The 113,955-nt window shown below is 73.6% G+C and carries 98 protein-coding genes and 1 riboswitch (2 of these 99 running past the window's edge); of the genes, 49 read left to right on the top strand and 49 right to left on the bottom strand.

What is annotated here, in order from left to right; all coding sequences use genetic code 11:
* A protein-coding gene (locus BJ999_RS35965; RefSeq protein ID WP_179837387.1) for a YhgE/Pip family protein crosses the window boundary here: on the bottom strand, positions 1-2,021 show its 5' portion. 97 nt of this gene lie to the left of the window's left edge; 2,021 of the gene's 2,118 nt are visible here — the first part of the coding sequence; it begins with the start codon at positions 2,019-2,021; its stop codon lies beyond the left edge, outside the window.
* A 17-nt stretch (positions 2,022-2,038) separates the two neighbouring features.
* Positions 2,039-2,665: an ATP-binding cassette domain-containing protein gene (locus BJ999_RS35960; RefSeq protein ID WP_373292653.1), complete on the bottom strand. Its 627-nt coding sequence runs from the start codon at positions 2,663-2,665 to the stop codon at positions 2,039-2,041.
* Between the two features lie 352 nt (positions 2,666-3,017).
* Here BJ999_RS35960 and BJ999_RS35955 point away from each other — a divergent pair, with 352 nt between their 5' ends.
* Positions 3,018-3,389, top strand: a complete 372-nt coding sequence (locus BJ999_RS35955; protein WP_179837386.1) for a DoxX family protein — start codon at positions 3,018-3,020, stop codon at positions 3,387-3,389.
* Positions 3,390-3,463: 74 nt separating this feature from the next.
* Positions 3,464-5,077: a serine/threonine protein kinase gene (locus tag BJ999_RS35950; protein ID WP_179837385.1), complete on the top strand. Its 1,614-nt coding sequence runs from the start codon at positions 3,464-3,466 to the stop codon at positions 5,075-5,077.
* A 9-nt stretch (positions 5,078-5,086) separates the two neighbouring features.
* Here BJ999_RS35950 and BJ999_RS35945 read toward each other — a convergent pair whose 3' ends face one another.
* Both BJ999_RS35945 and BJ999_RS35940 read right to left on the bottom strand, forming a co-directional pair.
* The gene (locus BJ999_RS35945; RefSeq protein ID WP_179837384.1) at positions 5,087-6,277 is read right to left on the bottom strand and encodes a lipid-transfer protein; all 1,191 of its coding nucleotides are present in this window, start codon (positions 6,275-6,277) and stop codon (positions 5,087-5,089) included.
* Positions 6,274-6,723 carry a Zn-ribbon domain-containing OB-fold protein gene (locus BJ999_RS35940; protein WP_229809989.1) on the bottom strand — a complete coding sequence of 150 codons (450 nt, stop codon included), beginning with the start codon at positions 6,721-6,723 and terminating at the stop codon, positions 6,274-6,276. Before BJ999_RS35940 ends, BJ999_RS35945 begins: the two co-directional genes overlap by 4 nt.
* Positions 6,724-6,950: 227 nt before the next feature.
* Here BJ999_RS35940 and BJ999_RS35935 point away from each other — a divergent pair, with 227 nt between their 5' ends.
* From BJ999_RS35935 to BJ999_RS35925, 3 genes are all read left to right on the top strand, one after another.
* Complete coding sequence (locus BJ999_RS35935; protein WP_179837383.1) at positions 6,951-7,718, top strand: SDR family oxidoreductase; 768 nt, start codon at positions 6,951-6,953, stop codon at positions 7,716-7,718.
* A 37-nt stretch (positions 7,719-7,755) separates the two neighbouring features.
* Entirely contained in the window at positions 7,756-8,715 is a 960-nt protein-coding gene (locus BJ999_RS35930) for an LLM class F420-dependent oxidoreductase (RefSeq protein ID WP_179837382.1), read from the top strand.
* 94 nt (positions 8,716-8,809) lie between these two features.
* Positions 8,810-9,109 carry a Fe-S cluster assembly protein HesB gene (locus BJ999_RS35925; protein ID WP_089310191.1) on the top strand — a complete coding sequence of 100 codons (300 nt, stop codon included), beginning with the start codon at positions 8,810-8,812 and terminating at the stop codon, positions 9,107-9,109.
* Positions 9,110-9,173: 64 nt separating this feature from the next.
* Here BJ999_RS35925 and BJ999_RS35920 read toward each other — a convergent pair whose 3' ends face one another.
* The 3 genes from BJ999_RS35920 to BJ999_RS35910 form a co-directional block, all read right to left on the bottom strand.
* A complete protein-coding gene (locus tag BJ999_RS35920) occupies positions 9,174-9,374 on the bottom strand; it encodes a hypothetical protein (RefSeq protein ID WP_179837381.1) in 201 nt (66 codons plus the stop codon).
* 98 nt (positions 9,375-9,472) lie between these two features.
* The gene (locus tag BJ999_RS35915; RefSeq protein WP_179837380.1) at positions 9,473-10,573 is read right to left on the bottom strand and encodes an Rv3169 family protein; all 1,101 of its coding nucleotides are present in this window, start codon (positions 10,571-10,573) and stop codon (positions 9,473-9,475) included.
* Complete coding sequence (locus tag BJ999_RS35910; protein ID WP_179837379.1) at positions 10,570-11,637, bottom strand: phosphotransferase family protein; 1,068 nt, start codon at positions 11,635-11,637, stop codon at positions 10,570-10,572. Before BJ999_RS35910 ends, BJ999_RS35915 begins: the two co-directional genes overlap by 4 nt.
* 117 nt (positions 11,638-11,754) lie before the next feature.
* On the opposite strand from BJ999_RS35910, the gene BJ999_RS35905 reads away from it, so the two are divergent.
* From BJ999_RS35905 to BJ999_RS35890, 4 genes are all read left to right on the top strand, one after another.
* Positions 11,755-12,405 carry an MBL fold metallo-hydrolase gene (locus tag BJ999_RS35905; RefSeq protein ID WP_179837378.1) on the top strand — a complete coding sequence of 217 codons (651 nt, stop codon included), beginning with the start codon at positions 11,755-11,757 and terminating at the stop codon, positions 12,403-12,405.
* On the top strand, positions 12,402-13,172 hold the full coding sequence (locus BJ999_RS35900; RefSeq protein WP_179837377.1) for an HAD family hydrolase: 771 nt from the start codon (positions 12,402-12,404) through the stop codon (positions 13,170-13,172). Before BJ999_RS35905 ends, BJ999_RS35900 begins: the two co-directional genes overlap by 4 nt.
* Before the next feature lie 145 nt (positions 13,173-13,317).
* Complete coding sequence (locus tag BJ999_RS35895) at positions 13,318-13,521, top strand: PspC domain-containing protein (protein WP_179837376.1); 204 nt, start codon at positions 13,318-13,320, stop codon at positions 13,519-13,521.
* Positions 13,522-13,604: 83 nt separating this feature from the next.
* The gene (locus tag BJ999_RS35890) at positions 13,605-17,735 is read left to right on the top strand and encodes a hypothetical protein (protein WP_179837375.1); all 4,131 of its coding nucleotides are present in this window, start codon (positions 13,605-13,607) and stop codon (positions 17,733-17,735) included.
* A 46-nt stretch (positions 17,736-17,781) separates the two neighbouring features.
* Here the strand turns inward: BJ999_RS35890 and BJ999_RS35885 are convergent, their stop codons facing one another.
* Complete coding sequence (locus BJ999_RS35885; protein ID WP_179837374.1) at positions 17,782-19,224, bottom strand: alpha/beta hydrolase; 1,443 nt, start codon at positions 19,222-19,224, stop codon at positions 17,782-17,784.
* A 162-nt stretch (positions 19,225-19,386) separates the two neighbouring features.
* Between BJ999_RS35885 and BJ999_RS35880 the strand changes: the two genes are divergently transcribed.
* Both BJ999_RS35880 and BJ999_RS35875 read left to right on the top strand, forming a co-directional pair.
* Positions 19,387-19,767: a hypothetical protein gene (locus BJ999_RS35880; protein WP_179837373.1), complete on the top strand. Its 381-nt coding sequence runs from the start codon at positions 19,387-19,389 to the stop codon at positions 19,765-19,767.
* Between the two features lie 39 nt (positions 19,768-19,806).
* A complete protein-coding gene (locus tag BJ999_RS35875) occupies positions 19,807-20,292 on the top strand; it encodes a hypothetical protein (RefSeq protein ID WP_179837372.1) in 486 nt (161 codons plus the stop codon).
* Here the strand turns inward: BJ999_RS35875 and lysX are convergent.
* A complete protein-coding gene (lysX, locus tag BJ999_RS35870; RefSeq protein WP_179837371.1) occupies positions 20,289-23,588 on the bottom strand; it encodes a bifunctional lysylphosphatidylglycerol synthetase/lysine--tRNA ligase LysX in 3,300 nt (1,099 codons plus the stop codon). The two genes, BJ999_RS35875 and lysX, sit on opposite strands and share 4 nt — an antisense overlap.
* A 233-nt stretch (positions 23,589-23,821) precedes the next feature.
* Here lysX and BJ999_RS42640 point away from each other — a divergent pair, with 233 nt between their 5' ends.
* Genes BJ999_RS42640 through BJ999_RS43300 form a run of 3 tightly spaced genes read left to right on the top strand, consistent with a single transcriptional unit; the run spans position 23,822 to position 28,795 of the window.
* The gene (locus BJ999_RS42640; protein WP_329098559.1) at positions 23,822-25,588 is read left to right on the top strand and encodes a serine/threonine-protein kinase; all 1,767 of its coding nucleotides are present in this window, start codon (positions 23,822-23,824) and stop codon (positions 25,586-25,588) included.
* Positions 25,588-27,303: a serine/threonine-protein kinase gene (locus tag BJ999_RS41595; protein WP_218935395.1), complete on the top strand. Its 1,716-nt coding sequence runs from the start codon at positions 25,588-25,590 to the stop codon at positions 27,301-27,303. Before BJ999_RS42640 ends, BJ999_RS41595 begins: the two co-directional genes overlap by 1 nt.
* A 22-nt stretch (positions 27,304-27,325) precedes the next feature.
* Positions 27,326-28,795, top strand: a complete 1,470-nt coding sequence (locus BJ999_RS43300; protein WP_179837370.1) for a serine/threonine-protein kinase — start codon at positions 27,326-27,328, stop codon at positions 28,793-28,795.
* Here the strand turns inward: BJ999_RS43300 and BJ999_RS35850 are convergent.
* The 10 genes from BJ999_RS35850 to BJ999_RS43845 form a co-directional block, all read right to left on the bottom strand.
* On the bottom strand, positions 28,708-29,799 hold the full coding sequence (locus BJ999_RS35850; RefSeq protein WP_179837369.1) for a DUF6114 domain-containing protein: 1,092 nt from the start codon (positions 29,797-29,799) through the stop codon (positions 28,708-28,710). The two genes, BJ999_RS43300 and BJ999_RS35850, sit on opposite strands and share 88 nt — an antisense overlap.
* 4 nt (positions 29,800-29,803) lie before the next feature.
* Positions 29,804-30,397, bottom strand: a complete 594-nt coding sequence (locus BJ999_RS35845; RefSeq protein ID WP_179837368.1) for a DUF6230 family protein — start codon at positions 30,395-30,397, stop codon at positions 29,804-29,806.
* 265 nt (positions 30,398-30,662) lie between these two features.
* Complete coding sequence (locus BJ999_RS35840) at positions 30,663-31,280, bottom strand: response regulator (RefSeq protein ID WP_179837367.1); 618 nt, start codon at positions 31,278-31,280, stop codon at positions 30,663-30,665.
* A gap of 88 nt (positions 31,281-31,368) precedes the next feature.
* Complete coding sequence (locus tag BJ999_RS35835; RefSeq protein WP_179837366.1) at positions 31,369-32,034, bottom strand: response regulator; 666 nt, start codon at positions 32,032-32,034, stop codon at positions 31,369-31,371.
* Positions 32,031-33,314, bottom strand: coding sequence for a sensor histidine kinase (locus BJ999_RS35830; protein WP_179837365.1), 1,284 nt, complete (start codon positions 33,312-33,314; stop codon positions 32,031-32,033). Before BJ999_RS35830 ends, BJ999_RS35835 begins: the two co-directional genes overlap by 4 nt.
* 58 nt (positions 33,315-33,372) lie before the next feature.
* Positions 33,373-34,425 (bottom strand): alpha/beta hydrolase, encoded by a 1,053-nt coding sequence (locus tag BJ999_RS35825; protein ID WP_179837364.1) that lies wholly within the window; start codon positions 34,423-34,425, stop codon positions 33,373-33,375.
* A 29-nt stretch (positions 34,426-34,454) separates the two neighbouring features.
* Positions 34,455-35,588, bottom strand: a complete 1,134-nt coding sequence (locus tag BJ999_RS35820; protein ID WP_179837363.1) for an alpha/beta hydrolase — start codon at positions 35,586-35,588, stop codon at positions 34,455-34,457.
* Between the two features lie 31 nt (positions 35,589-35,619).
* Entirely contained in the window at positions 35,620-36,492 is an 873-nt protein-coding gene (locus BJ999_RS35815; RefSeq protein ID WP_179837362.1) for a cytochrome P450, read from the bottom strand.
* Positions 36,493-36,594: 102 nt separating this feature from the next.
* Complete coding sequence (locus BJ999_RS35810; RefSeq protein WP_179837361.1) at positions 36,595-37,242, bottom strand: response regulator transcription factor; 648 nt, start codon at positions 37,240-37,242, stop codon at positions 36,595-36,597.
* The gene (locus tag BJ999_RS43845) at positions 37,239-38,048 is read right to left on the bottom strand and encodes a sensor histidine kinase (protein WP_179837360.1); all 810 of its coding nucleotides are present in this window, start codon (positions 38,046-38,048) and stop codon (positions 37,239-37,241) included. The genes BJ999_RS35810 and BJ999_RS43845 overlap by 4 nt, the downstream gene beginning before the upstream one ends.
* 297 nt (positions 38,049-38,345) lie before the next feature.
* Here BJ999_RS43845 and BJ999_RS35800 point away from each other — a divergent pair, with 297 nt between their 5' ends.
* Together BJ999_RS35800 and BJ999_RS35795 are read left to right on the top strand one after the other, a co-directional pair.
* The gene (locus BJ999_RS35800; RefSeq protein ID WP_218935393.1) at positions 38,346-39,908 is read left to right on the top strand and encodes a Rieske 2Fe-2S domain-containing protein; all 1,563 of its coding nucleotides are present in this window, start codon (positions 38,346-38,348) and stop codon (positions 39,906-39,908) included.
* A 132-nt stretch (positions 39,909-40,040) separates the two neighbouring features.
* Positions 40,041-40,193, top strand: a complete 153-nt coding sequence (locus tag BJ999_RS35795) for a hypothetical protein (protein ID WP_179837359.1) — start codon at positions 40,041-40,043, stop codon at positions 40,191-40,193.
* Positions 40,194-40,197: 4 nt separating this feature from the next.
* Here BJ999_RS35795 and BJ999_RS35790 read toward each other — a convergent pair whose 3' ends face one another.
* From BJ999_RS35790 to BJ999_RS35760, 7 genes are all read right to left on the bottom strand, one after another.
* Positions 40,198-41,118, bottom strand: a complete 921-nt coding sequence (locus BJ999_RS35790; protein ID WP_179837358.1) for a hypothetical protein — start codon at positions 41,116-41,118, stop codon at positions 40,198-40,200.
* A gap of 26 nt (positions 41,119-41,144) precedes the next feature.
* Positions 41,145-41,894, bottom strand: a complete 750-nt coding sequence (locus BJ999_RS35785) for a sugar transferase (RefSeq protein WP_179837357.1) — start codon at positions 41,892-41,894, stop codon at positions 41,145-41,147.
* 2 nt (positions 41,895-41,896) lie between these two features.
* Positions 41,897-44,593 carry an O-antigen ligase family protein gene (locus tag BJ999_RS35780; RefSeq protein ID WP_179837356.1) on the bottom strand — a complete coding sequence of 899 codons (2,697 nt, stop codon included), beginning with the start codon at positions 44,591-44,593 and terminating at the stop codon, positions 41,897-41,899.
* Positions 44,590-45,810 carry a glycosyltransferase gene (locus BJ999_RS43840; protein ID WP_179837355.1) on the bottom strand — a complete coding sequence of 407 codons (1,221 nt, stop codon included), beginning with the start codon at positions 45,808-45,810 and terminating at the stop codon, positions 44,590-44,592. The genes BJ999_RS35780 and BJ999_RS43840 overlap by 4 nt, the downstream gene beginning before the upstream one ends.
* A gap of 67 nt (positions 45,811-45,877) precedes the next feature.
* Complete coding sequence (locus BJ999_RS35770) at positions 45,878-47,023, bottom strand: DegT/DnrJ/EryC1/StrS family aminotransferase (protein ID WP_179837354.1); 1,146 nt, start codon at positions 47,021-47,023, stop codon at positions 45,878-45,880.
* Between the two features lie 4 nt (positions 47,024-47,027).
* On the bottom strand, positions 47,028-48,389 hold the full coding sequence (locus BJ999_RS35765; protein WP_179837353.1) for a GumC domain-containing protein: 1,362 nt from the start codon (positions 48,387-48,389) through the stop codon (positions 47,028-47,030).
* A 109-nt stretch (positions 48,390-48,498) separates the two neighbouring features.
* Positions 48,499-49,152, bottom strand: coding sequence for a response regulator (locus BJ999_RS35760; RefSeq protein WP_179837352.1), 654 nt, complete (start codon positions 49,150-49,152; stop codon positions 48,499-48,501).
* A 263-nt stretch (positions 49,153-49,415) separates the two neighbouring features.
* On the opposite strand from BJ999_RS35760, the gene galE reads away from it, so the two are divergent.
* Positions 49,416-50,420, top strand: coding sequence for a UDP-glucose 4-epimerase GalE (gene galE / locus BJ999_RS35755; protein WP_179837351.1), 1,005 nt, complete (start codon positions 49,416-49,418; stop codon positions 50,418-50,420).
* A 66-nt stretch (positions 50,421-50,486) separates the two neighbouring features.
* Here galE and BJ999_RS35750 read toward each other — a convergent pair whose 3' ends face one another.
* The 3 genes from BJ999_RS35750 to BJ999_RS35740 form a co-directional block, all read right to left on the bottom strand.
* The gene (locus tag BJ999_RS35750) at positions 50,487-51,350 is read right to left on the bottom strand and encodes a trypsin-like serine peptidase (RefSeq protein ID WP_179837350.1); all 864 of its coding nucleotides are present in this window, start codon (positions 51,348-51,350) and stop codon (positions 50,487-50,489) included.
* 187 nt (positions 51,351-51,537) lie between these two features.
* Positions 51,538-52,218, bottom strand: a complete 681-nt coding sequence (locus tag BJ999_RS35745; protein WP_179837349.1) for a GmrSD restriction endonuclease domain-containing protein — start codon at positions 52,216-52,218, stop codon at positions 51,538-51,540.
* A 253-nt stretch (positions 52,219-52,471) separates the two neighbouring features.
* Positions 52,472-55,147, bottom strand: coding sequence for an ATP-binding protein (locus BJ999_RS35740; RefSeq protein ID WP_179837348.1), 2,676 nt, complete (start codon positions 55,145-55,147; stop codon positions 52,472-52,474).
* Positions 55,148-55,284: 137 nt separating this feature from the next.
* Between BJ999_RS35740 and BJ999_RS35735 the strand changes: the two genes are divergently transcribed.
* Complete coding sequence (locus BJ999_RS35735; RefSeq protein ID WP_179837347.1) at positions 55,285-55,833, top strand: dihydrofolate reductase family protein; 549 nt, start codon at positions 55,285-55,287, stop codon at positions 55,831-55,833.
* Positions 55,834-55,868: 35 nt separating this feature from the next.
* Here the strand turns inward: BJ999_RS35735 and BJ999_RS35730 are convergent, their stop codons facing one another.
* A complete protein-coding gene (locus BJ999_RS35730) occupies positions 55,869-57,032 on the bottom strand; it encodes a cytochrome P450 (protein ID WP_179837346.1) in 1,164 nt (387 codons plus the stop codon).
* 197 nt (positions 57,033-57,229) lie between these two features.
* Here BJ999_RS35730 and BJ999_RS35725 point away from each other — a divergent pair, with 197 nt between their 5' ends.
* From BJ999_RS35725 to BJ999_RS35705, 5 genes are all read left to right on the top strand, one after another.
* On the top strand, positions 57,230-57,841 hold the full coding sequence (locus BJ999_RS35725) for a TetR/AcrR family transcriptional regulator (protein ID WP_179837345.1): 612 nt from the start codon (positions 57,230-57,232) through the stop codon (positions 57,839-57,841).
* A 145-nt stretch (positions 57,842-57,986) separates the two neighbouring features.
* Positions 57,987-59,213 (top strand): PucR family transcriptional regulator, encoded by a 1,227-nt coding sequence (locus BJ999_RS35720; RefSeq protein ID WP_229809987.1) that lies wholly within the window; start codon positions 57,987-57,989, stop codon positions 59,211-59,213.
* A gap of 32 nt (positions 59,214-59,245) precedes the next feature.
* The gene (locus BJ999_RS35715) at positions 59,246-59,854 is read left to right on the top strand and encodes a TetR/AcrR family transcriptional regulator (protein WP_179837343.1); all 609 of its coding nucleotides are present in this window, start codon (positions 59,246-59,248) and stop codon (positions 59,852-59,854) included.
* Positions 59,851-61,191, top strand: a complete 1,341-nt coding sequence (locus BJ999_RS35710; RefSeq protein ID WP_179837342.1) for an MFS transporter — start codon at positions 59,851-59,853, stop codon at positions 61,189-61,191. Before BJ999_RS35715 ends, BJ999_RS35710 begins: the two co-directional genes overlap by 4 nt.
* The gene (locus BJ999_RS35705; protein WP_179837341.1) at positions 61,181-62,605 is read left to right on the top strand and encodes a pyridoxal phosphate-dependent decarboxylase family protein; all 1,425 of its coding nucleotides are present in this window, start codon (positions 61,181-61,183) and stop codon (positions 62,603-62,605) included. The genes BJ999_RS35710 and BJ999_RS35705 overlap by 11 nt, the downstream gene beginning before the upstream one ends.
* A 25-nt stretch (positions 62,606-62,630) precedes the next feature.
* Here the strand turns inward: BJ999_RS35705 and BJ999_RS43835 are convergent, their stop codons facing one another.
* Positions 62,631-65,270, bottom strand: coding sequence for a D-alanyl-D-alanine carboxypeptidase family protein (locus tag BJ999_RS43835; protein WP_229809986.1), 2,640 nt, complete (start codon positions 65,268-65,270; stop codon positions 62,631-62,633).
* A 212-nt stretch (positions 65,271-65,482) separates the two neighbouring features.
* Here BJ999_RS43835 and BJ999_RS35695 point away from each other — a divergent pair, with 212 nt between their 5' ends.
* The 3 genes from BJ999_RS35695 to BJ999_RS35685 all read left to right on the top strand — a co-directional run bounded on the left by BJ999_RS35695 (position 65,483) and on the right by BJ999_RS35685 (position 67,561).
* Positions 65,483-66,061: an RNA polymerase sigma factor gene (locus BJ999_RS35695; RefSeq protein WP_229809985.1), complete on the top strand. Its 579-nt coding sequence runs from the start codon at positions 65,483-65,485 to the stop codon at positions 66,059-66,061.
* On the top strand, positions 66,058-67,074 hold the full coding sequence (locus BJ999_RS35690) for an LCP family protein (protein WP_179837339.1): 1,017 nt from the start codon (positions 66,058-66,060) through the stop codon (positions 67,072-67,074). The genes BJ999_RS35695 and BJ999_RS35690 overlap by 4 nt, the downstream gene beginning before the upstream one ends.
* Before the next feature lie 67 nt (positions 67,075-67,141).
* Complete coding sequence (locus BJ999_RS35685; RefSeq protein ID WP_179837338.1) at positions 67,142-67,561, top strand: CBS domain-containing protein; 420 nt, start codon at positions 67,142-67,144, stop codon at positions 67,559-67,561.
* A 42-nt stretch (positions 67,562-67,603) separates the two neighbouring features.
* Here BJ999_RS35685 and BJ999_RS35680 read toward each other — a convergent pair whose 3' ends face one another.
* Entirely contained in the window at positions 67,604-68,761 is a 1,158-nt protein-coding gene (locus BJ999_RS35680) for an aminotransferase class V-fold PLP-dependent enzyme (protein WP_179837337.1), read from the bottom strand.
* A gap of 124 nt (positions 68,762-68,885) precedes the next feature.
* On the opposite strand from BJ999_RS35680, the gene BJ999_RS35675 reads away from it, so the two are divergent.
* On the top strand, positions 68,886-70,766 hold the full coding sequence (locus tag BJ999_RS35675; RefSeq protein ID WP_179837336.1) for an ABC transporter ATP-binding protein: 1,881 nt from the start codon (positions 68,886-68,888) through the stop codon (positions 70,764-70,766).
* Positions 70,767-70,800: 34 nt separating this feature from the next.
* Here BJ999_RS35675 and BJ999_RS35670 read toward each other — a convergent pair whose 3' ends face one another.
* From BJ999_RS35670 to BJ999_RS35660, 3 genes are all read right to left on the bottom strand, one after another.
* Positions 70,801-71,235, bottom strand: a complete 435-nt coding sequence (locus BJ999_RS35670; protein ID WP_179837335.1) for an SRPBCC family protein — start codon at positions 71,233-71,235, stop codon at positions 70,801-70,803.
* Positions 71,236-71,388: 153 nt separating this feature from the next.
* On the bottom strand, positions 71,389-71,700 hold the full coding sequence (locus BJ999_RS35665; protein WP_179837334.1) for an ArsR/SmtB family transcription factor: 312 nt from the start codon (positions 71,698-71,700) through the stop codon (positions 71,389-71,391).
* Positions 71,697-72,062, bottom strand: coding sequence for a VOC family protein (locus tag BJ999_RS35660; protein ID WP_179837333.1), 366 nt, complete (start codon positions 72,060-72,062; stop codon positions 71,697-71,699). The genes BJ999_RS35665 and BJ999_RS35660 overlap by 4 nt, the downstream gene beginning before the upstream one ends.
* 102 nt (positions 72,063-72,164) lie before the next feature.
* On the opposite strand from BJ999_RS35660, the gene BJ999_RS35655 reads away from it, so the two are divergent.
* A complete protein-coding gene (locus BJ999_RS35655) occupies positions 72,165-73,085 on the top strand; it encodes an NADP-dependent oxidoreductase (protein WP_179837332.1) in 921 nt (306 codons plus the stop codon).
* A 21-nt stretch (positions 73,086-73,106) separates the two neighbouring features.
* Here BJ999_RS35655 and BJ999_RS35650 read toward each other — a convergent pair whose 3' ends face one another.
* Positions 73,107-73,922 (bottom strand): hypothetical protein, encoded by an 816-nt coding sequence (locus BJ999_RS35650; protein WP_179837331.1) that lies wholly within the window; start codon positions 73,920-73,922, stop codon positions 73,107-73,109.
* A gap of 112 nt (positions 73,923-74,034) precedes the next feature.
* Here BJ999_RS35650 and BJ999_RS35645 point away from each other — a divergent pair, with 112 nt between their 5' ends.
* Both BJ999_RS35645 and BJ999_RS35640 read left to right on the top strand, forming a co-directional pair.
* Positions 74,035-74,280: a hypothetical protein gene (locus tag BJ999_RS35645; protein WP_179837330.1), complete on the top strand. Its 246-nt coding sequence runs from the start codon at positions 74,035-74,037 to the stop codon at positions 74,278-74,280.
* Positions 74,277-74,756 (top strand): SRPBCC domain-containing protein, encoded by a 480-nt coding sequence (locus tag BJ999_RS35640; RefSeq protein ID WP_179837329.1) that lies wholly within the window; start codon positions 74,277-74,279, stop codon positions 74,754-74,756. The genes BJ999_RS35645 and BJ999_RS35640 overlap by 4 nt, the downstream gene beginning before the upstream one ends.
* Before the next feature lie 140 nt (positions 74,757-74,896).
* Here BJ999_RS35640 and BJ999_RS35635 read toward each other — a convergent pair whose 3' ends face one another.
* The gene (locus tag BJ999_RS35635; RefSeq protein WP_179837328.1) at positions 74,897-75,634 is read right to left on the bottom strand and encodes an SDR family NAD(P)-dependent oxidoreductase; all 738 of its coding nucleotides are present in this window, start codon (positions 75,632-75,634) and stop codon (positions 74,897-74,899) included.
* A 163-nt stretch (positions 75,635-75,797) separates the two neighbouring features.
* Entirely contained in the window at positions 75,798-78,479 is a 2,682-nt protein-coding gene (locus BJ999_RS35630; RefSeq protein ID WP_179839031.1) for an ATP-binding protein, read from the bottom strand.
* A 249-nt stretch (positions 78,480-78,728) separates the two neighbouring features.
* Here BJ999_RS35630 and BJ999_RS35625 point away from each other — a divergent pair, with 249 nt between their 5' ends.
* Entirely contained in the window at positions 78,729-79,187 is a 459-nt protein-coding gene (locus tag BJ999_RS35625; protein WP_179837327.1) for an SRPBCC family protein, read from the top strand.
* On the opposite strand, the gene BJ999_RS35620 is transcribed toward BJ999_RS35625, so the two are convergent.
* The 4 genes from BJ999_RS35620 to BJ999_RS35605 are packed head-to-tail and all read right to left on the bottom strand — an operon-like array spanning position 79,184 to position 83,090.
* On the bottom strand, positions 79,184-80,089 hold the full coding sequence (locus BJ999_RS35620; RefSeq protein WP_179837326.1) for an ROK family protein: 906 nt from the start codon (positions 80,087-80,089) through the stop codon (positions 79,184-79,186). The two genes, BJ999_RS35625 and BJ999_RS35620, sit on opposite strands and share 4 nt — an antisense overlap.
* On the bottom strand, positions 80,086-80,901 hold the full coding sequence (locus BJ999_RS35615; RefSeq protein WP_179837325.1) for a carbohydrate ABC transporter permease: 816 nt from the start codon (positions 80,899-80,901) through the stop codon (positions 80,086-80,088). The genes BJ999_RS35620 and BJ999_RS35615 overlap by 4 nt, the downstream gene beginning before the upstream one ends.
* Positions 80,898-81,842 carry a carbohydrate ABC transporter permease gene (locus tag BJ999_RS35610; RefSeq protein ID WP_229809984.1) on the bottom strand — a complete coding sequence of 315 codons (945 nt, stop codon included), beginning with the start codon at positions 81,840-81,842 and terminating at the stop codon, positions 80,898-80,900. Before BJ999_RS35610 ends, BJ999_RS35615 begins: the two co-directional genes overlap by 4 nt.
* A complete protein-coding gene (locus BJ999_RS35605) occupies positions 81,843-83,090 on the bottom strand; it encodes an extracellular solute-binding protein (RefSeq protein ID WP_179837324.1) in 1,248 nt (415 codons plus the stop codon).
* Positions 83,091-83,471: 381 nt separating this feature from the next.
* Between BJ999_RS35605 and BJ999_RS35600 the strand changes: the two genes are divergently transcribed.
* Both BJ999_RS35600 and BJ999_RS35595 read left to right on the top strand, forming a co-directional pair.
* Positions 83,472-84,275 carry an SRPBCC family protein gene (locus BJ999_RS35600; protein WP_179837323.1) on the top strand — a complete coding sequence of 268 codons (804 nt, stop codon included), beginning with the start codon at positions 83,472-83,474 and terminating at the stop codon, positions 84,273-84,275.
* Positions 84,276-84,286: 11 nt separating this feature from the next.
* A complete protein-coding gene (locus BJ999_RS35595) occupies positions 84,287-85,483 on the top strand; it encodes an SRPBCC family protein (RefSeq protein WP_229809983.1) in 1,197 nt (398 codons plus the stop codon).
* A gap of 17 nt (positions 85,484-85,500) precedes the next feature.
* On the opposite strand, the gene BJ999_RS35590 is transcribed toward BJ999_RS35595, so the two are convergent.
* Positions 85,501-88,251: an AAA family ATPase gene (locus BJ999_RS35590; RefSeq protein WP_179837322.1), complete on the bottom strand. Its 2,751-nt coding sequence runs from the start codon at positions 88,249-88,251 to the stop codon at positions 85,501-85,503.
* Between the two features lie 274 nt (positions 88,252-88,525).
* On the opposite strand from BJ999_RS35590, the gene BJ999_RS35585 reads away from it, so the two are divergent.
* Complete coding sequence (locus BJ999_RS35585; protein WP_179837321.1) at positions 88,526-89,782, top strand: PucR family transcriptional regulator; 1,257 nt, start codon at positions 88,526-88,528, stop codon at positions 89,780-89,782.
* A 23-nt stretch (positions 89,783-89,805) separates the two neighbouring features.
* Here the strand turns inward: BJ999_RS35585 and bdeA are convergent, their stop codons facing one another.
* Positions 89,806-90,681 carry a bis(hydroxyethyl) terephthalate hydrolase gene (gene bdeA / locus BJ999_RS35580; protein ID WP_373292647.1) on the bottom strand — a complete coding sequence of 292 codons (876 nt, stop codon included), beginning with the start codon at positions 90,679-90,681 and terminating at the stop codon, positions 89,806-89,808.
* Between the two features lie 717 nt (positions 90,682-91,398).
* Here bdeA and BJ999_RS43830 point away from each other — a divergent pair.
* Complete coding sequence (locus BJ999_RS43830; RefSeq protein ID WP_179837319.1) at positions 91,399-93,474, top strand: sensor histidine kinase; 2,076 nt, start codon at positions 91,399-91,401, stop codon at positions 93,472-93,474.
* Here BJ999_RS43830 and BJ999_RS35570 read toward each other — a convergent pair.
* Positions 93,471-94,076, bottom strand: a complete 606-nt coding sequence (locus BJ999_RS35570) for a response regulator transcription factor (protein WP_179837318.1) — start codon at positions 94,074-94,076, stop codon at positions 93,471-93,473. The two genes, BJ999_RS43830 and BJ999_RS35570, sit on opposite strands and share 4 nt — an antisense overlap.
* A gap of 121 nt (positions 94,077-94,197) precedes the next feature.
* Between BJ999_RS35570 and BJ999_RS35565 the strand changes: the two genes are divergently transcribed.
* The gene (locus BJ999_RS35565; protein ID WP_218935392.1) at positions 94,198-94,929 is read left to right on the top strand and encodes an ABC transporter ATP-binding protein; all 732 of its coding nucleotides are present in this window, start codon (positions 94,198-94,200) and stop codon (positions 94,927-94,929) included.
* Entirely contained in the window at positions 94,929-97,355 is a 2,427-nt protein-coding gene (locus BJ999_RS35560; protein WP_179837317.1) for an ABC transporter permease, read from the top strand. The genes BJ999_RS35565 and BJ999_RS35560 overlap by 1 nt, the downstream gene beginning before the upstream one ends.
* 6 nt (positions 97,356-97,361) lie before the next feature.
* On the opposite strand, the gene BJ999_RS35555 is transcribed toward BJ999_RS35560, so the two are convergent.
* Together BJ999_RS35555 and BJ999_RS35550 are read right to left on the bottom strand one after the other, a co-directional pair.
* Positions 97,362-98,111 (bottom strand): SDR family NAD(P)-dependent oxidoreductase, encoded by a 750-nt coding sequence (locus BJ999_RS35555; protein WP_179837316.1) that lies wholly within the window; start codon positions 98,109-98,111, stop codon positions 97,362-97,364.
* A complete protein-coding gene (locus tag BJ999_RS35550) occupies positions 98,111-98,806 on the bottom strand; it encodes an SDR family NAD(P)-dependent oxidoreductase (protein ID WP_179837315.1) in 696 nt (231 codons plus the stop codon). The genes BJ999_RS35555 and BJ999_RS35550 overlap by 1 nt, the downstream gene beginning before the upstream one ends.
* 177 nt (positions 98,807-98,983) lie before the next feature.
* On the opposite strand from BJ999_RS35550, the gene BJ999_RS35545 reads away from it, so the two are divergent.
* The 10 genes from BJ999_RS35545 (at position 98,984) to hpnH (ending at position 109,790) form a co-directional block, all read left to right on the top strand.
* Complete coding sequence (locus tag BJ999_RS35545; RefSeq protein WP_179837314.1) at positions 98,984-100,027, top strand: PucR family transcriptional regulator; 1,044 nt, start codon at positions 98,984-98,986, stop codon at positions 100,025-100,027.
* Between the two features lie 493 nt (positions 100,028-100,520).
* Positions 100,521-101,324, top strand: coding sequence for an SAM-dependent methyltransferase (locus BJ999_RS35540; RefSeq protein WP_179837313.1), 804 nt, complete (start codon positions 100,521-100,523; stop codon positions 101,322-101,324).
* Between the two features lie 138 nt (positions 101,325-101,462).
* The gene (locus BJ999_RS41585) at positions 101,463-101,882 is read left to right on the top strand and encodes a helix-turn-helix domain-containing protein (protein WP_218935391.1); all 420 of its coding nucleotides are present in this window, start codon (positions 101,463-101,465) and stop codon (positions 101,880-101,882) included.
* A gap of 12 nt (positions 101,883-101,894) precedes the next feature.
* A complete protein-coding gene (locus BJ999_RS41580) occupies positions 101,895-102,383 on the top strand; it encodes a DUF5753 domain-containing protein (RefSeq protein ID WP_338070801.1) in 489 nt (162 codons plus the stop codon).
* Positions 102,384-102,698: 315 nt separating this feature from the next.
* The gene (gene hpnC, locus BJ999_RS41575; protein ID WP_218935389.1) at positions 102,699-103,565 is read left to right on the top strand and encodes a squalene synthase HpnC; all 867 of its coding nucleotides are present in this window, start codon (positions 102,699-102,701) and stop codon (positions 103,563-103,565) included.
* The gene (hpnD, locus tag BJ999_RS41570) at positions 103,566-104,426 is read left to right on the top strand and encodes a presqualene diphosphate synthase HpnD (RefSeq protein WP_218935388.1); all 861 of its coding nucleotides are present in this window, start codon (positions 103,566-103,568) and stop codon (positions 104,424-104,426) included.
* Positions 104,423-105,823 (top strand): hydroxysqualene dehydroxylase HpnE, encoded by a 1,401-nt coding sequence (gene hpnE, locus BJ999_RS35525; protein WP_229809981.1) that lies wholly within the window; start codon positions 104,423-104,425, stop codon positions 105,821-105,823. The genes hpnD and hpnE overlap by 4 nt, the downstream gene beginning before the upstream one ends.
* The gene (locus tag BJ999_RS35520) at positions 105,820-106,830 is read left to right on the top strand and encodes a polyprenyl synthetase family protein (protein ID WP_179837312.1); all 1,011 of its coding nucleotides are present in this window, start codon (positions 105,820-105,822) and stop codon (positions 106,828-106,830) included. Before hpnE ends, BJ999_RS35520 begins: the two co-directional genes overlap by 4 nt.
* A gap of 31 nt (positions 106,831-106,861) precedes the next feature.
* Positions 106,862-108,724 (top strand): squalene--hopene cyclase, encoded by a 1,863-nt coding sequence (gene shc, locus BJ999_RS35515; RefSeq protein ID WP_179837311.1) that lies wholly within the window; start codon positions 106,862-106,864, stop codon positions 108,722-108,724.
* Positions 108,725-108,785: 61 nt separating this feature from the next.
* On the top strand, positions 108,786-109,790 hold the full coding sequence (gene hpnH, locus BJ999_RS35510; protein ID WP_179837310.1) for an adenosyl-hopene transferase HpnH: 1,005 nt from the start codon (positions 108,786-108,788) through the stop codon (positions 109,788-109,790).
* 79 nt (positions 109,791-109,869) lie between these two features.
* Here hpnH and BJ999_RS35505 read toward each other — a convergent pair whose 3' ends face one another.
* The gene (locus tag BJ999_RS35505; RefSeq protein WP_179837309.1) at positions 109,870-110,571 is read right to left on the bottom strand and encodes an NlpC/P60 family protein; all 702 of its coding nucleotides are present in this window, start codon (positions 110,569-110,571) and stop codon (positions 109,870-109,872) included.
* A gap of 10 nt (positions 110,572-110,581) precedes the next feature.
* Positions 110,582-110,720, bottom strand: a riboswitch (cyclic di-AMP (ydaO/yuaA leader).
* 321 nt (positions 110,721-111,041) lie between these two features.
* Between BJ999_RS35505 and BJ999_RS35500 the strand changes: the two genes are divergently transcribed.
* Positions 111,042-112,517 carry an MFS transporter gene (locus BJ999_RS35500; protein WP_179837308.1) on the top strand — a complete coding sequence of 492 codons (1,476 nt, stop codon included), beginning with the start codon at positions 111,042-111,044 and terminating at the stop codon, positions 112,515-112,517.
* 115 nt (positions 112,518-112,632) lie between these two features.
* On the opposite strand, the gene BJ999_RS35495 is transcribed toward BJ999_RS35500, so the two are convergent.
* Positions 112,633-113,670 carry a cobalamin-independent methionine synthase II family protein gene (locus BJ999_RS35495; RefSeq protein WP_179837307.1) on the bottom strand — a complete coding sequence of 346 codons (1,038 nt, stop codon included), beginning with the start codon at positions 113,668-113,670 and terminating at the stop codon, positions 112,633-112,635.
* A gap of 124 nt (positions 113,671-113,794) precedes the next feature.
* Between BJ999_RS35495 and BJ999_RS35490 the strand changes: the two genes are divergently transcribed.
* Positions 113,795-113,955, top strand: the 5' end (the start) of a protein-coding gene (locus tag BJ999_RS35490) for a bis-aminopropyl spermidine synthase family protein (protein ID WP_229809980.1). It continues 1,444 nt past the right edge of the window; the window shows 161 of its 1,605 coding nt (coding positions 1-161); its start codon is at positions 113,795-113,797; its stop codon lies off the right edge, out of view.

Raw genomic sequence — 113,955 nt, 5'->3', positions numbered from 1 at the left:
GCCAGCACCGCACAACCCTGCCATACGGAGGTCAGGTCGCCGCCGCTGATCAGGTGCCGGACGGCGTCCACGACCCACGGCATCGGGAGATAGGGGCGGACGGCCTGGAAGAACGCCGGGCTCGTCTCGATCGGGTACGTGCCGGCGGCCGAGGTGAGCTGGAGCATCAGGAGCGCCAGCGCGATGATCCGGCCGATCGGCCCGAAGCGGGCGTTCACCCACTGGATCACCGCGAGGAACGCGGCGGACGCGAGCGCGAGGAACGCGACGAGGCCCGGCCAGTGCTCGGCGCGCAGGCCGAGCGCGAAGTGCAGGACGGCGAGGACGACGCAGGCCTGCGCCGCGCCGATCGCCGCGGCGGGCAGCCAGCCGGCGAGCGCGACGCGGCGTCCGGGCGCGGTGCCCGCGAGCGCGCGGGGGTTCAGCGGGCGCAGCAGCATGTAGATGATCATGCCGCCGACCCACAGGGAGAGGGGGACGAAGAACGGCGCGAACCCGGTCCCGTAGTTCGGTACGGCGTTCTCGGTGGCGCTGGCCAGCCGCACCGGGTTGCTCATCATGTCGTCGCGTGCGGCGCGTTCCTTCTCGCCGTAGTTCGGGATCTGGGAGACGCCTTCGTCCAGGCCGTTCGCCAGTTGCTCGTTGCCGGTGGAGAGCTGCGCGAGGGCCGTCTCCAGCGTCACCGCGCCGCCGGACAGTCGCCCCAGGCCGCCCCGTAGTTCGCCCGCGCCGCCCGAGAGGACGCCGAGGCCGGAGGTGAGCTGGGACGATCCGGAGAGCAGGCGGCCGGCGCCCGCGTTGACCCGCTGGGTTCCGGCGTTGAGGCGGTCCACGTCGCGGCGCGCCTGCTCGACCTTGGCGGCCAGGGAGGGCGCGTCCTCGGCGATCTTGCGGGCGGCCCGCTCGACCGTCCGGGCGTCGGCGGCGACCTTGCGCAGGTCGCCGGTGTGGCCGCTGACGTAGCCGTCCACCTGCTTTGCGACGGTGACGACCTGCGCGGCCGCCCGGGTGAGGTCGTTGCGCACGTCCGGCGGCACTTCCGGGTGCGCGGCGAGGTAGGTGCCCAGTTCGGCCTGCGCCTTCTCCGCCCGTTGGACGGCGGCGCCGGTCTGGGCGGGGAGCCGCCCGGCGCCGTCGGCGAGGGCGTCGGCCCCTCGGGCGACGGCGAGCGCGGACTGGCGGATCTCGGGGGCGTTCTCCCCCAGCAGCGGGACGAGGGTGTCGCCCGCGCGGTCGACGGTCGTGGTCAGCCGCTGCATCCCGGCGGCGACCCGGCCCGTTCCGGTGCGGAGTTCCTCCAGGCCGGAGGTCAGCTTGCCGCTGCCGGAGCGGGCCTCGTCGATGCCGCCCTTCAGCTTGCCCGCGCCTGCCTCGGCCTTGCCCGCGCCTTCGGCGAGCCTGCCCGCGCCGTTGTGCGCCTGGCCGGAACCCTCCGCGAGCTTGTCCGCGCCTTGGGCCGCCTTGCCGAGTTCGCCGTGCAGCTTGCCGAAGGAGAGGAAGATCTGGTCGAGGTAGCCGTGCACGGCCTTGCTCCCGGCGGCGGCGCTGATCTCCTTGAACGCGGCCTGGGCGAGCGTCCCGACCACGTAGTTGTTCGCGTCGTTCATCTGGAGCCGCAACCCCGCCGGTGCGGGCGTCCCGTCCCCGGACGGCGACGCGATCTTCGCGCTGAAGTCCGCGGGGATCGTCAGCGACATGTAGTACCTCCCCGATCGGACGCCCTCCTCGGCGTTCGCCGCCGAGACGGTGCGCCAGTCGAAGACCTTGCGCTTCTTCAGCTCCTCCGCCAGGTCGGCCCCCGCGTGGACGGTCTTGCCGCCGGCCTTGGCGGGCTCGTCCTGGACGACCAGCGCGACCGGAACGTGCTGGAGCCGCGCGTACGGGTCCCAGAACGACCAGAGGTAGAGGCCGGCGTACAGCAGCGGAAGCAGCACGAGCCCGGCCATCGCGACGCGGGTCAGCCGGTTGCGCTGGAAGCGGCGCAGCTCAAGGCCGCCCGAGGTCAACGCGGGAAGTCTCATCGGGGGGATCTCCTCGGTCAGAGCGAGAGTGCGTGCGTGGCGTGGCCCTCGGCGGGCGCGGCGTCGTGGCAGGACGCGATCACGGTGACGCCGGTGGCGGCGATCCCGGCCAGTCGCCGCCACAGGTCGCGCTGCCGGTCGGCGGGCAGCCCCTCGTCGACGTCGTCGAGCAGGAGCAGCCCGGGATCTCCGGCGAGCGCCAGGGCGGCGCCCAGGAGCCGGGCCTCGTCGGGCGCGAGTGCCTCGGCGAGCGTTCCGGGGCGGACGTCCAGGCCGACCCGTTCGAGGGTCCGGCGCCTGCGGGCCTCGCGCCCGCGGAACCGGCCGAAGACGCCTTCGCGCAGGGCGAGCGCCTCGTCGACGTGCTCCCGGACGGTCAGCGCCGGGTCGAGTTCGGTCACCCCCGGCACGATCCCGAGGGCCGCGACCCGCTGGATCCGCCTGAGCCCGGTGACCCCGCCCACCGCGACCGTGCCCTCGGCGGGCCGCATGCGCCCGGCGAGCGTGAGCAGCAGCGCTGTGCGCCCGGTGCCCGCGATGCCGCCGACGGCGACCAGCGCGCCGGCCGGGACGTCCAGTTCGACGTTTCGGAAGACCCAGCCGCGCGCGCCCTTCGCCCCGAGGCCCCGCGCCCGCACGGGCATTCCGCGTGCGGGCGCGGGGCCGGCTCCGGGGCGGCCCCCGCCAGCCCCCGAGCCGATCGGGCGGGGTCCAGGGACGGGCGCCGCGGTCCCCCCGGCCATGGCGGCCGTCCCTGGAGTCTGGTGCTCGGACGTCATCGCGGCCTTCCGGAGAATTTGTACTGACCGGTCAGTACAAACCTAGCTCCGTTATGAACCTCGCGAATCCGCCCGAAGCGGTGACATCAGACACGTGACCCCCACGACTCGGGTCACACAGAAAGAGAGCCGTGATTTGGGTCACACCCGGCACATCCGACCAGGGAGGCGGCGTGACCGCTATTGGACGGGCCGTCTGATCTGACAGACTCCGGGGATGACCGAGTCGTCACACGCGCACCGCAGGCTGGCCGCGCTCATGGCCGGGATGGGCACCCTCCACATGATCGCTCCGAAGCCGTTCGACGCGCTCGTCCCCGAGCGGCTCCCCGGGGGCCCGCGGACCTGGACCTACCTCAGCGGCGTCGCCGAGCTGGCCTGCGCCGCGGCCGTCGCCCACCCCCGCACCCGCAGGGCGGGCGCGCTCGCCACGGCGGGCCTGATGGCGGCGGTCTTCCCCGCCAACGTCAAGATGGCCCGCGACTGGCGCCACCGCCCGCTGCCCCTCCGCGCGGCCGCCTACGGCCGTCTCCCGTTCCAGGCCCCGCTCATAGCCTGGGCGCTCCACGTAGCCCGCAACGCCGACTGACGACCCGTCCGCGCGGCTCCTCTCGGAATGGCATCATTTGGCAGCGGTGCGTGTCGACGAGGGGCCGGTGACAAGTGGAAGCACTCCGTGCGGAGGATCCTGCCGAGATCGGCGGCTATCCGCTGCTGGGCCGTCTGGGCGCGGGGGGCATGGGACAGGTCTACCTGGGGCTGACGGGTAGCGGGCGCCATGTCGCGCTCAAGGTGATCCGGGAGGACTTCGAGGGGCCGACGGCGCTCGCCCGGTTCCGACGCGAGGTCGCGACCGTCGAGCGGGTGCGCAGCAGGTTCGCCGCCGCGATGGTCGGCGCCGGCCTGGACGCGCCGCCGTACTGGCTGGCGACGGAGTACGTCCCCGGGCCGACGCTCCGGCAGGCGGTGGCCGCGCACGGGCCGCTGCCCCCCGAGACGTGCCTGCGGCTGCTCGCCGAGCTGGCCCAGGGGCTGCTGGAGATCCACCGGCACGGCGTCCAGCATCGCGACCTCAAGCCGGGCAACGTGATCCTCGCCCCGGACGGGCCGCGGCTGATCGACTTCGGCATCGCGCGCGGCGAGGGGCAGACGCAGATCACCCAGACCGGCGCGTGGAACGGCACCCCCGGCTTCGTCGCACCCGAGGTCGTCCGCGAGCAGCAGCCCCTTCCCGCGTCGGACGTGTTCTCGCTCGCCGGGACGGTCGCCTACGCCGCCACGGGACGTCCCCCGTTCGGCGGCGGCCGCATCGAGGCGATCATCCACCGCACGCTCAGCGGTGAGATCGACCTGGAGGGCGTCGACCCGCGCGTCGCCGGCCTGGTCCGGCAGTGCGCCGAGAAGGAGCCCGGTGCCAGGATCGCGCTGGAGCGTCTGCTGCGGCAGGCGCCCGCGCCGGGTCCCCTCGCCGCCGATCCCGCCTACCGGCGGATCGTGGGCGTCCCGAGGCCGATGCCCGCCAGCGTCACGGACGCGGTCGCGTCGGGTCTCGTCCCGGCCGACCGCACGAGGACGGTCCCGGGCGTCTCGCGCGGACGGTCGCGCGCCGCCGTCATCGCGGCGGGCGCCGGAGTGGCCGCCGTCGTGCTGGTGGGCGCCCTCCTCGCGCGGTTCGTCCTCGACGGGGGCGGCGGCGACAAGAACCGGAACAAGCCGCAGGCAGGGCAGGGAACGCACGGCGGGACCGCGACCGGTGACCCCGCGGGCTCGACTCCAGGCGGCAGGACCCCGGGCGCGACCCAGGGCGCAGACGGCGCCCCGCCGGACCGGATCCTGGTCAAGCAGCCCGGTGACATCGCGGAACTCCGCTGGAGCAAGGCGAGCTCGACGTGCCAGCCGGCCGCCCGTCCGGAGGACTTCGACCTCACCGGGGACACCCAGACGTCGGCGCCTCGCGAGCCGTACACCAAGAAGACCGTCGAGTTCGGCCTGCGCTTCAAGTACTCGGAGCCGCCCAAGTACTACGTGGCCGTCCAGGTCCGCCCGCCGGCGGAGCAGCAGGGGAACGGCGTCACCGGGGTGGTGCAGAGCAAGCCGCACCTGTACCCCGGCAACGCCGCATGGCTGAACATCCGCTACCCGTCGGAATTCGAGTGGGAGGGGGCCGGGAACGGCACCTATCCGCTGATGAAGGGCGACTGGACGGTCATCTGGCTGCACGTCCACCCGAACGGCGACGCCTACTACCTGACCTGCGACGGCTTCACCGTCGCCTAGCCGCTTCGGTCAGCGGACGGTGATGACGGCGGAGCCGTGGCCGAAGAGGCCCTGGTTCACGGCGATGCCCGCCCGCGCGTTCTCGACCTGGCGGCCGTCGGCCCGGCCGCGCAGCTGCCAGGTCAGCTCGCAGACCTGCGCGATCGCCTGCGCCGGGATGGCCTCGCCGAAGGAGGCGAGCCCGCCGCTCGGGTTGACCGGGACGCGGCCGCCGAGCGTCGTGGCGCCCGACCGGAGCAGTTCCTCGGCGCCGCCCCTCTCGCACAGCCCGATGTCCTCGTACCAGTCGAGTTCGAGGGCCGTGGACAGGTCGTAGACCTCGGCGAGCGACAGGTCCTCGGGGCCGAGGCCCGCCTCCTCGTAGGCGGCGTGCGCGATCGCGGACCGGAACGGCCGGTCGGGCTCCGGGACGGTCATCGCCGAGTCCGTCGCGAAGTCGGGCAGGTCCAGGACGGTCTTCGGGAACGTGGGGGTCGCCGTCGACAGCGCCGGGATGCGCACCGGGTCGGCGGTCCCGTGCCTGCGCGCGAACTCCATGGACGTCAGGACGAGCGCCGCGCCCCCGTCGCTGGTGGCGCAGATGTCCAGCAGCCGCAGCGGGTCGGCGACCACGGCGGACTCGCGTACGTCCTCCACGGTCACCTCCTTGCGGTACCGGGCGTTCGGGTTCGACAGCCCGTGCCGGGCGTTCTTCACCTTGACGGCGGCGAAATCGTCCAGCGTCGCGCCGTACACGGCCATCCGCCGCCGCGCGTACAGGGCGAAGTAGATGGGGTTGGTCGCGCCCAGGAGGCGGAAGCGGAGCCAGTCGGGGTCGTCAGGGCGGTCCCCGCCGACGGGCTTGAAGAAGCCCTTCGGCGCGGCGTCGGCGCCCACGACCAGTGCGACGTCGCAGAGACCCGCGAGGATCTGCGCGCGCGCGTTGTTGATGGCCTGCGCCCCGGACGCGCACGCGGCGTAGCAACTGGACACGCGCGCACCCGACCAGCCGAGCGCCTGCGCGAACGTCGCGCCCGCGATGAACCCCGGGTAGCCGTTGCGGATGGTGTCGGCGCCCGCCACGTACTGGACGTCCGTCCACGCGAGCCCGGCGTCGGCGAGCGCGGCCCGCGCCGCCGCGAGCCCGTACTCGACGAAGTTGCGGCCCCATTTGCCCCACGGATGCATGCCCGCGCCGAGCACGGCGATGTCGCGCGTCATCTGACGGGCCTCCACATCCAGACGGTGTACTCGGCTTCGTCGTCCTCGTAGAGGACGCCCTCGGTCAGCTCGACCTCCATGCCGACCGCGAGGTCGTCGACGGTGTGGCCGGGGGCGACCTGGCCCAGGACGACCATGCGCTCGGCTTCGAGTTCGACGGCCGCGACGGTGTACGGGACGAACGGGTCGGGGGAGACGTACGGTGGCGGCGGCTTGTACCGGGAGTCGGCGTACGACCAGATGCGCCCGCGTCCCGACAGCGCGTACGGCTCCAGCTCGGAACCGTCCTTCGGGCCGGCGCAGCCCGGGTTGCGGCAGGCCAGCTCGTTGCGCGGGAAGTACGGCGTTCCGCAGGCGCCGCAGCGGGTACCCAGCAGGCGGACGTCGCCGTCCCCGGTGGTGAACCAGCCCTCGATCGCCGGACGGCGTTCCTTGGTGGTGGTCACGCGGTCCTCCTCGTCTCCGACCGGGCGCAGCGTAACAACCGAGCAAGCGCTCGGAACGGGAGGTGTCCGGTGAGCGGGACGGCCCCGGTCGCGGGCCCGTGCGAACCCACCTAACTGACTCGTCAGTCACTTCGGTACAGTGAACCACCGAGTCGGATTCTGGTGATGCCGCCCGCAGGGTGCGAACAGGCAGGCCCTCAGGGTGCGGACAGGTAGGGAGCGTGCGGATGCGGACTGGTCTAGAGGGCAAGACGGCGCTGGTCACCGGGGCGTCCCGGGGGATCGGGAAGGCGATCGCCACCGCGCTCGCCGCAGAGGGGGCGAACATCGTCCTCTCCTCCCGCAAGCAGGAGGCGCTGGACGAGGTCGCCAAGGAGATCGGCGCGGCGCACCCGGGCGCGGGCGTCCTGGCCAAGGCGGCGCACGTCGGCGACGCAGAGCAGGCCGCCGCGTGCATGGACGCGGCCGTCGCCGAGTTCGGCGGCCTCGACATCCTCGTCAACAACGCCGGAACGAACCCCTACTTCGGTCCGATGGCCGACATCGAGCCCGCCGCCGCGGCCAAGACCGTCCAGGTCAACCAGTTCGCGATCGTGCAGTGGACGCAGCTCGCGCTGCGCGCCTCGCTCGCCGAGCGCGGCGGCGCGATCATCAACATCGCCTCGGTCGGCGGCATGGTCACCGAGCACGGCATCGGCTACTACAACGCCACCAAGGCCGCCGTGATCCACCTCAGCCGGCAGTTCGCGATGGAGCTGGCCCCGAAGGTGCGGGTGAACTGCATCGCGCCCGGCCTGGTCAAGACGCACCTCGCCCGCGCCCTGTGGGAGAACAACGAGGCCGAGATCAGCAAGTACATGCCGCTCGGCCGCCTCGGCGAGCCCGAGGACATCGCCAACGCCGCGGTGTTCCTCGCGGGTGACGCCTCGTCCTGGATGACCGGGCAGACGCTCGTCGTGGACGGCGGCGCCACCATCCGGCCCTCGATCGCCTGACCGACCGGGAACACCGCCCAGAAACAGGGAGAAGCGCATGTCACGCTGGGGACTGACCATTCCGCTGACCGGCCTCCCGCTGGCCGAGCACCGCGAGATCGTTTCCGGGCTGTCCGGGCTCGGCTACACCGACGCCTGGTCGGCCGAGACCAACGGCGCCGACGCCTTCACCCCCCTGGCGCTCGCCTCGCAGTGGGACCCCGGGCTGCGCCTCGGACCGGCGATCGTGCCGGTCTACACGCGCGGGCCCGCCCTGCTGGCCCAGCAGGCCGCCACCCTCGCCGACCTCGCGCCGGGCCGGTTCGTCCTGGGCATCGGCACCTCGTCCGACACGATCGTGCAGCGCTGGAACGGCATCCCGTTCGACGAGCCCTACAAGCGCACCCGCGACACGCTGCGCTTCCTCCGCAAGGCGCTCGCGGGGGAGAAGGTGAAGGAGGAGTACGAGACCTTCGCCGTGAAGGGCTTCAAGCTGGAGAGCGCACCGGCGGCGCCGCCGCCGATCGTCCTCGCGGCGCTGCGCCCCGGCATGCTGCGGCTCGCCGCCCGCGAGGCCGACGGCGCGATCACCAACTGGCTCGCGCCGAAGGACGTCCGGACGGTCCGCGGCGCGCTCGGCGACGAGCCGGAGCTGATCGCGCGGCTGTTCGTCTGCCCCACCGACGACGCCGCGGAGGCCCGCGCGATCGGCCGCTGGATGATCGCCGCGTACATGACGGTCCCCGTCTACCGGGCGTTCCACGAGTGGCTCGGACGCGGCGAGGCGCTGCGCGCGATGAACGAGGCGTGGGCGGCCGGCGACCGGAAGAAGGCGCTGGAGGTCATCCCGGACGAGGTGGTGGACGACCTGATCGTGCACGGCTCCCCGGAGCGGTGCCGCGCCCGCGTCCGCGAGTACGTCGACCACGGTCTCACCACGCCCGTGCTCGCGATCGTCCCAGGTGGGGGCCTCACCTCGGCGGAGGCGGTGCGGGCGCTCGCCCCGAGTGCGGACTGAGATCGTCCGATCACGTCCCGATGTTTACGGCCGGGAGGAGCGGGGAGGGTGGGGCAAATCCCTACAGCGAACGAAGAGACGTGAGGAGCTGATCGTGCTCACGCTGACCAGCGGTGCCGTCCAGGTCATCCGTACGGTGACCGCCAACCCGGAGCTTCCGCCCGAGACCGGCATCCGCATCGAGTCCGGGCTCGACGGCTCGGATGCGCTGCGGCTCTCGGTGGCCCCGGCCCCCGAGGCCGGCGACCAGGTCGTGGAGGAAGAGGGCGCCAAGGTGTACCTGGAACCCACGGTCGCCGAGATGCTCGACGACAAGACCCTCGACGCCCAGGTCGACCCGCAGGGCGACGTGGCCTTCACCATCGCGGAGGGGTCGGAGGGAACTCCCACCTGACGTAGGAGGACGGGACCGGGGTGCGCCCACCGGGCCGCCCCGGTCTCGTGTTCTCTCCGACGTGTCAGCGCATCGCCGCGACCACGGCGACCACGGCGAACACGAACGCCGCCGCGGTGAGGACCGCGAACGCCGCGATCACCGCGCAGGCCAGGCCGCGCAGCTGGTCGCGCCAGGTGGGGGAGCGGTCGCGCGCCTGCCGGTCCGGTTGTCGCCGGATCGACCGTCCCGCGTCCAGGGGGTCGGGCGAAGGCGGGGTCGTCACGAGCGCCAGTGTTGCAGATAGCTCGCTCCACCCGCCGCCTGCCCGGGACGCGAGATCGCGGTGCGGACGCCCACGTCCCGGCGGCCGTCAGGCACCGGTCAGTCCGGGAACGACGGATGCGGGCCGAGGGCCCAGTACTCGAAGAGGCCGTAGCCGGTGGCGGCGCCGGTGGGCTGCGCGCCGTCCAGGTACTCGTACCGGCCGACCGCGTCGACCATGCCCCACATGCGGGCCGCGTCGTCCGGCTTGCGGGTGTCGTAGGCGACGCCCTCCACCTTCAGGTCGGGGCCCTGGTACATGCCGTGCTTCCAGTCGGGCTCCAGCCCGTAGCCGGTGCCGACCATGAGGTGGACGGGCAGGATCGGCGTCGCCCTCATCTCGAACGGCTCCCCGCCGGGCGGCGCGAACCGGAGCGTCGCCGTGACCACGTCGCGGGTGCCCTCCGCGTACTCCGGACGGTATTCGGGACGTCCCAGGTACTCGGCCTCGCGGTCCGGCCAGACCCGGGTGGCCTCCTCCAAGAGGCGGCGGCCCTTCTCGTCCTCCTGCACGATGCAGAGGACGGCGTGGTCCTCGAACTGCATCGGCGCGTAGAGCCAGTAGAACGTCCCCGCGTTCTTCGCCTGGATGCCGGGCGGCTCCGACTCGCCCACGGGCCGGATGCCCCAGGAGCGGTCCCGCGAGCCCCACCAGTGGTCGGGCGTGACCTCGATGGTCTCGCCGTCGACCGTGATGGCGCCCGTCCAGCGGCCGGTCTGCGCGAGGCGGCGGGAGTCGAAGATGACGCGCTCCTGCCAGCGCAGGTAGTGCGGCTGCTCCAGCGTGGCCGGGACCGACCCCTCCCACGTGAGGTCGAACGACAGGCCGTGCCCGGTCTCGTCCAGGACGACCCGGAGCCGCTTCAGCCCCTCGATCACCTCGACGCGGAACGGCCCGACCGTGGTGTCCATCCGGTCGTTCCCCAGCTCGCGGGACGCCCGGACGACCTTGTGCACCGGCCCGCGCCGCACGACCGCGAACGCGTCCATGACGCCGAGGTTCGGGTACTGCCCGATCCCGATGATCATCATGAGCTCGTCCGAGCACGGGTGGACGTTGAAGTAGTACCGGTCGTAGAAGTTGCGGTCGGAGGTGGTGACGTGCCGCATCACCTCCGGCGCCTGGTGGATCGGGTAGTCGTCGAGCGGTGAGAGCGTCACCGGTCCCCTCCCAGGATGCGGGCGAGCAGCTGCGTGCAGTTGTTGTCGTGGGGGAAGTCGGCCGTCTCCTCGATCCAGCCGAAGTCGATCATCGCCTGCCCGATCCGCGCCATGATCACCGAGAACTTGAAGCCGGACAGGATCTCGTAGTACGGCAGGTGGCGCATCGGGCGCCCGAGCAACTCCTCGTAGCGGGTGACGGTCTCGGCGTAGGAGGGGAAGCCCTCAAGCCGGGCCGCGCCGACGCCTTCGGAGTGGTGCCGGTCCAGGAACATGAACCAGGCGAGGTCCTCTTCGGGGGCGCCGAGCACGGCGCCCTCCCAGTCCAGCACCGCAGCGGGCGCGCCGTCCTGGAAGATCACGTTGCCGATGCGGGCGTCCCCCCACAGCGCGACGGGGGCGTCCGGCTCGTCGGGGCGGTTCGCCTTCAGCCACTCCAGGGCCCTGAGCGCCGTCTCCTGCGGCCCCTGGTAGGCCCAGCTCAGGTAGTGCTCGTAGTAGTTGAGCCGCTGGTCGAGGCCGGGCGCCCCCCAGGCCGGCTGGTCGAGGAAGCCGAGGTCCAGTTCGCGGACGTCCAGCCGGTGCAGCCGCGCCATGATCTCCAGGGTGGACCACCACATCCGGGCCCGCTCGCCGGGCGGGACCCCGGTCACCCAGCCGTCCATGTGGTACGGCGGCATGTCGGTCGGGACGCGGCCGTCGACGCGGCCCATCACGAAGAACGGGGCGCCGAGCACGTCGCGGGACGGCTCGTACCAGCGGATCGGCGGCACCGGGATGGAGGTGCGCTCGTCCAGGATCCGCATCAGCCGGTACTGCTCCTCGAACCGGGGCTCGGGGAAGATCTGGTACTTCTCGGGGGCGACCCGCGCGACGAGCGGCTCGCGTCTCGGCGCGCCGTCGCCGCCGTTCCACTCGGCCTCGAACAGCAGGGTCTCGTTGGAGAAACCGCTGGTCTGGGGCGTCTCCACGTGCGGGATGCGGGCGCCGGGCAGACGGCCGTCCAGCCACCGCGCGAGGGTCCGCCTGGTGGTCTCGGGATCGCGCTGGTCGGGAACGGGCATCGCACCGCCTCCTTGCCGTGCCTGCTGGCCGGGGTTCGCGCCCGAATTAGAACGTGTTCTATCAACGGGCCGGGGGGTGGTCAATGGGCGGGGACGACCGCGTGAAAAAATCGCCGGATGCGCCTCACCAAGCTCGGACACGCGTGCGTGCAGCTCACCGAGGACGACCGCACGATCGTCATCGACCCCGGCTCGTTCAGCGCGGCCGCGGACGCGCTGGCCGCCGCCGACGCCGTACTGATCACCCATGAGCACTTCGACCACTTCGACGCCGACGCGCTGCGGGCCGCGATGGCCGAGCGCCCCGCCCTGGAGGCGTGGACGTCCCGCGCCGTGGCGGAGAACCTCGCCGACCTCGGCGGACGCGTCCACCAGGTCGGCCACGGCGACGCCGTCACGATCGCGGGCTTCGACGTCCACGTCTACGGCGAGGACCACGAGCTCATGCACCCGGACCTGCCGCCCGTCCCGAACGTCGGATTCCTGGTCGACGGCGAGGTCTTCCATCCGGGGGACGCGCTGACCGTCCCGTCCGAGCCCGTCCCGACGCTGTGCCTGCCCGGCAACGCGCCCTGGATGCGCGCGCTCGACCTGTACGAGTACACGCGGGCGGTCCGCCCGGGGCGCGCCTTCGCCGTCCACGACGGGCTGCTCAACGACATCGGCCTCCAGGTGATGGAACGTGTCCTCACCAGTGCCGGCGACGAACTCGGCAAGGAGTTCGTGCGCCTCGCCCCCGGCACGTCCGTGGACCTGGCCGCCACATGAACGCCTCCCCCCGCATCCCCCCGGCCGCCGAGCCGCCGGCCGGCGAGCGCGCCGGCTCCGCCGAGCGCGGAGCGGGCCTCGCCGAGCCCCGCTCCATCCAGGCCGTGTTCTTCGACATCGGCGAGACCCTCATCAACGAGGGCGAGATCTACGGGCGCTGGGCCGACTGGCTCGGCGTCCCCAGGCACACCTTCCTCACCAAGCTCGGCGCGCTGCTCGCGACCGGCGGCGACCACGGGGACCTGTTCGAGTACTTCCGGCCTGGGTTCGACCTGGAGGAGGAGCAGCGGCGCCGCGAGGAGGCGGGCGTCCCGAACGGGTTCGGGCCGGACGACCTGTACCCGGACGCGCGGGCCTGCCTGTCGGGCCTGCGCGACCAGGGCCTGTTCGTCGGGATCGCGGGCAACCAGCCGGTCCAGGCGGCCGAGCAGATGGCGGAGCTGGCCCTCGACGCGGACGTCGTCGGCATCTCGGACGTGTGGGGCGTCAGCAAGCCGTCCCACGAGTTCTTCGAGCGCTGCGCCCAGCTCGCCGATGTTCTGCCCGACCGCGTCCTGTACGTGGGGGACCGTGTCGACAACGACGTCCGGCCCGCCCTTGAGTTCGGGATGCGCGCGGCGTTCCTGCGCCGCGGCCCGTGGGGGAACATCCAGCGGGACGACGAAGCGCTCGGCGAGTGCCTGTTCGTGCTCGACGACCTGGCCGGCCTGCCGAGCCTCGTCGCCGAGCACAACGCCGGCCGCGCTCTGGGGCCGGCCGCCCCCTAGGGGACGTCCCGTACTCCTGAGGTAGCAGCGGGGAACAGGCCGCGAGAGCGATGTGAGGCCGCCCGTCCGGTTCGTAGCGTGAAAGACATGGCCGCACGAAACGCGGCCGTGTTCATCGCTCGACGAATCGGGGAGACAAGAACCCATGAACGGCCTCTATCGTTCGCGTCACGACCGCGTCATCGCGGGTGTCTGCGCCGGTCTCGCACGCCGGTTCGGCATGACCCCCTGGACCGTCCGGATCCTGTTCCTGCTCTCGTGCCTGCTGCCCGGGCCGCAGTTCGTCGTCTACCTGGTCCTCTGGGTCATGATGCCGAACGAGGACCGCCACATGGCCGGCGCCCGCTAACTCAAGATCAACGATTGCGCTCGACCGGGGCCGCCCGGGGGTGTTAGATCGGGGCACCACCATTCCCGTGGGGAGGAGCCGCGGTGCCTGACGAGGCTCCGGGTCCCGGCCGTCCGGGCCGGGCCCTGGACGAAGCCGCCGCGCGGGAGGCAGACCACGCGGCGCGACTGCTCGGGTACCTGCGCGACCTGGCGCGGGCCCGGCGGCGCCCCTCGCGCGACCTCGCCGACCACGACCACGTCCACTGGCTGGCCGGACTGCCCGGCGACGTCTACGTGGAGGCCGACGCCGGGCCCGGCGAGGTGCTGTTCAGCGTCCCGGTCATCCCGCTGACGCCGCCGGTCGTGCTGGAGGAGTTCGACGGCTGGCTCGCCCTCCGCAACTGGTACCGCATCCTGCGCGACCTGTCCGGCGAGGAGGCCGTCCTCGCGACGGGCCTGCTGTCGTGGCGGCCCGCAGTCCACGACCATCTGCTGAGCACGCCCGTCCGGATCGTCCTGGACGAGCGCACCGAGCGCGTCGACGTCGTCCTCGCCGGGCACACGACCCTGCGCGACCGGGAACTGCTGTCCGGGCACCCCGGCTTCCGGCCCGCGGACTGGATCGCCGACGCCGTGCAGGCCGGGCAGGGCTTCGGGCTCAACGCCTCCGTCGGGGACGTCCTGCGCAAGTGGTGCCAGGTCGCGCTGACGAGCCCCGCCGACTACCGCGAGGACTGGACGCCCGACGCCGACACCGCCTCGCCCGTCCCCCGCCTGCGCCTCGCGCCCGCCCTCGTCGTCCGCCCGGCGGGCCGCGAAGCCGTCGGCGACCACCATGCCAAGCTGCTGAGCCTGCTGCCGCGCGGCGTTCCCGAGGGGGTCGCGCGGTTCGTCTCGTCCGAGCTGAAACCGCAGGTCATGCACATACCGGAGCGGGCGCCGGAGACCGTCCCGGACCTGCTGGCCGGGCTGCTGGCGCGGGGCCGCCGGGTGCTCGTCGCCACGTCCGGCCCGGCCGCGTCCGCCGCGCTGCGCAGTGCGCTCCCGCCCGGCCTCGCCGCCCTCACCGCCACCGACGCGTCCATGGCGGCCCGCGTGGCGGACGCGATCCGCGCCTCGGGCGACCCCGGCGTCGACGCCCTCGCCGAGCGGGAGGAGGCCGCCGCCCTGCGGGTCGCCGAGATCACCGAGCGCCTGCGCGGCGGCGAGCCGGCGGAGCCCCCGCCCGACCTGCGCGGCGAGGAGCCCGAGCTGTCGTGGATGCCGGTCCGGCCCGACCTGCCGCCGGGCCCGCCGATCTCCCGGTCCGAGGCCGCCGAGCTGGTCGTCCTCCTCGCGGAGGAGACCGCCGAACGCAAGGCCCGCACCGAGCAGCGGGACGTCGACCCGGGCGCGCTGCCGAGCGCCGCCTACGTCCGCACGCTGATCGAGGCGGAGACCGCCGCCGCCGAGCGCGCCGAGCGGTCCCGGACCGAGCTGTCGCAACTCCTGCGCGACGGCGACGTCACCCTGCTCGCCCGCCTCGACGGTGACGCCTCCGTCGTCGGCGCCGCGCTCCGCGACCTCGGCCTGGAGGGCCACCCGGGCGGCTGGAACCCCTCCGACCTCGCCGTCCGCGCCCTCGGCGACGCCCTCGCCGAGCGGCGCCCCCTCATCTGGGCCCGCGTCGTGGAGATGACGTCCCGCGCGCAGTGGGCCGAGCACGCCCTCGGCGAACTGCGCGGCCACCGCGTCGAGCTGCCTTCCGACGCCGACCTGCGCGGCCTCGCCGCCGCCGCCCAGGACCTGCGCGCGTACCTGGCCGACGGCGGCGCGCTCAAGCGCGGCCCCCTGCGGTCCGGGGCCCAGCGCCAGGCCGAGCCGCTCCTCGCCACGGTGAAGGTGGACGGCGCGGCGCCGACCACGCCGGAGCTGCTCGACATCGTCCACACCGACCTCATGGTGCGGATCACCTGCCGGGAGCTGCAGTACGTGTGGGAGGCCGCAGGCATCTCCTTCCCGGCCGACCTGCCGCCCGACGAGCGCGTCGCCCGCTTCGTCCGCGCGCACGCGCGGCTCGCCCGCGTCCGCGACGCGATGACCGCCCTGGACTCGACGCGGCGGCTTCTCGAACGTTCCGGCTTCCGCGTGCCGCTCGTCCATCCGATCCAGTGGCACGACTACGCCGCGGCCCTGCGCAACGCCCTCGAAGGGCTCGGCGTCGGCCGCGCCACCGCCGACCTGGACGCCCTGCGCGACTCGATCGGCCCCGCCGACGGCGACGACCCGCCCGAGCTGCGCGCCGCGCTCGCCGCCGTCGACGCCCGCGACGCCGCCGCCTACGGCCGCGCCCTCGGCGCCCTCGCCGAGGCCCGGCACGAGCGCTCCCGGCAGATCCGCTGCGAGGAGCTGGTCGCCCGCGTCCGCGCCGTCCACCCCGACCTCGCCAACCTCATGGTCGCCACCGACGGGGACGAGGTCTGGCACGTCCGCACCCGCCGCTGGGACGACGCCTGGACGTGGGCCCGCCGCCGCGCCGCCGCCACCGGTCCCGCCGCCGCGGACCGCCTCCGCGACGCCCTCGCCGAGGCCGAGGACGCCCTGCGCAAGGCCCGCGCCGCCCTCACCGCCGCCCGCGCCGCCGCGTCCGCCCTCGCCCGCTCCGGGCCCGACATCGTGCCCGCGTGGATCCTGCCGCTGTGGCGCGTCCCGGACGTCCTCCCGCCCGCCCCCGACGGCTTCGACGTCGTCATCGTGGACGGCGAGCACGAGGCCGGCGCCGAGGCCCTCTTCGTCCTCTGGCACGCGCCCCGGACCATCCTCGTCGGCCCGTCCGGCCCCGGTCTCCCGCCTCCGGAGGGCCCGCCGCCGAGCCCCCGCCTCCCGTCCGACCTGCACGAAGTGATCACCCCCACCACCCCGCTCTTCACCGCCCTCACCACTCCCCGCACCCCGCCGTCTCCCGCTGCGCGCCCGCTGTCCGAGCGCCCGGACGCGACCCAGCGGGACATACCGATCCAGCCCCCGAGCCCCGTCTCGGATCCGCCTGCGCACAAGGAGGCCGACCCGCGTGCTCGCGATCCCCGCGCGGGGGAGCGGCCTGATGTGACGCAGCAGGACCTCCGCCCCCGGCCGCCCGCGGCTTCGCGGGAGGGAGCCGAAACGAGACCCCGCGATCCGCGCCCGTTGGAACGGCCGAAAGAGCCGCGCCAGGACACGCGCGGTCGGACACCCGCGCGTCCGCAGGGCACGGCCTCCGGTCCCGGGGAGCGCCCGGATGTGACGCAGCAGGACGTGCGGGCCCGGCCGCCCGCGCGTCCCGGCGCGGGCCCGTCCGGGCAGGGCGTCCCGCCTCGGCGCCTGGACGCGGCACGGCGGGAGCCGCAGGGCACGGAGCAGCAGGGGCAGGGCGAGGCGCCGCCCCGGCCGGGCGGGCGAGGCGGCAGCCTCCCGCCCCGGCGGCTGGACGCCATGAGGCGGGACGAGCCCGCCCAGGAGTCGGGCGTCCAGGCCACGGGCCCCAACCCGCGCGTCCCGGAGCCCGAGCACGCTCCGCCTCCCGGCCGATCGGACATCCCGGCGATCTGGGGCAAGCCCGGCCCGCTCCCGGACCCCCCGCCGCGACCAAGACCAACCCAGCAGGCACAACCCCCACAGACTCGTCAGCAGCCTCCGCAACAAGGGCGGCCTCGTCCGCAGCCGGAGGCCCCGGCGCAGGCGGAACCCTCACAGCAGCAACCCCCGCAGCAGGCGCAGCCTCGTCCGCAGTCGGAGCCGCTGGCGCAGGCGGAGTCCTCACAGCAGCAACCCCCGCAGCTGGGGCAGCCTCGCCCGCAGTCGGAAGCCTCGGCTCGGACCGAATCCCCGCGCCAGCAACCTCCGCAACAAGGGCGGCCTCGCCCGCAGTCGGAAGCCTCAGCGCGGTCGGAATCCCCGCGCCAGCAGCCCCCGCAACAGGGGCAGCCTCGCCCGCAGTCGGAGCCTCCGGCGCGAGCGGAGGGTCCGCCGGAGCGGCGGGCGGGTGGGGGCTCGGGTGGGCAGGCGAAGGTCCGGCGTGGGCGGTCGATCGCGTCCTACAAGCGGCCCGAGCTGGTCGAGATCGTGGGGCACGTCGCCGAGCTTGAGCCGGATCTCACCGACGACCAGATCGTCGAGCTGGTCACGCGGCTCCTCGGATGCCCGGAGGACGAGGCGCTGCTCGTCGGGGCCCGCCTCCGGTACGCGGTGGAGGCGTACCGGGAGGGCACCCGATAGCGCTCACCGGTCCGACCGGCGGCGCGCATCGCGGGCGGGCGGCGGTTCAGGTGATCGGCATGGTGACCGCGAGCGGCCAGGCCAGCAGGACGCCGCCGACGAGCGCGGTCACCCACGCCGGGGCGCGGATGGCGCGCAGCGCCGCCGCCTGGGCGCCCTGCCAGACCAGGAGACCGGCGATCAGCGGCGACACCAGCAGCACGAAGGACGAGACGGCCCCGACGAGGGCGGCCGCGAGGAGGGCGGCCAGCGCGGCCGACGCCGCCCAGGCGTGCACGCCGATCGCGGTCAGCCGCTCATGGCCGGCGCACAGCGCCTCGACGCCGAGGCAGTACAGGGCGGTGCCCACGGTGATCGGGACGAGCGCCCACACCCGCGCGCCCACCGGCACCGCGTGCGCCCACCCCAGCTGGGCCGGGACGGCGAACGACACCGCGGTCAAGGCGACGAGGACGGCCGCCGCCGCCACGGTCCGCGCCCGGGGCCGTCCGCCGAGGACACCGGCGTCCCTCGCGCAGACGAGCGCCACCACGCCGGCGACGCCGAAGAACCCGGCGAGCGGACCGGCCACCGCGAGCGGCAACCGGAAGACCCGCATCACGGGCACCGCCGCTCCGACCGCGAACGCCGCCGCGACCAGCGCGAAACGCACCGAGACGCGACGGCGCGCCGCGCGGTCGTCCGCGGGGCGACCGAGCAGCGCCGCGGCGATCGCCCCGAAGGTCAGCACCGCCGCCAGATGCAGCAGCAGCGCCGACCCCGCCCGCTGGACGGCGCGCACGTCCGGGACCGGAGCCGAGCGCCGCCCGAACGCCGCGTCGAGCCAGGCGCCGGTCTCGCGATGGGTGCGCGGACTGAACAGCACGCCGACGTGCTCGACGCCCCCGACGATGACGGTCCGCCGTGCCGTCCCGCCCCGCGGATCGCCGTACGTCGCCCCTGTCCGCCCCTCCGGGTAGACGTCGTGCAGCGCTTGGACGGCGCCGTCCCGATACGCGGGGAACTCCAGGCCACCGGCGACCAGCAGCACGTTACGGTCGGACGCCGGCACCGCCATCGCCCCCTGCGAGATCGCGACGGTCGCCCCGACGGACGGATGTGCCGCGCCGTACCGGATGACCGCGGCGGCCCCCAGTGAGTGCCCGACGAGCCCGATGCGCTCGCCGTCCACCCACGGCATGGCCCGCAGACGGGTGACGGCGACGTCCAGATCACGGTCGAGCCGCGCGTCCGCGGCCGGGCCGACCCCGTTCCCAGGGAGTCGCCGCCTGCTGGCCCCGTGCCCCGCGAGATCGACCAGGGCCACCGCGTACCCGCGCCGCGCCAGCGTGTCCGCGAACCCCCGCATCAGGCGGCCGCCGGCCCCGAGCCCGTGCGCCACCACGACCCCCGGCACCCGCCCGGACGCTCCGGCGTCCCGCACGATCTCGACCGGCACCCCGTCCACCACCGCGCCCCGCCGCTGGAGACCGGCATCCGCGGCCAGCACCCCCACACCCCCGACGAGAGCGCAAACCACCCCCACCACCACCGCCACGATCTGTGGCTTTGTCACCGTTCACCGTCCAGCGCCAGGGTGCCAGAGTGTCCGGAACAGGGACGGTGCGTAATCGGAGTGCGATTATCGGGGGAGACCGGCACAATCACGCCCATGATCACCGAGGAACTGGTCCAGGTTTGGCGGGATGTCATTCAGGGCGACGAGAAGTCGTGGGTGCTGTTCGAGAACGGCACGTGCGTCATTCTGATGGAGCCCGGAGACGACCTGAGCGCGCAGGCGGTGGAGCTGCTGCGCGAGTACGGGCCCGTCCACGGGGGCACTCCGGCCGGTGACTTCGGGACGATAGATCTCGACCAGGCGCCGGGCTGGGCCGTGTACGGGCATCACAACGACATCCTCACCTATGTCGCACCCGAGGAGGCCGGGACCGACGCGACCGATCTGACGGTGGGCCTTCTCGGACGTTCCAAGCGTGGTCAGGACGGGCTCGAACTCACGGTCGTGCACGTGGAGGACAAGCGCGGCCGGTGAATGGAGCGTTTGTCGGAGGATGTCTGTACAAATGTGTGCGTGACGGAATGGGGCGAGGAGGCGTTGGCGCGGTTGCGGGCGGCCGCGCACCGGGGGTTCGGGGACGCCGGCCTGCTCCGGGGGCGTCCGCTGACTCCCGTGCTCCAGTACGCCGGGGACGTGCTCGTCGCCGCCCTGGCGCAGGGGCGTGACGTGCGGCCCCTCGCCCTCGCGTGCCTGGACGAGCTGAACGAGCGCGGTCTGCCCGGCGACGCCGAGCTGGCGGACGAACTGGCCGCCGCCCTCGGGGTGCGGGCGCCGACCGGGCTGGCTCCGCTTCCCGTCGATCTGGGGGCGGTGGCCGCGGCGATGGAGGACGGGTTCCAGGTGCTCGATCCCGAGCGCGGGGACGTGCACCCGGCGGACGAGGCGGAGGGGCTGCCCGTCCCGCCGGGCGACCTGCCCGAAGGGGAGGACGCCCGGCGGGGGGCGGCGCGGGCGTGGCTCGCGGGGGAGGGGTTGCGGCCCGCGCCGCGGAGCCTCTAGGAGCCGGGGCGCACCAGCGGGAACGGGATCGTCTCGCGGATGCTGCGGCCCGTCAGCGTGATCAGCAGCCGGTCGATGCCCATGCCCATGCCGCCGGCGGGCGGCATCGCGTACTCCAGGGCGCGCAGGAAGTCCTCGTCCAGCTCCATGGCCTCCGGGTCGCCGCCCGCGGCCTGCAGCGACTGCTCGGTCAGCCGCTGCCGCTGGAGGATGGGGTCGATCAGCTCGGAGTAGGCGGTGCCGAGTTCGAGGCCGAAGATGATGAGGTCCCACTTCTCGGCCAGGCGCGGGTCGTCGCGGTGGGGCCGGGTCAGCGGCGACGTCTCGGCGGGGTAGTCGCGGACGAACGTCGGCGCCGCCAGCTTCTCCTCCACGAGCGCCTCGAACAGCTCCTGGACGATCTTGCCCTGCCCCCACTGCGGGTCGACGTTCAGTCCCGTCCGCTCGGCGAACGACCGGACCCGTTCCGGCGCGGTGCCCGGGGTGATCTCCTCGCCGAGCGCCTTGGACACCGACTCGTAGACGGTGATCACATCCCACGGCTCGGCGAGGTCGTACTCGGCGCCGTCCCGGACGACGACCGTGGTGCCGAGGGCGGCGCGGGCCGCGTCCACGACGAGGGAGCGGGTCAGCTCGGCCATGGTGTCGTAGTCGCCGTAGGGCTCGTAGGCCTCCAGCATCGTGAACTCGGGGTTGTGTCGCGGCGAGACGCCCTCGTTGCGGAAGCTGCGGTTCAGCTCGAAGACGCGGCCGGCGCCGCCGACGAGGAGCCGCTTGAGGTACAGCTCGGGCGCGATGCGCAGGTAGAGCTGCATGTTGTAGGCGTTGATGCGGGTGGTGAACGGGCGGGCGGTGGCGCCGCCGTGCACCGGCTGGAGCATCGGCGTCTCGACCTCCAGGTAGCCGCGGGCGCGCAGGCCGTCCCGGACGGCGGCGACGGCGTCGCCGCGCATCCGCAGCATCCGGCGGGACTCGTCGTTGACGATGAAGTCCACGTACCGGTGCCGGACGCGGGCCTCCGGGTCCGACAGCCCGGAGCTCTTGTTCGGCAGGGGGCGCAGGCACTTGGCGGCGAGCGTCCACGAGGACGCGAGCACCGAGAGCTCCCCGCGCCGGGACGTGACGACCTCGCCCCGCACGCCGACCTGGTCGCCGAGGTCGATGAGCGACTTCCAGCGGCGCAGCGAGTCCTCGCCGAGCGCGTCGGCGGTCAGCATGACCTGGAGGTCGCCGGTCTCGTCCCGGAGCGTGACGAAGATCAGGCGGCCGTGCTCGCGGGCGAGGACGACGCGCCCCGCGATCGCGACGGCGTCGCCGGTGCGGGAGTCGGGGGCGAGGCCGGGGTGCCGCTCCCGGATGCCGGAGGCGACGTCGGTGCGCTCGCAGCCGAGCGCGTACGGCTCCATCCCGGCGGCGCGGATCTGGTCGAGCTTGGCGTGCCGGACCCGCTCCTGCTCCGACAGCCGGCGCTGCGGGGCGCGGGCCGCCTCCGCGGCCTCCTCGATCTCCTTGATCTTGTCGACGAGGTCGCCGGACGGGACCATCGCGGCGGCCCGGTCCAGCTTGGGGCGGTTCAGGCTCGGCAGGAACCCTTCGGCGCGGGCGTAGGCGAGGCCCAGCCGGACGAGGTGCCGCCCGTGCTCGTAGCAGATGAAGCGGGGACGCCAGTCGGGCATGTACTTGGCGTTCGACAGGTACAGCGACTCCAGCTGCCAGAACTTCGACGCGAACGACAGGAACCGGTAGTAGAGCCGGGCGACGGGGCCCGCCCCGATCTGGGAGCCGCGCTCGAACGCCGAGCGCAGCATGGCGAAGTTCAGCGACAGCTGCTGCGCGCCGACCGCGGCGGCCTTCTCGGCGAGTTTGGCGACCATGTACTCGTTGAGGCCGTTCTCGGCGAGCCGGTCGCGGCGCATCAGGTCGAGCGACAGCCCGGCCCGCCCCCAGGGGACGAAGCTGAGCAGGCCGCGCAGCTCCCCGTGCGCGTCGAACGCCTCGACCATGACGCAGCGCCCGTCGGTGGGGTCGCCGAGCCGGCCGAGCGCCATGGAGAAGCCGCGCTCGGTCTCCTCGCCGCGCCAGGCGTCGGCGCTGCGGATGAGTTTGGCCATCTCCCAGCCGGGGATCTGCGAGTGGCGGCGGATCCGCACGGTGTACCCGGCCCGCTCGACGCGCCGGACGGCCTGGCGGACCTGCCGCATCTCCCGTCCGTCCAGGTTGAAGTCGGTGAGGTCGACGATGGCCTCGTCGCCGAGCTCCAGCGCGTCGAAGCCGTGCCGCTTGTAGATGCGGGCGGCGCGCTCGCCGACGCTGACCGCGCCGGGGATCCAGGCGTGCGCGCGGCACTCGCCGAGCCACGCCTCGATCGCCTGGTCCCAGGACTCGGGGTCGCCGAGCGGGTCGCCGCTGGCCAGCGAGACCGAACCCTCGACCCGGTAGGCGATGGCCGCCTTACCGTTCGGCGCGACGATGACGTCCTTGTCGCGGCGCAGCGCGAAGTAGCCGAGGGAGTCCTGGTCGCCGTACTCGGCGAGCAGAGCGCGCGCCGCCAGCTCCTCCTGAGGGCTGAGGACGGGGTCGCGCCGCCCCGGCCTGAACAGCGCCCAGAAGGTGGCGATCATCAGTCCGGTGCCGAGCACCCACAGGATCACGTCCACCCAGAACGGCACCGACACGTCGATCGGCTTGCCGGTGACGCGCGGCCCGAGGACGGTCTGGGAGATCGCGTAGAGCGGATGCGTCCAGAAGTCGCCGCGGGAGTTGCGGTCGGTCAGGGTGACCAGGAACGTCCCGATCCCGCAGGTCACGATCAGGAGGCTGGTGAACACGACGGTGGCCAGGCGCCGGTTGGCCCGGTCGGGCAGGGTGGTGAACTGGCCGCGCGCGGAGATCAGCAGGCCGAGCACCGCCAGGTACACGGCGGCGGTGACGATCAGGCCGACGGGGGTGGGCTTGTCCGGGTTGAACAGCGTCGTCAGGACGGCGGTGACGCCGAGCGCGGTGGGCAGGCAGAAGATCAGGACGAGGATCCGCCACGCGGCCTTCTTGCGCCGCCGGACGCCCATCGACAACAGGATCCAGAGCAGGCCGATCGGGACGCTCGGGAACCAGCCGAGATAACCGATCCATCGCAACGCCCAGATATCGGCTATCTCAAGGATGAGACCATAGGAGACCCATGCGAGCAGCGACAGGATCCCGGAGAGTCGGGTGTACCAGAAGAAGATCGTCGGAGCGGCCTGGATCAGCCGCCCCCACTCGCCCCGCAGGCCGCGCTGCTGGCCCAGCTCGGTCATGGTCCCCTTCCTACCGGGTCGCACGTCGATCACGTCTCCGCACCCGCGCGCCCGGTCGGCGGCGAACCGCGTGGTGATCTCGGACGTCGTACGGGTAGGGGGATGTGGCTTGCACTCTCAGTCCAAGGTTGTCAGCAAAAGTCGATATGGTCGCGGATATGCCAAATGAACCCACCGGTGAGCGGTTGCTCGCCCGCCGATACCGCCTGGTGACCCAGGTCGGCCGAGGCGGCATGGGGACGGTCTGGCAGGCGCACGATGAGGTCCTCGGTCGTGACGTTGCGGTGAAGGAGGTCATCCTCCCGCATGGTCTCACCGATGAGGAACGCGCCGTGCACCACAAGCGCACGTTCCGTGAGGCCCGCACCGCGGCCAGGCTCAGCCACCCCGGCGTCGTCGCCGTCTACGACGTCGTCGAGGAGGACGACCGCCCCTGGATCATCATGGAGCTCATCAGGGCTCGCTCCCTGGACCAGGTGATCAAGCAGGACGGGCCGATGGAGCCCCGCCGCGCCGCGGAGATCGCCCGGCAGATGCTCGCCGCGCTGCACGCCGCGCACGAGGCCGGGGTGCTGCACCGCGACGTCAAGCCGAGCAACGTGCTGATCACCGGCACGGGGCGGATGGGCGAGCGCGCCGTGCTCACCGACTTCGGCATCGCGACCGCCTCGGGCGACGCCACCCTCACCCAGACCGGGCTCGTCATGGGCTCGCCCGCCTACATCGCGCCGGAGCGCGCCCGCGGCCGCGTCGCCGGGCCGGCCTCCGACCTGTGGTCGCTGGGCGTCACCCTGTACGCGATGCTGCACGGCAAGTCGCCGTTCGAGCGTCCCGAGCCGATGGCCGCGCTGGTCGCGGTGATCTCCGACGAGCCCGACCCGCCGGAGAAGGGCGGCCGGCTCGTCCCGGTCATCGAGGGCCTGCTGCGCAAGAACCCCGATCAGCGGATGGACGCGATCGAGGCCGGCCGGATGCTGGACGAGATCGTCCGGCAGGAGACCGTCGACACCCAGCGGACGATGGCCGTCGAGTACCCGGTCGAGGAGGCGCCGGGCACGCAGACGACCATGCCGGAGGCGCCCGGCGAGGCGCTCCGCCCGGCGGACGCCGGCGCCCGCCCCGACCAGCTCACCAGCTTCGACCTGCCGAGGGAGGCGCGGAGCGCGCCCGAGTCCGCGAACCCCGCCGAGACCGCGCCCGACCCCGACCGGGTCCGCTCGTGGCGGCCGGGCCCCCGCACCCAGCCCGCCGGGCGGGTGACGGTCCCGGGCGACAGGCCCGAGCCCGGGCCGGACACCCACTTCCCGCCCACCACCCACCACCCGTCCACCGGGCGCCCCGCGCTCGCGTCCAACCGCAACGTGCTGATCATCGCGGGTGTGGTGCTGCTCGTCATCCTGGTCGTCGCGGGGATCGCGCTGGCCAGCAGCGGCGGCGACGACGACGCGAAGGGGCAGAAGAAGAGCGCGTCGACGCCGCCCGCCACCGGGAAGGCCTCCTCGTCCTCCCCGGTCAAGTCCAAGGACCCGAGCCCGGCCCTCCCCGCCGGGTTCAGGACGCACAAGGATCGCAGCGGCTACTCCGTTCCCGTCCCGGATGACTGGAAGGGACCCGAGCGCAAGAACGGCGGCGACTTCTTCTACGCCCCCGGCCGCAAGACCTACATCCAGATCGACCAGACCGACGACCCGGGCGCCAGCGCGATCGACGACTGGCGGCGCCAGGAGCGGGGCGGCTCCGGCTGGCCCGGCTACCGGAAGCTCAGGATCGCGGCGACCGGGGACCACCCGCCGGTCCCCGACACCGGGAACGGCGACAAGTCGGCGGACTGGGAGTTCACCTACGACGGCGACGGAGGCCGGGTGCACATCCTCAACCGCGGGTTCGTGACGAAGGGGCACGGCTACGCGATCCTGCTCCGGGCCCCCGCCGGCGACTGGGACGAGGTGTACTCCGAACTCCAGCCGGTCTACCGGTTCTTCAAGCCCGCGGAGGCCTGATGGAAGGGCGGCTGCTGGCCGGTCGGTACCGGCTCGCATCGGTCGTCGGACGCGGCGGCATGGGCACCGTGTGGCGCGCCACCGACGAGACCCTCGACCGCGAGGTCGCGGTCAAGGAGGTCGTGCTGCCCGCGGGGCTGAGCGACGAGGAGCGCGAGAACCGGCACCGCCGGACGCTGCGCGAGGCCCGCGCCTCGGCCAGGCTGAACCACCCGGGCGTCGTGACCGTACACGACGTCGTGGACGAGGACGGCCGGCCGTGGATCGTCATGGAGCTGGTGCGGGCCCGCTCCCTCCAGGAGGTCGTGGAGGAGGACGGCCCGCTGCCGCCCGGACGGGTCGCGACGATCGGCGCGCAGATCGCGGGCGCGCTGCGGGCGGCGCACGCGATCGGCGTCCTGCACCGCGACGTCAAGCCGGCGAACGTGCTGGTCACCGGCGACGACCGGGCCGTGCTCACCGACTTCGGCATCGCGCAGGTGGCGGGCGACGCCACCCTCACCGGCACCGGGCTGATCATGGGGTCGCCCGCGTACATGTCGCCGGAGCGGGTGAACGGCGACCCGGCGATCCCCGCGTCCGACCTGTGGGCGCTCGGAGCCACCCTGTACGCGGCGACGGAGGGCAGGGCGCCGCACCACCGCAGCGACGCGATGGCGGTCCTCGCCGCCGTGATGACGCAGGACGTCCCGCCGCCGAGGAACGCGGGGCCGCTGGCGCCCGTCCTCACCGGGCTGCTGGAACGCGACCCGGTGCGGCGGATGACCGGGGACCGGGCCGAGGAGGCGCTCAAGGCGGTCGCCTCCGGGCACGCCGCGGACGCGGCCGCCGCGCAGATCGCCGCGAACGAGGCGACGGCCGCGGCCGCCGGCGCCACCTGGACCGCGTCGTTCCCGCCCGGCCGGTCGCCCGCGTCGGAGTCGTCCACGCAGGCGCAGTCGTCCACGCACGCGCAGGCGTCCATTCCGGTGCCCGTCCCGCCCGAGACGACGGACCACTACCCGCCGGGAACGGGCACGCAGTGGACGCAGGGGCACCCGTCCGCGCCGGCGCGCAGGAAGTCCCCGGCCCTGCCGGTCCTCGCCGGCGTCGTCGTGGCGGCGGCGGTCCTGGCGGTCGCCGGGTTCGCCTTCTGGCCGAAGGGCTCCTCGGCCGGCGGGCCGGGCGTGTCGCACCCGCCGCAGGCCGGGGGGCAGACGACGCCGACCACGCAGACCACCCCGACCACGCCGTCGGACGACCCCGCGCCCGCGTCGAGTTCGAGCCCGCCGCGGCTGCCCGACGGGCTCGTCCGCGCGAGCGGGCCCGGCTACACGATCGCGGTTCCGCGCGGGTGGCGGCGCTCGGTGCAGGGCAACAGCGTCGTCTGGACCGACCCCGCGTCCAGCGCCTACGTGCAGGTCGACCGGACGGTCTGGTCCGGCGACCCCTACGAGCACTGGGTCACCTGGGAGCGGGAGGCGATCGCCGACGGCAAGCTCCAGGGCTTCCAGCGGATCGGAGAGATCACCCGCACGACCGTCGCCGGGCGGCCCGCGGCCGACATCGAGTTCACCTGGTCCCGCTCGGGCGGCACGCGCGCGAGGGACCGCGGCGTGATGGTGGACGGCCGGCCCTTCGCCGTGGTGGTGGCGGTACCCACCTCCCAGTGGAACGAGAACGAGACACTCGTGAACAATGTGCTCGACACGTTCCAGCCCTCCGGGGTGGGATGACCAGTGGGGGGACCTTCTAGAGATGGCACAGGCACGTCTGCTCGGTAACCGCTACCGGCTCGACTCGGTGGTCGGCCGCGGCGGCATGGGCACCGTGTGGCGCGCCTTCGACACCATGCTGGACCGCGAGGTCGCGGTGAAGGAGGTCGTGCTCCCGCCCGGGCTGAGCGACGCGGAGCGCGCCGTCCTGTACGAGCGGACGTTCCGCGAGGCCCGCGCGTCGGCGCGGCTGAACCACTCCGGGGTGGTGACCGTCCACGACGTCGTCGAGGAGTCGGACCGTCCCTGGATCGTGATGGAGCTGGTCCTCGCGCCGTCGCTGCAGGACATCATCGAGCGCGGCCCGATGGAGCACCGCCGGGTCGCCGACATCGGGCTGCAGATGCTCGGGGCGCTCCAGCACGCCCACCAGAAGGGCATCCTGCACCGCGACGTCAAGCCCAGCAACGTGCTGGTCACCGACACGGGGCGGGCCGTGCTCACCGACTTCGGCATCGCGCAGATGGAGGGCGACTCGACGCTCACCCAGACGGGCCTGGTCATGGGATCGCCCGCCTACATCGCGCCGGAGCGGGTGCAGGGCGAGCGCGCGGTCCCCGCCTCCGACCTGTGGGCGCTCGGCGCGACGCTGTACGCGGCCGTGGAGGGCCGCTCCCCCTACGAGCGGTCCGACGCGATGTCGTCGCTGCAGGCCGCGCTGACCGAGCCCGTGCCGCCCGCGCGGAACGCGGGGCCGCTCGGCCGGGTGCTGGAGGGGCTGCTCGCGCGCGAGCCGTTCGGCCGGATGACGGCGGCGCAGGCGCTGCCGATGCTCACCCAGGTCGCGGCCATGCCGCAGCCGTCCCCGCCGCGGCCGCCGGTGGCGAACGAGACGATGACGGACGAGCCGTCCGCCCGCTACCTGCCCGGCGGCCGGCCCGATGACGCCTCGGAGACCGTCCTCGACCCCGAGGACCTCGACCCGGTCACGCGCCGCGACGCGGGCAAGGGCGGCGAGCCCGACCCGGTGACCCGCCGCGACCCGGGCCGGTTCCAGGACCGCGGCGCCCCGCACCGCCCGCCGCCGTCCCCTCCCCGGCCGGATCCGGAGCCGCGGACGCTGGTGGGGACGGAGTGGGCGCCGCCCCCGTCCCAGCACCCGTCCGTGCAGCACCCGTCCGTGCGGCAGCCGCATCCGAGCCTTCCGCCGCAGACGCCTCCGCCGTGGGAGCAGCCGCAGCAGTACGCGAACTGGCAGCAGCCTCCGCCGCCGCCCGTCCACGACCGGCCCCGCGGCGGCGGGGAGCGCCGCAAGACGGTGCTGGTCGTCACGGTCGCGGTCGTCCTCGTCGTGGCGGCGGTGCTGCTGGGCGCGTTCATCCTGCGCGGCAGGCTGGGCACCGGCGCGCTGGGCGGCGCGCCCGATCACCCGGTGGCGGCGAGGCCGCTGATCTGCGCCCCGCCGGCGGTGACGGCGGGCTGCTCGGAGACGACGTCCGTCATCACCATGTAGGGCAGCGTCAGCGGCGGCGGAGCCGCCGGGGTGAAGGTCACCGGGATGCCCAGCAGCTTGGACGACATCTTCGTCGTGTACATGACGACGCCGCCGGTCAGCGTGAGGCTGCCGGTCCGGGTCCGCGCGGCGGCGCCGCCGTGCGCGACCGTCTGGTCGACGTTCTTCAGGACGGCCTTGGTCATGCTGAACTTCAGCGCCTGCACCGCCCCGCCCGCCGAGGGGAGGGAGGCGACGCCGTCGTAGCTGAGCCCCGACATCGTCAGCGAGTCGGCGCGCAGCGTCCCGGCGTCGGCGTAGAGGCGCGGTCCGGTTCCCGCGTCCTTGGCCGGAGCTGGGGTGGTGGGAGAGGGCGTCGCGGTGGGAGAGGGCGTTGTGGTGGGCGCGGGGGGCGCGCTCGTGGGGGGCTGCTGCGACGGTGCCCGGCTCGCGGGCGGTGTAGCCGAGGGGGACGGCGTCGCCGAGGACGGGGCCGCCGAGGAGGACGGGGACGGCGACGGCGCCGGGGCGAGCAGGTGCATCCCCAGGACGGCCGGGATCGCCAGGGCCGTCAGCCGCCCGCCGCGCGGCGCCGCATGCGCCCCGTGCGTCGCGTGACGGGCGTCCCGCGGCGCCGCGCCCGGCCGGTGCCCGTCCGGGGCGGGCGACCAGGCGAAGCCGAGGGCTCCGCCGAGCACGCCCAGCAGCATCCCGACGAGGAACCCGCCGAAGTTGGACGTGAGGAACGACGCCAGTGACAGCAGGACCGCGAGGATGCCGTAGAAGCTGCGCTGGGCGGGCTGGAACCACAGCAGCGCGCCCGCGGTGACGAGCAGCGCGCCGATGAGCCAGCTGGCCACGCCGGCCATGCCCTGGTGGACGACGAGCGGCATCGGGGCCAGCGGGATCGCGACCAGCTCGACGCCGCCGAGGACGGCGAACACGCCTCCCCAGAAGGGGCGTGTCCGCCGCCAGCGGCGGAATCCGTGCGGCGCGCGGGGAGCCGGCGGGGTGTGGAAGGTCATGGCCTCAGAAGCACTCGGCGCCGAGCTTCATGCTGAGGTCGTTCAGCTTGAAGGTCCCGGCGGTGGTCGCCCACGCGACCTGCTTGACGTTGCGGAGCTCGATCGTGGACGCCTGCTGCCCGAACATGCCCGCCGGGCCCTGCGCGCCGTCCGGGCCCTTGCTGAGCGTGCTCGCGTCCCGGCCGATCTCCATGTCGGAGAACGTGGCGTCGGCGTTCAGCTGCTCCACGTCCAGGACGAGGTCGCTCGCCTCGACGGGCTTGGCGCCGGTGCCGGCGGTCAGCCGCAGGGTGAACGGGCCGACCTTCACCGACTGGCACATGTTGCGGATCTGCGCGGACCTGATGCCGGAGATCTGCACCGGGTGCTTGGCGCCGTCCTTGCCCGCGTCGACCCCGCCGTACTGGACGAACCCCTGCCCGTTCAGCGAGTCGGCGCTGACCTTGAAGCTGCCGCCGGAGACGGCGAAGGAGGAGGCGATCGCGCCCTGCGCGGTCATCAGGACCAGGGCGCCCGCGCCGATCGCGGCGGGGGCGGCGATCGCGGCGAACCGCTTCCAGCGGACGCGGCCGAGCGCGGCGTCGGACGAGGGGGTCATGGGGGCCTCCGGGGGTTCGTGGTCCGGTGGGGGACCGCGGTGACGCGGGTCACTGGTGTGACGCAGAGTGCAAGTTACCCCCAAGTACTTACTTGCGACAAACCGGACAAGTATCACCAAAGGTAAAAGATTCCAGTCGGCTGACCTGCAAGATCATGTTCTTGGGGCGTCGCCGAGTCCGGTGGGCGCCGCGTCGAGAGCGGCTACGGCAAGTAGTCGCTGATGGGCGTGCGGGAACCCCGCACCCGCAAGGGAGGGGAGAGGTTCAGCCGCCCGCGGCCAGGGCGTCCAGCGCCGTCCGCAGATCGGCGACGTGGGCGTCGAGCTCGTCGGCCGGCTCGCCGGACCGCAGCCGGGCGACATCGGCCTCGATGCGGGCGACCCGCTGGTCCAGGGCCGCCAGGAGCCGGTCGCATCCCGCCGGAGACCCCTCGCCCTCGCCCTCGTCGTCCTCCAGCGTCTGGCGCAGCAGCCGGGCCTGCTGCTGGAGCTGCTGGTTCCGCCGGTGCAGCTCCACGAACACCGACACCTTCGCGCGCAGCAGCCACGGGTCGAACGGCTTGGTGAGGTAGTCGACGGCGCCCGCCGCGTACCCGCGGAACGCCTGCTCGCCGGTGCCGCCGCCCGCCGTGAGGAAGATGATCGGGACGTCCCGGGTGCGCGGCCGGGCCTTGATGTGCTCGGCCGTCTCGAACCCGTCCATCTCCGGCATCACGACATCGAGCAGGATCAGCGCGAAGTCGTCGTTCAGCAGCTCTTTCAGGGCGGCCTGGCCGGAGGTGACCGGCACGACCTCGACCGGCAGCGCGTCGAGCACCGCCGCGAGGGCGGTGAGGTTCTCCTCGCGGTCGTCGACGGCCAGAATCCTCGCGTCGTGCGGCACCGGACTCCTCACGTCGGTGACGGCGTGTGCCGTCCACCCTGTCATGGTCCTGCGAGCGACAACAATGAATCGCCGCAGAGTAAAATTTCTAGGGCAGCCAGCCCGGTTTGACCAGTCCCGACTCGTAGGCGAACACCACGAGCTGCGCCCGGTCCCGCGCCCCGAGCTTCACCATCGTACGGCTGACGTGCGTTTTCGCCGTGGCGGGGCTCACCACGAGCCGGGCGGCGATCTCCTCGTTCGACAGTCCCTCGCCGACCAGCGCCATGACCTCCCGCTCCCGGTCGGTGAGCGCGTTCAGCCGCGGCGAGGGCGCGGGCTCCTTGGCCCGCGCGGCGAACTCGGCGATCAGGCGCCGGGTGACGCTGGGTGACAGCAGCGCGTCCCCGTCCGCGACGGCCCGGACGGCGTGGATCAGCTCCACCGGCTCGGTGTCCTTGACCAGGAACCCGCTCGCCCCGCCGCGCAGCGCCTCGAACACGTACTCGTCCAGCTCGAACGTGGTGAGGATCACGATGTGGACGCCGTCCAGCCGTTCGTCGGAGGCGATCCTCCGGGTCGCCTCCAGGCCGTCCAGGCCGGGCATGCGGATGTCCATCAGGATGACGTCGGGACGCAGCCGGCGGGCCAGCGCCACGGCCTCCTCGCCGTCGCCCGCCTCCCCGGCGACCTCGATGTCGGGCTGCGCGTCCAGCAGCGCCCGGAACCCGGCCCGCACCAGCACCTGGTCGTCGGCCAGCAGCACCTTGATCATCGCGCATCTCCCTCGGGCCCGGCCGCCCCGGCATCCGGGCCGGCGTCCAGCGGCAGCCGCGCCCGCACGCCGAACCCGCCGCCGGTCCGCGGGCCGGCGGCGAACGCGCCGCCGAGCGCGGCGGCCCGCTCGCGCATGCCGCGGATGCCGCTGCCGCCCGGCCGGTCGTCCAGCGGCGACACGCCCCGGCCGTCGTCCTCGACCTCCACCACGATCTCGTGCTCACCGTAGGCGATGCGGACCCTCGCCGTCACCGGGCCGGGACCGGCATGGCGGGTCACGTTGGTCAGCGACTCCTGGACGATCCGGAACGCCGCCAGGTCGGCGCCGGCGGGCAGCGGCCGCCGCTCCCCGGTGAACTCGGCCTCGACGTCCAGCCCCGCGGACCGCGCGCGGGCCAGCAGGTCGTCCAGCCCGCCGAGCCCGGCGGTCGGGGCGCGTGGCGCGGTCTCGCCCTGCGCCCGCAGCGCGCCGATGACCCCGCGCATCTCGGTGAGGGCCTCCTTGCTGGCGTCCTTGATGGCGGCGAGCGCCGTCCGGGCCTGCTCGGGGTTCTCGTCCAGCAGGTGCAGCGCCACGCCCGCCTGCACGTTGATCATCGAGATGTTGTGCGCGAGCACGTCGTGCAGCTCGCGGGCCATCAGCAGCCGCTCCTCGCTGGCCTGGCGGCGCTCCTCCTCGGCACGCGTGCGGGCGGTCTCGGCGGCGCGCTGCCCGCGCATCCGGATCAGCTCCGCGGTGACCAGCACCACCAGCGCCCAGCCGACCACGAAGCTCGACCCGCCGAGCGTCGGCTCCTCCACCGGGAACGGGCCGTCCTGACCGCGCTCGGCGGCCGGGACGCCGATCAACGCGGTGAGGCCGAAGAACGCGGCGAGGCCGATGCCCGTCCCCGCCCAGACCAGCAGCCGTCGCCCGGCGACGACGGCGGCCATCATCGCGACGGCCAGGGCCAGCGGCGCCGGGCCGTAGGTGTAGGCGCGCAGGAAGTACAGGGCGGTCACGGCCGCGGTGGAGCACACCGTGAACACCGGGTACCGGCGCCGGAACAGCAGCAGGGCGGGTCCGGCGAGGAGCAGCGCGAAGCCGAGCGCGTCCAGGTCGGTGTGCCCGAGGGACTCGCTCCCGTGCTCCCAGGGCGGGCCGCCGCTCCTTCCCCCGGACGACCGGTCGCCCTGCGCGCCCAGCGACCCGCCCACCTGGAGGAACGCGACCAGCAGCGGGACGACCCACACCGGCCACGCGGCGGGCCGCGGCCAGCGCGGCGGCGAAGTGCTCATCCCTGCACGTTAAGTCATGGGCCCCCGGCGCCACGTCGGCCCCGGGGAGTCAGCGTCCCTACTCCGCGGGAGGTATCCGGAGCCGTGCTCCCAGCCACGTCAGGACGGACGCGACCTCGGAGGGGGACGCGGGGGAGCCGTCCACCGGGGACGTCTCGACGCGCATCGGCGGGCGCGCCAGCGCGGCGAACCGCCGGGCCTGCTCGTCGCCCCTCCCGGCCGCGACCAGGATCGACACCGGGGGCGGCGGGACGTTCTGGAGCCGCCACAGCAGGTCGTTGCCGAGCCGGTAGCGCTCGCTGCCGCCGTAGAGGTCGCCGTCCGGCGCGCCGAACCGGCCGCCCAGGCTCGCGGCGGCGGCGAACCGGTCGGAGCGCAGCATCGCCAGCCGCGCCGCGCACCACCCGCCCTCGCCCGTCCCCGCCGCGCCCCATCCCTCGCGGGACTCCGCCACCCGGTACTGCGAGGCCAGGGCCTCGGGGAGGTCCTGCGTGAGGTAGGTCTCGCCGAGCGTGGGGCGCCGCCCTGGCACGTCCATGCAGTCGGCGGCGCCGGTGAGCCGCACCATCGCGTACACCATGGGCTGCGTCCCTCCGGCGGTGCGGGGCGGGCCGGCGTCCCGCAGCCGGTCCGCGGGCGCGCCGTCCCCCAGGAGGACGACCACGGGCAGCCGCTCGGTCTGCTGGAAGTACCGCGGCGGGAGGTAGACGTACGCTTCGGCGTCCACGCCGCTGCGCGCGCCGTGGATGGTCAGGCGGTCGACCCGTCCGTCCTCGGCGGGGTCCGGCCTGTGGCCCGCCCGCTTCGGGCCGAGGCCCGTGGTGGTGCGCTCCACGGGGCGTCCCGCCGGGCGCTGCGGCTGGACGTGCTGGACCCGGAGGTGCGCGGGATCGTGGCCGAGCAGGTCGTTCCACGTCGCGTAGAACACGAAGTACCGGTTGGCCAGCAGCACGATCGACGCGGTGAGCGCGGCCTGCGTGGCCAGCAGGAGCCCGGAGCGCGCCAGCACGGCCCGGACGCCCGCCCCCGCGAGCCGCCGCCACAGGACGACGGCCGCGACCGCGCAGCCCAGCGCCAGCAGGCATACGGGGCCGATGAGGGTCGCGCTCACCGGTTCCATGTCAGCGCACCGGTTCCATGTCACTCGCCCCGCAGCCGCGCGCTCAGCCACCGGACGGACGGCGGGATGTACTTGCGGAACGTCTTGAAGTTGTGTCCGCCGCTGCGCAGCAGCACCTTGTCCACGACCAGCGGAGGACGCGCGGCCCGCATGAACCTCTGCGCCGACGGGAACGTCTTCTCGCCGACGTCCGCCGACGCCACCAGGATCGACACCGGCGGCGCCGGAAGGTTCCGTAGCCGCCAGACCAGGTCGTCGCTCCTCCGCACGGCCCTGCTCCCGCCGTACAGGTCGCGGGTCGTCGGGTCCATCAGCGCGTCGAAGTGCCCGGCCATGCTGACGGCGGCGGAGAACCGGTCGGAGTGGAGCATCGCCAGCTTCGCGGCGCAGAACCCGCCGGTGGAGTACCCGGCGAGCGCCCATCCGCTCCGGTCCCGCGGCACGCGGTAGGTCCCGGCGACCGCCTCGGGGACGTCCTGGGCGAAGAACGTCTCGACCTGGGGTCCGCCGGGCACGTCGGCGCACTCGGTGTCCCAGCCCCGCACCACGGTCGGCCGCATCATCACGTAGATCATCGGCTGGATCCGCCCCCGTGCCTGCGCCCGCGCGGCGTCCTCGGGCACGTGACCCTGACGGATCCACACGAGCCGGTCCGCCGCCGGGTACCCGGCCAGCAGGATCACGACCGGGAAGCGGCGGGCGGCGGAGGCGCGCTGGAAGTACTGCGGCGGCAGGTACACGTACGCCTGCGAGGCCAGGCCCGTCCGGACGCCGCGGATGTCGAGGCGCTCGACCTGGCCGTCCTTCGCCGGGACGTGCTCGGCGCGCGGTCCCGGGTCGAGGCCGGCCTGCACCGTCCGCACGACCCGGGTCGCGGCGGCCGCGTTCCCTCCGGCCGGGCGGTGCGCCTGGGCGCCTCCGCCGGCGGCGCTCAGCAGGTCCGTCCACGACCCGTAGAACAGGTAGTGCGCGTTCAGGGCCGCCACCAGCGTGAGCAGGACGGACGACTGGCAGCCCACCAGCATCAGCGCGCGGGCTCCCACGGCCCGGTGCCCGGGCGCCGCGGCACGCGGCCAGGCCCGCACGGTCGCGGCCATGCAGCCGAAGGCCAGCAGGATGAGCAGGCTCAGCGTCCCCGGGCTCGTGAGTCCCACGCACCTACTACGCCCGAGGGGCGGAGAAGGTTCAGCGGACCCAGCGGACGGGCAGGTGCGCGAACCCGTGCCGGGCGCTCGACCGCAGCATCACCGGCTCGCCCGCCGACCGCGGCAGGCCGGGACGTTCGAGCAGGGCGACGAGCAGCGCGCGCAGATGCACCCGCGCGAGCTGCGCGCCCAGGCAGGCGCGGTGACCGAACCCGAAGCACAGATGGGGCGGGGCGTCCCCGAGGAACCGGTCGGGGACGAAGCGCCCCGGCTCGGGGAACACCCCGTCGTCGTGGTTCGCGGAGACCAGCCACAGCATGACCTCCTCGCCCGCGAGCAGCGGCACATCGCCCATGACCGTGCCGCGCCGGACGGTGCGCCGGACGTGCAGCACCGGCGTCCACCAGCGCAGCATCTCCTCGACCGCGCTGTCGATGAGCGCATCGTCGCGCCGCCCCTCGCGGAGCCGGACGTACTCGGCGGGGTGGCGCAGCAGCGCGTGCAGGCCGCCGGCGAGGGTGTTGCGCAGCGTCTCGGGAAGGTCGCGGGCGACCTCGCGGACGAAGTCGACCTTCTCCCGCGACGGGATCCGCGCGAGCATCGCCTCCGCCGGCGGATCCATGTCGATCAGCGCGGCCTCGCCCGGCGGCTCGTCCCCGCTCAGCGGCCCGTGCACGACGCCGTCCACCTGCGGCGAGAACAACTCGGGGTGCGCGAGCGCATGCCGGACGTCGCGGTGGCGCAGCACGGCCCAGGCGCCCGGCCGTCCCGCCGTGCGCCCGTCCAGCCACACCACCGGCGTCCGCGTCCGGAGCCTTTCGAGCCTGTCGTAGGGGACCCCGCGCACGTAGGCGTCCGGGCAGTCGAGGACCCCCGCGTCGGAGATGGGCGGCGTGCCTCGCCGTTGAGGCATGGGAACCTCCTCTACCAGGCAGACGCTAACGCGTTACGGTCGCACCCTGAAGGGCCAGATTCGGCCGTCCCCGCAGGGGATCCCGCCGAAACCGCGCGCCGGCTATCCCGCGAGCCACTCTCCGGTCTCCACGCTGACCAGGCCGTGCCGGGCGGCTTCGATCACCGCCTCCCGCTGCGAGTGCACCCCCAGCTTGCTCAGCACGCTCTGGACGTGGCTGCGCGCCGTGCTGCGCGTCACCCCCATCGCCTTGGCGAGCATCTGGGTGGACTCGCCGCGTGCCAGCCGCGTCAGCACCTCGCGTTCCCGGGGCGTGAGGAACCGTGCGAACTTCCGCGCCTGGTCGCGCCGCCGTCCGTCGCCCCGGCGGATCTCCTGGTCGACGACGATCTCGTCGTCCGCGACGCGGCGCAGCACGGCGAGGATGTCGCCGGCCTGCTGCCCCTTGTGCGCGAACCCGCGGACGCCGGCCGCGAGGCCCGCCTCCAGCACCGGCCGCTCCAGGAATCCGGTCAGCACGACGAACCTCGTCCGCGGGGACGAGCCGCGCAACCGCGGCATCCATTCGAGCGCGGTGCCGGACGGGAACTGCAGGTCGATGAGGCAGAGGTCGGGCCGCCTGGCCCGGAGCACGGGCAGCGCCTCGGCGGGGGAGTAGGTGACCTCCACGACGCTGTGCCCGGCGTTCGTCAGCACCAGGGACAGGGATTCGGCGAAGACCGCGTGGTCGTCGCAGATGACCATCCTCATGGGTACGGCCGCCAGTCGTCGGAGTGCGCGTCGGGACGCGCGTCGGGACGCGCGTCGGGGTAGGCGTCGGCGAGGGCGCCCGCCGGGCGGTCCTCCGGGGGCGGCGCCGCCGGCAGCAGCATGCGGACGCGCGCCCCGCCCATCTCGCAGGTGCGGATCTCCAGGGTGCCGCCGTACCCGGAGATGAGGTCGTGGACGATGCCGAGTCCCAGCGACGCCAGGCCGGGCCGGGCCGGGCGCCGCCCCTCCGGTGTCCCCCAGCCCGCGCCGAACCCGGGGCCATCGTCGTCGACCTGGATGACGAGCCGGCCCTGCGCGGCCTCGACGTGCACGTCCACGCGTCCCTCCGCGAGGCGGCACGCGTTCTCGAGGACGTTCCGGACCGCGCGCCACAAGGCGACCGGGTCCATGTGCGCCCACGCCTCACCGGTGGTGAGGCGTATCTCGTGCGGGGTGACGAGCCGCATGCCGGTGACGACCTCGGCGGTGAGGTCGTCCACCCGGATCCGTTCCGGGGCGGGCGTCGGATGGTCGTCGTCCTCGTCGAGCCGGCGCAGCAGGTGGTCGAGCCACCGGGTCTCGCCGAGCAGCTGGTCGATGCGGGCCCGGCTGGTGTCGCCGACGTCCTCCGCGACGGCGACGGCCGAGGCCAGCATGATGATCGTGCCGAGTTCGTGCCGGATGTCGTGCCGCAGCCGCCGCCGCCACAGCGCCTGCCCGCCGCGGTCGGACGTCCCCGTCCGGTCACGGCGGTCGTGGTGTCTGCCCTCCCGGACGCCCGTCCCCGCGAGCGTCCTCGCGCCCACGGGAGTGTCCGCTCGGGAAAACCGAGGCCCCCCGTTGTTCATGACGACCACCGTCCGCTATTCCTGCACCCGTGTCGACCATCGCCCGGCCGCCCTGCGGATGTCCAGCAGACCGGCAGCGATATATCCCTTATGTCCGGAAGTGGTCATTCCGTAGGGAGTGTAAACTCGATCTTTTTTTGGGGCGTCTTGCTGGACATATCCAGACTGTGCGCATATCCCTTTCATGTCGAGGGCGTAGTCGCTTTACGCACTCCGGCGGGTGTGCCGGCGGGGCCGGGGAGCGACAGTCTGGACATGCCGACTGTCACATTTATCGGACATGCGGGGGTGTCGGTGGACGCGGCCGCGTTCCATCTGCTCGCGGACCCGTGGTTCGCTCCGACCGGGGCCTTTCTCGGCGCCTGGCACCAGTACCCGAGAAACGATCACCTGGATCTCGCTCCGTTGCTCGACGCCGACTGGGTGGCGGTCTCGCACGAGCATCTCGACCATTTCGACCCGTGGGTCATCGAGCGACTTCCCGCGCGAACCCGGATCCTCATTCCGTGTTACCCCGGACCCGCCTTCCGGGAACGTATCGCGGCCGCCGCGGGCGGGCGCCAGGTCATCGAAATCCAGCCGTGGGAGAAATTCGCGCTGGACAATCGTGGCTCTTGGATCACCGTCATTCCCGAACTGTCGCCCATGTGCCACGACGCCGCCTTTCTGATCGTGGCGGACGGTCGCGGGATCCTGCACTGCAACGACGCCCGGCTCACCGCCGCGCAGGCCCGCCGGGCCAAGCACATGGCGGGCGGCCGGCTCGACCTGATGGCGCTGCAGACGTCCGGGGCGTCCTGGCACCCGATCTGCTACGAGTACTCCGCCGCCGAGATGGCCGAGGTCTCGATGGCCAAGCGCGTCTCCAAGCTGCGCGCGACGCAGCGGCTCGTCCGGCAGACCGAGCCCGTGCTGGCGGCCCCGTTCGCCGGGCCGCCGTGCTTCCTGGACGCCGAGGTCGACCATCTCAACAGGGTGCTCGACCAGGCGGACGGCGCGTTCTGCGACCCGGAGGCGGCCACCGCCTGGCTGCGCGAGCATCTGCCGCGGCAGCGCTGGGAGTGCTTCAAACCGGGCGACGCCGTCGACCTGGACACCGGGGAGATCACCCGCGACCCGGTCTCGGCGGAGTTCTCCTTCGCCGACGCCGGCCGGGGCGACTACCTCAGGCGGTACGCCGCCGACCGGGCCGACGCCATCGCCGCCGTGCTGGCGGGCCACCCGGAGCCCGGCCCGGACCTGTTCGACCGGTTCACCGCCCACTTCGCGCACCTCGGCGGGCTCAGCGACTACTTCCTCCGGCGGATCGCGATGATCGTCCGGTTCGAGGTCACCGGTCCGAACGGCGGCGTCTGGGACGTCGACTTCTCACCGGACGGCCTCACGGTGGCGCAGGCGTCCCCGGACGTCCGCCCGCACTACCGGATCAGCACCGCGGCCCGATGGCTGGACGGCGTGCTCACCGGCCGGATGGCGTGGGAGGACCTGCTCATCTCGTTCCGGCTCAGCCTCTACCGCGACCCCGACGTCTACAACGACCATCTGGTCGGACTGCTCAAGCACGCGAACGCGCCGGCGCTGAACGCCGTCGAGGCGTACGAGACCGGACGGGACGAGAGCGAGCGCATCATCGTCGCGGACGGCGGCGCCCGCTACGACATTCCGCGCTACTGCCCGCACGCCGGGGAGGACCTGGCGGTCGGCGCGGTCGTCCGGGACGGGCGGATCCACTGCCTGGCCCACAACTTCGCCTTCGACCTCGCCACCGGCGAGTGCCTCAACGCCCGCGCCGCCAACCTCACCAGCCGACCGCTCTGACGGCGACGCAGGCTGCACAGGATCACAAAGGCGTTACAAAGGGTGAGAAACAGGCGAATCCGGAACGGGTTTTAGATCATGGCGTGTTAAGTTTTTTGCCTGCTTGTCCGGGGGTTTAAAAGGGGTGCGCGGTTGAACCGCAGGAAGCTCGGCCTGATGGCCGTCGCGTTGATTCTGGCCGTCGGTGTGATGGAGGTCCTGGCCCTGAGGCTCGGGTCGCTGGAGTTCCCGGTCCCGTCGAAGTCGCGGCATCCGGCCGTGGCCGACCAGCCCGGCGGACGCTGACCTCTCAGCGCGCCGTGTTGCGGGCCCTCATGAGGCTCTGCAGGTCGGGGTGGGCGCCGCCGGAGGCGTCCGCGAGGGTGGGGCAGGCCCACTCCTCCTGGCGTCCCCAGGAGTAGGAGATCTCCAGCGGCGGCCGCGGCGCGAGCCGGTCCCAGCGCGCGAGGATCGTACGGAACTGGGCGCGTGTCGGCATCCAGTACTGCTTGTCGCCCTTGGTGCAGCTCTGCCCGAACGTCTGCAGGACGGGCGCGACCTTGGCGCGCGGGATGCCGGCGGCGTCGGCCATCCGGACCATCCGGTCGATCGCCCCGATGTCGCAGTGCTCCCGGGTCTCCGGCGAACCCTTGCAGGGGTAGGGGTCCAGGCCGACCAGATCGACGCCGACGCGCCGCGGCGTGAGCGCCCTCATCGGCCAGTCCGTCAGCGAGATGAACGAGATCTGCCCGGGTGCGTTCCGCTCGATGTGCCGGGCGCGGCGGCGGATCTCGCCGGCGACCTCCGGGCAGTCGCCGGTGTTCGGCTCGTCCGACAGGTACCACCCGTACACCTTCGGGTCGCGCCCGAACCGCTGGACGGCCCGCTCGAACGCCTCCCAGCCGAGCTCGAAGTCGCCGCAGGTGAAGTTGCCGACCCAGAGCAGCGCCTGCATGCCGGCGGGGACCCCGGCGACGAGCGCCGGGTCCGCCTTGACGTCCACCAGGTCGTAGCCGAGCGCCCGGAGCCGCGGATAGTCGGACGGCCCGGTGTTCAAGGCGATCCGGCGGGTCTTCCCGGGCTCGGTGGCGGGCGTCCCCGGCGTGGCGGCCGGCCCCCGGTACGGCCGCTGGGCGGACGTCCGGTTCTGCAGGAGGAGAAGGAATCCGGCCGCGAGCACGACCGCCGCGGCGGTCGCCGCGATCTTGAATCGGGCGTCCTGGACGTCCATCCCGCGTCACTCCCCGAAGGCGATGGTCAGGCTGCGGAGCCGGGCTCCTCGGCGGTGCGCACCGGCTGCTCCCGCGCCCCCTCGACGGTGGTCTGGTGGACGGCCCCGGCGGCGTCCACCCGGAGGGGCGGGATCGTGAAGCCGAGGATGTGCCGGACGGTGTCCCAGAGCGCGCCGAGCGTGGCCCGCATCGACGGGTCCCGCAGGTAGACGGCGTCGACCGCGACCCGCGCCGGGACGATCCGGTCGATGTAGCCGGCGAGGTCGACCTCCTCGCCGGGGCCGAGCACGTCGAAGTCGCGGAACCGGACTTCGGACACGCCCGTCAGGCCGGGCCGGTGGTCGAAGATCCAGCGGCACCGCCCGTCGTAGTGGACGGCGAGGTCGTAGGTCTCCGGGCGCGGCCCGACGAGGGTCATCTGGCCGCGCAGGACGTTCACCAGCTGGGGCAGCTCGTCCAGCGACCACCGGCGCAGGATCTTTCCGGTCCTCGTCAGGCGCGGGTCGCAGTTGGCGGTGACGGTGAGGCCGCCGACGCCCTGCCTCATCGTCCGGAACTTGTACATGGTGAACGGCCGCCCGCCCTGCCCGACCCGCGTCTGCCGGAACACGCCCGGCCCCGGGCTGGACAGCCGTACCAGCAGGTAGATGCCCAACAGCGGGACGCTGAGGAGCAGCAGCCCGGCGACCGCGCCTACGACGTCCAGCACCCGGCGCGCGGTGGACGGGGAAACGCCGTCGGACGTGTCGACGGGACGGCTCGCGAACTCGGACATGATCACCCCTTGTCTTCGGGTGCGGGGGTCACGGGCACGGTCTTCCCGGCGCGCCGGAACCAGACCAGCAGCGCCGCCGTGGTGGCGACGAAGGAGACGGACGTGGCGACCGCGGCGCCGATCGCGCCGTGCGCGGGGATCAGGACCGCGCCGAGGACGACGACGACCGCGAGCCCGATGCCCTGCCCCGCGGACGCGGCGCCCGGCCGTCCGACCCCGTACAGGTAGGCCATGATGAGCCCGGTGACCCCGAACGTCACGACGCCGGCGAGCCGGATGTAGGTGGGCACGACCGCGTCGTCGAACACGTCGCCGAAGATCCAGGGCAGCGCGGTCCCGGCGATGAGGGCGAGCGGCAGCGCGGCCAGGGCCGACACGCCGAGCGCGGGCAGGATCAGGCGGGACGTCCGCCTGGTCGCGGTGTCCCGGTCGTCCTTGGCGAAGTCCGGATACAGGATGTAGTTGACCGCGAGCCCTGGAAGCTGCACGAGCTCGGCGAACTTGCTCGCGACCGTGTACACGCCGAGGACCTTCGGCCCGGCCAGCGCGCCGAGCAGCGCCATGTCGAACCGCAGTTGCAGGAGGTCGATGAGCTGGCCGAGGTAGCCGCGGAGCCCGTACCCGGCGATGGACCTGCCGAGCCGCCGGTCGGGACGTCCCCACCCTGCGAAGAACCCGCGCCGCGCCAGCCGCCGCGCGATCCAGGCGGCGGCGGCGACGTCGGCGAGCACCAGACCGCTGATCAGAGCGCCGGGCCCGTACCAGCCGGTGAGGAGCATGAGGTAGATCGGCAGGAACACGAACTCCTCGACGGCGATGGCGAGGCTCGCGCCGGGCTGGTCGTCGGTCCCCTGCAGCAGGCCCTTGCCGACCGAGACGAAGCCCTGCGTGAAGGACGGCGCTGCGGCGGCGACCGCGACCCAGAGTCCGAACGACTTGAAGAACACCAGGTAGACCAGCGGGCTGAGCGCCAGCCAGCCGACGGCGGAGACGGTCGCGCCGATCACGGTCAGCCACGCCAGCGTGGGCCGCACCCGGCTCTGGTCGTAGTCGCTCCGGGCGAGGAAGAACGGCGCGGCGCCCGGCAGCCCGGCGCTGGACAGCTGGCACAGCAGCCCCGGCAGGATCCGGACGAGCGTGAAGGCGCCGACGAGTTCGGGCCCGCCGATCCGCGCCACCAGGATCGTCGCCACGCCGAGCGAGGCGAGTGCGCCGACCCGCCCCGCCACGTTCCCCGCGACCAGTGCCAGCAGCCTGCGCCGCGCGCTCCTCGTCCTGCCCTCGGCCCCGGGCTCCGGTGGGCCGGCTCCGGAGGGCGGCGCGATGACCGCCGCGCCGTTCCGTTTCGCCAGGGGGCGCCGCACGGCCGATGGAACGGCGGACGTGGTCGCCTGCGGGCGGACGCGACGGCGGATGCGGGAGTCACCGCCGCGTCCGAAGAGTTCGAGCGCGGCGATCAGGCCGAAGATCGCCCAGCCGTGGCGGTAGTGCAGCGTCTCGTAGAAGAGGCCGGAGACGAGGAAGACGGCGACGAGCGCGCCGAACAGTTCGGGATGCGGGACGAGCCGCGCGTACTCGCCGGTCAGCGCGTTCCGGCGGGCGATCCGCACGCACTTCAGCAGGAGGACGAAGACCAGCACGACGAGCGCGACGCCCCCGAGGAAACCGCGCTCCAGGACCGCGGCGACGTAGTCGTTGTGCGCCTCCCGGACGTAGGTCTCCTGCCGCACCAGCATCTGCCGCTCGGTCTGGCCGGGCCCGATGCCCCACGGGTGCGTCTGGTCGCCGGTCATCTGGAGGGTGGTGGAGAGGACCGTGCCGCGCGAGTTCGTGCTCTCCCCGGTCGTCCGCCCGATGGAGTCGCGCAGGATCGGAGACGCCTGGCTCGCCTGGTCCAGGAACGGCTGGATGTCCACCTGGGTGACGACCGCGACGCCGGTCCCGCCCACGAACACGGCGAACAGGCCGACGGCGATCGCGTGGTGCGCCCTGCCCTCGCGGAACAGCCGGAACAGGTGGCCGAGCAGGACCCCGACGGAGAGCGCGAGCAGACCGCCGTTCGAGCCGGTGAGGAGCTCGGCCGCGAGCAGGATCCCGCAGACCGCCCACCGCTTCCCCCGGGCCTCCGGGTGACGGGTCGCGCGGGCGACGAAGAAGACGCAGATGAACCAGTTGGACGCGTAGTTCGCGTCGCCGAACGTGAACATCGCGCGCTCGCCGTCGATCTGCTTGCCGGACAGCGCCTCGATGCCGAGCACGAAGCCGACGATCATGACGGCGGCGTAGCACGTCCCGATCCGGACGAACGCGCGGAGCGCGACCCTCAGCAGCGCCGGGTCGCGGCCGAGGTTGGCGATCCCCACCGCCCACAGCAGCACGAACATGTCCTTGATCAGGGTCAGCGCGCCGGCCTCGTTGACGATGGCGGCGATCCCGCCCGCGATGATCGTCATCAGGGTCGGGACGAGGAACGGCCACCGGACCGGGAGCCCGCGGGTGCCCGCCCACACCAGCGTCGTCGCGATGAGGCCGACCAGCGCGAGGTCGGGCAGCCCGGTGTTGCCGGGGCCCGGCGCGAGGCCGGCCGGCATCAGCATCGGCAGCGAGGCGATGCCCGCGACCAGCACGACGGCCGCCGGCCTCGGGCGGCGCCTCAGCGGCGGCGGCGCGGCGGGCGGGGCCTCGATCACCGTGGTCATGGGCGGCTGGAGTCGCCTCGGTAGGTCTCGTCCAGGACGGTCCCGAGGTACCCGGGCGAGAACCATGCGCCGACCCGGGCCCGGGCCCGCTCCGCCATCCGCGCGGCGGCGGACGGGTCGTTCAGCAGCGCCGACACCGCGGCGGCGAGCCCGTCCGGCTCCTCGGGCGGGACGAGCATGCCGGTCTCCCCGGCGAGCACGAGGTCCTGGTTGGACGGGACGGCCGTCGCGACCAGCGGGATCCCCGCCCCGATCGCCTCGACCAGCACGCAGGGGAGCCCCTCCCAGCGGCTCGCCATCGCCATCACGTCGAAGGCGGGCAGCACGTCGGCGACGTCCCCGCGGTGCCCGAGCCAGCGCATCCGCTCGCCGATGCCGAGCCTGGCGGTGAGCCCGTCCACCTCGTCCGCCATCGGGCCGCCGCCGACCCACAGGCCGAACACGTCGTCCGGCAGCCGGGCGATCGCCCTCGCGAAGATCTCCGGCCCCTTCTGGAACGTCAGCCGCCCGACCGACCCGACGACCTTCACGCCGAGCGGCAGGCCGAGGCGGCGGCGGGCCTGCGCGCGGGAGCCGGGCGCGGTCGCGTAGGCGTCCACGTCCACGGCCGGCCAGGACAGCCGGACCCGCTCCGGCGTGGTCAGCCCGAGCCGCAGCGCCGTCGTCACCGTCTCCGACCCGATCGCGAGGAACGCGTCGGTGCGCCTGGCCGCGATCCGTTCGAGGCCTATGTAGAGGTGTCGCCGCGCCCGTGACTGGAACTCGTTGAACGGGAATCCGTGCCAGGTGTGGACGATGCGGGGGACGCCCGCGCGGGCCGCCGCGATCCGTCCGAGCACGCCGCCCTTCGCGCTGTGGGTGTGGACGACGTCGTACCGTCCCTCCGCCAGGACCCGGGTCAGCGTCCGCAGCGCGGCGAGGTCGTCGCGCGGCGACACCTGCGGCACCAGCGGCCCCACCTGGACGATCTCCATTCCGGCCGCGTGGGCCTGCCGGGTGAGGTCACCGGCGGCGGCGTTGGCGACGGCCTCGTCCCCGCAGAGGACGCCGTTGCCGGTGGAGGAGGCCGTGCTGTCCATGCCGACGCCGCCGGTGACGATCGTGCGCTCGTAGCCGCCGTCCGGCAGCGCCAGCGCGCCGTTCAGCGCGACCTGGCCGGCGCCCCCGTTGAACCGGGTGATCACCGTGGCGACTCTGAGCTTGCGTGGGGTGCTCACGCGCACCTCGCAGACCGATGGGGAAGGGGCCGCGCCCCGCGTCGTCGCGGCAGGAGTCCTCGCACGGTCAGCTCCGGTTCCGCAGCGCCGCGGAGAGGGCGGCGACGACGCGTTCGACGCCGTCGGCCGACAGCCCCGGATAGAGCGGCAGCGACAGCAGCTCCTCGCCGACCCGGTCGGTCACCGGCACGCGCCCGCATTCTTCAGTGCCCAGGATCCGCTGGTAGGCCGTCATCTGGTTCGCCGGGATGAAGTGCACGGACGTCGCGACGCCCGCCGCCTCCAGCTCCGCGCTGATCGCGTCCCGGTCCGGCACCCGGACCTGGTAGAGGTGCCAGGCGTGCCCGATGCCGTCCAGGTTCCGCTGGGGCAGGACGAGGCCGGGCAGGGCCCCGAGCGCGGCGTCGTAGCGTGCCGCGATCTCGACGCGGTCCCGCTGCCAGCCCGGCAGCGCCGCGAGCTGCGCCCGCCCGATCGCCGCCTGGACGTCGGTCATGTTGGCCTTCAGCCCTACCGTCTTCACGTCGTACCGCCAGCTGCCGCCGGGCAGGTACCGCTTCCACGAGTCCTTGCTCATCCCGTGCATCCGCATCGCGCGGACCCGGTCGGCGAACTCCCCGTCGCTGGACGCCACCGCGCCGCCCTCGCCGATCGGCATGTTCTTGGTGGCGTAGAAGGAGAAGCACGCCGCGAACGACTCCGACCCGACCGGTCTGCCGCCGCGTCCGGCGCCGGGGCCGTGGGCCGCGTCCTCGACGACCTTCGTCCGGTCGAGGCCCGCCGCCGCGGCGAGCGCCGCGACGTCCACCGGGTAGCCGCCCTGGTTCTGAACGATCATCGCCGCGGGAACGGTGCGGCCGGCCGCCGCCCCGACCGTCCCGGGGCTCGGGACCAGCGTGTCCTCGTCGATGTCGACCAGCATGGGCCGGTGCCCCGCGTGCAGGATCGCGTTGATCGCACCGCAGAACGTCAGGCTCGGCGTCAGCACCGCCGAACCCGGGGGGAGGTCCAGTGCGCGCAGGCAAAGCTCCAGCGCGGCCGTGCACGAGGAGACCGCGACGACGTGCGCGGCCCCCAGGTGGTCGGCGAACTCCTGCTCGAACGCGGCCGTCTGCGGCCCCGTCGTGATCCAGCCCGAGTCGAGCACCTTGACGACGGCGTCGGCCACCTCACCCGACACCGACGGAACCGTGAACGGAACGGACGAACTCATCTGGTCACCCCTTGATCTTCCGGGATGCGGCGACGACGCCGAGCAGCGGCCAGCCGGACGCGGCGACCAGGTCGCGGACGGTCTCCAGGCCCGCGGCCCTCGTCACCGGACCGACCACCACGACCACGCCGACCGCGTCGTCCGAACCCGGATCGATCTCCTCGAACGCGTGCACATGGCAGAGCCGGTGCGCCGGGACCGCCTGACCGATCTCCGAAGGCGATATCTCGGACTTCTTCGTCATCACGGCGGTGCCGCCGCCGGCACGGGCCACCGCCGTGCCGCTCTTCCTTCCGCCGGACCCGCTGCTGTTGGGCGGCGGGCCGCCCTTGCCGCCGCCGTCGCCGTCGCCGTCCGGGTCGTCGTCTCCAGGGCGGGCCGTGACGACCTTCGTGCCGTCCCCGTACACGGCGGACGCGATCGAGGACACCACGCCGGGGGGCGGCGGGCCGGGCGCACCGACCACCGCGACCCGTCCGACCCCCTCCTTCTTCACGGCGAGCTGGACGCGCCGCCCGAGGTCCGCGAGCTGTTCGGGGCCCCGGTCGACCCAGCCGAGCAACGGCACCCCGAGCCGCCGCGCGACCCGCCGCTGCCCCGGGATCGTGGGACGCGCCGTTTCCGTCACCACCGCGATCAGGATCCCGCCGACCAGCCCGACCAGGCCCGCGATGGCCGCCGTCATCACGACCGGGTTCGTGCGGGGCGCCTGCACCGCCGGCTGCACCACCGACGCCGTCCCGGCCGACGACAGCTGCGTCTGCAGGTCCGACCGGTTGGACCTCAGGTCCGTGAGCTCCGCCTGCACCCGCTCCCGCTCGTTGGCGGCGCCGATATCGGGGTTCGGCTGCGCGCCCGCCCGCCGCGACAGCGGGCCGAGACGCTTCTCCAGAGTCCGGACGCGCTTGTCGATGTCGTCCATCTGCTGCCGGATCGAGCCCTGGTTGGACTCGTTGATCTCCGTGACGACCGCGGCGCCGATCGCGTCGGCCAGCCGCCGCGCCACGTCCGGGTCGCGGTCCTTCACCGAGAGCTCCACCACGGTGGACGTCCCGAGCCCGGTCACCCCGATCGCCTTCGCCGTCTTCACCGTCGACCGGTCGAGGTGCTGCTGCCGCAGGACCCCGCCGAGGAGGTTCTCGCTGGTCGCGAACGCCTTCACCTGGCTGACCACGATGGACACGCCCGCGTCCCCGGGCGCCGCGTCGGTCGCCCTGCTGCTCGCCTGCAACCGCGTCCCGGCCGTGTACGGCGGCTCCCGCCCGCTCATGGCCAGGCCCACCAGCACCAGGGGAAGAACCGTCATGACCAGCAGGAGCGCCCAGTAGCTCCGGACCACCCGCGCCGCGACCTCGTCGATCTCCACGATCTTCCCTCCGGCTCCGTCATGGCGAGCGTAGGAAGCCGTTCCGCCGGAGGAATCACCCAAAAGACGACCCCGCTCTACGCCGTTTGCACCAGAGGGCGCTCCACGCTCAGTAGTCGTCCGAGGTGGGCCGCATGCCGGCGCGCATCGCGAGGGTGATCGCCTCAAGGGCGGAGTGCAGGTCGAGCTTGGCCAGCAGGTTCTGCGTGTGGGTGCGGACGGTGTTCGCCGACAGGCCCAGCCGCTCGGCGATCTCCGCGCGGCCGAGACCGTCCACCATGCACTGCAGGACCTCGCGCTCCCGCGGCGTCAGCTCGGCGATCCGCCCGCCGCCGCCGCCCTGCGTCAGCCTCCGCAGCACCTCGCCGAGCACGTCCGGGGGGATCCAGCCGCCCTGCCGCGCCGCGGACCGGATCACCCGGGCGACGAGGTCGGCGCTCTCGGTCTTCTCCACCCAGCCCACGGCACCGGTCCGGACCGCCCGCACCATCGCGTCCACGTCGCTCATCGCGGTCAGCATGACGACCCGGACGTGGGGGTACCGCTTGCGGACCCGCTCCAGGACGTCCAACCCGCTCTCGGTGTCCAGCGTCAGGTCGAGGACGAGCACCCGCGGGCGCTCGGCGGCGGTCAGCGCCAGTGCGCGCCGCACGTCGGCGGCGATCGGGAGGATCACCAGATCGGGCTCGCGCCCCAGCCGTGCCGCGAGTGCCTCGGCGAAGAGCGCGTGATCGTCCACGATGAGGACACGGATCGGTTCCATGGACCGACGATGACCGCTGCGCGGGCCCGGCGGATCCTGCAAACGCTGTACTTCGTTTCGGCCGTCCGATTGCCGGGGGCCCGATTCGCGGCCTCGCGGGACGACGGCTCCGGGGAAGGCTCGTGCGCGGACGCGGCGGGGCCCGGCCGGTTCACGCCCGTCCGGACCCGGTCAGCGCGAGCGCGAGACATTGACCGCCCGCGGCGGCCTGCCCATCCTGTGGCTGGAACTTCAGGGGACGCACTGGCCTGCAGGGATGCCACATGAAAGTGCTGATCACAGGGGGAGCCGGCTTCATCGGCAGCACGATCGCCTCCGCCTTCGCCGAGCGCGGGGACACCCCCGTGGTGCTCGACAGCCTCATCACCGGACGGCGGGACTTCGCCGCCGGCAAGGTCTTCTACCAGGGCGACATCGGGGACGGGGACCTGGTCGACGAGATCTTCCGCGACCACCCCGACATCGCCCTGACCGTGCACTGCGCCGCGCTGATCGTGGTGCCCGACTCGATGACGGACCCGCTGCGCTACTACCGGGTCAACCTGTCCAAGACCCTCGATCTCGCCGGCCACCTGGTCCGCAACGGCTGCGATCGGATGATCTTCGCGTCCACCGCGGGGATGTACCGGCCCGAGGCCGACCTGTCGGTGACCGAGACGTCCGAGCTCGAACCGCAGAACCCCTACACCCGCTCGAAGATGATGGCGGAGCTGCTCCTGCAGGACTTCTGCAAGGCCTACGGGCTGCGCGTCATCTCGCTGCGGTACCTCAACCCGATCGGCGCCGACCCGCGGCTCCGCACCGGCCTGCAGAACAGCAAGCCCACCCACGCCCTCGGCAAGATGATCGAGTGCTACTCGCTGGGCGTCCCCTTCAAGATCACCGGGGTGGACTGGGAGACCCGCGACGGCACCGCGATCCGCGACTACATCCACGTCTGGGACATCGCGCGCGCCTTCCACGAGGCCGGGGCCCGCTTCGACTCGATCATCCCGCCGGCCGGCGACCACGCCCGCTATGAGGTGATCAACCTCGGCAGCGGCGACGGCACCACCGTCCGCGAGCTCGTCGCCGCCTTCCGCGAGGTCGTCGGCGACTCCTTCCTGGCCGAGGACGCCCCCGCCCGCCCCGGCGACGTCGTCGGCGCCTACGTCGACCCGGCCAAGGCATGGGAACTGCTCGCCTGGAAGCCCGAGTACACCATCGAGGACGCCATCCGCCACTCACTCCAGTGGGCCGACCGCCGCAGGAGATCGGACGTAGCCTGACCCACCGCCGCCGGTCCGTCCGGTCGCCCCACACCTTCCGCAGGGGCGACCGGACGGGCCTTGGAGTCAGTAGGTGGCGGAGCGCTGATACTGCTCCCAGATCGCGTCGTCGAAGTAGGGGGAAAGATTGAAGCTGGCATCCCGGGCGACGTGGCTGATGACGCCGTTGATGAGGCCCAGGCGCGTGCTCGCGTCGTAGTCCTTCAGCCACGGGCCGCCGCTGCTTCCCTTGGGGAAGTCGCAGTTGATCCTGACCCTGCTCTCGGGCGCCGGCAGGAAGGGCCGCGTCTCTCCGAAGCACTCCTTCTGAATGCGCAGCGGAACCGGGTAGGAGATGACGGTCCGCTGAGCCACGTAGGACTCGTTGACGGAAAGACCGTTCTCGCCGACCACGTCGCCGAGCCGTTGGCCCTTGTAATTCGGCTTCAGATTCACGAAGCCGAAGTCGTAGCGCTCGTCTCCCTCGACGCCCCACGCCCGGACGGCATTGGATCTGAAGGCTTCGAAGACGCCGAACGGCGCAGGGTCGCTCTGTGTGGCGCCAGGCCAGAATTTGACGTTTTTGTACTTCAAGTTCGCGCCGCCCTTGGACATGCAGTGGCCGGCGGTGACGATCAGGTTCCTGTTGTTGCTTCTCACGGCTGCCGCCGCGCAGACGCCGACTTTGCCGGGGGTGTCGGGATTGTCGTATTCCAGGCGTCCCACGGTGGGATTGATGCCCGCCGCGAGACGGGCGGTGTCCAGCGGTCGGCTGGGGCTGCGCGGGAGCACCCGGTGGGGTGCGCCTGCACGGAGCGAGGGCGCGGTCGGCACCCCGTCCGCCTTCGCGGACGGGACGCCGACGGCCCCGACCCCCGTGGCGAGCACGGGAGCGAGCACCAGCGCCGCCCCTATATCGAGATATTTACGGACGAAGCATTCTTTTCTCATCCAATTCTCCGCACTAGTGAATGGGTGCACGGATGGACGAGGGTCAATCTAGAGAAGGGGACGGCCGACAAAATCAGCTTCCATGTCGATGTATCTTCGCTGCGACTGATTTATGGCTGATCGCGCCCGCCCGGGTCGGCGCTCGCGCTGGGCGACATCCGGGCCAGGTGGTGGTGCGGCCGGGTGGTCAGCAGGTGGTGAGCATGTCGGTCAGGGCGCTTTTCTCCGCCGCGTCCGCGTTCAGGGCGTACCGCCACTTCACGTCGACCCAGCTTCTGGCGTAGGTGCAGTAGAAGGAGGTCAGGGGCGGCTTCCAGAGGGCGGGGTCCTTGTCGCCCTTGGACTGGTTGACGTTGTCGGTGACGGTCCACAGCTGGCTGCTCTCCAGATCATTGGCGAACTGGCGGCGCCGGGCGGTCGTCCACTCGTTGGCCCCTGAACGCCAGGCCTGGGCAAGGGGGACCATGTGGTCGATGTCGAGATCCTGGCGATCGGTCCACACGCCCCCGTCGTAGGGGCTTTCCCACCGGCCGGAGGTGGCCCGGCAGGCGGCGTCGGTCACCACGTCCTGACCGTCGCGCTTGAGGGCCGACTCGCGGGTGTCGCAGGTGCCCTCCACCGTGGCCCAGTGGGGGAACCGCCCACGGGAGTACCCCTCCATGGACCCCTCCGGCGCGGTTCTGAGCTCGGCGAGATGGGCGCGGGCGGTGGCCCCGTCCGGAGGGGGCGGCGGCAACAGCCGCACGGCCCGCTGCCGTGCCTGCCGGTCCGGGTGCGGGGTGTCCGCGGCGGCGGGCGCGACCAGGAGGCCGGCCGACGCGGAGGTGGCGATGAACGTGCAGATGGCGGTGGCCGGCCAGCGGCGCATGGATCTCTCCCCACGATCGATGACCACCGAAGATCGGTGATCACCTCAGCGTGACGATCTCCACGCCAACCGGCGGCGATGCCCGAGTGAAGATCATTCCCGCGACCGGGAAAGATCCGCCCACCCTGCCTCCGGCCCCGTCGGCCCCGGCTGCGCCCCCGCCCGTGGCCTCGGCGGTACCGGAACGACGAGACCTGTTCGAGCCACCGGGTTCGCTCCGGTGAGGCTCGCTGTCCGCGTCACGGCTGGTGGGTCACCGGGTGCACGCGAGCTCGAATCGGGCGCCGATGCGGTCCCAGATCGCGATGGACTCGCGGATCGCGGCGCGGTCGCCGGTGAGCCGTCCCCTGGCCCGTGCCGCGCAAGCGGCCGCCCAGTCGTTCTCCCCGGCGATGCGCTCGGCCTGTTCGAGCCGCTTGTCGGCGTCGGGGAGACCGGCGAGCACCGCCAACTCCGCGCCCGCGGCGTTCGCGTAGGCCCGGTACCAGGGCTCTGTGAACTCCTCGAACGCGTTGTGCACCAGGTGGGCGGCATCCGTCGTGCGTCCCGTGTGCACCGCGAGCCGGGCCTCGACGAAGGCCGTGCACGCGGCGAGGCTCGGCGACCGCCTCGGCTCGGTGACTCCGGCGAACTCCAGTGTCCGCGCCCGCCAGCGGCCACCGTCGCCGTCACCGCGCAGACCGGCCGCCAGCCCCAGCATCGCCACCGACGGTGAAAGCCAGGCCAGCAAAGGGGAACCCGCCTCGCGCCACTCCGCGAACGCCGTCTCACCGAGCTGGATCGCCTCGTCGAACCGGCCGGACAGCGTCAGCGGCGCCAGGAACTTGAGGCGGGACACGAACGGGTAGTCGCCGTTGACCGGGTCCTCCTCGGTGGCGCGCGCGGCGATCGCGAGCGCCCCGGGCAGGTCGCCGACCGCGAGCGCGCACATCGAGACGGAGTGGAACAGGTCGAACTTCTCGATGCCCTCGCCCGGCCGATGCCTTCCGAGCGCGGGCAGCAGGTCCAGCCGTTCGCGTGCGATCCGGTACGCCTTGCGCAGCCTGCCCTGGCGCGCGGCCGCCACGTTGGCGCAGTCGAGGGCGCCCTGGATCAGGATCGGGTCGCCGGTCTCGTGCGCCGCCTGGATCGCCACGTCCGCCAGGTCCCGGTCGGGTTCGAGCCGAGGCGCTCCGGCCTGCCAGGCTCGCGCGGCGGCCAGGAGCGCGCCGAGTTCGAGGTCGTCGTCGTCCCGGGTCCGGACGGCCCGCCGCAGCAGTTCCGCGCGGCGCGCCGCCGGAACGGGATGGCGGAAGTCGCCGGCGAACCGGTTCGCGAGGATCACCGCCAACGCCAGCATGACGGCTCGGTCACGCTCGTCGGCCGCGCGGTCGTGGCCGGCGAGCAGCAGGTCGAACGCCTCGTCGCCGTCCGCGAGCGACTGCGCCGCCTCCGAAGCGCTGCGCAGGTCCCGAACCGCGGCGTCCGCCGTCGTCGCGCGCTCGGCCGCGGCGCGGTAGTGCGTGCGCGACTCGACGAACGAGCCGCGCGCGAACGTGAGGCGGGCGAGTGCCCGGCCCAGCCGGTGCGCGACGGGGTCCGGCACCGGTTCGGTCCTGGCGAACGCGGCCCGCAGATCGTCCACGACCTCGTCGAAGCGCGCCGGCCAGTCGTTCTCATCGAGTCGGCCTTCCAGCTCCACCGCGATGCGGCCCGCCCACTCCAGATGCGCGTGCAGCACCTCCTCGCGCCCTTCGCTCTCGTTGAAACGCTCCACGGCGAACGCCCGGACCGTCTCCAGCAGCCGCCAGCGGCTCCCCGGACCGGCCCCGAGCTGCTGTGTCACGAGGCTCTTCTCCACCAGCCGGCCGAGCAGATGCGCCACGGTGCTCGGCCGCTCACGGGGCGAGACCGCCACGGCCGCGTCGAGGTCGAAACCGGCCGCGAACACCGACAGCCGCCGGAACAACGCCCGTTCCGCCGGGTCGAGCAGGTCATGGCTCCAGCCGAGGACGTCCCGCAACGAGTGGTGCCGCGCTTCGCCCCCGCGCGCTCCGACGACCGCCTGCAGCTGGTCCTGGAGCGCGGTGAGCAGCCCGTCGATCCCGATGGCGGCGGCTCGCGCGGCCGCGAGCTCGATGGCGAGCGGCAGCCCGTCCAGCCGCGCACAGGCCGCGGTGACCAGCGCCGGTGCCGCCGTGAACGCGCGGTCGACACCGCGAGCACGGTCGTGGAACAGGACCTCGGCATCGGACCCCAGAGGCAGTGGCGGGACCGCGTGCGCCTCCTCGCCGGCCACGCCGAGCCGTTCCCGGCTGGTCGTGAGGACGCGAAGCTGCCGGCCGGCCCGCAGCAGCGTCTCGACGAGCCCGCCGACGTCGTCGAGCACGTGCTCGCAGTTGTCCAGGACCAGCAGCATCGCCCGCCGGCGCACCCGGTCGGCGACGCTGTCGAGCAGTGGTCGCGGCGGGCGTTCGGTGACGCCGAGCACGCTCGCCACGGCCGGCACGACCTGGCCGGCGGGCACCGGCACGAGGTCGACGTACACCACGCCCGCCGGGAACCGGGTGGCCACGGCTCCCGCCGCGGTGAGGGCGAGCCGGGTCTTGCCCACCCCGCCGGGACCGGTGAGGGTCACCAGCCGGCTGGTCGACAGCGCCGCCCGCGCCGCCTCGATCTCGCCGACCCGGCCGACGAAGCTGGTCCTGGCCTCCGGCAGCGTCGCCTCATCGGGCGGCGGCTCCAGGTCCGCCGCCTGGCCCGCGAGCTCGGCCAGCTCGCGGCGATCGCATGCGCCGCTCTTGCGGAGCAGTGCCGACACGTGGCTCTCGACCGTGCGGACCGAGATGTGCAGCCGGTTCGCGATCTGCGCGTTGGTCTGATGCACGCGGACGGCCGCCAGCACCTCGGCTTCCCGAGCGGAGATGTCGTCCCATGGCAGCGAGCCCATCCCACACATGATGTACGACCGGGCGCATCCGGGCCATCGGGGTCGTTCCGTGGTCGATCGGTGGTCAGCACGGATGTCGGCCTTCGCCGCCTTGGAGAGGCTCAGTGCATCAGAACCGCTCCATCAGGAGGCACGCCATGCGACGCATCATCAACTCCACCTACATCTCGGCCGACGGCGTCGTCGAGAAGCCGCACCTGTGGCCGTCGAGCGGGTCCGACGGCGGTGCCGGCGACGAGATCCAGACCGAACTGGCTCTGTCGTGCGACGCCCTGATCATGGGAAGGCGCACGTACGAGGGCTTCGCACCCGTGTGGCCGACCCGGTCCGGCGACCCGGTCAGCGACCACATCAACACCATGGACAAGTACGTCGTCTCGTCCACGCTCAAGGACCCGGAGTGGCACAACACGAAGGTCATCGACGATGATCCGATCGTGGCCATCGAGGCCCTGAAGGCGAAGCCCGGCAAGAACATCGTGCAGTACGGCGTCGGTCAGCTCACCCACGCGCTGCTCGGCCACGGGCTGCTGGACGAGCTCAGGCTGTGGGTGCACCCGCTGCTCGTGGGCAGCGGCGGCCCGCAGGACCTGCTGTACCGGGACGGCCCTCTGACGCAGCTCAAGCTCGACGACGTGACCAAGCTCGACAACGGCATCGTGATCCTCTCCTACCACGTTCGGTGAAGCGGCGCGCACGGAAGAGGCGCTGAGGCGAGCGGTCAGCGGGGGGTCAGGGCTACCGGGAACTCGGTCACACCTCTGACGAAGGCGTTGCGGAGGATTCGGGGGCCCTCGTCGTCGGCCCACTGGGCGGTGTCCACGCGGGCTATGAACTCCTCGAAGAAGATCTGGAGTTCCAGGCGGGCGAGGGAGGCGCCCAGGCAGAAGTGGGGGCCGAGGCCGAAGGCGATGTGGTCGCCCGGACGGCGGGTCACGTCGAAGACGTCCGGGTCGTCGAACACCGCCTCGTCGCGGTTGGCGGAGCCGTACATCAGCAGGATCTGGCCGCCCGCGGGGATCGTCACGCCGGCGATCTCGGCGTCGGTCGCGGCGACCCGGCACATGTTGAGGATCGGGGTCGTCCAGCGGACGAACTCCTCGACGGCGTCCGGGATCAGGGACGGGTCGTCGCGCAGCTTCCGCCACTGCTCCGGGTGCCGGATCAGGGCGTCCAGGGCCGTCGCTATGACCGTGCGGGTCGTCTCCGCGCCGCCGACCAGCAGGAGCAGCGCCTCGTGGGCCAGGTGCTCGTCGTCGTAGGCGGGCTGGTCCGGGCCCGCGTTCGACCAGACCGACAGCAGGTCGTCGGTCGGGCGGGCGCGGCGGTCCTCGGCCATCTCCAGCACCGCGAGCGCGTACTCCCCGGCGGCGATCGTCGCGTCGTCGGTGATGTAGCGGAGCCCGCCGCCCGCGTACACGGCCGTCGCCGACCAGTGGACGAGACGCGGCCACATGTCCTCGGGGAAGCCGAGCAGCCAGCCGATGACGCGGGCGGGCAGGGGCGCCGCCAGCGCCGGGACGGCGTCCACGGTGCCGGCCTCCAGGGCCGTGGTGATGCAGTCGACGGCGGTGGCCCGGATGCGGTCGGCGTAGCCGGAGACGCCGCGCGGGGTGAAGCGCTGGTAGACCATGCGGCGCCGGTGCGCGTGCTCGGGATCGTCCTGCCCGATCATCGACGGGTCGGACGGCAACTGCGGGCGGTACCCGCCCGCGTTCGTCCACACCTTGGGGTTCCGCTCCACGGCGAAGACGTCCGCGTGCCGCGCGACGCCCCACAGGCCGTTCTCCTCGTCGTGGTAGACGGGCGCCTCGGCGCGGAGCCTCGCGTAGACGGACCAGGGGTCGGTGGCGTACATCTCGCCGTCGAGAAGGTCGATGGCCATGGGCTCGCTCCTCGGGGCCGGAGAGGGAGACGTGCATCCAGACTACCGTCTCACCCAAGCAAGCGGTAGGTCTATCGTGAATGGGGACGCGTCGCCGGTAAAGGGGCATACGCCCGGGATTTACGCATTCGGGGGCGATGTACGGAAGAATGGGAAACGTTCACGGCGAGGCGGGCCATGCGGAAGGGCAGTGCGATTTGAGCGGCGATGCGCGGTTCACCGTCACGCGGACGCTGAGCAAGGATCAGCAGGCGCGCCGCGAGCGCCTGATCGACTCGGCCCGCGAGCTCGCGCTGGAGGGCGGGTACCCGGCCGTCACCATGCACGACGTGGCCGACCGCGCCGGGGTCGCCCGCGCGACCGTCTACCGGTACTTCGCCACCAAGGACCACCTGCTCACCGAGGTGGCGGCGACCTGGGCGCACCACGTCACCGACGACATCGACGCGCTCGCCGTCGGCGACACCCCGCAGGAGCGGCTCACCGCGCTGCTGGAGCGCATCGTCCACGTCGCGGCGGCGGAGCCGACCCTGACGTCGGCGATCATCCAGGCCGTGACCTCGGACGACTCCAGCGTCGACGACGCCCGCACCGTGCTGTTCCTGTTCCTGCGCGACCGGCTCTCGACGGCGATCGGCGACCCGGTGCCCGAGCGGGACGACGTCGAGATCGTCCTCGCGCACATCCTGCTCGCCGCGCTGATCAGCCTGGCGTCGCTGCGCCAGCCGGCGGAGGAGGTCGCCGCGATGGTCCGCACCGCCGGGCGGCTGGTGCTGGCCGGCGCGTTCGCCGCTCCCGCCCCGGGCTGAACCGGCGGGCGGGGCGGACGCCCCCGCGACCGGCGTCCCGTCGGGTTTTTGTCAGTTCGCTTACAAGGGACGCAGCGCAATGCGTAACGCGTCGTGCAGCCCGCCCGGCCGGTCGTCGGTAGCTTCCGGAGCGGGAGGTGCAACGGTGACCACGAGCCTTGAGCAGCGCTCGCCGCTGAAACCCTGGGCCGGCGTCCCCCGCGAGCTGTCCACCGTGTTCCGGCCCCACCTGGACGCCCTCGCCGAGGAGATGATCGAGGAGATCCTCGCCGGGATCCCCGAGTACTCCCGCCCGCAGGACGAGGAGTACGCGCGGCTCGTCCGGCTGGCCGTCGAGGGCGCGCTGCGCCAGTTCGTCGACCTCATCATGGACCCGGAGAGCTCCTGGGAGCCGGTCGCCGCCGTCTACCGGGAGATCGGCTGGGCGGAGGCGCGCGAGGGCCGCAACCTGGACATCCTGCAGACCTCGCTGCGGCTCGGCGCCCGCGTCGCCTGGCGCCGGCTCGCCGCCGAGTCCGAGCGGTACGACATCTCCCGCCGCACCCTCGCCGGCATCGCCGAGGCGATCTTCGCGTTCCTGGACGAGATCGCCCGCGCCGCCACCGAGGGCTACACCAAGGCCCGCGAGCAGGAGGCCGGCGAACTGGAGCACCGCCGCCGCCGGCTGCTCGACCTGCTGCTCGCCGAACCGCCCGCCGCCCCGCAGGCCGTGGCCGACCTGGCCCGCCTCGCCCAGTGGCGCGTCCCGCGCACGGTCGCCGCCGTCGTCCTCTACGAGCGGGGGCGGCAGCCCTTCTCGCACCCGTCCCTCCCGCCCGACGTGCTCGCGGACGTCAACCGCCGCGAACCCTGCCTGCTCGTGCCCGACCCGGAGGGCCCGGGACGCGGCCGGATGCTGGAGTCGGCGCTGCGCGACTGGGTCGCCGCGCTCGGCCCGACCGTCCGCACCGAGGACGCGGCCAGGTCGCTGCGCTGGGCGCGGGAGGCGCTGCCGCTCGCGCGCCGCGGCATCCTGCCGTCCGACCGGCTGGTCCGCTGCGCAGAGCACATGCCGGCGCTCGTCGTCTTCAAGGACGAGGAGCTGGTCCGCGCCGTCGCCGAGCTGCGGCTCGCGCCGCTGAAGGAGGTCCGGCCCCGGCACCGCGAGCGGCTCATGCGGACGCTGCTGGCCTGCCTGCAGAACGGGTTCAACGCCACCGAGGTCGCGAACCGCCTGCACGTCCACCCGCAGACCGTCCGGTACCGGCTGCACCAGCTGGAGGAACTCTTCGGCGAGCGGATGTACGAGCCGGAGCTGCGGCTGGAGCTGGAGATGGTGCTGACCGTCTGGCTCACCGCACCCGCCGCCGCGGTCTCTCAATCAAGCGATTGACCGGGCGCGGTCCGAGCCCCTAGCTTGGGCAGATGAGCAGCAGCGATACCGGACGGGACCGGATCATCGAGGCCGCCACCCGGCTGTTCGCCGCGCTCGGCTACGACGGGACGTCCACCCGGATGATCGCCGAGGCCGCCGGGCTCAACGTCGCCACCGTGGCCTACCACGTCGGCGGCAAGCGCGACCTCTACCTCGTCGTCATGGAGCGCGCCCACCGGGCCGAGCGGCAGGTGCTGGAGAAGGCGCTCGCCGAGATCACCCCGGACGTGGAGGGCCTCCTCACCCTCGTCGACCGGTACGTCGAGTTCTGCATGGAGCGGCCCGAGATCCCCGCGCTGTGGATGCACCGGTGGCTCTCGGACGCCGCCGACGTCGCCCATCTGGAGGACGAGTACGTCCGGCCGCTGATGGAGATGGTCAGCGAGGCCGCCCGCAACGTCGTGGACGACCGGGTAGACCTCGACTACCTCGTGTGGACGGTCGTCTGGTGCACGCACGGGTTCGGCTCGGGCGGCATCCTCGACCAGGGCGGGAAGCGCCGGGGGGTGGACGACCCGCAGGCGGTCACCCGGTTCCGCGCCCACATCCGCCGGACGGTCGCCGCGGCGATCGGCCCGCCCGCCGGCAGCCCCGGATGACCACTGCGCTGCCCCGGCGGCGGCTCCTCGGCTACGGCGTCGGCTCGATCGGTACCGGCGTCTTCTCCTCGGTCCCCGGGCTGCTGCTCCTGTACTACCTCACCGACGTCCTCGGCGTGTCCGCCGCGATCGCCGGGGCCGTCCTCGTGGTCCCCAAGGCATGGGACGTGCTGCTCAACCCGATCGTCGGCGCCGCCAGCGACCGCGAGGCCGTCCGGACGGGCCGCCGCACCCGCTTCCTGATGCTGGGCGCGCTGACCCTGCCGGTCCTGTTCGCCGCGATGTTCGCCGTTCCGGCCGACTCCCCGGGGTTCGCGGCCGGCTGGGCCGGGATCATGTTCCTGCTGGCGGCCAGCGCGTTCGCGTGTTTCCAGGTGCCGTACGTGGCGCTGCCCGCGGAGATCTCCGGCGACCCGTCCGAGCGCGGGCGCGCGATGGCGTGGCGGGTCGTCTGCCTGACGGTCGGCATCCTCGTCGCGGGCGGGCTGGCGCCCGTCCTGACCGGTGCCGCCGGCGGCGGGCGCGCGGGATACGCCCTGATGGGCGGCGTGATCGGGCTCGTCATGGGCGCGGCCATGGTGGCGAGCACGCTGGCGACCCGCTGGATCCCCTCCCGTCCGGGGCCGCACCCGCTCGGGCTGGCCGCCGCGCTGCGCACCGCGCGCGGCAACCGCCCGTTCTTCCTGCTGCTCGGCGCGCACGTCGGGAACACCCTCGCCGTCGCGATCATGCTGGCGGGCGCGCCGTACATCGCGACGTACCGGCTGGACGACTACGGGCTCACCTCGGCGATGTTCGTCTGCATGGTCGCGCCGAGCGCGTTCGCGGTCCCGCTGTGGCGACGGCTGGCCCGCCGGTACGGGGAGGTCGGCTGCTATGCGGCGGCGCTGGTGGTGTTCGCCGCGACCGGCGTCGCCGCCTACCCGCTCATCACCTCCACCGCCGGGGTCCTGGCCCTCAGCGCCCTGATCGGCATCTGCTACGCGGCCGTGCAGCTGCTCCCGCTGTCGCTGATGCCCGAGACCGTCCACGCCGACGCCGGGCGGACGGGGCACGCGCAGTCCGGCGCCTTCACCGGACTGTGGACGGCCGCGGAGACGGGCGCGCTCGCCCTCGGCCCCGGCGTCTTCGCGCTGATCCTGGCCCTCTCGTCGTTCCAGTCCTCCGACCTGGACACCCCCGTCGTCCAGGAGGAGTCGGCCCTCACCGGGCTGACCGTCGGGTTCACGCTCGTCCCGGCCGCTCTGCTGCTGCTCAGCGTCCCCCTCCTGCTGGCCTATCGCCGGCGGGCCGCCGTCCACCGCCCGATCGAGGGAACACCGGAACATGCCGTCTGACCGCCTTCCCGAAGCCGGCCGCCCCGGCGCCGACCTGCTCGCCGAACTCGCCCGGCTGCGCGACGCCGACCTGCCCGTGCGCGGCGGCCAGGTCACCGCCTACGTCTACGACACCGGGCGGGAGGCGGTGCACGACCTCGCCGCCACCGCCTACCAGGAGATGCTGGAGGTCAACTGCCTGGACCCGACGGCGTTCCCGAGCATCGTCGCGCTCGAACGCCAGATCGTCGGGTGCGTCGCGGACAAGCTCGGCGGCGGTACCGGCGTCTTCACCAGCGGCGGCACCGAGTCGATCATGCTGGCGGTGAAGGCGGCGCGGGACGCCCGGCCGGTCGAGGGCACGCCCCAGATCGTCCTGCCGGCGACCGCGCACCCCGCGTTCCACAAGGCGGCGCACTACCTCGGCCTCGAGGTCGTGCACGTTCCCGTCGACGACGCGTTCCGCGCCGACCCGGCCGCGACCGCCGCCGCGCTCACGCCCCGCACGGTGCTGGTCGTCGCCTCGGCGCCGTCCTACCCGCAGGGCGTCATGGACCCGGTCCCGGAGATCGCCTCCATCGCCGCGTCCGCCGGGGTGCCGTGCCACGTGGACGCCTGCGTCGGCGGCTGGGTGCTGCCCTGGCTGCGCGACGCCGGACGGGACGTCCCGCCGTTCGACCTGTCCGTGCCCGGCGTCACGTCCCTCTCCTGCGACCTGCACAAGTACGGCTACTCGCCCAAGGGGGCATCGGTCGTGCTGTTCGCGGACGAGTCGGTCCGCCGCCGCGCCTACTTCGCGTCCGCGGAATGGCCCGGATACACCGTCATCAACGCGGGCGTGCAGAGCAGCAAGAGCGCCGGGCCGCTGGGTGCGGCGTGGGCGACGCTCATGGCGGTCGGCGGCCGGGGCTACCGCGACCTCGCCGAGTCCGCGATGACGGCGGCCGAGCGGCTGGTCGCGGGCGTCGCGGAGATCCCGGGACTGCGGGTCCTCGGCGAGCCCGCCGCCCCCCTCGTCGCCGTCGCCTCGACCGACCCGGCGCTGGACGTGTTCGTCGTCGCCGACGAGGCCCGCGCCCGGGGCTGGTTCTTCCAGCCGCAGCTGTCCTACCAGGGCATCCCGCCGAACCTGCATTTCACGCTCACCGGCGTCAGCGACGTCGACGCGCTCCTGGCCGCGCTCGCCGACGCGGTGAAGGCCGCCCGCGAGGCCGGGCCGCCGGACGTCCCGTCCGGCCTGGTGGACGCGCTCGCCGGCCTGGACCTCGACAGCCTCGACGACGCAGGGTTCGCGGGGCTGCTCGCATCGGTCGGCGTCGACCTCGCCGGCGGCGCGGAGCCCGAGATGGCCATGGTCAACGCCATCCTGGACGCCCTGCCGCCCGCCACCCGCGAGGCCCTGCTGATCCGCTTCCTGTCGGCCCTGTACGCCTAGCGGTGTCCCCCCGCCGTCCCCGCGCCTAGCCGAGGCGCGTCAGCCGCTTGACGATGGACGGGGACCGCCCCGTGCCGACCTCCACCGGCACCCGTGCGGCGCCCGTGTCCACGGCCCCGGCCTTCGTGCCGCGCTCGGGCTCGGCGGGCGGGTCGCCGTCGTATCCGACGGGCACGGTGAGGCCGGGCCAGCCGACGACGTTCACCGGCGACGGGGCGGCCAGCGCCTTCCTGCCGCCGAGCCCGTCCTCGATCCAGGCGACCGTCTGCCCGGGGCGCGCCAGCGGCGCCACGACCATGGCCTGCTCGGCCGCGACGAGGATGCCCTCCGCCGTGTTGACGGCGTCCGCCGCGCTGGGGGAGCGCTGCCCCATCACCGCGCCCACGATCAGGGTCTGCGTGCCGCCGACGTTCCGGTGCGCGGCGAACACGAAGTTCCCGCCCGCCGCGTCCGTGTACCCGGTCTTGCCGGCCACCACGCCGTTGCGTCCCAGGATGAAGTTGCCGCCCTGCCGCGGGGACCCGCCGCCGTCCGGCACGTACATCCGGTTGTTCACGATCTCGGTGAACGCCGGGATCTGCATGGCCGCCCGCAGCAGCTTCACCTGGTCGGCGGCCGTGCTGACGGTCCCGGAGTGGTAGCCGCTCGGGTCGGTGTAGCGCGTGCCGGTCATGCCCAGCCGCTTCGCCGCGGCGTTCATCTTCGCCACGAACGCCTGGTCGCTCCCGGAGTCCCAGCGCGCCAGCTCGTGCGCCACGTCGTTCGCCGAGATGATGAGCAGGGACTCCAGCGCCTTGCGCTGGGTCAGCCGCTGGTTCGCCGTGACGCCGAGCAGCGACTCGCCGCGCCGCTTGCGCGCCGGGATCTGCGCCGCCGCCTGCGGCGACACCGTCAGTACCGGTCCCGCCTCGCCGGACTTCAGCGGATGCTCGCTCAGGTAAACATAGGCCGTCATCACCTTGGCGACGCTCGCCGTGGGCGTCGGCACGGCGCCGCCCGACGCGCCCATCGTCCCGAGCCCGTCCACGTAGAGCACCGCCTGGCCCACCGCGGGCCACGGCAGCACCGGCGCCTGCCCGGGGAAGGTGTGGCTCGAAGCGATGGCCAGCCGCACCGTCGGGTCGGGCGGCGGCCGCAGCAGCTGCCCGGCCACGAGCCCGGCCACGAGGACCAGCATGGCCGCGACGACGACGGGCCAGCGCCGCTTGCCCTTCCGCTTCTCCGCCACGGCGGGCGCGGCCGGAGGCACCGGTTGGGCCGGTTGGGCCGGAGACACCGGTTGGGCCGGTGGGGCCGGTGGGGCCGCCCCGTCCCAGGGCACGCTCCACTGCCCGGACGTCCGCGCCGCCGGAGCCGGAAGCGCGGCCTCCCAAGGCCCGCCCTGCGCCGACAGATCCGGCAACCGCTCGACCCGCGTAGGGCCGGCGGACGAGGGCGCGCCGCCACGGACGTCGCCAGGGGCCTCAGGCCACATGGCCGGTGCGGCCGAGCCCTGGGCGTGTTCGCTCTCGGGCGGCGTGGAAGCACGCGGCGGAGCAGGCAGTGCCCGGTTGGCGCGTGTTTCGGGGACGCCGCCGGGGCGTTCCTGCGGTCGCGGTGGCTCGGGAGTCGTGCGAGGCGCCCCTTGGGGACGTCCCGTCTCCGGGGGTGCCGTGTGCCGTGAGGGGGCGGTCGGCGCCGCACCGGCACGGGCGTCGCGGACGTTGCCGGGTGTGCCCTGCTGCGCTGCCGGCGCGGGCGCGCCGGGACGTTCGCTGTCGGGCGGCGCGGGTCGCGCCCGGTCGCCGCGCGTTTCGTGGACGCCGCCGGGGCGTTCCCGGTGTTGCGGCGGCGCCGGGGCGATGCGCGGGGCCGCGCCCCGAGGACGCTCGGTGTCGTGCGGCGCGCCAGAGGGCGCCGCGTGTCGCCGCGGCGGGGCGGGTGGAGCCGCGCCAGTAGTACGGGCCTCTGGGGCATCGCCCGGCGTTTCCCGCTCTGTCTCCGGCTCAGGAGCGCCTGGGGGGTGTCCGTTCGCGGGACGTATCGCGTGGCGGCCACTGCTTCGGGGCGTTGCGGCCGGTGGTGGCTCGTCGTCGGGCTTCGGGGGCGCTGCATGGCGCCGTGCCGGGGTGGTGCGCGCCTCGCGTGCCTCGTCGGTGCGTTCCTGCGTTTCCTGCGGCGTGGCGGCGGTGCGGTCCTGCTGGGGCGCGGTGGTCTGCGGGGTGCGGTCGTCCTCGGGGTGTTCTTCGGCCGGGGACTCCTCCGGTGGGGAGGCGGTGCGGCTCTCCTGGGCGGGCTCCTCGTCCTGGGCGGACGGTGACGTGGGGCGCCAAGGCTTGGTCTCCGGGGACGGAGGAGCAGCGGCGGGCGGAGCCTCCCGTTCCGGCTCCTCTTTCGGGGGAGGAGACGTGAACTGGACGTACCAGGTGCTGCCCGCCGGTTCCTCGGACGCCTCGTCGCCGGCCTCGTCAGCGGCCTCGTCAGCGGTTTCGTCCGCGCCCTCGTCCAGGTCCTCGTCCGCGGCCTCGTCCACGACCTTGTCGGTCTCGTCGCCGGGCTCGTCCTGCGGCTTGGCGGGACGGCGGACGGCGATGTCCGGACGGGTCAGGTTGACCTTCACCGGCACGCGGAACTCAGCGGTTCTGTTGCGCGCCGGTTCCGCGTCAAGCTCGGCGTCGTCGCCCACGTGCAGACCCCCTCTGCTCGTCCCCGACAGGCGGCGGAGCGGTCCTGCCGACAACCCCGTGCATATAGAGGATGCGCATTTTATCGGGAAGGTTCGCCGGGTTCCGTATCGGCGCGCGGTGTCGCCGTGAACCTGGGGCGCGGGTTGCGGAGATACATCGCTGACAACGTCCCCGCACGGGAAGGCCCGGTGCGCATGCCATGGTGGCCGCGATGACCGTTCCCCCGACGGCTCGGGAGTGCGACGCCGCTCTCATCGAGCGTTCGCTCGCCGATCCCGAGGCGTTCGCCGCGCTGTTCGACCGCTACTCGGCGATGCTCTACCGCTACGTCTCCCGCAGGCTCGGGGAGGCCGCGGAGGACGTCGTCGGGGAGACGTTCCTGGTCGCGTTCAGCAAGCGGCACCGCTTCGACCTGGAGCACCGGGACGCGCGGCCGTGGCTGTTCGGCATCGCGACGAAGCTGGTCGCGCGGCACCACCGGGCGGAGGCCGCGCGCTACCGGGCGCTGCGGCGCAGCCCCGTGGACGGCCCGGTGGAGGGCCCCGACGACCGCGTGGCGGCGGGGGTGACCGCGTCGGCGACCCGTCCCGTGCTGGCGGCGGCGCTGTCCGGCCTGGCGCGCCGCGACCTGGACGTCCTGCTCCTGGTGGCCTGGGGCGACCTGTCCTACGAGGAGGCGGCGCGGGCGCTCGGCATCCCGGTCGGCACGGTCCGCTCCCGCCTCAACCGGGCCCGGCGCAAGGTGCGCGCGGCGCTCGGCGACACCGACCCGACGCGCGAGGAGGCGTGACCGTGGACGATCTGGACCTGATCCGCGGCCTCGGCCGCGACCTGGAGCACGAGCCGCCGCCGTCCCTCGCCCGGCAGCGGAGCCGGCTGCTGGACGAGGCGCGGCGCGGGCGCCGCGCCACGCTGCGCTGGACGGGCATGTTGCGCTGGACGCTGCTCGGCGTGGTCGCGGTGGTCACGGCCGCGGCGATCCTGGTCCCGGCGGTGGTGCTGCACGGGCGCGGCGAGAGGCCCACGGCGACCGGCTCGACCGCGCCCGCCGCCGCCAGGGCGCTGAACGTGCTGGTCATCGGGCTGGACGCCCGCCATGGCGGCCTGTCGCGCTCGGACACCCTGATGCTCGTGCACGTCCCCGCCGATCGGAAGAGGCCGCAGGTGGTCAGCATCCCGCGGGACGTCCTCGTGCGGATCCCCGCCTGCGGCCGGACCCCGGCGCGGCAGGCGACGGTCAACACGGCGTTCCCGCTGGGCGGCGCCGCCTGCACGCGCCGGACGGTGGAGGCGCTGACCGGCGCCCGGATCGACCAGACCGTGACCATCGACTTCGGCGGGTTCACGCGGGTGGTGGACGCGCTCGGCGGGGTCGAGGTGACGCTGCCGAAGGCGGTCGACGACCGGAACTCCGGGTTGGACCTTCCCGCGGGCCGGCACCTGCTGAACGGGACGCAGGCGCTCGCCTACGTCCGGGTCCGGCACGGCCTCGGGGACGGCTCGGACCTGGACCGGGTCAGGCGGCAGCAGCGCTTCCTCGCCTCGCTGGCGCGACAGGCCAAGGCCCTCTCGACGCAGAACCCGCTGAGGTTCGCGCGCTTCCTCACCGTCGCGGCCGGTGCGGTCGAGAGCACGCCGAAGCTGGACGCCGGGGCGCTGCGCACGCTCGCGCGGGGGTTCGACGGGAGCGGCGGGGTCGCCGCGGCCACGATTCCGGTCCGTCCCGCGCCCTCGGACCCGAACCGGCTCGTGGTGGACGAGGCCGCGGCCCGGAGGGTGCTCGCGCCGTTCCGGACGCGATGAGTGATCCCCCATCTGCGGGGTAGGGCCGCATCGTTCCCGGCTACGACCCACGAGCAAGGAGTGAGCGATGGCCACGAAAGTCCGCGACATCATGACCGGCTCGCCGACGTCGGTGTCGCCGGAGCTCGACATCGTGACCGTGGCGCGTGCGATGCGCGACGAGGAGATCGGTGCGGTCCTGGTGGCGGAGGGCGACGACCTGAAGGGCGTCGTCACCGACCGCGACCTGGTGGTGCGCGGGCTCGCCGCGGGCGGCGACCCCACCCAGGCCAAGATCGGTCAGATCGCCAGCAAGGTGACCGCGACGGTGGGGCCCGACGACTCCCTCGACAAGGCCGCGCAGATCATGCGCGAGCGGTCCGTGCGGCGGCTCCCCGTCATGGAGGACGGCCGTCCGGTGGGCATCGTGTCCATCGGCGACCTGGCGATCGAGCGGGACGCGGCGTCCGCGCTCGCCGACATCAGCGCGGCACGCTCCAACACCTGACCCTGCCGGCCTGGGCCGGCACGGACCCAGGGCAGCACGGACCTAGGCCAGCACGGACAGGAGCCGCTCCAGTTCCTCGTCGGTGTTGTAGTAGTGCACGGAGGCCCGCACGGCCGCTGGACGGGCGTGCGGGTCGTATCCGTGTGAGATCGGGTCGGTCACGTTGACGTTGACGCCCCGCTCCCTGGCCGCCGCCTTGACGGCGGCCGGGTCGCGTCCGTCCACGGTGAAGGTGACGATGCCGGACGGCCGCGCGCCCCTGTCCAGGACGGTGATCCCGGGCCGGGCGGCCAGTTCCTCCCGGAGCCGGGCGGCGAGGCCGAGGACGCGGTCCTCGATCCGCGCCGTCCCCAGGTCGGCCGCGTAGTCGGCGGCGACGCCCAGTGCGATCTGCCCGGCGACGTGCCGTTCCCACGTCTCGAACCGCCGGGCGTCCTCGCGCATCTCGAACCCGTCCGGCGCCTTCCAGTCGGCCGCCTGAAGGTCGAGGAACGGCGGGACGAGCGTCCGCAGGATGTCGCGCCGGACGTACAGGAACCCCGTGCCGCGCGGGCCGCGCAGGAACTTGCGCCCCGTCGCCGACAGGATGTCGCAGCCGATCTCTCCGACGTCCACCGAGAGGTGCCCCACCGACTGGCAGGCGTCCAGGAGGTACAGGACGCCGTGCGCACGGCACAGCCGACCGACTTCGGCGGCCGGGTTGATGAGCCCGTTGTGCGTGGGAATGTGGTTCAGCGACACCAGCCGGACGTCGCCCTTGGCCAGTTCGGCCTCCAGCGCGTCCAGAGAGAGTGTGCCGTCGGGCTCGTCCGGGACGACCTCCACGCGCGCGCCCTTGGCCGCGGCCACGTGCTGATAGGCGATCGCGTTGCTGGAGTACTCGCTCGTCGTCGTCAGGATGCGGTCGCCGTCCGCGAAGGGGATCGCGTAGAACGCCATGTCCCACGCCCGGGTCGCGTTCTCCACGAAGGCGATCTCATCAGGACGGGCCCCCAGAAGCCTGGCGACGGCGTCGTAGAAGTGCGCGATGGGCGCCTCGTTCTGCTCGGCGGCCTCGTATCCTCCGATCAGTGACTCCAGCTCGAGATGGCCGGTGACGGCGTCGATGACGGGGCGCGGCGGCAGCGCGGCCCCGGCGTTGTTGAGATGGGCCACCCGCGCGCAACCGGGAGTGTCGGATCGGACCTTGTCGATGTCCACAGGCGCCCTTCCTTCGCGGAACTGTCGTACCCCCGCGGGATCCTGGGATCCGGCGGCGACTTGACCTCAACCTTTCTTGAGGTCGCATGCTTGCTGTTCCAGGCTAACGATCACAGGGGTCTCCATGGACATGGAAGTCACGGCGTGGATGTCGCTGCACCACGCCATGAACGCGCGCGACAGCAGGCCGTTCTCCCGGGCGACGCTGCGGCGCATCGGCCGGTTCGCCCGCCCGCACCGTGGCATCCTCACGGCCTTCCTCCTGCTCAGCGTGATGATGGCGGTCATCGCCGTCGCGACGCCCGTCCTCGCCGGATGGGTCGTCAACGCGATCGTCGACCATGACGCCACGTCCACGGTCGTGTGGCTGGCCATTGTGATCGCGGCACTGGCGCTGGTCGAGGGCTCCCTCGGGCTCGTCAACCGGTGGCTGTCCGCGCGCATCGGCGAGGGGCTGATCCTCGACCTGCGCACCTCCGTGTTCGACCACGTCCAGCGCATGCCGGTCGCGTTCTTCACCCGGACCCGCACCGGCGCCCTGGTCAGCCGGCTCAACAACGACGTGATCGGTGCCCAGCGCGCGTTCAGCGACACCCTCTCCGGGGTGGTCAGCAACCTCGTGACGGTGCTGCTGACCTTCGCCGTGATGGTGCGCATCTCCTGGCAGATCACCTTGCTCGCGCTGGTCCTGCTGCCCGTCTTCGTCCTCCCGGCCCGCCGGATGGGCAGCCGCCTGGCGAAGCTCGAACGCGAGGCCGCGTCGCACGACGCCGCGATGAGCACGCAGATGACCGAGCGGTTCTCCGCCCCCGGCGCGACGCTGGTGAAGCTGTTCGGGCGCCCGGCGCGCGAGTCGGCCGAGTTCGCCGCCCGGGCCCGCCGCGTCCGCGACATCGGGGTCCGCACCGCGATGGTGCAGCACGTCTTCATCACGGCGCTCACCATGGTCTCGGCGCTCGCCCTCGCGCTCGTCTACGGCGTCGGAGGGTTCCTGTCCCTGCGCGGCCACCTCGACGCGGGCGCCGTCGTCGCCCTCGCCCTGCTGCTCACCCGCCTCTACGCGCCGCTGACCGCCCTGGCCAGCGCCCGCGTCGAGGTGATGAGCGCGCTCGTCAGCTTCGAGCGGGTCTTCGAGGTGCTCGACCTCAAGCCGCTCGTCGCCGAGAAGCCCGAGCCCCGCGACGTGCCCGAGGGCCCGGTGGCCGTCGAGTTCGACAACGTCACCTTCGCCTACCCGTCCGCCGACAAGGTCTCCCTCGCCTCCCTCGAAGAGGTCGCCACCCTCGACACCCGCGGCGGCGTCGACGTCCTGCACGACGTCTCGTTCCGCGCCGAGCCCGGCCAGATGGTCGCCCTGGTCGGCTCGTCCGGCGCGGGCAAGTCGACGATCGCGCAGCTGCTGCCGCGCCTCTACGACGTCGACTCCGGCGCCGTCCGGCTCGGCGGCGTCGACGTCCGCGAACTGTCGTTCCAGGCCGTCCGCGACACGCTCGGCATGGTGACGCAGGACGGGCACCTGTTCCACGAGTCGATCCGCGAGAACCTCCTGCTGGCCCGACCCGAGGCGGCCGAGGAGGAGCTCTGGGACGTCCTGCGCCGCGCCCGCCTCGACGCCCTCATCGAGGGCCTGCCCGACGGCCTCGACACCATCGTCGGCGAGCGCGGCTACCGCCTGTCCGGCGGCGAGCGCCAGCGCCTCACCATCGCCCGGCTGCTGCTCGCCCGCCAGCGCGTCGTGATCCTGGACGAGGCCACCGCGCACCTCGACTCCACGTCGGAGGCCGCGGTCCAGGAGGCCCTGACCGAGGCCCTCGAAGGCCGCACCGCCGTGGTCATCGCGCACCGCCTGTCCACCGTCCGCGCCGCCGACCTGATCCTCGTCGTGGAGAGCGGCCGCATCATCGAACGCGGCACCCACGAGGAACTCCTCGCCGCGGACGGCCGCTACGCCGATCTCTACCGCACCCAGTTCGCCGACGACCCGCCTCTGGAGCCCGTCGCCTGACCGCCGCAGGGCGTCTCGCCGCCCTGCGGCGGGGTCAGCGCAGGTCGGCGAGGAGGTCGTGCAGGGAGCGGAAGACGCCGGAGCGCCACCCGCTGCCCATGCCGCGGAAGGCGTGGGCGTTGACGGGGTCGTCCAGGTCGAAGCCCGCGTGCTCGACGAAGAGGCGGGTGCCGTGCCCTTCGGGGGCGAGCCGCCACGTCACCGTCGTGTCGAGGCCGCCTCCGCGCCAGCTGATGCGCAGCAGGCTCCCGTCCTCGACGTCGAGGACGCGGCACGCGATCGACCCGTCGAAGCCGATCGCCGGGATCGGCCCGGCGGTGAACGTGAAGCGGTGCCCGACGACGGCCTTGAAGTCGTTCGGCATCAGCCACCGGGCCAGCAGGTCCGGCTCGGTGAGCGCCCGCCACACCTTCGCGGGCGGATGCGGCAGGAACTCGTCCACTTCGATCGAGGCCCGCTCACCGCTCATGTTCCCCCCTCTTCCACGTCGCCCCCCGCGGAAACGGGCGACGGCGACGGCGCCCGGCACCAGGACGATGCCGGTGGTCCACGCCGGTGCCCGCCGGCCGGGCCCGCGCCTTCCCGAACCGCTTGACCAGGGCGGACGCCTCGCCGACAGGGGTCACAGGTCCTCCTCGTCCAGCAGGTCGCGCAGGTTGGAGAGCTTCTCCCGCCAGAACCGCTCGTACGGGGTGAGCCACTGCGAGAGCTCCCGCAGGGGCGCGGGTTCCAGCCGGTAGAGGCGCTGCCGGCCGTTGCGCCGCTCGCTGACGAGTCCGGCGTCGCGCAGCACCTTGAGGTGCTCCGACACGCTCGGGCGGCTCATCGCGAAGTGCGCCGCGAGCTCGTTGACCGGGCGCGGCCCGTCCAGCAGGAGGGCGGTGAGCTCCCGCCGGACGGGGCTGGCCAGGGCCGCGAAGACGTCCGACGTCAACGTGCGGCCAGCACGATGCCGTTGCCGTCGGGGTCGGGGTCGGTCAGCGTCGCCTGCCGCCCCCAGGGAAGGTCCTGCGGGCCCTCGACCCGCACCCCGGCGCTGCGCAGGTGCTCGCAGTCCGCGTCGAGGTCGGTCGTCTCCAGCATGAGCCCGTGCACGCTGCCGGGCGCCGCACCGGGCACGTGGTCCGCCAGGACGACGTTCGTCTCCGCGCCCTTGGGCGCCAGCTGGAGCCAGCGCATCGGGCCCGTCGAGCGGTCCATCACCACCTCGAAGCCGAGCTTGCCCGCGTAGAAGTCCTTGGCCGCGTCCTGGTCGGAGACCGGCACGGTCAGCAGCCGCACATGCGTGATGTTCATGCCCCGAAGATACGTAGGGAATTTCCTACCTGTCAAACGTAGGGAAGTTCCTACGCGTTGGCGGCCATGTTTGCCGGGCGGGCCGGGTGGCAGGTTGAGGGCATGCGTGCCGTCACCTATGACTCTTTCGCCAGCGACAACTCGCACCTGCGGACCGGGGACGTCCCGGACCCGAAGGTCGGCCCGGGGCAGGTCCTGATCGAGGTCCGCGCGGCGGGGGTCAACCCCGTGGACTGGAAGGTCATGGCCGGCGGCCTGGACGGGATGATGGACGCGATGTTCCCCGTCATCCCCGGCTGGGACGTCGCCGGGGTCGTGCGGGGGAGCGGTCCCGACACGCCGGAGTTCGCGGACGGCGACGAGGTCATGTCCTACGCCCGCAAGGACGTCGTCGGCGCCGGGACGTTCGCGCAGTTCGTCGCGGTCACGGCGGACGACGTGGCGCGCAAGCCCGTGTCGCTCGACTGGAACCAGGCCGGCGGGCTGCCGCTCGTCGGGATGACCGCGCAGCGTTCGCTGGACCGCCTGGGGGTCGGGCCGGGCGACGTCCTGCTCGTCCACGCGGCGTCCGGTGGGGTGGGAAGCCTGGCGGTCCAGATCGCACGGGACCGCGGCGCCCGCGTCATCGGCACGGCCTCGGAGAGGAACCACGAGTTCCTGCGCGACCTCGGCGCCGAGCCGGTCGTCTACGGGGACGGGCTGGCCGAGCGCGTCCGGGCCCTGGCGCCCGACGGGGTGTCCGCCGTCGCCGACTTCGTGGGCGGCCAGCTCGACACGACCCTCGCCGTCCTGGCCGAGGACGGGCGGCACGTGTCCGTCGCCGACAACACCGTCGAGGAGCACGGCGGCCACTGGATCTGGGTCCGTCCGAGCGGCGCGAAGCTGGCGGAGCTCGGGGCCATGGCCGACCGCGGCGCGCTCACGGTGGAGGTCGCCGGGACGTACCCGCTGGAGAAGGTGGGCGAGGCCTTCGACGCCAGCCGGGGCGGGCACACGCGCGGCAAGCTCGTCATCACACCGTGACCGCGGGACCCACCTGAGCCGCTAGATCGACTTTCGCGCCAGACCGGCCCGCCGGGCCCTCTCCCGGCGCTGGTGGTCGGCCTGCCGCCGGGCCTTGTCCTGCGCCGACCAGGTTGCGGGCTGCATGCACATCAGCTCACCCGTGCCCGGGACGAGGATCACTCCGCCGAACGGGTCGTCCCCGGCGAACCACACCCCGTTCTCGATCCCCCTGGGCCACCGGTCGGAGAACAGCGGCTCCCGGGCCGACATGCGCGGAGAACCGCCGGCGCCGAGGGTCAGGGACCGCACCCCGTTGCCGCGCAGGTTCGACTTCTGCACGGGCGAGCGGAACTCGAAGTCGTAGACCTTCAGTATCCGGGCGCATTTCCGCATGGAGACGATCTGGGGAAGCCAGAACCTCGTCCCCAGCAGCAGCGCCACCATCCCCGTGCCGACGAACGGGTAGAGGTAGTCGACGTCCACGGCGAGCGGCACGGCCACCATCGCGACGGAGACCACCACCACCAGCAGGTACCGCCCGATCAGGATCTTGTAATGGTGCTTCACCGGGCCTTCGCGGTCCGTGCCGTCCGTGGCATAGGGGACGGCGGCGCCGAACGGCCCTTCGAGCAGCACGTGCAGCGCCAGGAGCACCACGGTGGCGAGCCCGAGCATCCCGGGGATGGCGAGCCAGAAGAAGCCGTCGCTGAGGAGGGCGAGCACGAGCCCGTAGGAGATCGCGTAGCCCGGGACGAGCCAGGCCGCCCACCACCACCGGCCCCGCGGACCGGGGTCGGCCCCCGGCCGCTCGTCCGTCGGCGGCTCTCCGCCTGAGGCGGCCGAAGGTTCCGGCATGCCGCTCCATCCCTTCCGTCCGCCACGTCCGAAAATCGCGTGATCGTCCAAGGTAGAGGTGATCGTCCCCGCATGGCCACCGCACCGGGACCGGAGCTGGTAACTTGGTACCATGGTAAATGTTGAGCGGGTGCAGACCGGCGTGCGGATCGAGCGCAACGTGCTCAAGGTCCTCAAGGCGCTGGCCGAGTACCTCGACCTGTCCCTGGGCGACCTGGTCGAAGGCATCGCCCTGCACGCCTTCGAGGGGAAGGCCCCCTTCTCGCCGGAGACGCTCGCCAAGATCGAGCAGCTCAAGGACGTCTACGGCCTGACCCTGACCGCGGCGGACGCGCACACCCTGGACGAGACGCGATGAGCGGCGCCCGGCACCGGCTCACCGGCCGCCTGACGGTCGCACTGCCTTCCGGCGAGGCGTTTCCCCTGTTCACAGCGCAGGGCGAGCGGCGGTGGGTTCCCCATTGGGAGCCGTCCTTCCCCGCGCCCGTCGCCGACGACGCCGAGCCCGGGACCGTCTTCCAGACACCCGACCGCGACCACGGCCAGACCACCACCTGGATCGTCGTGGACGCGACCCCCGGGCGGCGCATCCGCTACGCGCGCGTCACCCCGGGCGTCAGCGCGGGAACGGTCTCCGTCGTCCTGGAGCAGGCCGGCGACCACAGCAACGTGACCGTCACCTACGAGCTCACCGCACTGTCCGACGACGGAGCCGCCCACCTGCGCCGGTTCGCCGACGGCTACCCCGCCTTCCTGACGGGCTGGCAGGACGCCATCTCCCAGGCCCTGCACGCCGAGACCCTGGACAACGACGGCCAAGGCCCGACCGCCTGACCGGCGACGGACGCTCAAGGCGTGCACTCGGCCGGGGTGCCCTGATGGCCTCGTCCTTCGTCCCGAAGGCGGGCGGACGCGGCTGAACGCGGACGAGACGCCGGGACGGCGCCTCGTCCGCGCGGTGGTGACGGGCCCGGTCAGTCGACCAGGGCGCCGGCGGAGATGTTGACCTGCGTGGAGGTCAGGCTGGCGGCGTGGTCGGAGGCCAGGAAGGCGGCGACGCGGCCGACGTCGGTGAGCGTCGCGGTGCGCTTGAGCAGGGTGGCGTCCACCATCTGCTGCTTCACCGGATCCGGCAGGCCCTCGCCGGGGATGCCGCCGGTGCGCATCGACAGGACGCGGACCGAGTGCGGCCCGAGCTCGCACGCCCACTGGCGGCGCATCGCCTCCACCATGTCGCTGCCGATCTGCACGGTCCCGAGGCCGGGCGCGCGGTTGGTGCCGTCGGACCCGCCGAAATGCAGGATCACGCCCGAGCCCTGCTTGACCATGTGCCGCGCGGCGGCCCGGGTGGTCACCAGGAACGAGCGCGCGACCTTCTCCATGGCGCGGCCGAAGTCCGCCGCCGGCATCTCGATCATGGGCCGGAACAGCGCGTCCTGGGAGATGAGGTTGACGGACACGTCGATGCTGCCGGCCGTCTCCACGACCGAGTCGACCCAGCCGTTCACGGCGTCCTCGTCCAGGGCGTCCACACGGGCCGTCTCGGCGAGGCCGCCCGCGGCCCGGATCCCCTCGGCGACGGCGTCGAGCTTGGCGGGGGTACGGCCCGCGAGGAACACCCGCGCGCCCTCGGCCGCGAAGCCGCGCGCCATGGCGCCGCCGATGTTGCCGCCTCCGCCGTAGATGACCGCGGTCTTGTTCTCCAGAAGCATCGTGGTTCTCCGTTCGTTCGAGGTGGCCACGACGCTACGAGCGCGGCGGGACGGGCCGCATCGGTCATCGAACGGGTGTTCAGGAGCGCAGGTCGGCGGGGGTGGACGGGGCCAGGAGCGGCGCGGGCGGGGCGGGACCGGCGGGTGCGGCGACGGGCCTAAGTCATGTGTCCGATACCAGCCGGGCCAGCTCCACGCGGCGGGTGACGCCGATCTTCGGGTACGCCTTGTAGAGGTGGTGCCCGACCGTGCGGGGGCTGAGGTAGAGCTGCGCGCCGATCTCCCGGTTGCTGAGACCGGCGGCGGCGAGCCGCACCACCTGGAGCTCCTGCGGGGTCAGCCGTTTCAGGGGGTCGGCGTCCCCGGACCGGGCCGCCGGACGGTCCCCGAGGACCTCCAGCTCGGCGCGGGCGCGCTCGGCCCAGCACTCGGCGCCGATCCGGGCGAACGCCTCCCGCGCCGCGGTCAGCTCCTCCCGGGCCTCGGTGCGGCGGCGCCGGCGGCGCAGCCATTCCCCGTACAGCAGCCGGGTCCGCGCGGTGTCGTAGACGCGGTCGCCGTGCAGGCCGAGGGCGGTGCGGTAGTGCTCGTCGGCCTCCTCCCCGGTGGCGAGCAGGGCGCGGCAGCGGGAGATCAGGGCCGTGCTGGACGTGGCCGCCGCCCACGCCTCGAACGCGGGAAGGTGGGTGCGGGCCAGCTCCGGGCGCCCGGCGCGCACGGCCGCCTCCGCGTGGTCCGGGACGGCGCGGATCAGCACGTCGTGCCGGGCGGGGCCGGAGCACACCGCGTCCAGCCGCTCCAGGGCGGCTCCGGCGTTCCCCTCGGCGAGGTCGAGCAGGCCGAGGCCCCAGGACGCGAGCGCGGTGTTGGTCGGGTGAAGGTCGGCGTGCTCGAGGACCCCCGCCGCCAGGGCGCGGCTGCGTCCGGCATCCGACTCCAGCCGCACTGCGATGCACCGCAGCGCGGTCACCTGCGTCTCCATGCCGATGTCGGCGGCAAGCGACATGCCCTCGGCCGCCGCCGCGTCCGCGCCGCGCAGGTCGCCGAGCAGCACCCGCCCGATCGCGAGGGCCTCCAGGATGTAGGGGAGCCAGCCGAGCGCGCCCCGGGACCTGGCCTGCGCGGCCATCCCCTCCAGCAGCCCGGTCGCGCCGCGGTCGTCGGCCACGAGCAGGCCCATGAAACCGCCGATGATGCGTTCGACGACCTCCTCGACCTCGCCGCTCCGCGCGGCCTCGAACAGGGCCCGCATCGGCGGGACGGCCCCCGGCGCGCCGTCCGCCAGCCGCCCGTAGGCGATCAGCCCGGCGGTCACCGGCGCCTTCGCCGAGCCCGCGGGCAGCCGCACCGTCCCGAGCAGCTCGACGCTGCGCCGCACCAGGTCGTGGGCGCCCGCGTCCCGGGCGGACCAGACGGCCTCCGTCAGCATGGACACCGCCTGCTCGGGGTCGCTCGCGGCGATGAGCGCCGCGCCCCGCAGCGCCAGCTCCGCGTCGGCCGCGGGCGAGGTGCGCTCGTAGGCGACCTGGGCGCGGATGAAGGTGGCCTCGGCGACGACCCCGTCCTGTTCGGTGAGGTGCTCGGCCTCCTCGGCGAGACGCGCGGCCTGGTCGGGCCGGCCGGCGTCGTAGGCGGCCCGCGCCGCGTGGACGAGCCGCCGGGCCTTGCCCTCCGGCTCGGTGCTGAGCCGCGCGGCGCGCTCGTACGCGGTGGAGACGGCGGCCGTGCCGCCGCGCAGCTCGGCGCGGTGCGCGACCCGTTCGAGCTCGGCGGCGACGCCCTCGTCGGGGCCGGTCGCGGCGGCCGCCAGGTGCCAGGCGCGCCGGTCGGCGTGCTCGTCGCCGGGCAGGGCGCGCGCCAGGGCGCCGTGGACGTCGATCCGCCGGTGGTGGGCCGCGTCCTGGTAGGTGACGGCGCGGATGAGCGGGTGGCGGAACCGCACCTCCCCGCCGTCCAGGACCACGAGCCCGGCCTCCTCGGCGGGTCCGAGGTCGGCGGGCGCGAGGCCGAGCGCGTCGCCGGCGCGCAGCACGATGCCGAGGTCGGCGGTGCTGTCGGCGGCGACCACCAGGAGCAGCCGGCGGGTGGCGTCCGGCAGCTCGGCCAGCCGGCGCCGGAACGTCTCCTGCACTCTGCCGCCGACCGGCAGCGGACCGGCGGGACGGGCGGGCCGCGACCGCAGGGCGTTCCCCAGCTCGATGAGCGCGAGCGGGTTGCCGGCCGCCTCGTCCAGCAGGCGCTCCCGCACCGGGACGGTGAGGCCGGGCACGCGCGCCGCCACCAGGTCTTCGGCGGCGCCGCGGTCCAGGCCGGTCAGCCGCAGCACCTCCAGGCCGCGGTCGGGGAAGGGCCGGGCGCCGTCCCGGACCGTGAAGATCATGGCGATCGGGTCGGCGCCGAGCCGGCGGGCGGCGAACAGCAGCGCGTCCAGCGAGGCGCTGTCGAGCCACTGCGCGTCGTCCACCAGGCACGCCAGCGGCCGGTCGGCGGCCAGCTCGGACAGCAGGGTGAGGGTGGCGGCGCCGATCAGGAAGCGGTCGCCGGCCGGCCCGGCGGCGAGACCGAACGCCGAGCGCAGCGCCGCCGCCTGCCGCTCGGGCAGCGCCTCGAAACGGTCGCGGTACGGATGCAGCATGAGGTGCAGCCCGCCGAACGCCAGCTCGCTCTCCGACTCGACGCCGGTGCCGCGAATGATCTGCATGTCCCCGGCGTCCGCCGAGATCCGGCCGAGCAGCGCGGTCTTGCCGATCCCCGCCTCGCCCCGGATGACCAGGGTCCGGCCGACCCCGGAACGGGCGTCCCCGAGAACCCCGGCGACGCGGTCCCTCTCACGGTCTCGCCCCATGAACACGCCGAAACACTACAAGCCGGGCCTCCCGCTCACCGGCCGCATCGAAGACAGGAAGAGGCCCTGGGGACGGTAGTGCTCCCCAGGGCCTCCGAAGTTGTGCTCAGAGCGTCAGCGGGCGCGGATCACTACTTCTCCCGCGGGCGGCGGGACAGGTCCGCCGGACGGGTTCGGCCAGGGCGACGCGGCGGAGGACGGGCGCCCGCGACCCCGGTTCATGTCGGAGGGGTTCCGTAGGGTGGGCGCATGTACTCGACGCGGGTGTCGCGGCACGTGAAGGCCCGGCCTTCGGAGGTCTACCGGGCGCTCATCGACGCGGACGCGATCATGACATGGCGGGTACCGGACGGCATGACCAGCACGGTGCACGAGTTCGACGGCCGCGAGGGCGGCGCGTTCCGGATCTCGCTCACCTACGACGCGCCGACCGGCACCGGCAAGTCGTCGGCGCACACCGACACCTACCACGGGCGATTCGTGGAGCTCGTGCCCGGCGAACGCGTGGTCGAGGTGTTCGAGTTCGAGGCCGACGATCCCGCCCTCCGGGGCGAGATGACGATGACCACGACGCTCACCGAGGTCGACGGGGGCACCGTCGTGCTCATCGTGCACGACGGCATGTCCGACACCGTGCCCGCCGCCGACAACGAGGCCGGCATGCGCATGGCCCTGGACAACCTGGCCGAGCTCGTCGAAGCGGGCTAGCCTTCGTCGAGGAGGCGGCGGGCGAGGATCGCCGCGCCCTTGACGGCCGCCTGGTCGTCCAGTCGCGTGCGCAGCACGCGGGGCGGGTCGCGGAACTTCAGGCGGGCGGCCAGGCGCGATTCGAGGGGGGTCAGGAGCGCGTCCCCGGCGCGGGCGAGACCGCCTCCCATGACCACGAGGCCCGGGTCCAGCAGCAGCGTCGCGGTGGCGAGGCCGTCGGCCAGGCAGTCGAGCGCCTCCGACCAGACCCGTCCCGCCTTCTCCTCGCCCCTCCCGGCCCGCGCGATCACCTCTTCGGCGGGGACGCCCTCGCCGTGGCGGCGGGAGACGGCGGCGGCGGAGGCGTAGGTCTCCAGGCACCCCCGGTTCCCGCAGGCGCAGGGCTCGCCGCCGGGACGGACGACGACGTGGCCGATCTCGCCGCTCCAGCCGACCGTCCCCGGGTAGGGGGCGCCGTTCAGGATCAGGGCGGCGGCGATGCCGGTCCCGATGGCCACGAAGACGAAGTCCCCCGCGCCGCGGCCCGCCCCCAGCACGGCCTCGGCCAGGCCGCCGGTGCGGACGTCGTGGCCGATGGCGACGGGGATGCCGAGGCGCTCGCGCGCCAGGCGCAGCATCGGCACATCCCGCCACCCCACGTTGGCGGAGTGGACGGCCGTGCCCGTCGCCTCGTCCACGATGCCGAGCAGGGCGATGCCGGCCGCGCGGGCGGGAGAGCCCAGGGACGCGGCGCGGGCGGCGAGGTGGGCGGCGAAGTCGAGGACGCCGCCCACCGGGTCGGCCCGGTCGGTGGGCCGCGACTCGCTCGCCAGGACCCGTGAGTCCCCGTCTTCCCGCGCACTCTCACCGACCAGCGCGGCCTTCATCGTCGTGCCGCCCACGTCCAGGCCGATGAGGGTCATTTGACCGAGCCCGCCGTCAGGCCGCCGATGAGATAGCGCTCGATGAAGACGAACAGCACGACGACCGGGATGATCGCGATCAGCGAGGTGGCGAAGAGGTACTGCCAGTGCGCCTGGTACTGGGTCACGAAGGACGGGATGCCGACGGTGAGGGGGCGGCGGTCCGGGGACGCGGTGACCGTCAGCGCCACGATGTACTCGTTCCAGGCCGCGATGAACGTGTAGACGATCGCGGTGACCACGCCCGGCATGGAGATGGGCAGGGTGACGCGGGTGAGGGCGGCGACACGGCCCGCGCCGTCCAGGAAGGCGGCCTCCTCCAGTTCCTTCGGGATGCTGGAGAAGTAGCCGTGCAGGATCCAGATGCAGAACGGCAGGTTGAACGCCGCGTTCACCAGGATGAGCGACAGCAGCGTGTCGGTGAGGTCGAGCGCGACCATCTCCCGGTAGATGCCGATCACCAGCGCGGTCGGCGCGAACATCTGCGTCACCAGGACGAGCAGCAGGAACGCCCCGCGCCCCCGGAAGCGGTTGCGGGCCGTGTAGTACGCGGCGGGCATCGCGCAGGCGAGGGTGACCAGGGTGGCGGCGGCCGCGACGGTGAGGGAGACCCGCATGTACGTCCAGACGGGCGCGGCCGACCAGACGTCCGCGAAGTTCGACCACGTCCAGTGCGAGGGCAGATAGGTGCCCGGCGACTCGGTCAGCTCGCGTTCGGGCTTGAGCGCGGTGACGAACATCTGCAGGTAGGGCAGCAGGAACGCCAGGGCGACCAGCCAGCCGACGCCCGTGAGGACGATCCGGCGCGTCATCGGACCTCCTCCCGCCAGCGGGCGGCGCGCAGGTACAGCAGCACCATCACGAGGATCAGGGCGAAGTTCACGACCGCCATCGCGCCGGACTCGCCGACGTTCTGGTCGTAGAAGGCGAGTTTGTACATGAAAGTGGTGGTGGTGTCGGTCTTGCTGCCGGGGCCGCCGCCGGTCATCGCCCAGATGATCGGGAACGAGTTGAACACATTGATCACGTTGATGATGGACGCGATGAGCACGGCGGGGCGCAGCAGCGGCAGCGTGATGGCGAAGTAGGTGCGCACGGGTCCGGCGCCGTCGACGCGGGCCGCCTCGTACACGTCGGCGGGGATCGTCTGGAGCCCGGCGAGGATGACGAACGAGGTGAACGGCAGCGACACGAAGACCGCCACCCACATCATCCACAGCATCGCCTGGCCCGGGTGGGCCAGCCAGTTCACCGGCTCGTCGATCACGTGCAGGTCGAGCAGCACGCGGTTGACCAGGCCGGAGTAGTTGTCCAGCATCCACTTCCAGATCAGCGCCGTCATCAGGACCGACGCCGCCCACGGGACGATGACGGCCCAGCGCACGACGCGGCGGCCGGGGAAGCGGGCGTTCAGCAGCTGGCCGAGGGCGAGCGAGAGCACCATGGTGATGACGACGACGCCGGCGACCCACAGCAGCGTCCGCAGCACGACCGGGACGAGGTCGTCCTCACCGAACAGGTCGGTGTAGTTGCCGCCGCCCCGGTAGCCGAGCGTGACGCCGGACGAGCTGATCTTCTGCAGCGAGGTGCGGACCATCTCGATGACGGGCCACAGCACGACGATCGCGATGAGCGCGAGGGACGGGGCGAGCCACGGCAGCGGCGCCAGGGCGCGTCCGGTCCGCAGGAGGAATGAGGGGCGGGGGGCCGCCGAGGCGGCGGCCCCCCGCTTCCCGGCCTTGAGATCCGGCACTCAGCCGGCCTTCTCGGCCGTCTCCTGGATCTTGTCCAGGATCTTCTTCGGGTCTTCGTTCGCCGCGGCGGTGCCGAGGTCCTGCTTGACCGCGCCCGCGACCGCCGACCACGCCGGGTTGGACGTCGGCGCGAACTTCGACGTCGGGAGCGCGTCCACGAACTGCTTCATGTACGGGTCGGCGCTGAGCGCGTCCCCGGCCGACTTCGTCACCGGCAGGAAGCCCTCGGTGGTGAGGAACTTCGAGGTGTTCTCCTTCTGGTAGAAGAAGTCGAGGAACTTCTTGACGGCCTCCTTGTTCTTGCCGCCGTCCTTCTTGAACGCGGCGAGGACGTCCATGACGCCGAGGGTGTTGTGCTCCGTGCCGCTCTTGCTCGGCAGCGGCGCGACGCCGAAGTCCAGCTCCTTGTTCACCGGGTCGATGAACCCGGCCTTGGTGAACGGGCCGCCGATCGCCATGCCGATCTTGCCCTGCGCGAACTGGTTGAACACCGTCTTGCGGTCGGTGGTCTCCGGGTTCGGCTGGGTCAGCCCGGACTTGTTGAGGTCCTTGAGGAAGGCGAGGGTGTCGACGTTGGCCTTCTGGTTGATCGCCCACTTGCCGGACGCGTCGACCCAGCCGCCGCCGTTGTTCATCGCCCAGGAGTAGAACTCGGCCTGCGACTCCTCGGGGCCGAGCGGCAGCCCGTACCCGGTCGCGCCCGCCTTCTTGATCTTCTCCGCGTCCGCCCTGACGTCGTCCCAGGTGGCGGGCGGGTCGCTGATGCCGGCCTTCTTGAACAGAGCCTTGTTGTAGAAGAGCAGGCGGGCGCTGGAGATGAACGGCAGGCCGTACTGCGCGCCGTTGTACTGCGCCTGCTGGACGAAGGTCGGGGTGAAGTCGCCGAGCGTCCCCGGCGACAGCACCTCGTCGGCCTTGTAGATGAGGCCGTCGCGGGCGAAGTCGGAGAACGCGTTGTAGTTGAGGACGTCCGGAACCTGCTTGGTCTGGACGTAGGTCTTCACCTTGGCGTCCATCTGGGTCCAGTCGACCATCTCCAGGTTGACCTTGTAGCCCGAGTTCTTCGCCTCGAAGTCCTTGATCAGGGCGTCCCAGTAGGGCTTGGTGTTGTCGTCGTAGATCGCGGCGACGAACTTGATGGTCTTGCCGTCGGAGTCGCCTCCCGACGAGCTGCCCTTGCCGCAGCCGCTGACGCCGAGTGCCACGGTCAGGCCCGCGGCGACGACGCCCATGAGGTGCCGTTTCATCTGTCCCCGCCTTCTCCGGCTTTCGCGCATGAAAGATTCTGCGCGGTGTGAACGCCCCCCGAGCACAAACGCGCGTGGTGGGGATGAAGATAAACACTGGTCCGTACCAGTTCAAGGGGCCCGTAAAGCACGAATCTCAACCGTTATGCGAGGTTTCGGAGATCCCGATCTGGTCCGGTGTCCACGCTGGGCTGGTCTGGTCGCCCGACAGCAGCGTCCGGGCTTTCGCTCCGGGCGTTCGCTCCGGGCGGCGCCGGGAGGCGCCGTCCCGATGCGGCTGACCGCCCGAGATGTCCTCCATCTTGCCTGCGTCCTGTTTTGCACCAGCTTGACCGGGTAACCCGCCGCCGTACCCGAGTTGGACGATGAGGTGGACAGGACATGAAACTCCGGACGGGCCCGATCGCGGGTGCGGCCGTCGGCGCCGGCGGGGCGCTGGCCGCGCTCTCGGCCCGGCGCCTGGCACGCCGTGCCCTGGCCGGGCTCGTCACCCGGCTCGAACGGCGGCTCGACCGCGCGGTCCGGCACCTCACCGCGAAGGCGGAGCAGGCCGGCCCGCTCGCCAAGGCCGCCCTGGCCGGGGTGAAGGCGCTGCAGGAGGGCAAGTCTCCCTTCCGCGCGCTGCTGAGCTTCGGCTGGACGGCCCTGAAGGAGACCCTCGCCGGCATCTTCGGGCGGGGACGAAAGGGGAAGCTGACCAACATCGTCGAGCAGATCGACGTGGGCGCGCCGCGCCGGCTGGTCTACGACCAGTGGACGCGGTTCCAGGACTACCCGTCCTTCATGAAGAAGGTCGTCAGCGTCGACCAGGCCGACGACGCCAAGCTGAACTGGAAGGCGAAGATCTTCTGGTCGGCGCGGACGTGGGAGTCGACGATCAAGGAGCAGGTTCCCGACGAGCACATCGTGTGGCGCTCGAAGGGACCGAAGGGCCACGTCCACGGGACGGTCAGCTTCCACGAGCTGACGCCCGACCTGACCCGCATCCTGCTCGTCCTGGAGTACCACCCCGCCGGTCTGTTCGAGCGGACGGGCAACCTCTGGCGCGCCCAGGGCCGCCGGACCCGGCTGGAACTGAAGCATTTCCGCCGCCACGTGATGACGCAGGCGCTCCTCCACCCGGACGAGGTGGAGGGCTGGCGCGGCGAGATCCGTGACGGCGAGACCGTCACCAACCCCAAGTGAGGAAGCGGAACATGGCACGCGGAAACCCGATGGGCAAGCTGCCCGTCGGACAGATCGCCAAGAGGCTGCCGATCGGCGGGCGCAAGCGCTCGTCCGGTCTGAGCGCCATCACCAAGGCCCTCCCGGGCGGCCGGGCCGTCGGCACCGCCGGCGGCGTCCTGCTCGGCGCGGGCGCGGCCGTCGCGGCGAGCCGGGCCATCGCCGGCAACCGGGGCGGGCGTGACTCCGACCAGGGCGACCAGGAGCAGCCGAAGGCCTCCGGCACCGGGAAGGGCGCGAAGGACGAGGCCAAGAACGACACCAAGGCCGAGTCCAAGAGCGAGGCCAAGGACACCAAGGACGCCAAGGACGCCAAGGACGCCAAGGACGCGGGCAAGGACGAGCAGTCCGACGGCAAGGACAAGGGCAAGGGCATCTTCGGCAAGCTGAAGAACCTCCTGCCCGGCGGCAAGGGCGGCAAGGGCGGCAAGGGCGGCGGGAAGAAGGTGAAGGTCACCAACATCATCGAGCACACCGACATCGGTGCGCCGACCCGCCTCGTCTACGACCAGTGGACGCAGTTCCAGGACTACCCGTCCTTCATGAAGAAGGTCGTCAGCGTCGACCAGGCCGACGACACCAAGCTGAACTGGAAGGCGAAGATCTTCTGGTCGGCGCGGACGTGGGAGTCGACGATCGTCGAGCAGGTTCCCGACGAGCACATCGTGTGGCGCTCGAAGGGCCCGAAGGGCCACGTGGACGGGACGGTGAGCTTCCACGAGCTGTCGCCGAACCTGACCCGCGTCCTGGTCGTCCTGGAGTACCACCCGCAGGGCCTGATGGAGCGGACCGGGAACATCTGGCGCGCCCAGGGCCGCCGCGCCCGGCTGGAACTGAAGCACTTCCGCCGGTACGTGATGACGAACTCGCTCCCCCGCGCGGACGAGATCGAGGGCTGGCGCGGCGAGATCCGCGACAGCGAGGTCGTCCGGACGCACGAGGAGGCCCTGGAGGAAGAGGAGAAGTCCGGCAAGGGCAACGGCTCCGCGACCTCCAAGGACAAGGACTCCGGGACCGCCAAGGGCTCCGAGAGCGCCAAGGACTCCAAGGACTCCAAGGACTCGGAGACCAAGGGCACCCGGAACGGCCGGGGCACCCGCAGCTCCTCCTCCACCTCCCGCGGCGGCAAGACCGACGACCGCGAGGAGGAGTACGAGGAGGCCCGCTGATCCGGCCGCCGGCCGGATCAGCGGATCAGCCGGGCCAGCTCGACGCGCGAGCGGATCCCGAGGCGGGTGAAGACGTTGCGGAGATGGTGGTCGATCGTCCGCGGGCTGAGCAGCAGGCGCGCAGCGATCTCCCGGTTGGTGGCCCCTTCGGCGGCCATCCGGGCGATGTGCGCCTGCTGCGCGGTGAGCTTGCCGAACCCGCTCGCCGCCCGCGGCGCGGTCTCCCCGGCGGCGCGCAGCTCGGCGCGGGCCTGCGCCGTCCACGGGGCGGCGCCGTAGCGCTCGAAGACGCGGAGCGCGGCGCGCAGGTGCTCGCGGGCGGCGCGAGGGCGTCGCCCGCGCCGCAGCCGGTGCCCGAACAGCAGCTCCGTGCGGGCCAGCTCGAACACGGCGCCGGCGGCCTCGTGCAGGCGGAGGGCCTCGGTGAAGTGCTCCTCGGCCTCGTCGTCGCATCCGGCCAGCAGGGCCAGGCAGCGGCGGCCGAGGGCCTCCGGTCCGGGGGGCGAGCCGATCCCGTCCACCCAGCGGCGGAAGTGCTCGTAGGCCCCCGCGGCCGGCTCGTGCTCGCCGGTGCGGACCAGCGCCTCGACCAGGTGCGGGACGGCGAGGAGCCGCGCCGGCGGATGCGCGAGCCCGGCACCGCCCGGCAGGCGCAGGCGCGCGGCCGCGTCGGCGGGCCGGTCCGCGGCGAGGTCGAGGCACGCGGGCGCCCATGATCCGAGGGCGGCCGCGCGGGCGAGGCCCCGCTCGTCGGCGGTGCCGGTGAGCTGCTCCAGCAGCTCGCGCGTCCTGGCCTCGTCGCCGTTGAAGGCGGCGGTGAGGGCCAGGGTGGCGAGCTGCTCGGTGGCGTGCCCGTGCAGGCGGGTGGCCCGGGCGAGGCGCAGGCCGTCGTGGCAGGCGGTGATCGGCGCGGGGGGATGCCCGAGGAGCACCGCGCAGCGCCCGGTGGCGACCAGCGCGAACGACTCGGCGGGCGCGTCGCCCGAGCGCCGGGCCGACGCGACCGCCTCGGCCGCCAGCGCGCGGGTGCGGGCGCCGTCCCCGAGCGCGAGGGCGGCGAGCGCCGCCCACGCCTGCGCGGCGGGGTCCGCGACGTCCGGGCCGAGGCGCGCGGCGTGCCCGAACCGTTCCGCGGCCTCCCGGTACCGGCCGCGGATCGCGGCCGCGACGCCGCCGAGATGGGCGAGCAGCAGTTCGGTGCGCGGGCCGGGCGCGGGGAGGTCCAGCGCGCGGGCGCGCTCGGCGATCTCCAGGTGGGCGCGGTGGTCGCCGGACGCGTCGGCGGCCTCCGCGGCCCACATCAGCGCGTCCAGCGCCGCCCCGGCGTCGGCTCCGGCGAGCCGCTCGGCCGCGTCGCGCAGCACGGGGACCGCGGCCGCGGGGGAGCCCGCCGCCGTCTCGATCTCGCCGCGCAGGGCGGCGGCGCGGGCGATGCGGGTCCCGTCGCAGCCGCGCGGCCGGACCTGCCGGAGCATGGCGCGGGCCCGCCGCGACCGTCCGCTCGCCCAGGCGTCCCCGGCGGCGGCCAGGTACCGGTCCGTCCGGGCGCCGTGCTCGACGGTCAGGGTCGCGGCGCGCTGCCACATCCGCCAGGAGTCGGCGTACCGGCCGGCCCGCCGGGCCGCGGCCGCCGCCCCCGCCAGTTCGGCGGCGAGCCCGTCGTCGGGCTCGCCCGCCACGGCCGCGCCGTGCCAGAGCCGCCGCGGGCGCTGCCACTCCTGGACCAGGACGCCGGCGAGCAGGGTGTGCGCGTCCTGCCGCTCCTCGCGCGTCGCGTCCGCCCACAGCGAGGACCGGACGAGCCGGTTGCGGACCGTGACCCCGTCGCCCTCGAACCGCAGCAGCCCCGACTCGCGGGCCGCGTCGAGGTCGCCGTCGCCGATGCCGTCCGCCTGGACGGCCCGTTCCATCGTCGCGGCGCCGAGCCACTCCTCCGCCACGGTCATCAGCACCAGGCGCCGCGCCCCCGAGGGCAGCGCGCGGTAGCGGCGCCGGTGCAGGGCGCGCAGGGAACTGGAGGGGGGCAGCGCCCGTGGCGGCGGCGCGGCGCCCGACAGCTGCCCGGACGTCAGCGCGCCGGCCAGCTCGCGGATCGCGAGGGGCCGGCCGCAGGCCAGGTCGACGATCTCCTCGGTCAGGTCGCCGCCCGCCGAGCCGTCCAGGTCGCCGCCGAGCGCGTCGCGCAGCACGCGGCGGCTCGCGTCCTCGGCCAGCGGCGCGAGCCGCAGCCGCCGGATGCCGTCGAGGGCGCCCGCGTCCGGCTCGCCGTCGCGGACGGAGAACAGCACCGCCACCGGCTCGTCCTCCACGCGCCGCGCCGCGAACGCCAGCACCTCCAGCGAGCCGGCGTCGAGCCGGTGGACGTCGTCGGCCCAGCACAGCACGGGTTCCTTGCGCGCGGCCCGGCCCAGCAGCTCGCACACCGCCGTGAACAGCACGAACGGTTCGGCGCGGGGCGCGCCGGACAGGATCGCGGCCAGGGCCTCCCGGTGCGCCGGCGGCAGCTGCGCGACCTGGCCGGACAGCGGGCGCAGCAGCCGGTGCAGCCCCGCGTACGGGACCCCGGTCTCGCCGGGGACGCCGGTCGTGCCGAGCACGCGGAAGCCCGTGCCGGCGCCGCGCACCGCGGCCTCCAGGAGGGCCGTCCGGCCGACCCCGGCGTCCCCGGCGGCGACCAGGGCGCCGCCGTGCCCGTCCCGGGCCCGGTCGAGCATCGCCTCGATCTCCTGAAGGTCGCGTTCACGTCCGTGCAGCCGTTCGTGTGCCATGCCGGTCCCTCCTTGGCGGGAACCACCCTCGCCCGGGAGCCGTGGGAGCCACTATTGGACGGGGTCTCAAAAGGGAAGGGGACCTCAGACCAACACGGGCACCCCGTACCGGTCCAGAGCGGGCTTCGGTTTCGGGGACGCGGCGCAATCCGGACCGGCGCCGGTTGTGAGCGCGCACAGTGTCGGCGTCCCAGGATGGCCCGTGCGCCCCCGTGGTGGCACGATGAGGCCCCCGCGTTGTGCGGGGCGCGCCCGGTGCTGGAGGTGGCCCGCGATGAACGTCGGCCAGGTGGACGCCGATCGCACGATCATGCGCAAGGCGGTGCTGCGGCTCGCGGACCGGCTGCCCGACCTCGCCGACCGGCTCACCGCCGAGATCCTCTCCGGTGACCGCGGCGACCGCGACGACGCCTTTCGCCACGACGTGTGGGAGATGTGCCACACCGGGCTCGGGCACGGCTTCAAGACGATCCTGGACCCGGGCCGCGGCCGCGCCGACCTGGAATGGGCGCGGCGGCTCGGGCAGCGTCGCGCGCACCAGGGGCAGCCGCTCGACCAGCTGCTGCGCTCCTACCGGCTCGCCGGACGGGTGTTCTGGGAGGCCGTCGTCGAGGTCGTCGGCCGGCACGACCCGGAGAACGTCGCGGCGCTGATCCGGCAGGCGACCCGCACCTGGGACACGATCGACCAGCAGTCCGGCGCGGCGGCCGCCGCCTACCACCGCACCGAGCTGGACCTCGCGCGGCGCAGCGAGGAGCGCGTCCAGGCGATCGTGGACGCCCTCCTGGACGGGCAGGGCGCCGACGGCGGGCTGCTCGCGACCGCCACGTCCGTCCTCGGGCTGCCCGCGACCGGCCGCTACGCCGTGGTGATGCTCGGCGCCGAGGGCGGCTTCGGGGACGGCGTGAACCGGCGGCCCGGCGACACCGGCGGGATGCGGTTCATCTGGCGGCTGCGCACCGACGCCCAGGTGGCGCTGGTCGCGCTCGGCACCGCCGAGCTCGACGACCTCGTCGACGCCGTCCGCCCCTACGCCCGGTCACACGCCGGCGTGAGCCCGGTCGTCGGCAACCTCGCCGAGCTGGGCGGCGCCCGCTGGTTCGCCGAGCTGGCGCTGCGGACCTGCCGCGGCCCCGGCAACCAGATCGCCCGCCTGGACCGCAGGCTCCCCGACGCCCTCGTGCTGTCCCAGCCCCGCCTCGCCGGACGCCTCGGGGAGGTGGCGCTCGGCGGGCTCGGGGACGTCGACCCCGGGTTCCGCGACGCCCTGCTGACGACGCTGGAGACCTGGCTGGAGTGCGACGGCTCCGCGGCCCGCGCGGCCGACCGGCTGTTCTGCCACCGCAACACCGTCCTCAACCGGCTCCGCAGGATCGAGCTGCTCACCGGGCGGACCCTCGCCCGGCCCGGCGACCTGGTCGAGCTCGTCCTCGCACTGAGCGCGCTGCGGCTGCACGGCCCCGGGGACGGCACGCCCGGCCCGCACGCCGAGGGGCCGCCCGCGCGGGGAGGCGGGCGGCCCGGTAGGTGAGGCGGTCCGGTCGGTGGACAGGATCAGGAGTTGGGGCAGGTGTCCCGGTACTCGGAGATGGTGAGGTCGCGCGAGGGCGCCGGGCACAGGAACTGGTCGTAGCGGGTGTCGTTGTCGATGTACCGCTTGAGCCAGGAGATGCTGTACTTCGCGATCGTCGTGTTCGAGGTGTTGGGTGCGAAGTGGCTGGCGCCCGCCAGCTCCAGGTACGCCTTCTCCGACGACGCCGGGATGCTCTCGTAGAACGGCTGGGAGTGCGAGGCGACCGGCGCGACCGTGTCCGCCTGGCCGCCGATGATCATGGTGGGGACGCGCACGCCCGAGAAGTTCTTCTGCAGGTCCCACGGCGTCAGCGGGATCGCGGCCTGCAGTTGCGGGCGGTCCTCGGCGGCCTCCAGCGTCCCGCCGCCGCCCATCGAGTGGCCCATCACGCCGAGCCGGGTCGTGTCGATCCGGGTCCGGACGGTGCTGCGCTGCGTGAGGTAGTCGAGCGCGGCCTCCAGCTGCCGGGCGCGGCTGTCGGGCTGGTCGAGACGGGTGAGGGTGTCGATCGTGAAGATGACGAACCCCTGCGAGGCGAGCCGCGGCCCGAGCCAGGCCATGCTGGTCTGGTCGGCGGTGAAGCCGGGCGCCACCGCGACCGCGCCGAAGGTGCCCTCGGCGGTGCTGGTCGGGTAGTAGATCGTCCCGCCGCCGAAGCCGGTGACGCTCAGGGACGAGACGCTCGTCTGGGACGTCGCGAACGGGCCGCGCAGGGCCTCGATGCTCTGCCGTGTCGGGGCGGGGCCGCGCTCGTAGGGGTTGTCGGCGGCCTGCGCGGCCTGGGGGACGGCGAGGGCGGCCGCGGTCAGCGCCGCGGCCAGCGCCGTCTTCGCCGCGCGTGCGGTGAGGGTGGGCACGTCGTTTCGCTCCTGTTCCGGGGGGCGGAGCCGGATGGCCGGCTCCGGAAACGGGGCGGGGCCGGTCACCCGGCTCCAGTGCGCACATTCTCGGCGCGCCCGGCGCCCCGGGACATCGGCGAAATCGCCGGTCATTCCGCGGCAGTCCGCTTCATGACAAGCGGACCCAGGCCTCGGGCAGGCTTTCGGCGCTTCAGCAGCAAGGCCCCGGCCTACCGCCTTTCGGCGGGACGAACGACCCCGACGACAGTGACCCGCCTCGCAACCGGTAGCGGTCCTCCCACTCGGGGACCGGGGCGATGAACCCCCTTGGCGACCTCGGTGGCCGTGCCGCGATAATGGCCGGCGTGCAGGAGGTCGAGCGCCCGTGCTCGCGCTCGCCGCCCTTCCCGGTACGGCACCGACGTCGATCTCGACGTGATCCGCGCGTGGTGGTCGTCGCGAAGCCTGGTGGGGGTCCGCCGGCTGGTCGAGCACGGCTTCGACCCCTCCGCGCAAGGCTGCGAGTTCGACGTGCTGAGACCCCAGGTGTGAGACCGCAACGCGCACACCTGCGTTGCGCCCTCCGCCGTTCAGGCGCGTGGAGCGCATACCGGTAGGTGATGGGACGCCGCCCTGCCCCGCGCTCGCGGGCGCGGGCGGCGGGGACGGCGGCCCTCGGGCCGGGAAGCGGGGGGACGGGTGGCAGGGGCGGTACCGGGGCCGCGGTCGGCACGGGTGATCGTCGGGGTGGTGCTCGCCTCGTTCGCCGCGGTGTACGCGCTGGCGGCGCCCGCGCGGACGGAGGGCGCCGCGCGGGTGGCCGCGGCGACCGCCCTCGTGGTGGTGGTCGTGCTGGCCCAGTTCGTCCAGGTCGTGCCGCGCTGGCGGAGACGGCGCGGCGGCTGGAGCCTGCCGGCTCAGGCGGCGGCCGCCTACACGGGCGTCATCGCGTTCGGGACGTCGGCGGGGATCCTCGGCTTCGTCGTCGGGTCGCTGCTGCTCGCGGGCGCCTGGCCGGCGGCCGCCTGCGTCCTGGCGAGCGCGGCGCTCGCGGACGCCCTGCGCGGCGGCGCGAGCGCCGACGTCACGATCACCTGCCTGCTGACCGGGCTCGTGGTCTACGGGCTGGCGCGGCTGGCGGACCGGGCGGACGACGTCGCGGCGGCCCGGCTGCCCCTCACCGTGGCGGCCGTGGAGCGGGAGCGGCTGCGGATCGCGGCGGAGCTGGACGGCGGGCTCGGCGACGGCCTGCGGGCGATCTCCGCGGGCAGCCGGGACGCGCTCGACCGGCCGGAGCGCATCGCGGACGTGCTGGCGGTGGCCAGGGAGTCGCTGAACAGGGCGCGCACCGCCGCGGCCGGCCTGCGGAGCATGTCGCTCGCCCCCGAGATGGCGGCGGCGCGGGCGCTGCTGGAGGCGGCGGACGTCCGGGCCGAGGTGCGCGAGGGGCACCGGGAGCCGCTCGGCCCCGCCGGGGCGCTGCTGGCGACGGTGCTGCGCGAGGCGGTCACGGACGTGGTGCGCGCCGGTGCCGCGCGGACCTGCCTGATCGCGACGTCGGAGCGGGGCGGCCTCGTCGGGTTGCGGGTGGTCAACGACGGCGTCCGGACGGCCGAGCGCGGCGCGGACGGGCTGGACGCGGCGGCGGGACGGGTGCGCGCGGCGGGCGGGACCTTCTCGGCCGGCCTGGACGGGGACGGCCGGTTCGCGGTGGAGGCCGCCGTCGCGGCGGGGGAGCCCGCGGTGAGCCTGCCCGACCGGGCGGCCTACCGGCTCTCGCTCGCGCTGCTGGCCGCGGTCCTGGCGGGGTTCTCCGTCAAGGGGCTGCTGCTGGTTCCGTGGGGGCCGCTGTGGCCGGCCGCCGCCGCGGGGCTGGCGCTGATCTCGGCGGTCCAGCTGCTCTGGGCCGGGCGCGGGCGGCCCCGGTGGTGGCCGCCGATCCTGGCGGTCCTCGCCTTCGCCCCCCTCGCCGTCTTCGGGAAGGCGTGGCTGGGCGTCGCCGGATTCCTCGCCGGGACGTTCCTGGTCGGGCTCCCGGCATGGGCCGCCGTCCCGCTCGCGGCGGCGTGCATGGCGGCGACCGGCGCCGCCGCGCGGGCGCTCGGGCTCGGCACGGCGGCCGTCGCCAACTACGTGATCAGCACGCTGGTGACGGGCCTGGTGGTGTACGGGCTCGTCCGGCTGGCGCGGCTGGTGCGGGACCTGCGGGCGGCCGGGGACGAGCTGGCGAGGGCGGCGACCGTCCAGGAACGGCTGCGGGCCGCCCGGGACCTGCACGACCTGCTCGGGCACAGCCTGGCCGCGATCCTGCTCAAGTGCGAGCTGGCCCGCCGGCTCGCCGAGGCCGACCCGGAGCGCTCCCGCGCGGAGCTCGCCGAGGTCGTCGCCATGGCCGAGCAGGCCCGCGGGGACCTGCGCACCGCGACCGGCGGGGACGCCGAGCTCGCGCTGGACGGGGAGGCGGCGTCGGCGCGGTCGGTGCTCGCGGCCGCCGGGGTCGAGGTCGAGACCGTCCTCGGGCACCCGGTCCTGGACGGGCCCGTGTCGGCGGTGCTCGGCACGGTCCTGCGCGAGGCGGTGACCAACGTGCTCCGCCACAGCGCCGCCACCCGCTGCACCATCGCGACCGGACGGGACGGCGGCGCCGTCTGGCTGGTCGTGGAGAACGACGGGCTCGACCCGGCGGCTCCCCGGACCGCCCCCGGCGCCGGCATCGGAAATCTGACCACACGGCTCGCCTCGGCAGGGGGAACGCTCAGCGCGCGCGCCGACGGAAAGGGATCCTTCCGGCTGGAGGCGAGGGTCGGCTAGAGCCAGCCCGCCTCACGCGCGATGCGAGCGGCATCGGTGCGGTTGCGGGCGCCGAGCTTGGTGACGGCGGCCGTCAGGTAGTTGCGCACCGTCCCGGCGGACAGATGGAGGCGCCCGGCGATCTCCGGGGCGTCCGCGCCCTCCGCCGCGAGCCGCAGCACGTCGGTCTCGCGCGGGGTGAGCGGGTTGTCGGCGAGGTCCCAGGCGGTGAGCGCCAGGTTCGGGTCGAGGACGCGCTCCCCGGCGGCGACCTTGCGGATGCCGGCGGCCAGCTCGTCCGGCGGCGCCGTCTTCAGCAGGAACCCGCGCACGCCCGCCGTCAGGGCGCGGCGCAGGTGACCGGGCTTGCCGTGCCCGGTGAGCACCAGCGTCGCGACGTCCGGGACGGCCTCGCGCAGCGCCGCCGCGGCCGCCAGGCCGTCCAGGCCCGGCATGTCGATGTCCAGCACGGCGACGTCGGGACGGGACGAGCGGGCCGCGGGCAGCACCTCGTCCCCGCGCTCGACCTCGGCGACCACGGTGAGGTCGGGTTCGAGCGCCAGCAGCGCGGCGAGGGCGCCGCGCACCACATGGTGGTCGTCGGCCAGAAGCACCTTGATCACGGCTCATGTCTACCAGCCGCCGGCCGGCCGACGGCGTCACGCCCGGACCCGTGACGAGGTCACGGGTGGTCGATGATCTCCTCTCTGGTGGCCGGAACCGCAGGTCACAAGACTGGCAGGCATGAACGACGCGGTGCGCATGAACGCGGTGAGCAAGGTCTACGGACGGGGCAGGGGAGCGGTGGCGGCGCTGCGGGAGGTGACGGCGTCCCTCCCACGGGGCCGCCTCACGGCGGTGATGGGGCCGTCCGGCTCGGGCAAGAGCACGTTCCTGCACTGCGCCGCGGGTCTCGACACGCCCACGTCCGGCACGGTCCGGCTGGGGGACACCGAACTGTCCTCCATGAACGAGACGAGGCTGACCGAGCTGCGCAGGCGGCGCGTCGGCTTCGTGTTCCAGGCGTTCAACCTGGTGCCGTCGCTGACCGTGGAGCAGAACATCACCCTTCCGCTCCGCCTGTCGCGCACGCGCCCGGACAAGGCGTGGCTCACCGAGGTGGTCGCCCGCGTCGGGCTGGCGGACCGGACCGGGCACCGGCCCGGGCAGCTGTCCGGCGGGCAGCAGCAGCGGGTCGCGATCGCGCGCGCCCTGGTGACGCGCCCGGACGTGGTGTTCGGGGACGAGCCCACGGGCGCGCTCGACACGATGACGGCGCGGGACGTGCTGACGCTGCTGCGGGACACCGTGGACGGCATGGGCCAGACGGTGGTGATGGTCACGCACGACCCGGTCGCCGCCTCCTACGCCGACACGGTGCTGTTCCTGGCGGACGGACGGATCGTCGACACGATGGACGCCCCGTCCAGCGACAGGGTCGCCGCCCGCATGACCCGGCTGGGAGCGTGGAAGTGATGCTCGGAATCGTGCTCGGCACGCTGCGCCATCGCAAGGCGGGCTTCGCGGGGGCGTTCGCCGCGCTGCTGTGCGCGGCGGCCCTGGTCTGCGCGTGCGGCATCCTCCTCGACACCGGCCTGCGCGGCTCCGTCGCGCCGGAGCGGTACGCGGGGGCGCCGGTCGTCGTCACCGGCGACCAGTCCGTCCACCAGGTGATCGTCAAGAAGAAGGGCAAGCGCAAGCACAAGGCCAAGCCGCTCGCCGAGCGCGTGTGGCTGCCCGCCTCCGTCGCCGCGAAGGTCCGGGCGGCGGACGGCGTCCGGGGCGTCGTCACCGAGGTGACGTTCCCCGCCGAGATCGGCGCCGCCGCGAAAGACCGCCCGTCCTGGGGCCACGGGTGGGAGTCCGCGGCGCTCACCCCGTTCACCCTCCGCGAGGGCCGCGCCCCGGCCGCGGACGACGAGATCGTGGTCGACGCCGCGACGGCGCGCGCCCACCGCCTGCACCCGGGCAAGGCGGTGCGGGTCGAGTCCGCCGTCCCCGGCACCTACCGCGTCGTGGGCGTGACCCGGCAGGCGCTCGCTCACCAGACCGCCGTCTTCTTCTCGACGGCTCAGGCGGCCCGACTGGCCGGCCGCGACGGCATGGTCACCGCCGTCGGCGCGCACGGCCCCGCCCGTGCCGTCGAGGAGGCCGTGCGCGGCACCACGGCGACCGTCCACACCGGCGGCGACCGGGGGCGGGCGGAGTTCCTCGGCGCGGAGAAGGCGCGCGTCAAGCTGATCTCCCTGGGCGGCGCCCTCGGCGGGACGGCCCTGCTCGTCGCCGTCCTCGTGGTGTCCGGGACGTTCGCGCTGTCGGTGCGGCAGCGGGAGCGGGAGATCGCGCTGCTGCGGGCGGTCGCCGCGACGCCGCGGCAGGTCCGCCGGATGATCGGGGGCGAGGCGCTGCTGGTCGGGCTCCTCGCGGGACCGCTCGGCGCGGCGGCCGGCCTGCCGCTGGCGTTCCGGCTGCGGGACGAGTTCCGCGGGCTCGGCGCCCTCCCGCCGAACCTGGACCTCGTCGTCGGCCCGTTCCCGCCGCTCGCCGCCGCGCTCGCCACCGTCCTCGCGGCCGTGGCCGCCGCCCGGATCACCGCCCGCGGGGCGGCCCGGGTCCGTCCCGTCGAGGCCCTCGGCGACGCGGCGACGGGCCGCGCCCGGCTCGGCGCCGTCCGGATCGCGGCCGGGCTCGCCGTCGCGGCCGGGGCCGCCGTCCTGACGGTGCTGCTGGCGCACCTCGACACGGAGGCGGCGTCCAGCCCGGTGACGATGCTGACCGCGATCGTCTGGACCGCGGCCGTCGCGCTCCTCGGCCCCGCCGTCGTCCGGGCCGCGACCGCCGTGCTCGCCGTCCCGCTCCGGCGCCTCCCGGGCGGCGGGCACCTGGCGGCGGCCAACCTCGCCGCGGGCGCGCGGCGCCTGGCGTCCGTCGTCACCCCGCTGACCCTGATGATCGGGCTGACCTCGACGATCCTGTTCACGCAGACGACGATCGGCCACGCCGCGACACGGCAGGCGAGCGAGGGCACGGTCGCCGCGCACGCCGCCGGTCCCAGGGTTCCGCACGGCACCGCCGAGCGGATCCGCCGGACGCCCGGCGTGACCGCCGTGACCGAGGTCCTGCACGGCACCGTCCGGGTCGGCCTGGAGAACTACGGCGTCCAGGGCGTCACCCCGGAGGGCCTCGACCGCACCATGGACCTCGACGTCCGGGCCGGGTCGCTCGACCGTCTGGACGCGTCCGGCATCGCGGTCGGCGCCACCGCCGCCCGGCGCCTCGGCGTCCGGCCCGGGGACCGGCTGCCGCTCACCCTCGGCGACGGCACGCCGTTCGAGCCCACCGTGGTCGCGGTCTACGGGCGCGGCCTCGGCTTCGGCGACCTCACCGTCGACCGCGACCTGCTGGCCGCCCACGTCGACGACCCCCGCGGCACGCTGCTGATCGCGGGCGGTCCCCCGCGCGGTCTCCCGGTCGCGGCCCCGGGCGCGCTCGCCGAGGCGGGCCCGGCGGGGAACGCCGAGATCGCCTACGTCGCGATGGGGCTGATCATCGCGTTCACCGCGATCGCCGTGGTGAACACCCTCGCGATGGCCACCGCCGGCAGGTCCCGCGAGTTCGCCCTGCTGCGCCTGGTCGGGACGACCCGGCGCCAGGTGATGGCGATGCTCGGGTGGGAGACGCTGGCCGTCGCCGTGATCGCCGCCGTCCTCGGGACCGCGATCGCCCTCGCCACGCTCACCGCGTTCGGCGCGGGCATGACGGGCGGCCCCCCGTCGGTCCCGCCCCTCGGCCACCTGGGGGTCCTCGCCTGGGGCCTCGCGCTCGCCGCGGCCGCGACGTTCCCGGCCGCACGCCTCGCCATGGCCGCCCGCCCCGCGGAGGCCGTGGGCGCCCGCGAGTGACGCCGGTCAGGCGCGCGAGCGGATGGTGCCGCCGTTGACGTGGAGGATCTGGCCGACGAGGGTCGGGAGGCGCTCGTCGGCCAGGAACGCGACCGCCGCCGCGACCTCCTCGGGGGTCGCGATCCGGCCGAGGGGCGTCCGGGCGGCGTACCGGGCGCGGATCTCCTCGACGCCCACCCCCGCCGCCGCCGCGTCCCTCTCCAGCAGCGGCGTGTCGATCGCACCCGGCGCGACGGCGTTCACCGTGATGCCGAGGGGCGCCAGTTCGCGGCCGAGCGACTTGGCGAGCGCGATGACGCCCGCCTTGGACGCCGAATAGGCGCTCGCGTTCGGCCATCCGATCACGCCCCACTCGGACGCGACGAACACCATCCGGCCGCCGCCGCGCTCGACCATGCCCGGCATGACGGCCTGCGCGCACGCGAACGTCCCGCCGAGGTCCGCGTCGATCGTCCGCCACCAGTCGCCGAGGTCCTCCACCTCGGTGAACGGGGCCATCTCCAGCCGGGCGGCGCAGGTGACGAGGAGCGCGATCTGCCCGCCCGTACGGCGCTCGACCTCCGCCACCATCGCGCTCACAGCCGCCGGGTCGGAGACGTCGGCCGACGCGGCGACGCCGTTCAGTTCGGCGGCGAGCCCGGCCACGTCCCGTCCGGGCTGGTCGTTGAGAACGACCAGGCGGCCGTCGGCCGCGAGCCGGCGCGCCACGGCCGTGCCGAGCCCGCCGGCGGCCCCGGTGATCAGCGCGATCGTCATCAGAGCACCGTCCCGGCGTTCGGGGAGAGGACCTCGCCGGTGCAGAACGTGGCGTCCTCGATGAGGAAGGCGGCCGCGAGCGCGACCTCCTCCGGGGACGTCAGCCGCCCGGCCGGCAGACCCTGCAGGAAGGACGGCCTGCGCCAGGGCGAGTCCGATGGGAGCATCGGCGTGTCGGTCGGGCCGGGCGCCAACGCGTTCACCCGTACCCCGGCCGGTCCCAGCTCCGCCGCCAGCGACCGGAGGAACCCGATCACCGCGCCGGTGGCCGCCGAGTAGTGCGCCTCGGCGCTCGCGCCGCCGACGGCGAGGTGGGAGGCGACCGCCACCATGCTGCCCCGGCCGCGCTCGGCCATCCCCGGCGCGACGGCCGAGCACACGTTGACCACGCCGCCGAGGTGCACCCGCAGCATCCGCCGCCAGTCGGGCCAGGCGATGTCGGACACCGGGACGATCGAGTGGCGCCCGGCCGCGCACACCGCCGCCTCGACCGGGCCGAGCTCGCGCTCGATCCGCCGGACCGCCGCGCACACCTGCGCGGGTTCCGCCACGTCCACGCTCACCGAGTGGTCGGTGTCCGGGGCCTGGCGCAGGTCGAGTCCCGCCGTCCGCCAGCCGCGCCCCGCCAGCTCGCGCACCAGCGCGGAGCCGACGCCACCGGCCGCCCCGGTGACGAGCACGACCCGCCCGTCCATGAGATCACCTCGCAAACGCTCCGAAAGCACCAGGCAAACCCGGCATAACCGCTGGTGACAAGCGACATGGGGATTTCTTGGCCGAACCCACCACGGCGCGCCCGACCTTTCGTGCACTTGCCCAAAACACGGTCACGGGCGCGGGACGGCGCCCGGCCGGGGTGAGAGGGTGAGGCTGTGACCAGCGATCCCGCGCTGCCGCACGTCACCGTCCGGCAGCTCCTGGAGGTGCCGCGCTTCCGGCTGCGCCTGGTCGCCGGGCAGAACGGCCTCGACCGCCCGGTCCGCTGGGCGCACTCCACCGAGCTGCTCGACCCCGCCCCCTACCTGCGCGGGCACGAGGTCGTGCTGACGGTCGGCGCGTCGCTGCGGGACGCCGGCGCGTGCGCCGCGTTCGCCGACTCGGTCAAGGCCGGCCGCGCGAGCGCGATCGGCTACGGCGTCGGCGACATGACCGACGCCGTACCCGAGGAGCTGCGCGCCGCCTGCGACCGCGTCGGCCTCCCGCTGCTGGAGGTGCCGCCGGAGATCCCGTTCCTCGGGTTCACCGAGTGGTTCGCCGAGCGGCTCGCCTCCGCCGGAGACGAGCGGCACGAGCGGGAGGAGACCGGGCGGCTGCTGCGCATGGTGCGCGACGGGCTCGCGTCCGCCGAGGCGCTGCGCCCCCGGATCGACGACGCCGGGCTCGACCACGCGTCCCTGCTGGTGATCGCGATGGACGGCGCGGTCGAGGAGGAGCTGCCCGGCGTCCTCGGCCTGGACGACGACACGGCGCTGCTCGTCACCAACGACGCCCACGCCTGGGCCGAGCCCGCCGGGGTCGGCAGCCCCGGCCCGCTGGAGCACCTGCCGCTCTCGCTCGCCGAGAGCCTCACCGCGCTGGACGCCGCGCGCCGCACCGGCGGGGTCGTGCACGCCGCCGACCTCGCCACCTTCCAGGCCCTCCTCGGCCGCCTCGACCAGGACCAGCTGGCCCCGTTCGCCGAGCAGATCGGCCGGCCGCTGAGCGACTACGACGCCGCGCACGGCACCCGCCTCATCGAGACGCTGCGCACCTTCCTGGACATGGGCGGCGCGGTCGGCGCGACGTCGCGGGCCCTGTTCCTTCATCCGAACACCCTGCGCCACCGGCTGTCCCGGATCGAGTCGCTGACCGGCCGCGACCCGATGCGGTTCGAGGACCGGGTGGCGCTCGCGATCGCCGTCTGGGCGGGCCGCTGAGGGCCGTCCCCGGCCGGGCGGTCCTGGGCTGGATGAGTCGAATGCCCGAAACGCCGCATTCCAGGGCGGTGATCAGGTGCGGGCGGCGCCATCGCCGTTTCCAGAATCATCTGCTATGGACGGTCTTAGGGGGCTTGGGTCTTCGTAATGAGGGCGGCCTGTTACGGCAAAATCTCGAAAAAGAGTGACAATGAATTCCCGGATGGCGCGGTCCGGTCAACATGGCGGCGCGGACAGCCATCCCTGTCTTCGCCGTAAGTGATCATTTCGGTCGTCCGTCGATGTCCGCCCGGCGGGTCCGTTCTCGGATCACCTTCGTCACACCGGGCGCACGCGCCCCACCGTTTTCGGCGTTCTGACCACCCTGCGTATTCATTATCGTCCTGAATGGGCAGGCGGACAGGTCCGAATTCCGCTTTTTCGGCCGCTCTTGAGGTGCGGGGTCTAAGTTTGCCGCGAGAGGTGCCCGTACCTGCTGGAAGGAGCGTCAGACATGACGGATGCCACCCGGGGCCCGGGAAAGGGATCGGACGCCAAGATCAACACTGATGTCCCGCAGTCGGCGCGGATCTGGAACTACTGGCTCGGGGGGACCGACAACTACGAGATCGACCGGGTCGCCGGCGACCACTACGTCAGGCTCTACCCGGGCATCGTGGAGATCGCCCGCGCCGGCCGCTACTTCATGGACCGGGCGATCCGGTTCCTGGCCCGCGAGCGCGGGATCCGCCAGTTCATGGACTGCGGGACCGGCCTGCCCACCGTCGACAACACCCACGAGATGGCCCGCCGCGCCGCCCCCGACGCCAAGGTCGTCTACGTCGACAACGACCCGCTCGTCCTCGCGCACGCCCGCGCCCTGATGAACGAGGGCCGCACCTCCTACATCGACTGCGACCTGCACGACCCGAAGACGATCATGGATCGGGCCTCGGAGCTGCTGGACCTGTCCCAGCCCGTCGGGCTGATGATCATCGGTGTGCTGGGGCACATCGTCGACCCGGACGAGGCGTACGACGTCGTCCGCGGGCTGATGGACCCGCTGCCGTCCGGGAGCTACCTCATCCTGCACGACTCCACCGACGAGGACGAGAGGTTCAACGCGGCGCAGCGCGCCTACGACGAGACCGGCGCGATCCCGTTCCGGCTGCGCACCCCCGAGTTCATCCGCGGCTACTTCGACGGCCTGGAGATCGAGGAACCGGGTCTGGTGACGAGCGGGGCGTGGCGCCCCGAAGTGGGGCCGATCGAGGGCGCGAATCTGCCGACCAGGTGCGGGGTGGCCCGTAAACCCTGACGCGCCGTGCCGAGAACCGCCTCCGGGGGCCGGGCCACGTGGCCCGGACGGTAGGTAACATACGGTCTTATCTCCGACGCGCAGCGTGAACTATAGTCGGAGCGGTCGTCCATGCCGTCTTCCGATGAGGAGTCCCCCTTGGCCTCCGTCACGATCACCGGCAACAGGAAACCGGCGCCGGCGCGGAGCTCTCCGGCCGGTACGGTCCGCGCGCAGGGCGACCCGCTCGTCCCGCGCATGCTGCTCGCCAGGCGGCTCCGCGAGCTGCGCGAGGCGGCCGGTCTGTCCCGGCCCAGGGCGGGCCTGGCGATCGGCGCGTCCGAGTCGAAGATCACCCGGCTGGAGCTGGGCCGCACCCGTGCCAAGGCCGGCGACGTCGCCGGGCTGCTCGATCGCTACGGCACCGACCCCGGCGAGCGCGCGACCCTGCTCGCCCTCGCCGAGCAGACCGGCGCCCGGCCCTGGTGGCACGGCGACGGCGACATCGTGCCGCGCTGGGTCCGCGACTACCTCAGCGCCGAGCAGGCGGCCAAGCTGGTCCGCACGTTCGAGGCCTAGTTCGTCCCCGGCCTGCTGCAGACCGAGGACTATGCCCGCGACCTGGTGCGCCGCCTGCGCCCCGAGTCCGAGGCGGAGGTCGAGCGGCGCGTGGAGTTCCGGATGCGGCGCCAGCGCGTCCTGCGCCGCCGGCCGCGCCCGCTCAACCTCTGGGTCGTGCTGGACGAGGGGGCGCTGTGGCGTCCCGCCTGCGCGCCCGCGACGATGCGCATGCAGATCCGGCACATCATCGAGCAGTGCAGGCGGCCCAACGTCACCATCCAGATCGCGCCGCTCGGCATCTCCGGCCAGGTGGCCGGCGACGGGTCGCTCACCCTCGTCCGGTTCCCGCAGCAGGGGCTGCAGGACATGGTCTATCTGGAGCGCCCCGACAATGCCGTCTATCCGACGCGGCGCGCCGAGATCGAGCACCACTGGCACATTTTCAACACGCTGGTCACCGAGGCCGCACCGCCCGAGCAGACGCCGCGGGTACTCGCGCGAATCCTCAGCACCTACTGAACCGCCCACCGAACCGCCCACCGAACCGGCCGCCGCCCGTTCCGCCCGGCCCGTGGCCCCCGTCTCGCGGGGGCCACGATCATTTATGGGTGAATACGCGATGACCACCGGTGATCGCCCGGCCTTCCGATTCCATATTCCCGCCTGACCGCTTCCGGCCTATATTCATAAAGGACGGAAATTCGGGAGGCTCAGCGCCGTCGACCGGGGACGTACGCATCATGGGCCCCGTCGACGGTCATGTTTACCGGTCGGTCACCCGGTTAACGGGCATCGATGTACGCCCCCGCGCCGCCACCGCCCCAGGGGAACACCATGTCCGTCAGCGAGCGTTTGTGGAACGCCACCGAGGAACGCCGGGCGAGGACCGAACTGCAGTCCGGGGAGAACTTCCCCGTCGCCTCCCGGCTGCTTCCCGCGCGCCACCGCGCGCACCTGCTGAACGTGTACGGGTACGCCCGGCTGGTCGACGACATCGGCGACGAGGCGCCGCCGGGCGAGCGGGCCGGCCTCCTCGACCTCGTCGAGCGCGACCTCGACCGCGTCTACGCCGGGGAGCGGCCGGAACTGCCCGTGCTGCGCGACCTGGCGGGGACGATCGTCGCCCGCCGCATCCCCGCCGAGCCGTTCCGCCGCCTGGTCCAGGCGAACCGCCAGGATCAGGACGTCACCCGGTACGCGACGTTCGACGACCTCGTCGGCTACTGCGCGCTGTCCGCCGATCCGGTCGGGCACATCGTCCTGCACGTGTTCGGCGCCGCCACGCCCGACCGGCTGCGCCTGTCGGACAAGGTGTGCACCGCGCTGCAGGTCATCGAGCACTGCCAGGACGTCGGCGAGGACCACCGCAACGGGCGCGTCTACCTGCCCGCGGACGACCTGCTGCGCTTCGGCTGCACCGAGGACGACCTCACCGCCGCGGCGACCCCGACCCGGCTGCGCGGCGTCGTGGCGCTCCAGGCGAAGCGGGCGCGGCGCATGCTCGGCGAGGGCGCCGCCCTCACCGGCGGGCTCCAGGGGTTCGCGCGGGTCGCCGTCGCCGGATACGTCGCGGGGGGCCTCGCCGCCCTCGACGCGCTGGAGCGCGCCGCCTACGACGTCCTGCCGGGCCCGCCACGGGCGGGGAAGGTGCGGCTGCTCGCCGAGTGGTCGCGGACCATGGGAAGGAGAAGGGCAGCATAGATGGACGCATCCACCGCCTACCGGCACTGCGAGAGCGTCGTACGCTCCCAGGCGCGCAACTTCTCGTACGGGATCCGGCTGCTTCCCCCGCCCAAGCGGCGGGCCCTCAGCGCCGTGTACGCGTTCGCCCGGCGGATCGACGACATCGGCGACGACCACGGGGCGCCCGTGGCGGACCGGCTCGCGAAGCTCGCCGGTGAACGCGCGCGGCTCACCGACCCCGGCGCCCATCCCTCCGATCCGGTGCTGGTCGCGCTGGCCGACGCCGCCCGCGGCCATCCGATCCCCATCGAGGTGTTCGGCGAGCTGATCGACGGCTGCGAGGCCGATGTGCGCGGCGAGACCTACGACACCTTCGACGACCTCCTCTGGTACTGCCGCTGCGTCGCCGGCTCCGTCGGCCGCCTGTCGCTCGGCGTGTTCGGGACGGCCGACCCCGCCACGGCCGTGCCGCGCGCCGACGCGCTCGGCGTCGCGCTGCAGCTGACGAACATCCTCCGCGACGTCCGGGAGGACGGGGTGAACGGCCGCGTCTACCTCCCCGCCAAGGACCTCGTCCGGTTCGGGTGCCCGCTCGACCGTGACGAGAGGGGCCGGGTGACCGACGACCCCGACCGGTTGGCGAGCCTCATCCGCTTCCAGGCGGAGCGGGCGGGGCGCTGGTACGCCGACGGCCTGAGGCTGCTGCCCATGCTCGACCGGCGCAGCGCCGCGTGCGCCGGCGCGATGGCGGGGATCTACCGGCACCTGCTGCGGCGCATCACGGCCGATCCGCTGGCCGCCCTGGAGACGCGGACGTCCCTGCCCGCCTGGGAGAAGGCGACCGTGTCCGCCATGGCGATGGCCGGGATCCACCGGTGAGCGCCCGCGACGGCGGCCCGGCGGAGGTCGCGATCGTCGGCGGCGGGCTCGCCGGGGTCACCACCGCGCTGGCGCTCCAGGAGGCGGGGGTCCGCGCGACGATCTACGAGGCGCGGCCCCGGCTCGGCGGCGCCACCCACTCGTTCTCGCGGGACGGGCTGACGGTCGACAACGGGCAGCACATCTTCCTGAAGTGCTGCTCGGCGTATCGGGGGCTGCTCGCCCGGCTGGACGCGCTGGACCGCGTGCGCGTCCAGGACCGCTTCGACGTCCGCGTCCTGGCCCCGGACGGTCGCGGCGGACGGCTCCGCCGTGCGGCGCCCACCGGCCGGCTCCGCCGTGCGAAGGCCCCGGGACCGCTGCACCTGCTGCCCGCGCTCGCCGGGTACCGGCTGCTCTCGCCGTCCGACCGGCTGCGGGCGGTCGGCGCGTCGCTGGCGCTCGACCGCGTCGATCCGGCCGACCCGTCGAACGACCGGATCAGCATGGGCACCTGGCTCGCCGAACACGGGCAGGGCTCCTGGGCGCGCGAGGCGCTCTGGGAGCTGTTCGTCACGGCCTCCCTCAACGCCCGCCTGGACGGCGCCGCGCTCGGTCCCGCCGCGTTCGTGTGCCAGACCGCGCTCCTCGGCCGCTCGGACGCCGCCGACATCGGCGTGCCCGCGGTCCCGCTCGGCGACCTGCACGGCACGCTCCCGGCGGCCAGGATCGAGCGTGACGGCGGCCGGATCCGCCTGAACGCGAAGGTCACGGCGATCGACGCCGGGCCGAAGCTCGTCGTGAACGGCTCCCCGGTCGGCGCCGACGCCGTCGTCGTCGCCGTGCCCCACCGGGCGGCGGCCGCGATCGTCCCCGAGGAGGCGGCCCCTGAACGGGCGCGCTGGGGCGGCCTCGGATCCAGCCCGATCGTCAACGTCCACGTCGTCTACGACCGTCCCGTCCTGCGGGTGGACGGTGCGGACCTGCCCTTCGCCGCGGCGGTCGGCTCGCCCGTCCAGTGGGTGTTCGACCGCACCGCGGTCGGCGGCCTCACCGGCGGCGGCCAGTACCTGGCGGTCTCGGTCTCGGCGGCCGACCGCTGGATCGACACGCCCACCGCCGAGCTGCGCGCGGTGTACCTCGCCGAACTGGAGCGGCTGTTCCCGGCCGCCCGCCGCTCCCGCGTCACCGACTTCTTCGTGACACGGGAGCGGCACGCGACGTTCCGTCAGAGCCCCGGCAGCGACGCGCTGCGTCCCGCGTCCGCGACCCGGCTGCCGTGGCTGTTCCTCGCCGGCGCGTGGACGGACACGGGCTGGCCCGACACGATGGAGGGAGCCGTGCGCAGCGGTCTGACCGCGGCCCGACTCGTCCGCCGCCACCTGCACCGGACGACCTCGGAGGTGAGCGGCCGATGACCGCCGTCCCGACCTCGGTCACCGGCGGGCGCGCCCTGGTCGACCAGGCCATGCGCGCCTGCGCGGAGCGGCTCGACCCGTGGACCCGACGCGTCGTCGCCTACCACCTCGGGTGGACCGACGAGAACGGCGAGCCCGCCGCCGCGGGCGGCAAGGCGCTGCGTCCCGCGCTGGCGCTGCTGTCCGCACGGGCCGCCGGCGCGTCCGAGGAGACGGCGCTGCCCGGCGCCGTCGCCGTCGAGTTCGTGCACGCGTTCTCGCTGCTGCACGACGACATCATGGACGGCGACCGGACCCGCCGGCACCGTCCCGCCGCGTGGACGGTGTTCGGCCCGTCCGCCGCCATCCTCGGCGGCGACGCGCTGATGGCGCTGTCGGAGAACCTGCTCCTGGAGCAGCAGACGCGCGGCGCCCACTGGGCGGCGCGCGCGCTGACCGCCGCCACGCAGCGGCTCATCGCGGGCCAGGCGCTCGACATCGGGTTCGAGCAGCGCGACGACGTGACCCTCGACGAGTGCCTGACGATGGCGGCGGGCAAGACCGGCGCCCTGCTCGCCTGCGCCTGCTCGATCGGGGCGATGCTGGCCGAGGGCCCCGCCCGGCTCGTCACCCACCTGACCGGGTTCGGCGCCGAGATGGGCCTCGCGTTCCAGCTCGTCGACGACCTGCTCGGCATCTGGGGCAGCCCGGACACGACCGGCAAGCCCGTCCTGGCCGACCTGCGGGCGCGCAAGAAGTCGCTGCCGGTCGTGTACGCGCTGAACGCCGGGCGCCCCGAGTCGCGGCGGCTCGCCGCGCTGTACGCCGACCCCGGGCCGCCGTCCGAGGACGCCCTGCGGGAGATGGCCCGGCTCGTCGAGGCGGCGGGCGGACGGGACTGGGCCGCCGCCGAGGCCGACCGCCGCGTCGCCGCCGCCGGGCGCCACCTCGACGACTCGGGCGTGGACGATCCCGTGGCCGCCGAGTTCCACGACATCGCGCTGTTCGTCACCTCCCGGGACCACTGACCCGCCGCGCCGGCGAGAAGGGAAGCGCTGCATGACCACCACCGACGTGTCCGGACTCACCGGCGCGGCCGCCGCCGTGGAGGCGGCCCGCGACCACCTGATCGGCCTTCAGTCGCCCGAGGGCTGGTGGAAGGCCGAGCTGGAGACCAACGTCACCATGGACGCCGAGGACCTCCTGCTCCGCCAGTTCCTCGGCATCCGCTCCGACGCCGACACCAAGGACGCGGCGCGCTGGATCCGCTCCCGGCAGCGGGACGACGGCACGTGGGCGAACTTCCACGGCGGCCCGGCCGACCTGTCCACGACGATCGAGGCGTACGTCGCGCTGCGGTTCGCCGGCGACCCGGTGGACGCCGGGCACATGCGCGAGGCCGCCGCGTACGTGCGGGAGGCGGGCGGGATCGAGGGCAGCCGCGTCTTCACCCGCATCTGGCTGGCGCTGTTCGGGCAGTGGTCCTGGAACGACCTGCCGGTCATGCCGCCCGAGCTGATGTTCCTGCCGAGCCGCGTCCCGCTGAACGTCTACGACTGGGCGTGCTGGGCGCGGCAGACGATCGTCCCGCTGACGATCCTCGGGTCGTTGCGTCCCGTCCGGGCGCTGCCGTTCGACCTGCCCGAACTGCGCTGCGGCGTCATGCCGGCCAAGGACGCCCGGGGCTGGGGAGCGGCGTTCAACGCCCTCGACCGCGTCCTGCACGTGTACGAGAGGCGGCCGGTGCGCCCGCTGCGCCGGGCGGCGCTGCGCCGGGCCGCCGACTGGATCATCGCCAGGCAGGAGGCCGACGGCTGCTGGGGCGGCATCCAGCCGCCGTGGGTGTACTCGCTGATGGCGCTGCACGAGCTCGGCTACGGCCTCGACCATCCGGTCATCAGGCGCGGCCTGGACGGGCTCGAACGCTTCACGATCCGCGACGAGCGGGGGCGCCGTCTCGAGGCGTGCCAGTCGCCCGTCTGGGACACGGTGCTCGCCATGAACGCCCTGGCCGACGCGGGCGTGGCCGCCGACCATCCCTCGCTGCTGCGGGCGGCCGAGTGGGTGGTCGGCGAGGAGGTCCGCGGGCCGGGGGACTGGTCGGTGAAGCGGCCGGACGTCCCGCCGGGCGGCTGGGCGTTCGAGTTCGACAACGACGTCTACCCCGACACCGACGACACCGCCGAGGCGATCCTGGCGCTGCGCAGGGCGTCCTTCCCGAAGGCGGAGGAGCCGATCAGGCGGGCCGTCCGCTGGCTGGACGGGATGGCCTCGCGCGACGGCGGCTTCGGCGCCTTCGACGCCGACAACACCCGCGAGCTGTGCACCAAGCTGCCCTTCTGCGACTTCGGCGCCGTCATCGACCCGCCGTCCGCCGACGTCACCGCCCACGTCGTCGAGGCGCTGTCGAAGGAGGGCCTCGCGGAGTCGGCCGTGGTCAGGCGCGCCGTCGTCTGGCTGCTCAGGGCGCAGGAGGCGGACGGCTCGTGGTTCGGGCGCTGGGGAGCGAACCACGTCTACGGAACGGGCAGCGTGGTGCCCGCGCTCGTCGCGGCCGGGGTCCGTCCCGGCAGGCCCGCGATCCGGCGCGCCGTGGTCTGGCTGGAGGACCACCAGAACCCGGACGGCGGCTGGGGCGAGGACCTGCGCTCCTACGACGACCCCGCGTGGATCGGGCGGGGCGGGTCCACCCCGTCGCAGACGGCCTGGGCGCTGCTGGCGCTGCTCGCCGCCGGCGAGCGCACTCCGGCCGTGGAGGCCGGCGTGCGGTGGCTCGTCGACCACCAGCGCCCGGACGGCAACTGGGACGAGGAGCAGTTCACCGGTACCGGCTTCCCCGGCGACTTCTACATCAACTACCACCTGTACCGGCTGGTCTTCCCCGTCAGCGCCCTCGGCCGCTACCTGGACGGCGCGACATGAGGCGGGCGCGCGGGCCGGTGGGGGCCACCGAGTTCACCCTGCACAAGGAGGTCCGGACACCATGAGCATGCCGCTCCGCCAGAGCCTTCGCATCGGGGGCTACATCCTCCGCAACAAGCTGCGCGGCCGGGAGAAGTTCCCGCTCATCGTCGAGCTGGAGCCCCTGTTCGCCTGCAACCTCGCCTGCGCCGGCTGCGGGAAGATCCAGCACCCGCACGACGTGCTGAAGAAGCGCATGCCGGTCGAGCAGGCCATCGCCGCCATCGAGGAGTGCGGCGCGCCGATGGTCTCCATCGCGGGCGGCGAGCCGCTCATGCACCCGCAGATCGACGAGCTGGTGAACGAGCTCGTCCGGCGCAAGAAGTTCGTCTTCCTGTGCACGAACGCGCTGCTGATACCCAGGAAGATCGACAAGTTCACGCCGTCGCCGTACTTCGCGTGGGCGGTGCACATCGACGGCCTGCGCGAACGCCACGACGAGTCCGTCTGCAAGGACGGCGTCTTCGACGACGCGGTCGCGGCGATCAGGGAGTGCAAGCGGCGGGGGTTCCGCGTCACCACCAACACGACGATCTTCAACACGGACACGCCGCAGACCGTCATCGACGTCATGAACTACCTCAACGACGACCTCGAGGTCGACGAGATGATGATCTCGCCCGGCTACGCCTACGACAAGGCACCCGACCAGGACCACTTCCTCGGCGTCCAGGAGACGCGGGAGCTGTTCCGCAAGGCGTTCGGGAACGGCAACCGCAAGCGGTGGCGCTTCAACCACTCGCCTTTGTTCCTGGACTTCCTGGAAGGCAAGGTCGACTTCCCCTGCACGGCCTGGGCGATCCCGTCCTACTCCCTCTTCGGCTGGCAGCGTCCCTGCTACCTGATGTCGGACGGCTACGCGCAGACCTACCGGGAACTCCTGGACGAGACCGACTGGGACTCCTACGGAAGGGGACGCGACTCCCGCTGTGCCAACTGCATGGCCCACTGCGGCTACGAACCCACGGCCGTCTTCTCGACCCTCGGCTCCCTGAAGGAGTCCTTGCGGGCCGTCCGCTCCGTCTGACCCGTCTCGCTCCCCGGCCCGTTCCGCCCGGCACCGGCGATCCGCCGATGCCGGGCGTTCCCGAGGCCTTCCGGGCGGCCTACTTGAGGGACGTCGGCCGGTACGCCTTGTACTCGTCGTCCGAGGACAGCCCGTAGTCGAGCGTCCGGTGGTCGGTTCCGTACCGGCCGCGCTGCTCGTAGGCCCAGTACGACGAGTGGTCCTTGTCGGCCCACTTCTCGAAGATGACGACGTGCCGGGTGGTGTTGCTGCCCAGGGCGTCCATGACGAGGTCGCCCTTCTTCAGCTCGGACATCTCGATGCGCTCGGTGTACCGCGACGAGGTGAGGCCGACGGTGTTCGTCCCGGGCTTGGACAGCCCCAGCGCCATGGACACGTAGCCCGAGCAGTCGGTGCGGTAGCCGTTGTGCGTGCTGGTCTGGCTGTAGGGGATCCGCTGGTCGGAGTGCGGATGCCAGGTCTCGGCCCGCGTGATGACCTTGGACCGATCGTCCGGCTCCGGCTCGGCGGCCTGCTTCTGGGGCTCGGCCTTCGTCGACGGCTCGGCCTTCGCCGGCGGCTTGAACTCCTTGTGGACCTGGGCCTGTGCTCTGACCTGATCCTGCGGCGCGGTCCGCTGCTTCGGCACGGTCTGGACGGCGGCGACCGTCTCGGTGGACGCGTGCTGCAAGGCCGTCGGCACGGCCGCCGTCACGCCGAGGACGGCGAGACCCGTCAGCGTGACCGTGGCCCAAGGGTTGGGCCGGGGAAAACGCGAGGGCTTGTTGTGCTTGCCTTTCAAAGGGGGGCTCCTTGCTTCCATGTGCCGCCTACCGGGTTAGCTGACGGGTTCGGACGTGGAAGTCGCCCTACGGCCTGAGCAGGCCGATTCACCCCAGTGCGGGTTGGGTCCCCGGCTCCGCGCCATGGCGGACTCGGCGGGTGCCGCTGAGAGAGAGCGGCGCTGACGATGTGCGGGCCCGGTCGACGAGGGGGTCGCGGGCCTTGTTGCGCGGGGATGGCACCCCGGCCCACCTGAGTGGGACAAAACGCCTGGAAGGCGTCTCGAAGTGGCAAAGGTACTGAAATCACCAAGGGACGGCAAGGTCCTCGCAGATCATTTCCGCAGCTCAGTGCCCTGCCGACCCGCGCGAACCCCGCCGCCCAGGGGGATCCGAGGGATCGGCCGGTTTTCGCCGCCCCCATAGACGGAGGAGAAACCTCCAGTTACTATCTGGAGGAAGATCCTTCGTTTAATGGGAGGTGGGTTCCATGACCGCCATCACGGCGCGGACCGCGTCCGGCCCGTCCGCGGGCGCCCCGAACCGGCGCTGGGCGGCGCTGGTCGTGATCGCCGTCGCGCAGCTGATGATCGCCCTCGACGCCACGATCGTGAACATCGCGCTGCCGACGGCCCAGCACGCGCTCGGCTTCGGCGACGCCGACCGGCAGTGGGTGATCACCGCCTACACCCTGCCCTTCGCCGGGCTGCTCCTGCTCGGCGGCCGGATCGCCGACCTGGTCGGGCGGCGCCGCAGCTTCCTGGCCGGGCTGGCGGGGTTCGCGATCGCCTCGATGATCGCCGGAGCCGCGCCCGGCTTCGAGGTCCTCGTGGTCGGGCGCGCCTTGCAGGGGGCGTTCGCCGCGCTGCTCGCGCCCACCGCCCTGTCCCTGCTGGCGGTGACGTTCACCGAACCCAAGGAGCGCGCGAAGGCGTTCGGCGTGTACGGCGCCGTGGCGAGCAGCGGCGCGGCGGCCGGGCTGCTGCTCGGCGGCGGGCTGACCCAGTACGCCGACTGGCGCTGGTGCCTCTACGTCAACGTCGCGATCGCCGCGGCCGCGTCGGTGGCGGGACGCATCGTCCTTCCGGCGCCGCCGAGCTTCCCCGGGTCGCGCCTCGACTGGATCTCCGCCGTCCTCGTCACCGGCGGCCTGGCCGCCGTCGTGTACGGTGCGGGCGAGGCCGCCCCGCACGGCTGGGACGCGTGGCAGACCACCGCGCCGATGGGAATCGGCGCCCTGGCCCTCGCCCTGTTCGTCGTGCGCCAGGCCACGCACGGCGCGCCGCTGCTGCCGCTGCGGATCCTCGCCGACCGCAACCGGGCCGGCGCCTACGTCGCGGTGGCCACCGCGGTCGTCGGCGCCTTCGGGGTCTTCCTCACGCTCACCTACTACCTCCAGGTGGTCGCGCACTTCTCCCCGATGCGCACCGGGCTGGCGTTCCTGCCGATGGCCGTCGCGAACTCCGCGAGCGGCTACCTGGTCGGCGCCCGGCTCACCGGGCGCGTGCCCGCCCGGCTGCTGATCGCCGGCGGCCTGCTCATCGCCGCGGCCGGGCTGGCCGTCCTCACCCGGCTCGACGCGGGCAGCGGCTACGCCACCGCCGTCGTCCCGGTCGAGGTCCTGCTCGGGATCGGCATGGGCGCCGCCTTCCCGCCGGCGTTCTCACTGGCGACCGCGGGCGTCTCCCCGCGCGAGGCCGGGGTCGCCGCCGCCGTCGTCAACGCCGCGTCCCAGATGGGCGGGTCGATCGGGACCGCCGTCGTCAACACCGTCGCGATCGGCGCGACGGCGGGGTACCTGCGCGAACACGGCCCCGACGGCTCACGCGTGAGCGCCCTCGTGCACGGCTACACCACCGCGGCGACCGTCTCGGCGCTGGCCCTGACGACCGTGGCCGTCCTGGTGATGCTCCTCATCCGCACCCCGGCGCCGTCGGACACGACCACCGAGCACAGCTCCCGATGAGCGCCGTCCCTTCCCCTGAGCGCACCTTCGAGAGGGCGCCCAGGGGAAGCCGGTCCGCCGCAGGCGTGCCGCCGGTCCTGAAGGCACGGGAGCGGTCCTGGAAACGGGTGGCGGGTCAGAGGCCCAGCTGGGCGGCGGCCAGAGCGGTGCCCTCCACGCGGGCGGCGATCTTCGCGAAGGCCGTGTCGCGGGACGTGGAGGTGTCGTCGGCGAACGGGGAGAAGCCGCAGTCGTCGCAGGTGCCGAGGCGGTCGACGGGCAGGTGGCGGGCGGCGGCGAGGACGCGGTCGCGGATCTGCTCGGGCGTCTCGACGCGGGGGTCGATGGGGTCGACGACGCCGACGAACACGCGGGCGTCCGCGGGCAGGTGGTCGGCCACGATGGCCAGGATCCGGTCGGGGTCGGGTTCGCTGGCCAGCTGGAGGTAGAAGGCGCCGGCCTTGAGCTGGAAGAGCTTGGGCAGCAGCCCCGCGTAGTCGACGTCGAGGCTGTGCGTGGAGTCGAGGTCGCCGCCCGGGCAGACGTGCACGCCGATCCGGGCGCGCTCGTCGGCGGAGAAGCGCTCCAGGACCCGGTTGTTGAGCGCGATGAAGGCGTCCAGAACGCCGCCGCTGGGGTCGAGCTTGAGCGACAGGCGCCCCTCGGTGAAGTCGAGCTGCACCACGTGGGCGCCCGCGTCCAGGCAGGAGCGGATGTCGGCCTCGGCCTCGTTGACGAGGTCGTCCAGGAACATCTCGCGCGGGTAGCCGTCGATGCCGTCGGCCGGGTACAGCAGACTCAGCGCCGAGGGCGCGATCACGGCCTGCTTGACCGGCGCGGTCGCGTGGCGCTGGGCGGCCCGCAGGTAGTCCACGGCGTGGCCGGTGTAGCGGAACGGGCCCGCCGTCAGCCGCGGCAGCTGCCGCTGGTGTCCGTCGGCGAACGGGATGACCGCGCCGTCGGGGGCCAGGTCCGCCAGACCCGCGATCGGGTAGGTGGCGAAGCTCGGCTTGGACTGCTCGCCGTCGGTCACCACCGGAGAGCCGAGCTCCTCCAGCCGGCGGAGGGTGTCGCGCACGGCGCGCTCCTGGGCGGCGGACAGCTCGGTCGGTGAGGCGGCGAGCAGTTCCTGGGGACGCGGGATGCTGCCAATGGGCTCAGTGGGGAGGGACATACGCCGAGGTTACGCTACTCAAAGTATCGACAGAAGCGCTGAACGTGACCAGAGGTGGCCGTGAGATTCCGCGGTGGCGTCACGGCGGGAATTGCGGGAGCCCGTGCGCCGGTAGCATTCGCGGGTGGCTGATGGGGGAGTGCCGATCGGGCCGCCGGTCGCGGCGGACATGGATCCCCGGCGGATCCATACCGCGCTGAGCCTGCTGGCGGACCGGCGCTGGCGGACGCTGGGCGAGCTGGTCCGGGAGACGGGCGCGCCGCGGCGTTCGGTGGAGTCGCTGCT

Source organism: Actinomadura citrea, from assembly GCF_013409045.1.
In the GTDB taxonomy this organism is placed as follows: Bacteria; Actinomycetota; Actinomycetes; order Streptosporangiales; family Streptosporangiaceae; genus Spirillospora; species Spirillospora citrea.
This window is presented reverse-complemented; position numbering and strand designations above follow the sequence as displayed.

Bases quoted from the DNA above. Each gene is read 5' to 3' on its own strand.
- BJ999_RS35960 (WP_373292653.1), bottom strand. From the start codon at position 2,665: ATGCCCGTGCGGGCGCGGGGCCTCGGGGCGAAGGGCGCGCGCGGCTGG.
- BJ999_RS35955 (WP_179837386.1), top strand. From the start codon at position 3,018: ATGACCGAGTCGTCACACGCGCACCGCAGGCTGGCCGCGCTCATGGCC.
- BJ999_RS35945 (WP_179837384.1), bottom strand. From the start codon at position 6,277: ATGACGCGCGACATCGCCGTGCTCGGCGCGGGCATGCATCCGTGGGGC.
- BJ999_RS35935 (WP_179837383.1), top strand. From the start codon at position 6,951: ATGCGGACTGGTCTAGAGGGCAAGACGGCGCTGGTCACCGGGGCGTCC.
- BJ999_RS35930 (WP_179837382.1), top strand. From the start codon at position 7,756: ATGTCACGCTGGGGACTGACCATTCCGCTGACCGGCCTCCCGCTGGCC.
- BJ999_RS35910 (WP_179837379.1), bottom strand. From the start codon at position 11,637: ATGCCCGTTCCCGACCAGCGCGATCCCGAGACCACCAGGCGGACCCTC.
- BJ999_RS35905 (WP_179837378.1), top strand. From the start codon at position 11,755: ATGCGCCTCACCAAGCTCGGACACGCGTGCGTGCAGCTCACCGAGGAC.
- BJ999_RS35900 (WP_179837377.1), top strand. From the start codon at position 12,402: ATGAACGCCTCCCCCCGCATCCCCCCGGCCGCCGAGCCGCCGGCCGGC.
- BJ999_RS35895 (WP_179837376.1), top strand. From the start codon at position 13,318: ATGAACGGCCTCTATCGTTCGCGTCACGACCGCGTCATCGCGGGTGTC.
- BJ999_RS35880 (WP_179837373.1), top strand. From the start codon at position 19,387: ATGATCACCGAGGAACTGGTCCAGGTTTGGCGGGATGTCATTCAGGGC.
- lysX (WP_179837371.1), bottom strand. From the start codon at position 23,588: ATGACCGAGCTGGGCCAGCAGCGCGGCCTGCGGGGCGAGTGGGGGCGG.
- BJ999_RS42640 (WP_329098559.1), top strand. From the start codon at position 23,822: ATGGGGACGGTCTGGCAGGCGCACGATGAGGTCCTCGGTCGTGACGTT.
- BJ999_RS41595 (WP_218935395.1), top strand. From the start codon at position 25,588: ATGGAAGGGCGGCTGCTGGCCGGTCGGTACCGGCTCGCATCGGTCGTC.
- BJ999_RS43300 (WP_179837370.1), top strand. From the start codon at position 27,326: ATGGCACAGGCACGTCTGCTCGGTAACCGCTACCGGCTCGACTCGGTG.
- BJ999_RS35850 (WP_179837369.1), bottom strand. From the start codon at position 29,799: ATGACCTTCCACACCCCGCCGGCTCCCCGCGCGCCGCACGGATTCCGC.
- BJ999_RS35845 (WP_179837368.1), bottom strand. From the start codon at position 30,397: ATGACCCCCTCGTCCGACGCCGCGCTCGGCCGCGTCCGCTGGAAGCGG.
- BJ999_RS35835 (WP_179837366.1), bottom strand. From the start codon at position 32,034: ATGATCAAGGTGCTGCTGGCCGACGACCAGGTGCTGGTGCGGGCCGGG.
- BJ999_RS35830 (WP_179837365.1), bottom strand. From the start codon at position 33,314: ATGAGCACTTCGCCGCCGCGCTGGCCGCGGCCCGCCGCGTGGCCGGTG.
- BJ999_RS35815 (WP_179837362.1), bottom strand. From the start codon at position 36,492: ATGCCTCAACGGCGAGGCACGCCGCCCATCTCCGACGCGGGGGTCCTC.
- BJ999_RS35810 (WP_179837361.1), bottom strand. From the start codon at position 37,242: ATGAGGATGGTCATCTGCGACGACCACGCGGTCTTCGCCGAATCCCTG.
- BJ999_RS35800 (WP_218935393.1), top strand. From the start codon at position 38,346: ATGCCGACTGTCACATTTATCGGACATGCGGGGGTGTCGGTGGACGCG.
- BJ999_RS35790 (WP_179837358.1), bottom strand. From the start codon at position 41,118: ATGGACGTCCAGGACGCCCGATTCAAGATCGCGGCGACCGCCGCGGCG.
- BJ999_RS35785 (WP_179837357.1), bottom strand. From the start codon at position 41,894: ATGTCCGAGTTCGCGAGCCGTCCCGTCGACACGTCCGACGGCGTTTCC.
- BJ999_RS35780 (WP_179837356.1), bottom strand. From the start codon at position 44,593: ATGACCACGGTGATCGAGGCCCCGCCCGCCGCGCCGCCGCCGCTGAGG.
- BJ999_RS35770 (WP_179837354.1), bottom strand. From the start codon at position 47,023: ATGAGTTCGTCCGTTCCGTTCACGGTTCCGTCGGTGTCGGGTGAGGTG.
- BJ999_RS35760 (WP_179837352.1), bottom strand. From the start codon at position 49,152: ATGGAACCGATCCGTGTCCTCATCGTGGACGATCACGCGCTCTTCGCC.
- galE (WP_179837351.1), top strand. From the start codon at position 49,416: ATGAAAGTGCTGATCACAGGGGGAGCCGGCTTCATCGGCAGCACGATC.
- BJ999_RS35750 (WP_179837350.1), bottom strand. From the start codon at position 51,350: ATGAGAAAAGAATGCTTCGTCCGTAAATATCTCGATATAGGGGCGGCG.
- BJ999_RS35745 (WP_179837349.1), bottom strand. From the start codon at position 52,218: ATGCGCCGCTGGCCGGCCACCGCCATCTGCACGTTCATCGCCACCTCC.
- BJ999_RS35740 (WP_179837348.1), bottom strand. From the start codon at position 55,147: ATGGGCTCGCTGCCATGGGACGACATCTCCGCTCGGGAAGCCGAGGTG.
- BJ999_RS35735 (WP_179837347.1), top strand. From the start codon at position 55,285: ATGCGACGCATCATCAACTCCACCTACATCTCGGCCGACGGCGTCGTC.
- BJ999_RS35730 (WP_179837346.1), bottom strand. From the start codon at position 57,032: ATGGCCATCGACCTTCTCGACGGCGAGATGTACGCCACCGACCCCTGG.
- BJ999_RS35715 (WP_179837343.1), top strand. From the start codon at position 59,246: ATGAGCAGCAGCGATACCGGACGGGACCGGATCATCGAGGCCGCCACC.
- BJ999_RS35710 (WP_179837342.1), top strand. From the start codon at position 59,851: ATGACCACTGCGCTGCCCCGGCGGCGGCTCCTCGGCTACGGCGTCGGC.
- BJ999_RS35705 (WP_179837341.1), top strand. From the start codon at position 61,181: ATGCCGTCTGACCGCCTTCCCGAAGCCGGCCGCCCCGGCGCCGACCTG.
- BJ999_RS35695 (WP_229809985.1), top strand. From the start codon at position 65,483: ATGACCGTTCCCCCGACGGCTCGGGAGTGCGACGCCGCTCTCATCGAG.
- BJ999_RS35685 (WP_179837338.1), top strand. From the start codon at position 67,142: ATGGCCACGAAAGTCCGCGACATCATGACCGGCTCGCCGACGTCGGTG.
- BJ999_RS35675 (WP_179837336.1), top strand. From the start codon at position 68,886: ATGGACATGGAAGTCACGGCGTGGATGTCGCTGCACCACGCCATGAAC.
- BJ999_RS35670 (WP_179837335.1), bottom strand. From the start codon at position 71,235: ATGAGCGGTGAGCGGGCCTCGATCGAAGTGGACGAGTTCCTGCCGCAT.
- BJ999_RS35660 (WP_179837333.1), bottom strand. From the start codon at position 72,062: ATGAACATCACGCATGTGCGGCTGCTGACCGTGCCGGTCTCCGACCAG.
- BJ999_RS35655 (WP_179837332.1), top strand. From the start codon at position 72,165: ATGCGTGCCGTCACCTATGACTCTTTCGCCAGCGACAACTCGCACCTG.
- BJ999_RS35650 (WP_179837331.1), bottom strand. From the start codon at position 73,922: ATGCCGGAACCTTCGGCCGCCTCAGGCGGAGAGCCGCCGACGGACGAG.
- BJ999_RS35645 (WP_179837330.1), top strand. From the start codon at position 74,035: ATGGTAAATGTTGAGCGGGTGCAGACCGGCGTGCGGATCGAGCGCAAC.
- BJ999_RS35640 (WP_179837329.1), top strand. From the start codon at position 74,277: ATGAGCGGCGCCCGGCACCGGCTCACCGGCCGCCTGACGGTCGCACTG.
- BJ999_RS35635 (WP_179837328.1), bottom strand. From the start codon at position 75,634: ATGCTTCTGGAGAACAAGACCGCGGTCATCTACGGCGGAGGCGGCAAC.
- BJ999_RS35630 (WP_179839031.1), bottom strand. From the start codon at position 78,479: ATGGGGCGAGACCGTGAGAGGGACCGCGTCGCCGGGGTTCTCGGGGAC.
- BJ999_RS35625 (WP_179837327.1), top strand. From the start codon at position 78,729: ATGTACTCGACGCGGGTGTCGCGGCACGTGAAGGCCCGGCCTTCGGAG.
- BJ999_RS35620 (WP_179837326.1), bottom strand. From the start codon at position 80,089: ATGACCCTCATCGGCCTGGACGTGGGCGGCACGACGATGAAGGCCGCG.
- BJ999_RS35615 (WP_179837325.1), bottom strand. From the start codon at position 80,901: ATGACGCGCCGGATCGTCCTCACGGGCGTCGGCTGGCTGGTCGCCCTG.
- BJ999_RS35605 (WP_179837324.1), bottom strand. From the start codon at position 83,090: ATGAAACGGCACCTCATGGGCGTCGTCGCCGCGGGCCTGACCGTGGCA.
- BJ999_RS35600 (WP_179837323.1), top strand. From the start codon at position 83,472: ATGAAACTCCGGACGGGCCCGATCGCGGGTGCGGCCGTCGGCGCCGGC.
- BJ999_RS35595 (WP_229809983.1), top strand. From the start codon at position 84,287: ATGGCACGCGGAAACCCGATGGGCAAGCTGCCCGTCGGACAGATCGCC.
- BJ999_RS35590 (WP_179837322.1), bottom strand. From the start codon at position 88,251: ATGGCACACGAACGGCTGCACGGACGTGAACGCGACCTTCAGGAGATC.
- BJ999_RS35585 (WP_179837321.1), top strand. From the start codon at position 88,526: ATGAACGTCGGCCAGGTGGACGCCGATCGCACGATCATGCGCAAGGCG.
- BJ999_RS35565 (WP_218935392.1), top strand. From the start codon at position 94,198: ATGAACGACGCGGTGCGCATGAACGCGGTGAGCAAGGTCTACGGACGG.
- BJ999_RS35560 (WP_179837317.1), top strand. From the start codon at position 94,929: ATGCTCGGAATCGTGCTCGGCACGCTGCGCCATCGCAAGGCGGGCTTC.
- BJ999_RS35555 (WP_179837316.1), bottom strand. From the start codon at position 98,111: ATGACGATCGCGCTGATCACCGGGGCCGCCGGCGGGCTCGGCACGGCC.
- BJ999_RS35550 (WP_179837315.1), bottom strand. From the start codon at position 98,806: ATGGACGGGCGGGTCGTGCTCGTCACCGGGGCGGCCGGTGGCGTCGGC.
- BJ999_RS35540 (WP_179837313.1), top strand. From the start codon at position 100,521: ATGACGGATGCCACCCGGGGCCCGGGAAAGGGATCGGACGCCAAGATC.
- hpnC (WP_218935389.1), top strand. From the start codon at position 102,699: ATGTCCGTCAGCGAGCGTTTGTGGAACGCCACCGAGGAACGCCGGGCG.
- hpnD (WP_218935388.1), top strand. From the start codon at position 103,566: ATGGACGCATCCACCGCCTACCGGCACTGCGAGAGCGTCGTACGCTCC.
- BJ999_RS35520 (WP_179837312.1), top strand. From the start codon at position 105,820: ATGACCGCCGTCCCGACCTCGGTCACCGGCGGGCGCGCCCTGGTCGAC.
- shc (WP_179837311.1), top strand. From the start codon at position 106,862: ATGACCACCACCGACGTGTCCGGACTCACCGGCGCGGCCGCCGCCGTG.
- hpnH (WP_179837310.1), top strand. From the start codon at position 108,786: ATGAGCATGCCGCTCCGCCAGAGCCTTCGCATCGGGGGCTACATCCTC.
- BJ999_RS35500 (WP_179837308.1), top strand. From the start codon at position 111,042: ATGACCGCCATCACGGCGCGGACCGCGTCCGGCCCGTCCGCGGGCGCC.
- BJ999_RS35495 (WP_179837307.1), bottom strand. From the start codon at position 113,670: ATGTCCCTCCCCACTGAGCCCATTGGCAGCATCCCGCGTCCCCAGGAA.